The organism is Klebsiella sp. I138, assembly GCF_051131765.1.
In the GTDB taxonomy this organism is placed as follows: Bacteria; Pseudomonadota; Gammaproteobacteria; order Enterobacterales; family Enterobacteriaceae; genus Klebsiella.
The window spans coordinates 3,043,089-3,158,431 of the sequence record NZ_CP180447.1; the positions used below are offsets into that span (position 1 = coordinate 3,043,089).

The 115,343-nt window shown below is 53.9% G+C and carries 104 protein-coding genes, 4 tRNA genes and 3 rRNA genes (2 of these 111 cut by a window edge); 44 read left to right on the forward strand and 67 right to left on the reverse strand.

The features are described 5' to 3' along the window. The 5 genes from ACMYSK_RS14210 to ACMYSK_RS14230 form a co-directional block, all read right to left on the reverse strand. On the reverse strand, positions 1 to 545 hold the 5' portion of the coding sequence (locus ACMYSK_RS14210; protein WP_434636204.1) for an alpha/beta hydrolase. 544 nt of this gene lie to the left of the window's left edge; 545 of the gene's 1,089 nt are visible here — the first part of the coding sequence; the start codon lies at positions 543 to 545; its stop codon lies beyond the left edge, outside the window. 15 nt (positions 546 to 560) lie between these two features. After that, positions 561 to 1,322, reverse strand: coding sequence for a carboxymuconolactone decarboxylase family protein (locus tag ACMYSK_RS14215; RefSeq protein WP_434636206.1), 762 nt, complete (start codon positions 1,320 to 1,322; stop codon positions 561 to 563). Further along, on the reverse strand, positions 1,300 to 1,770 hold the full coding sequence (locus ACMYSK_RS14220) for a (R)-mandelonitrile lyase (protein WP_434636209.1): 471 nt from the start codon (positions 1,768 to 1,770) through the stop codon (positions 1,300 to 1,302). Before ACMYSK_RS14220 ends, ACMYSK_RS14215 begins: the two co-directional genes overlap by 23 nt. 68 nt (positions 1,771 to 1,838) lie before the next feature. Next, positions 1,839 to 3,290, reverse strand: a complete 1,452-nt coding sequence (locus tag ACMYSK_RS14225; RefSeq protein ID WP_434636212.1) for a heavy metal sensor histidine kinase — start codon at positions 3,288 to 3,290, stop codon at positions 1,839 to 1,841. 15 nt (positions 3,291 to 3,305) lie between these two features. Then, positions 3,306 to 3,995 (reverse strand): heavy metal response regulator transcription factor, encoded by a 690-nt coding sequence (locus ACMYSK_RS14230; protein ID WP_434636214.1) that lies wholly within the window; start codon positions 3,993 to 3,995, stop codon positions 3,306 to 3,308. A 225-nt stretch (positions 3,996 to 4,220) separates the two neighbouring features. Here ACMYSK_RS14230 and ACMYSK_RS14235 point away from each other — a divergent pair, with 225 nt between their 5' ends. Both ACMYSK_RS14235 and ACMYSK_RS14240 read left to right on the forward strand, forming a co-directional pair. After that, on the forward strand, positions 4,221 to 5,270 hold the full coding sequence (locus tag ACMYSK_RS14235) for an alpha/beta hydrolase (protein WP_434636215.1): 1,050 nt from the start codon (positions 4,221 to 4,223) through the stop codon (positions 5,268 to 5,270). A gap of 362 nt (positions 5,271 to 5,632) precedes the next feature. Further along, the gene (locus ACMYSK_RS14240; protein WP_434636218.1) at positions 5,633 to 6,682 is read left to right on the forward strand and encodes a LacI family DNA-binding transcriptional regulator; all 1,050 of its coding nucleotides are present in this window, start codon (positions 5,633 to 5,635) and stop codon (positions 6,680 to 6,682) included. Between the two features lie 58 nt (positions 6,683 to 6,740). Here ACMYSK_RS14240 and ACMYSK_RS14245 read toward each other — a convergent pair whose 3' ends face one another. The 4 genes from ACMYSK_RS14245 to ACMYSK_RS14260 all read right to left on the reverse strand — a co-directional run bounded on the left by ACMYSK_RS14245 (position 6,741) and on the right by ACMYSK_RS14260 (position 11,083). Continuing rightward, entirely contained in the window at positions 6,741 to 7,160 is a 420-nt protein-coding gene (locus ACMYSK_RS14245) for an RbsD/FucU family protein (protein ID WP_434636220.1), read from the reverse strand. Between the two features lie 44 nt (positions 7,161 to 7,204). Then, positions 7,205 to 7,969, reverse strand: a complete 765-nt coding sequence (locus ACMYSK_RS14250; RefSeq protein ID WP_434636223.1) for an SDR family NAD(P)-dependent oxidoreductase — start codon at positions 7,967 to 7,969, stop codon at positions 7,205 to 7,207. Between the two features lie 208 nt (positions 7,970 to 8,177). After that, on the reverse strand, positions 8,178 to 10,052 hold the full coding sequence (locus ACMYSK_RS14255; protein ID WP_434636225.1) for a TRAP transporter large permease: 1,875 nt from the start codon (positions 10,050 to 10,052) through the stop codon (positions 8,178 to 8,180). A gap of 74 nt (positions 10,053 to 10,126) precedes the next feature. Next, positions 10,127 to 11,083, reverse strand: coding sequence for a TRAP transporter substrate-binding protein (locus tag ACMYSK_RS14260; protein ID WP_434636227.1), 957 nt, complete (start codon positions 11,081 to 11,083; stop codon positions 10,127 to 10,129). Between the two features lie 557 nt (positions 11,084 to 11,640). Here ACMYSK_RS14260 and gabD point away from each other — a divergent pair. Continuing rightward, positions 11,641 to 13,089 (forward strand): NADP-dependent succinate-semialdehyde dehydrogenase, encoded by a 1,449-nt coding sequence (gene gabD / locus ACMYSK_RS14265; RefSeq protein WP_434636229.1) that lies wholly within the window; start codon positions 11,641 to 11,643, stop codon positions 13,087 to 13,089. Positions 13,090 to 13,159: 70 nt separating this feature from the next. Here gabD and ACMYSK_RS14270 read toward each other — a convergent pair whose 3' ends face one another. Further along, a complete protein-coding gene (locus ACMYSK_RS14270; RefSeq protein ID WP_434636231.1) occupies positions 13,160 to 13,507 on the reverse strand; it encodes a hypothetical protein in 348 nt (115 codons plus the stop codon). 511 nt (positions 13,508 to 14,018) lie between these two features. Here ACMYSK_RS14270 and ACMYSK_RS14275 point away from each other — a divergent pair. Genes ACMYSK_RS14275 through ACMYSK_RS14330 form a run of 12 tightly spaced genes read left to right on the forward strand, consistent with a single transcriptional unit; the run spans position 14,019 to position 27,593 of the window. Then, on the forward strand, positions 14,019 to 15,422 hold the full coding sequence (locus ACMYSK_RS14275; RefSeq protein WP_434636232.1) for an undecaprenyl-phosphate glucose phosphotransferase: 1,404 nt from the start codon (positions 14,019 to 14,021) through the stop codon (positions 15,420 to 15,422). Continuing rightward, positions 15,412 to 16,698 (forward strand): outer membrane beta-barrel protein, encoded by a 1,287-nt coding sequence (locus ACMYSK_RS14280; protein ID WP_434636234.1) that lies wholly within the window; start codon positions 15,412 to 15,414, stop codon positions 16,696 to 16,698. The genes ACMYSK_RS14275 and ACMYSK_RS14280 overlap by 11 nt, the downstream gene beginning before the upstream one ends. Next, on the forward strand, positions 16,695 to 17,249 hold the full coding sequence (locus ACMYSK_RS14285; protein ID WP_434636236.1) for a polysaccharide biosynthesis/export family protein: 555 nt from the start codon (positions 16,695 to 16,697) through the stop codon (positions 17,247 to 17,249). The genes ACMYSK_RS14280 and ACMYSK_RS14285 overlap by 4 nt, the downstream gene beginning before the upstream one ends. Before the next feature lies 1 nt (position 17,250). Then, the gene (locus ACMYSK_RS14290; RefSeq protein WP_434636238.1) at positions 17,251 to 19,347 is read left to right on the forward strand and encodes a GumC family protein; all 2,097 of its coding nucleotides are present in this window, start codon (positions 17,251 to 17,253) and stop codon (positions 19,345 to 19,347) included. Further along, positions 19,344 to 20,561, forward strand: a complete 1,218-nt coding sequence (locus ACMYSK_RS14295; protein WP_434636240.1) for a lipopolysaccharide biosynthesis protein — start codon at positions 19,344 to 19,346, stop codon at positions 20,559 to 20,561. The genes ACMYSK_RS14290 and ACMYSK_RS14295 overlap by 4 nt, the downstream gene beginning before the upstream one ends. After that, positions 20,552 to 21,925: a capsular biosynthesis protein gene (locus ACMYSK_RS14300; RefSeq protein WP_434636241.1), complete on the forward strand. Its 1,374-nt coding sequence runs from the start codon at positions 20,552 to 20,554 to the stop codon at positions 21,923 to 21,925. The genes ACMYSK_RS14295 and ACMYSK_RS14300 overlap by 10 nt, the downstream gene beginning before the upstream one ends. 1 nt (position 21,926) lies before the next feature. Beyond that, positions 21,927 to 22,952, forward strand: coding sequence for a glycosyltransferase (locus ACMYSK_RS14305; protein WP_434636243.1), 1,026 nt, complete (start codon positions 21,927 to 21,929; stop codon positions 22,950 to 22,952). Next, the gene (locus ACMYSK_RS14310; protein ID WP_434636244.1) at positions 22,933 to 24,147 is read left to right on the forward strand and encodes a glycosyltransferase family 4 protein; all 1,215 of its coding nucleotides are present in this window, start codon (positions 22,933 to 22,935) and stop codon (positions 24,145 to 24,147) included. The genes ACMYSK_RS14305 and ACMYSK_RS14310 overlap by 20 nt, the downstream gene beginning before the upstream one ends. Further along, the gene (locus ACMYSK_RS14315; RefSeq protein WP_434636246.1) at positions 24,144 to 25,253 is read left to right on the forward strand and encodes a glycosyltransferase family 4 protein; all 1,110 of its coding nucleotides are present in this window, start codon (positions 24,144 to 24,146) and stop codon (positions 25,251 to 25,253) included. The genes ACMYSK_RS14310 and ACMYSK_RS14315 overlap by 4 nt, the downstream gene beginning before the upstream one ends. 2 nt (positions 25,254 to 25,255) lie before the next feature. Further along, on the forward strand, positions 25,256 to 25,663 hold the full coding sequence (locus tag ACMYSK_RS14320) for a hypothetical protein (RefSeq protein WP_434636248.1): 408 nt from the start codon (positions 25,256 to 25,258) through the stop codon (positions 25,661 to 25,663). A 2-nt stretch (positions 25,664 to 25,665) separates the two neighbouring features. Next, positions 25,666 to 27,084, forward strand: a complete 1,419-nt coding sequence (locus ACMYSK_RS14325) for a DUF4832 domain-containing protein (RefSeq protein WP_434636250.1) — start codon at positions 25,666 to 25,668, stop codon at positions 27,082 to 27,084. A gap of 2 nt (positions 27,085 to 27,086) precedes the next feature. Next, positions 27,087 to 27,593 (forward strand): serine acetyltransferase, encoded by a 507-nt coding sequence (locus ACMYSK_RS14330; protein WP_434636252.1) that lies wholly within the window; start codon positions 27,087 to 27,089, stop codon positions 27,591 to 27,593. Between the two features lie 90 nt (positions 27,594 to 27,683). Here ACMYSK_RS14330 and crl read toward each other — a convergent pair whose 3' ends face one another. From crl to gpt, 3 genes are all read right to left on the reverse strand, one after another. Then, positions 27,684 to 28,082 (reverse strand): sigma factor-binding protein Crl, encoded by a 399-nt coding sequence (gene crl / locus ACMYSK_RS14335; protein WP_100684745.1) that lies wholly within the window; start codon positions 28,080 to 28,082, stop codon positions 27,684 to 27,686. A gap of 57 nt (positions 28,083 to 28,139) precedes the next feature. Continuing rightward, positions 28,140 to 29,384 (reverse strand): esterase FrsA, encoded by a 1,245-nt coding sequence (gene frsA / locus ACMYSK_RS14340; protein ID WP_434636254.1) that lies wholly within the window; start codon positions 29,382 to 29,384, stop codon positions 28,140 to 28,142. A 106-nt stretch (positions 29,385 to 29,490) separates the two neighbouring features. Beyond that, positions 29,491 to 29,949: a xanthine phosphoribosyltransferase gene (gpt, locus tag ACMYSK_RS14345; protein ID WP_004858267.1), complete on the reverse strand. Its 459-nt coding sequence runs from the start codon at positions 29,947 to 29,949 to the stop codon at positions 29,491 to 29,493. 256 nt (positions 29,950 to 30,205) lie between these two features. On the opposite strand from gpt, the gene pepD reads away from it, so the two are divergent. Continuing rightward, positions 30,206 to 31,663, forward strand: coding sequence for a cytosol nonspecific dipeptidase (pepD, locus tag ACMYSK_RS14350; RefSeq protein WP_434636256.1), 1,458 nt, complete (start codon positions 30,206 to 30,208; stop codon positions 31,661 to 31,663). 40 nt (positions 31,664 to 31,703) lie between these two features. Here the strand turns inward: pepD and ACMYSK_RS14355 are convergent, their stop codons facing one another. The 9 genes from ACMYSK_RS14355 to ACMYSK_RS14395 all read right to left on the reverse strand — a co-directional run bounded on the left by ACMYSK_RS14355 (position 31,704) and on the right by ACMYSK_RS14395 (position 39,404). Beyond that, positions 31,704 to 32,156: a GNAT family N-acetyltransferase gene (locus ACMYSK_RS14355; protein ID WP_434644118.1), complete on the reverse strand. Its 453-nt coding sequence runs from the start codon at positions 32,154 to 32,156 to the stop codon at positions 31,704 to 31,706. A 5-nt stretch (positions 32,157 to 32,161) separates the two neighbouring features. Beyond that, complete coding sequence (gene dinB / locus ACMYSK_RS14360) at positions 32,162 to 33,217, reverse strand: DNA polymerase IV (RefSeq protein WP_434636258.1); 1,056 nt, start codon at positions 33,215 to 33,217, stop codon at positions 32,162 to 32,164. A 127-nt stretch (positions 33,218 to 33,344) separates the two neighbouring features. Next, a complete protein-coding gene (nqrM, locus tag ACMYSK_RS14365) occupies positions 33,345 to 33,560 on the reverse strand; it encodes a (Na+)-NQR maturation NqrM (RefSeq protein WP_434644120.1) in 216 nt (71 codons plus the stop codon). 2 nt (positions 33,561 to 33,562) lie between these two features. Then, positions 33,563 to 34,786, reverse strand: coding sequence for an NADH:ubiquinone reductase (Na(+)-transporting) subunit F (gene nqrF, locus ACMYSK_RS14370; protein ID WP_434636259.1), 1,224 nt, complete (start codon positions 34,784 to 34,786; stop codon positions 33,563 to 33,565). An 11-nt stretch (positions 34,787 to 34,797) separates the two neighbouring features. After that, positions 34,798 to 35,394, reverse strand: a complete 597-nt coding sequence (gene nqrE / locus ACMYSK_RS14375; protein WP_110511594.1) for an NADH:ubiquinone reductase (Na(+)-transporting) subunit E — start codon at positions 35,392 to 35,394, stop codon at positions 34,798 to 34,800. 6 nt (positions 35,395 to 35,400) lie between these two features. Beyond that, the gene (locus ACMYSK_RS14380; protein ID WP_434636262.1) at positions 35,401 to 36,039 is read right to left on the reverse strand and encodes an NADH:ubiquinone reductase (Na(+)-transporting) subunit D; all 639 of its coding nucleotides are present in this window, start codon (positions 36,037 to 36,039) and stop codon (positions 35,401 to 35,403) included. Further along, complete coding sequence (locus ACMYSK_RS14385; protein WP_434636264.1) at positions 36,032 to 36,826, reverse strand: Na(+)-translocating NADH-quinone reductase subunit C; 795 nt, start codon at positions 36,824 to 36,826, stop codon at positions 36,032 to 36,034. The genes ACMYSK_RS14380 and ACMYSK_RS14385 overlap by 8 nt, the downstream gene beginning before the upstream one ends. Next, a complete protein-coding gene (locus ACMYSK_RS14390) occupies positions 36,819 to 38,057 on the reverse strand; it encodes an NADH:ubiquinone reductase (Na(+)-transporting) subunit B (RefSeq protein ID WP_434644123.1) in 1,239 nt (412 codons plus the stop codon). The genes ACMYSK_RS14385 and ACMYSK_RS14390 overlap by 8 nt, the downstream gene beginning before the upstream one ends. Positions 38,058 to 38,060: 3 nt before the next feature. Further along, the gene (locus tag ACMYSK_RS14395) at positions 38,061 to 39,404 is read right to left on the reverse strand and encodes a Na(+)-translocating NADH-quinone reductase subunit A (protein WP_434636265.1); all 1,344 of its coding nucleotides are present in this window, start codon (positions 39,402 to 39,404) and stop codon (positions 38,061 to 38,063) included. 410 nt (positions 39,405 to 39,814) lie between these two features. On the opposite strand from ACMYSK_RS14395, the gene dpaA reads away from it, so the two are divergent. After that, on the forward strand, positions 39,815 to 40,555 hold the full coding sequence (gene dpaA / locus ACMYSK_RS14400; RefSeq protein ID WP_434636267.1) for a peptidoglycan meso-diaminopimelic acid protein amidase: 741 nt from the start codon (positions 39,815 to 39,817) through the stop codon (positions 40,553 to 40,555). Here the strand turns inward: dpaA and ACMYSK_RS14405 are convergent. Together ACMYSK_RS14405 and lpcA are read right to left on the reverse strand one after the other, a co-directional pair. Continuing rightward, positions 40,526 to 41,293 (reverse strand): class II glutamine amidotransferase, encoded by a 768-nt coding sequence (locus ACMYSK_RS14405; RefSeq protein ID WP_434636269.1) that lies wholly within the window; start codon positions 41,291 to 41,293, stop codon positions 40,526 to 40,528. The genes dpaA and ACMYSK_RS14405 overlap by 30 nt on opposite strands. A 107-nt stretch (positions 41,294 to 41,400) precedes the next feature. After that, positions 41,401 to 41,982: a D-sedoheptulose 7-phosphate isomerase gene (gene lpcA, locus ACMYSK_RS14410; protein WP_112214005.1), complete on the reverse strand. Its 582-nt coding sequence runs from the start codon at positions 41,980 to 41,982 to the stop codon at positions 41,401 to 41,403. A 238-nt stretch (positions 41,983 to 42,220) separates the two neighbouring features. On the opposite strand from lpcA, the gene fadE reads away from it, so the two are divergent. The 7 genes from fadE (at position 42,221) to ACMYSK_RS14445 (ending at position 51,099) form a co-directional block, all read left to right on the forward strand. Further along, complete coding sequence (fadE, locus tag ACMYSK_RS14415) at positions 42,221 to 44,665, forward strand: acyl-CoA dehydrogenase FadE (RefSeq protein ID WP_434636271.1); 2,445 nt, start codon at positions 42,221 to 42,223, stop codon at positions 44,663 to 44,665. A gap of 183 nt (positions 44,666 to 44,848) precedes the next feature. Further along, positions 44,849 to 45,619, forward strand: a complete 771-nt coding sequence (locus tag ACMYSK_RS14420) for an amidohydrolase (protein ID WP_434636273.1) — start codon at positions 44,849 to 44,851, stop codon at positions 45,617 to 45,619. Positions 45,620 to 45,905: 286 nt separating this feature from the next. Beyond that, complete coding sequence (locus ACMYSK_RS14425) at positions 45,906 to 47,033, forward strand: AI-2E family transporter (protein ID WP_434636274.1); 1,128 nt, start codon at positions 45,906 to 45,908, stop codon at positions 47,031 to 47,033. Then, positions 47,023 to 48,546, forward strand: coding sequence for an efflux transporter outer membrane subunit (locus ACMYSK_RS14430; RefSeq protein ID WP_434636276.1), 1,524 nt, complete (start codon positions 47,023 to 47,025; stop codon positions 48,544 to 48,546). Before ACMYSK_RS14425 ends, ACMYSK_RS14430 begins: the two co-directional genes overlap by 11 nt. Then, a complete protein-coding gene (locus ACMYSK_RS14435; protein WP_434636278.1) occupies positions 48,543 to 49,637 on the forward strand; it encodes an HlyD family secretion protein in 1,095 nt (364 codons plus the stop codon). The genes ACMYSK_RS14430 and ACMYSK_RS14435 overlap by 4 nt, the downstream gene beginning before the upstream one ends. Before the next feature lie 12 nt (positions 49,638 to 49,649). Further along, complete coding sequence (locus ACMYSK_RS14440; RefSeq protein ID WP_434636280.1) at positions 49,650 to 50,672, forward strand: hypothetical protein; 1,023 nt, start codon at positions 49,650 to 49,652, stop codon at positions 50,670 to 50,672. Position 50,673: 1 nt separating this feature from the next. Next, positions 50,674 to 51,099, forward strand: coding sequence for an ion channel (locus ACMYSK_RS14445; RefSeq protein WP_434636281.1), 426 nt, complete (start codon positions 50,674 to 50,676; stop codon positions 51,097 to 51,099). A gap of 74 nt (positions 51,100 to 51,173) precedes the next feature. Here ACMYSK_RS14445 and ACMYSK_RS14450 read toward each other — a convergent pair. After that, a tRNA-Asp gene (locus tag ACMYSK_RS14450) sits at positions 51,174 to 51,250 on the reverse strand. 132 nt (positions 51,251 to 51,382) lie between these two features. Next, positions 51,383 to 52,114, reverse strand: a complete 732-nt coding sequence (gene dnaQ, locus ACMYSK_RS14455; protein WP_434636282.1) for a DNA polymerase III subunit epsilon — start codon at positions 52,112 to 52,114, stop codon at positions 51,383 to 51,385. Between the two features lie 64 nt (positions 52,115 to 52,178). Here dnaQ and rnhA point away from each other — a divergent pair, with 64 nt between their 5' ends. Next, on the forward strand, positions 52,179 to 52,646 hold the full coding sequence (rnhA, locus tag ACMYSK_RS14460; protein ID WP_004858198.1) for a ribonuclease HI: 468 nt from the start codon (positions 52,179 to 52,181) through the stop codon (positions 52,644 to 52,646). On the opposite strand, the gene ACMYSK_RS14465 is transcribed toward rnhA, so the two are convergent. After that, the gene (locus ACMYSK_RS14465) at positions 52,643 to 53,365 is read right to left on the reverse strand and encodes a class I SAM-dependent methyltransferase (protein WP_434636285.1); all 723 of its coding nucleotides are present in this window, start codon (positions 53,363 to 53,365) and stop codon (positions 52,643 to 52,645) included. The two genes, rnhA and ACMYSK_RS14465, sit on opposite strands and share 4 nt — an antisense overlap. A 33-nt stretch (positions 53,366 to 53,398) precedes the next feature. On the opposite strand from ACMYSK_RS14465, the gene gloB reads away from it, so the two are divergent. Both gloB and mltD read left to right on the forward strand, forming a co-directional pair. Then, the gene (gene gloB, locus ACMYSK_RS14470; RefSeq protein ID WP_434636286.1) at positions 53,399 to 54,154 is read left to right on the forward strand and encodes a hydroxyacylglutathione hydrolase; all 756 of its coding nucleotides are present in this window, start codon (positions 53,399 to 53,401) and stop codon (positions 54,152 to 54,154) included. Between the two features lie 71 nt (positions 54,155 to 54,225). Beyond that, the gene (gene mltD, locus ACMYSK_RS14475) at positions 54,226 to 55,593 is read left to right on the forward strand and encodes a murein transglycosylase D (RefSeq protein WP_434636288.1); all 1,368 of its coding nucleotides are present in this window, start codon (positions 54,226 to 54,228) and stop codon (positions 55,591 to 55,593) included. Between the two features lie 49 nt (positions 55,594 to 55,642). Here mltD and ACMYSK_RS14480 read toward each other — a convergent pair whose 3' ends face one another. The 3 genes from ACMYSK_RS14480 to ACMYSK_RS14490 all read right to left on the reverse strand — a co-directional run bounded on the left by ACMYSK_RS14480 (position 55,643) and on the right by ACMYSK_RS14490 (position 58,586). Further along, positions 55,643 to 56,413: a class I SAM-dependent methyltransferase gene (locus ACMYSK_RS14480; protein ID WP_434636290.1), complete on the reverse strand. Its 771-nt coding sequence runs from the start codon at positions 56,411 to 56,413 to the stop codon at positions 55,643 to 55,645. An 84-nt stretch (positions 56,414 to 56,497) separates the two neighbouring features. Next, positions 56,498 to 57,295 (reverse strand): endonuclease/exonuclease/phosphatase family protein, encoded by a 798-nt coding sequence (locus ACMYSK_RS14485; RefSeq protein WP_434644126.1) that lies wholly within the window; start codon positions 57,293 to 57,295, stop codon positions 56,498 to 56,500. A 103-nt stretch (positions 57,296 to 57,398) separates the two neighbouring features. Further along, positions 57,399 to 58,586 (reverse strand): MFS transporter, encoded by a 1,188-nt coding sequence (locus tag ACMYSK_RS14490; RefSeq protein WP_434636292.1) that lies wholly within the window; start codon positions 58,584 to 58,586, stop codon positions 57,399 to 57,401. Positions 58,587 to 58,690: 104 nt separating this feature from the next. Between ACMYSK_RS14490 and yafC the strand changes: the two genes are divergently transcribed. Beyond that, positions 58,691 to 59,593, forward strand: coding sequence for a DNA-binding transcriptional regulator YafC (gene yafC, locus ACMYSK_RS14495; protein ID WP_434636294.1), 903 nt, complete (start codon positions 58,691 to 58,693; stop codon positions 59,591 to 59,593). 33 nt (positions 59,594 to 59,626) lie between these two features. On the opposite strand, the gene dkgB is transcribed toward yafC, so the two are convergent. From dkgB to gmhB, 8 genes are all read right to left on the reverse strand, one after another. Beyond that, positions 59,627 to 60,448 (reverse strand): 2,5-didehydrogluconate reductase DkgB, encoded by an 822-nt coding sequence (gene dkgB, locus ACMYSK_RS14500; RefSeq protein WP_434636296.1) that lies wholly within the window; start codon positions 60,446 to 60,448, stop codon positions 59,627 to 59,629. A gap of 164 nt (positions 60,449 to 60,612) precedes the next feature. Next, positions 60,613 to 60,689: transfer RNA gene (locus ACMYSK_RS14505), tRNA-Asp, on the reverse strand. Between the two features lie 98 nt (positions 60,690 to 60,787). Beyond that, positions 60,788 to 60,903 (reverse strand): 5S ribosomal RNA (gene rrf / locus ACMYSK_RS14510). A gap of 97 nt (positions 60,904 to 61,000) precedes the next feature. After that, positions 61,001 to 63,908: ribosomal RNA gene (locus ACMYSK_RS14515) — 23S ribosomal RNA — on the reverse strand. 205 nt (positions 63,909 to 64,113) lie between these two features. Then, positions 64,114 to 64,189, reverse strand: a tRNA-Ala gene (locus ACMYSK_RS14520). 109 nt (positions 64,190 to 64,298) lie between these two features. Beyond that, positions 64,299 to 64,375, reverse strand: a tRNA-Ile gene (locus ACMYSK_RS14525). A 71-nt stretch (positions 64,376 to 64,446) separates the two neighbouring features. Continuing rightward, positions 64,447 to 65,988: ribosomal RNA gene (locus ACMYSK_RS14530) — 16S ribosomal RNA — on the reverse strand. Together the 16S, 23S and 5S rRNA genes with 3 tRNA genes alongside form the textbook arrangement of a ribosomal RNA operon. 355 nt (positions 65,989 to 66,343) lie before the next feature. Beyond that, a complete protein-coding gene (gene gmhB / locus ACMYSK_RS14535; RefSeq protein ID WP_434636297.1) occupies positions 66,344 to 66,910 on the reverse strand; it encodes a D-glycero-beta-D-manno-heptose 1,7-bisphosphate 7-phosphatase in 567 nt (188 codons plus the stop codon). 187 nt (positions 66,911 to 67,097) lie between these two features. Here gmhB and metN point away from each other — a divergent pair, with 187 nt between their 5' ends. The 6 genes from metN (at position 67,098) to proS (ending at position 72,726) form a co-directional block, all read left to right on the forward strand. Continuing rightward, entirely contained in the window at positions 67,098 to 68,129 is a 1,032-nt protein-coding gene (metN, locus tag ACMYSK_RS14540; RefSeq protein WP_434636299.1) for a methionine ABC transporter ATP-binding protein MetN, read from the forward strand. Continuing rightward, a complete protein-coding gene (locus ACMYSK_RS14545) occupies positions 68,122 to 68,775 on the forward strand; it encodes a methionine ABC transporter permease MetI (RefSeq protein ID WP_434636300.1) in 654 nt (217 codons plus the stop codon). The genes metN and ACMYSK_RS14545 overlap by 8 nt, the downstream gene beginning before the upstream one ends. A gap of 84 nt (positions 68,776 to 68,859) precedes the next feature. After that, positions 68,860 to 69,675, forward strand: a complete 816-nt coding sequence (locus tag ACMYSK_RS14550) for a MetQ/NlpA family lipoprotein (protein ID WP_434636302.1) — start codon at positions 68,860 to 68,862, stop codon at positions 69,673 to 69,675. Positions 69,676 to 69,783: 108 nt separating this feature from the next. Next, positions 69,784 to 70,191: an Rcs stress response system protein RcsF gene (gene rcsF, locus ACMYSK_RS14555; RefSeq protein WP_434636304.1), complete on the forward strand. Its 408-nt coding sequence runs from the start codon at positions 69,784 to 69,786 to the stop codon at positions 70,189 to 70,191. After that, positions 70,188 to 70,895, forward strand: coding sequence for a tRNA (N6-threonylcarbamoyladenosine(37)-N6)-methyltransferase TrmO (gene tsaA, locus ACMYSK_RS14560; RefSeq protein ID WP_434636307.1), 708 nt, complete (start codon positions 70,188 to 70,190; stop codon positions 70,893 to 70,895). The genes rcsF and tsaA overlap by 4 nt, the downstream gene beginning before the upstream one ends. 112 nt (positions 70,896 to 71,007) lie before the next feature. After that, positions 71,008 to 72,726, forward strand: coding sequence for a proline--tRNA ligase (gene proS, locus ACMYSK_RS14565; RefSeq protein ID WP_434636309.1), 1,719 nt, complete (start codon positions 71,008 to 71,010; stop codon positions 72,724 to 72,726). A gap of 138 nt (positions 72,727 to 72,864) precedes the next feature. Here the strand turns inward: proS and nlpE are convergent, their stop codons facing one another. From nlpE to ACMYSK_RS14580, 3 genes are read right to left on the reverse strand one after another with little or no spacing between them, the layout of a single operon-like run. After that, positions 72,865 to 73,563, reverse strand: a complete 699-nt coding sequence (gene nlpE, locus ACMYSK_RS14570) for an envelope stress response activation lipoprotein NlpE (RefSeq protein ID WP_434636310.1) — start codon at positions 73,561 to 73,563, stop codon at positions 72,865 to 72,867. A gap of 41 nt (positions 73,564 to 73,604) precedes the next feature. Beyond that, positions 73,605 to 74,018, reverse strand: a complete 414-nt coding sequence (arfB, locus tag ACMYSK_RS14575) for an alternative ribosome rescue aminoacyl-tRNA hydrolase ArfB (RefSeq protein WP_434636312.1) — start codon at positions 74,016 to 74,018, stop codon at positions 73,605 to 73,607. Next, positions 74,015 to 74,560 (reverse strand): YaeQ family protein, encoded by a 546-nt coding sequence (locus tag ACMYSK_RS14580; protein ID WP_434636314.1) that lies wholly within the window; start codon positions 74,558 to 74,560, stop codon positions 74,015 to 74,017. Before ACMYSK_RS14580 ends, arfB begins: the two co-directional genes overlap by 4 nt. A gap of 196 nt (positions 74,561 to 74,756) precedes the next feature. Here ACMYSK_RS14580 and ACMYSK_RS14585 point away from each other — a divergent pair, with 196 nt between their 5' ends. Together ACMYSK_RS14585 and rof are read left to right on the forward strand one after the other, a co-directional pair. After that, the gene (locus tag ACMYSK_RS14585; RefSeq protein WP_041144146.1) at positions 74,757 to 74,957 is read left to right on the forward strand and encodes a YaeP family protein; all 201 of its coding nucleotides are present in this window, start codon (positions 74,757 to 74,759) and stop codon (positions 74,955 to 74,957) included. Further along, entirely contained in the window at positions 74,944 to 75,204 is a 261-nt protein-coding gene (gene rof, locus ACMYSK_RS14590) for a Rho-binding antiterminator (protein WP_434636316.1), read from the forward strand. The genes ACMYSK_RS14585 and rof overlap by 14 nt, the downstream gene beginning before the upstream one ends. 15 nt (positions 75,205 to 75,219) lie before the next feature. Here the strand turns inward: rof and tilS are convergent, their stop codons facing one another. From tilS to rpsB, 20 genes are all read right to left on the reverse strand, one after another. After that, the gene (gene tilS, locus ACMYSK_RS14595) at positions 75,220 to 76,521 is read right to left on the reverse strand and encodes a tRNA lysidine(34) synthetase TilS (RefSeq protein ID WP_434644128.1); all 1,302 of its coding nucleotides are present in this window, start codon (positions 76,519 to 76,521) and stop codon (positions 75,220 to 75,222) included. A 67-nt stretch (positions 76,522 to 76,588) separates the two neighbouring features. Continuing rightward, the gene (locus tag ACMYSK_RS14600) at positions 76,589 to 76,978 is read right to left on the reverse strand and encodes a VOC family protein (RefSeq protein ID WP_434636318.1); all 390 of its coding nucleotides are present in this window, start codon (positions 76,976 to 76,978) and stop codon (positions 76,589 to 76,591) included. A 19-nt stretch (positions 76,979 to 76,997) separates the two neighbouring features. After that, a complete protein-coding gene (locus tag ACMYSK_RS14605; protein WP_434636320.1) occupies positions 76,998 to 79,154 on the reverse strand; it encodes a lysine decarboxylase LdcC in 2,157 nt (718 codons plus the stop codon). A 113-nt stretch (positions 79,155 to 79,267) separates the two neighbouring features. Then, on the reverse strand, positions 79,268 to 80,227 hold the full coding sequence (gene accA / locus ACMYSK_RS14610) for an acetyl-CoA carboxylase carboxyl transferase subunit alpha (protein ID WP_434636322.1): 960 nt from the start codon (positions 80,225 to 80,227) through the stop codon (positions 79,268 to 79,270). A 12-nt stretch (positions 80,228 to 80,239) separates the two neighbouring features. Continuing rightward, positions 80,240 to 83,722 carry a DNA polymerase III subunit alpha gene (gene dnaE, locus ACMYSK_RS14615; RefSeq protein WP_434636324.1) on the reverse strand — a complete coding sequence of 1,161 codons (3,483 nt, stop codon included), beginning with the start codon at positions 83,720 to 83,722 and terminating at the stop codon, positions 80,240 to 80,242. A gap of 37 nt (positions 83,723 to 83,759) precedes the next feature. Beyond that, positions 83,760 to 84,356, reverse strand: a complete 597-nt coding sequence (rnhB, locus tag ACMYSK_RS14620; protein ID WP_434636326.1) for a ribonuclease HII — start codon at positions 84,354 to 84,356, stop codon at positions 83,760 to 83,762. Then, entirely contained in the window at positions 84,353 to 85,501 is a 1,149-nt protein-coding gene (gene lpxB, locus ACMYSK_RS14625) for a lipid-A-disaccharide synthase (protein WP_434636327.1), read from the reverse strand. Before lpxB ends, rnhB begins: the two co-directional genes overlap by 4 nt. Next, positions 85,501 to 86,289: an acyl-ACP--UDP-N-acetylglucosamine O-acyltransferase gene (gene lpxA / locus ACMYSK_RS14630; protein WP_434636329.1), complete on the reverse strand. Its 789-nt coding sequence runs from the start codon at positions 86,287 to 86,289 to the stop codon at positions 85,501 to 85,503. Before lpxA ends, lpxB begins: the two co-directional genes overlap by 1 nt. A 3-nt stretch (positions 86,290 to 86,292) precedes the next feature. After that, a complete protein-coding gene (gene fabZ, locus ACMYSK_RS14635) occupies positions 86,293 to 86,748 on the reverse strand; it encodes a 3-hydroxyacyl-ACP dehydratase FabZ (protein ID WP_004858132.1) in 456 nt (151 codons plus the stop codon). A gap of 171 nt (positions 86,749 to 86,919) precedes the next feature. Next, positions 86,920 to 87,945 (reverse strand): UDP-3-O-(3-hydroxymyristoyl)glucosamine N-acyltransferase, encoded by a 1,026-nt coding sequence (gene lpxD, locus ACMYSK_RS14640; protein WP_434636331.1) that lies wholly within the window; start codon positions 87,943 to 87,945, stop codon positions 86,920 to 86,922. 3 nt (positions 87,946 to 87,948) lie between these two features. Continuing rightward, the gene (gene skp, locus ACMYSK_RS14645; protein ID WP_434636334.1) at positions 87,949 to 88,434 is read right to left on the reverse strand and encodes a molecular chaperone Skp; all 486 of its coding nucleotides are present in this window, start codon (positions 88,432 to 88,434) and stop codon (positions 87,949 to 87,951) included. Positions 88,435 to 88,556: 122 nt separating this feature from the next. After that, positions 88,557 to 90,986, reverse strand: coding sequence for an outer membrane protein assembly factor BamA (bamA, locus tag ACMYSK_RS14650; RefSeq protein WP_434636336.1), 2,430 nt, complete (start codon positions 90,984 to 90,986; stop codon positions 88,557 to 88,559). Positions 90,987 to 91,017: 31 nt separating this feature from the next. Beyond that, positions 91,018 to 92,370 carry a sigma E protease regulator RseP gene (gene rseP, locus ACMYSK_RS14655; RefSeq protein ID WP_434636338.1) on the reverse strand — a complete coding sequence of 451 codons (1,353 nt, stop codon included), beginning with the start codon at positions 92,368 to 92,370 and terminating at the stop codon, positions 91,018 to 91,020. A gap of 11 nt (positions 92,371 to 92,381) precedes the next feature. After that, positions 92,382 to 93,239, reverse strand: coding sequence for a phosphatidate cytidylyltransferase (gene cdsA, locus ACMYSK_RS14660; RefSeq protein ID WP_434636339.1), 858 nt, complete (start codon positions 93,237 to 93,239; stop codon positions 92,382 to 92,384). 12 nt (positions 93,240 to 93,251) lie between these two features. After that, positions 93,252 to 94,010: a (2E,6E)-farnesyl-diphosphate-specific ditrans,polycis-undecaprenyl-diphosphate synthase gene (gene ispU, locus ACMYSK_RS14665; RefSeq protein WP_434644131.1), complete on the reverse strand. Its 759-nt coding sequence runs from the start codon at positions 94,008 to 94,010 to the stop codon at positions 93,252 to 93,254. A 249-nt stretch (positions 94,011 to 94,259) separates the two neighbouring features. Further along, the gene (ispC, locus tag ACMYSK_RS14670; protein ID WP_434636341.1) at positions 94,260 to 95,462 is read right to left on the reverse strand and encodes a 1-deoxy-D-xylulose-5-phosphate reductoisomerase; all 1,203 of its coding nucleotides are present in this window, start codon (positions 95,460 to 95,462) and stop codon (positions 94,260 to 94,262) included. A 238-nt stretch (positions 95,463 to 95,700) separates the two neighbouring features. Then, the gene (gene frr / locus ACMYSK_RS14675; RefSeq protein WP_434636343.1) at positions 95,701 to 96,258 is read right to left on the reverse strand and encodes a ribosome recycling factor; all 558 of its coding nucleotides are present in this window, start codon (positions 96,256 to 96,258) and stop codon (positions 95,701 to 95,703) included. A 150-nt stretch (positions 96,259 to 96,408) separates the two neighbouring features. Next, on the reverse strand, positions 96,409 to 97,134 hold the full coding sequence (gene pyrH, locus ACMYSK_RS14680) for a UMP kinase (protein ID WP_110272468.1): 726 nt from the start codon (positions 97,132 to 97,134) through the stop codon (positions 96,409 to 96,411). A gap of 147 nt (positions 97,135 to 97,281) precedes the next feature. Beyond that, positions 97,282 to 98,133 carry a translation elongation factor Ts gene (gene tsf, locus ACMYSK_RS14685; protein WP_434636345.1) on the reverse strand — a complete coding sequence of 284 codons (852 nt, stop codon included), beginning with the start codon at positions 98,131 to 98,133 and terminating at the stop codon, positions 97,282 to 97,284. 122 nt (positions 98,134 to 98,255) lie between these two features. Continuing rightward, positions 98,256 to 98,981, reverse strand: coding sequence for a 30S ribosomal protein S2 (gene rpsB, locus ACMYSK_RS14690; protein ID WP_434636347.1), 726 nt, complete (start codon positions 98,979 to 98,981; stop codon positions 98,256 to 98,258). Positions 98,982 to 99,305: 324 nt separating this feature from the next. Between rpsB and map the strand changes: the two genes are divergently transcribed. The 4 genes from map (at position 99,306) to ACMYSK_RS14710 (ending at position 104,325) form a co-directional block, all read left to right on the forward strand. Further along, complete coding sequence (gene map, locus ACMYSK_RS14695; protein ID WP_434636350.1) at positions 99,306 to 100,100, forward strand: type I methionyl aminopeptidase; 795 nt, start codon at positions 99,306 to 99,308, stop codon at positions 100,098 to 100,100. 204 nt (positions 100,101 to 100,304) lie between these two features. Beyond that, a complete protein-coding gene (gene glnD / locus ACMYSK_RS14700) occupies positions 100,305 to 102,968 on the forward strand; it encodes a bifunctional uridylyltransferase/uridylyl-removing protein GlnD (RefSeq protein ID WP_434636352.1) in 2,664 nt (887 codons plus the stop codon). A gap of 35 nt (positions 102,969 to 103,003) precedes the next feature. Continuing rightward, the gene (gene dapD / locus ACMYSK_RS14705) at positions 103,004 to 103,828 is read left to right on the forward strand and encodes a 2,3,4,5-tetrahydropyridine-2,6-dicarboxylate N-succinyltransferase (RefSeq protein ID WP_004872026.1); all 825 of its coding nucleotides are present in this window, start codon (positions 103,004 to 103,006) and stop codon (positions 103,826 to 103,828) included. 107 nt (positions 103,829 to 103,935) lie between these two features. Next, positions 103,936 to 104,325 (forward strand): DUF3461 family protein, encoded by a 390-nt coding sequence (locus ACMYSK_RS14710; RefSeq protein WP_434636355.1) that lies wholly within the window; start codon positions 103,936 to 103,938, stop codon positions 104,323 to 104,325. Between the two features lie 93 nt (positions 104,326 to 104,418). On the opposite strand, the gene ACMYSK_RS14715 is transcribed toward ACMYSK_RS14710, so the two are convergent. From ACMYSK_RS14715 to dgt, 3 genes are all read right to left on the reverse strand, one after another. Continuing rightward, positions 104,419 to 105,576, reverse strand: a complete 1,158-nt coding sequence (locus ACMYSK_RS14715; protein ID WP_434636357.1) for a CdaR family transcriptional regulator — start codon at positions 105,574 to 105,576, stop codon at positions 104,419 to 104,421. Positions 105,577 to 105,765: 189 nt separating this feature from the next. Next, on the reverse strand, positions 105,766 to 107,205 hold the full coding sequence (gene degP, locus ACMYSK_RS14720) for a serine endoprotease DegP (RefSeq protein ID WP_434644133.1): 1,440 nt from the start codon (positions 107,203 to 107,205) through the stop codon (positions 105,766 to 105,768). A 135-nt stretch (positions 107,206 to 107,340) separates the two neighbouring features. Continuing rightward, positions 107,341 to 108,855, reverse strand: a complete 1,515-nt coding sequence (gene dgt / locus ACMYSK_RS14725; protein WP_434636359.1) for a dGTPase — start codon at positions 108,853 to 108,855, stop codon at positions 107,341 to 107,343. 84 nt (positions 108,856 to 108,939) lie between these two features. Between dgt and mtnN the strand changes: the two genes are divergently transcribed. The 3 genes from mtnN (at position 108,940) to ACMYSK_RS14740 (ending at position 111,185) form a co-directional block, all read left to right on the forward strand. After that, positions 108,940 to 109,638, forward strand: a complete 699-nt coding sequence (gene mtnN / locus ACMYSK_RS14730) for a 5'-methylthioadenosine/S-adenosylhomocysteine nucleosidase (protein ID WP_434636361.1) — start codon at positions 108,940 to 108,942, stop codon at positions 109,636 to 109,638. After that, the gene (gene btuF, locus ACMYSK_RS14735; RefSeq protein WP_434636363.1) at positions 109,631 to 110,431 is read left to right on the forward strand and encodes a vitamin B12 ABC transporter substrate-binding protein BtuF; all 801 of its coding nucleotides are present in this window, start codon (positions 109,631 to 109,633) and stop codon (positions 110,429 to 110,431) included. The genes mtnN and btuF overlap by 8 nt, the downstream gene beginning before the upstream one ends. 130 nt (positions 110,432 to 110,561) lie before the next feature. Beyond that, positions 110,562 to 111,185 carry a TRIC cation channel family protein gene (locus tag ACMYSK_RS14740; protein ID WP_434636365.1) on the forward strand — a complete coding sequence of 208 codons (624 nt, stop codon included), beginning with the start codon at positions 110,562 to 110,564 and terminating at the stop codon, positions 111,183 to 111,185. 59 nt (positions 111,186 to 111,244) lie between these two features. Here the strand turns inward: ACMYSK_RS14740 and erpA are convergent, their stop codons facing one another. Next, positions 111,245 to 111,589: an iron-sulfur cluster insertion protein ErpA gene (gene erpA / locus ACMYSK_RS14745; RefSeq protein WP_004858085.1), complete on the reverse strand. Its 345-nt coding sequence runs from the start codon at positions 111,587 to 111,589 to the stop codon at positions 111,245 to 111,247. Between the two features lie 81 nt (positions 111,590 to 111,670). Continuing rightward, entirely contained in the window at positions 111,671 to 113,089 is a 1,419-nt protein-coding gene (gene clcA, locus ACMYSK_RS14750) for a H(+)/Cl(-) exchange transporter ClcA (protein WP_434636367.1), read from the reverse strand. A gap of 179 nt (positions 113,090 to 113,268) precedes the next feature. Between clcA and hemL the strand changes: the two genes are divergently transcribed. After that, on the forward strand, positions 113,269 to 114,549 hold the full coding sequence (gene hemL / locus ACMYSK_RS14755) for a glutamate-1-semialdehyde 2,1-aminomutase (protein ID WP_434636369.1): 1,281 nt from the start codon (positions 113,269 to 113,271) through the stop codon (positions 114,547 to 114,549). 74 nt (positions 114,550 to 114,623) lie between these two features. On the opposite strand, the gene fhuB is transcribed toward hemL, so the two are convergent. Beyond that, on the reverse strand, positions 114,624 to 115,343 hold the 3' end of the coding sequence (fhuB, locus tag ACMYSK_RS14760) for a Fe(3+)-hydroxamate ABC transporter permease FhuB (protein WP_434636371.1). The gene runs 1,263 nt beyond the window's last position; 720 of the gene's 1,983 nt are visible here — the last part of the coding sequence; its start codon lies beyond the right edge, outside the window; the stop codon is at positions 114,624 to 114,626.

Here is a 115,343-nt window from a genome sequence, read left to right on the forward strand (position 1 = left end):
CGAAAATACTGATTTAGCGCTTCTTTGTCGTGAGAGAACTGCACGCCTTTAAAATAGTCCGGCCAGATGCCCACGCGGAACTGATTAAACCACAGCTGTTCATCCGCTTTTGGTACCACCGTGCCTTCCACCATGCTGCGCCCGGCAGCGCCCCGACGAGGCTGGTCGACAAGGTAAGTCGAGAACCCACGACGCAGGAAAATATTCTGAAAGCCTTCGCGACCGTCCGGCGTACTTTGCCAGGTACGCGAAGACTGCCCGGCACCATGCAGCATCACAATCGCGTAGCGATGTGGATGTTCCGGGATTTGGTAAAACACCGAGGCGTGGTCGCCGTGCCAGGTCTGGCCAGCGGCATCCAGCGGTTTTTTCGCGTCAAAGGTTCCGGGCGTGCGGTTCATCGTTCCACCGGCGGAAAAACTGCCTTGCGCCTGAATCACCAGCGGCTCGCCATACGCGGCGTTTATTGCCGGGCCGCTGGCCATCGAACACAGCGCCAGCGTGCTTATCAGCACACTACGGGTGAAGTTGTGTTTATCTGACATACTGCCCTCCTTGGGTTATTGGACATCAGCAAGCGCCTGCCGCAATGCCTGTTCCGCGCGTGCAGCGGCATCGTCTTCTCCCCTCTCACGCAGCCCCTGTGACAGCTGTCGTAGTTGCCCGGCAGTCAACCCAACCCGCAGGCTGGCCCGGGTATGCGACAGCAGCTGCGCTTCCACGCCAGGCGTCGCCGCTAACGCGCCGACCGTCGCCAGCTCACGGCTCTGCCAGTCGAGGTTATCGCGGGCAAAAATGTCGCCAAACAGGTGGGTTTGCAGGAACTGATTAATCACCGGGGCAAATTCAAACAGAGGGCCCTGGACAGGGGCGCCTGAGATTTTGGTCTGGTTTGCGGTACCGACGCGACGCAGCTCATCCCCGACAGGGATAGACGCGACCGGTTCTTTCCCCTCCACATCCTGGATGCCACGTTGTTGACGTGCTTCGACGACCTTCATCAGTTCATTAAGCGCATTCAGGCTACGAGGGAAGCCCGTATAGGCGTACAGCTGCACGAGAATTTCTTTGCTTTCATTGATCGTCAGTCCCGCATCCAGCCCCTGATTCAGCGCCGCGTTAAGCTTTGCCATCTGGCTGCTGGCCATATACGCGGCAATAAGTGGTATGGACTGCTGGCGAGCTGACAGCGTATCTGAAACGCTTTGTTCCTGGCTCATTTCTGCGGCTCCTTTGTTGGCTGGCGCAGCATGAGCGGTGAGATGCCCACCCAGCAGCATCAGCACCGCCGTCAGTGTCTTAATGCGCGTGGTATTGGTCATCGCTCACCTTCTCCATCCAGTTAACGCTTTTGCCATCAACGATACCGGTCAACGCCAGATGCGTCATGGCGCTGCCGGGGGCGGCACCATGCCAGTGCTTCACTCCGGGAGGGCATGACACCACATCGCCGGTGCGAATAACCTGTACCGGCTGGCCCTCCTGTTGAGTCAGACCGATGCCGGACGTCACAATCAGCCGTTGACCTGCGGGATGCGTATGCCAGGCTGAACGTGCACCCGGCTCAAAGGTGACGTAGGCGCCGGAAACAGGGATGTCTTTATCCGGCTGGAAGAGCGGATCGACCCGGACCCGCCCGGTAAAATATTCCGCCGCGCCGTACACCGCACTCTGGCTCCCGGCAGGCGCGATCTGCACAGGCTGCTGAGCGAAAGAACAAAAGGTAAGAAGAGGAAGTAACAGTCCGAGGTAACGTTTTTTTCCAGTCATGCAAGGCGTCCTTTTTATCGAAGAAATCAGGTCTGCGTTGCCATGATTCTAGCGAGGACGAGATGTCGTCAGGCTGACGAGCGCCTGACAATTCTGTCAGCGGGATCGCCCGGATGGGCCGCTTTGCTTCGCGCAGCGTCATAATGCGGCGACAGGGCGAAGGTGATGCCAAACGTATTGATTCCCCCCTCGCTTCGGGCAAAGACGTCTCCCCGGTGCATAATCGCCACGGCGCGCACGATAGACAGGCCCAGGCCGTGGTGGGTATCGCTTTTCGCGCGCGAAGAGTCAACCCGATAAAAACGTTCAAACAGGCGATGCAAATGCCCCGGCGCAATCGGCTCACCGGGATTAGAAACCGCAACGCAGGCCTGATTATCCCGTTCGCTTAAGGTGACGGTAATCGTACTGCGGGGCGGTGAATGCCGGGCGCTGTTTTCCAGCAGATTGGCCAGCGAGCGATGAAACAGACGCCGGTCTATATGGGCTGTCGCCTCACCGTCAACTTCCAGGGAGAGCTGTTTTTCGGCGAATGAGGGTTCGACATACTCGGCTGTTTTCAGCGTTTCCTCACGCAGGGAGACGCGCGTCAGCTGGGAGGCATGATCCCCCGCGTGAGCGTGCGACAGGAACAGCATATCGTTAACGATCGACGCCATCCGTTCGAGTTCTTCCAGGTTTGAACCCAGCAGCTCCTCCAGCTCTTCAGGTGAGCGGCGGCGTGCCAGCCCTAGCTGCGTCTGGCCAATGAGGTTGGTCAGCGGCGTACGCAGTTCATGCGCCACATCGGCGTTAAAGCTTTCAAGCTGCCGCCACGCGATTTCCTGACGCTCAAGTACGCCGTTAAATGATGATGCCAGCGGCTGGAGCTCTTCGGGCAATGCGCCGGTATCCAGGCGCTGACCGTGATCGCCGGGCTCCAGATGCCGTGCCTGGTAGCTTAACGCCCCGACCGGGCGCAGGCCGATTCTTGACACCGCATACCCCAGCACCGCGACAATCAGTACCCCCAACGCGGTGATAATCAGCAGCGTGTGGGTGAACGCATCCAGCGTCCCCATGTAAGGCGTTGAATCAATGGCCACCACATAGCGCAGTGCCGGCCTTTCGCCATTGGCCGGAATGGTTTTTACCAGCAGGAACAGCGAGCAGGCATGATCCGACGCGCCGGGGACCTGGTTGAAACCTTCCCGCAAGGCCTCCCACTGCACGCCAACCGGCGGCGTACCGCCCACGCTAAAGCGGGGATCGTCGCTGACTATCCAGTAGCGCACCCGCTCCCCTTCTGAGCTCGCCAGCACGGTGAATTTGTTGGCCAGCGTTGACCAGCCGTCGGCCGAGGTGCGCGCCGTTATCCAGGGGCTCATCAAGGATTCGCGAAAGTGCAGCTCGTTATGCATCTGCTTTTGCAGCGAGTCGTGCAGCGAACTTCTCAGCAGAATGCCAATCGTCGAAACAATCAATAAGGCAGAGAGCGCGAACATCAACGCCATATGGACCGAGATTGAGCGCCTGAACATACTTGACTCCTTCACTTAATTCTCGGCTTCAGGGCGGACTTCAAGGACATAGCCCATTCCGCGAACGGTATGCAGCAATTTGACGTCGAACGGCGCATCCACCTTGGCGCGCAGGCGCTTGATGGCCACCTCCACGACATTGGCATCGCTGTCGAAATTCATATCCCAGACCTGCTCGGCAATCATCATTTTCGACAAAATCTCCCCCTGGTGACGCGCCAGCAGGCTCAGTAAAGAGAACTCTTTCGCCGTCAGCTCCAGCCGGATCCCGGCGCGAAACACCCGGCGGGCCAGCAGGTCAAGGTGCAAATCGTGAATGTGCAACTGCGTGATATCGGCACCGTCCGTTGTCCGACGACGGACCAGCGCCTGGATACGGGCCACCAGCTCAATCAGTGAAAAAGGTTTCGGGAGGTAGTCATCGGCGCCGAGGCGAAGACCTTTCACGCGTTCGTCTACCGAGCCGCGCGCGGAAAGCATCAGTACCGGCGTTTGCTTGCTGGCCCGAATGCCTTCCAGCACCCGATAGCCGTCCATACCCGGCAGCATGACGTCGAGGATGATGGCGTCATAATCAAACTCGAGCGCATAGTGCAGGCCTTCGGCTCCGTTTGCGGAGACATCAACTGTAAATCCGGACTCACCCAGCGCACGGTTCAGGTAAGTCGATGTTTTTTCTTCATCTTCAACTAACAACAGGCGCATCTTCTTTCCTTTTCGTTGGCGGCAGCCTGAGTACAGTGGCGATGTTAACGTTTCCCGCCCGACATCTGGCTGACATTTTTCTGACATTCCTGTCAGCTATGGGAAGCTGACAGAATTGTTATGTCCCTGTCATGATGCTGACAGTCCCCTCTCCCTACTCTGACCCGGCATCGTTAATATCGCGAGCCTGGCAAATCAGGCCGCCCTCTGTTTTGGGAGAACACCATGAAATTCAATTTGTTAAATGCCATCTTGCTGACGGCCGTAGCCGGTATGGCTTCCGCCCATGCCGCCGATTACAGACAGAACCCTTTTACTCTGACTTATGACGGTGCCATAACCGAAAATGTCCAGGGGAAGGTCAATATCCATCCGGTTAAATATGACTTGCACGGCATTCAGATCGCCGCCAACGTCTACACCCCGGCAAACTACGATCCAGCCAAAAAGTATCCGGCGGTTGTCGTCGCCCACCCCAACGGCGGAGTGAAAGAACAGGTTGCCGGACTGTACGCCCAGCGCCTGGCCGAACATGGCTACATCACCATCACCGCAGATGCCGCTTATCAAGGCGCCAGCGGCGGTATGCCGCGCAGCGTGGATAAACCGGCAAACCGTATTGAAGATATTCACGGCATGGCGGATTACCTCAGTCAGTATCCGGGCGTGGATGCCGCGCGCATCGGCCTGCTGGGTATCTGCGGCGGCGGCGGCTATTCGTTAAAAGCGGCGCAGACCGACAAGCGCTTTAAGGCGCTGGCAACGTTGAGTATGTTCGACTCAGGCCTTGTGCGCCGCAACGGGTATCAGGACTCGCAGCTCGATACGATCCAGGCGCGCCTGAAGCAAGCCAGCGACGCCCGTGAAAAAGAGGTCACCACCGGCGAGGTGAGCTACTCCGGTGACGCGAAGCTGACGGCCGAGCAAATTGCCCGTCTCCCGTTCGACCTGTATCGCCAGGGTTACGAGTATTACGGCAAAACCCACGCCCACCCCAACTCAACGTTCCGCTATACCACCAGCAGCCTGCTGGATTTGATGAGCTTTGATGCGCAAAGCAATATGGATCTCATCAATCAGCCGCTTTTAATGATGGCCGGCTCAAAAGCAGACTCGCTCTATATGACCGAAAGCGCCTTCAAAAAAGCGACCGGAACAAACAATAAAGAGCTGTACCTTATTGATGGTGCCACCCATATCGAAACCTACTGGGTGCCCCGCTATGTCGACCGGGCAATGAGTAAGCTGGATACCTTCTTCGACAAAAACATTTAGGCCCTGCTTATCGTCAGGCATCCCGGCGCCAGAGGTGCGCCGGGCTTATATTACCGAGGATAATGCCTCAGATAATGGTCTGAACGAGGATAGGCATTATGAGCAAAATTCATCAATCGGGTCTGAGCCTGACTCAGACGAACATCGCGCAACGCCGACCTTCCCCGTATTCGCGCCGTACAGCATAAATCACCTGCCGCGCGCAATCGCATTGACAGCGCCAGCTGTAACGTTACACTAAACCGTTATTGTTGATGATCCCCCATAAAGAAAGCGATGCTGGAAGCGGCTTGCAGACTCCGCAAAAAGAGGCCTGGATAATGCCCTTAGCCCGCCACTCACCATTGCTGCAAAGGAGCTGTATGGCAAACATTCGCGATGTCGCAAAGCATGCTGGCGTCTCCGTCAGTACCGTATCCAACGTGCTCAACGGGCGTACCGATCAGATGCGTGAAGAGACGCTGGCACGCATTCAGCAAAGTATGCAAACGCTAAATTACTTCCCTAATCGCGTTGCCCAACAGCTTAAAACGGGCCAGGCCAGAATGATCGGGCTGCTGGTCCCGTCCATCGTTAACCCCAGCTTCGCCTCGCTGGCCCGTGAAGTGGATCTGGCGGCGAAAAAGCGACTGTATCGCGTGCTGATCGGTAACACCTACCGCCAGATTGAAGAAGAAGAAGCTTTTCTGGAAGATATGTTCGCCCACGGCGTGCGCGGCATCATTGTCGCCGCCGGCGATATTGAGAAACCGCATTTCGTACGCGCCGCCGATCAGGGCATGATCATGGTCAACTACGATGGTCGTATGCCGGCAAGCGCCGGTTCCGGCGGTCTGGCACTCGACAGCGTCTCCATGGATAACGTCGAAGCTGGCCGCCTGGCAGCAGAGCATCTAATTGACCGCGGGTGTCGGCATCTGACCTTCGCCACCGTCGCCGGTATGATTCCGAGCCGCGCCCATAAAATTGAAGGTTTTCTTAGCGCGGTGCAGCATCATGGGCTATTTCGTGAAGGTATGATTGTCGAAGAGCAGACCATGGCGGCCTACGGCGACGCGGAAATGACCGAACTCGGCCGCTCCCTGGCGCAAAAAATCTGCCGGCAGTCGCAACGCCCTGACGGCATTGTGGCGATAAATGACGCGCTCGGTATTGGACTGATGGCCGGCCTGCATGAAGCCGGGATTAGCGTGCCGGGAGAGATCTCCATTATCGGTATCGATAATATCCCGCTATCCGGGCTGGTTTACCCGAGACTGAGCTCCGTGATGCCGCCGCTGGCTGAGATGGCGGAGGTTATGGTGAAACGACTGATTGAGCGGACGGAAAATCCGGCGCTCCCGCCACAGGAGTTTTTATTTACCCCTTCTTTGGTATGCCGTCAGTCGGTACGCGATACCCCTGAGCGCTGAAGCATACGCTTGTATTTTCACTGTGGCGGGAGAAGAACAAGGGCTTCTTCTCCAGTGCTCACACCAGCGTCGGCCCGACGGTAAGCAGAATATTGGCAAAGCGTCGGGTTTCACCGGAGGCGATCACCAGCAGGGTATCCGGCGATTTTGCCAGCGCGTAAAATACATCGCGGGCAACATATTCCAGCCCGGTAGTATCAGGAAGCAGGCGGCGATATTCACGTGCAATCGTATTATCAAAATCATCCGGGCTGGACATCAGCACGGCATTTTCAACATTAATGTACCCGAGCATTTTTTGCAGGATCACCACGCTGCTAATTAAACCCACAGAGAAATTCAGATAAATAATCCTCGCCCGCGGCGAAGAGTTCGTTAAACATGAATAATTGGCGTCGGCAATAAGAATATTGGCCTTGTGACCACACTGGGCCAGCGCCTGGAGTAAATCCGGGTGAATGATATCTGTTTTTATCATCAATACGTTCTCTTCATTTGGGCGGGTTCAACCCGCCCACAGGTTTATGCCCGGTAAATACCGCCGTTAATATCCAGGGTCGCCCCGGAGATAAAGCCATCGTATTCAGAGGCCAGGAAACAGATTGCCCGAGAGACATCTTCAGGCGTACCGGCCCTGCCCAGCGGAATCTCTTCGATGGTCCGGTCGGCTGAGGCCTGTGTCGTATGCTGGTTATGAAAACGGGTCCCCAGAATCAACCCCGGAGCCACGGCATTCACCCGAATGCCATACTCGCCAAGCTCGGCGGCAAGCGAGCGCGTCCACGTCAGCACGGCACCTTTGGTCATCGAGTACACCAGCGAGCCGGAGTGCCCGCCGGATCGTCCGGCTAGCGAGGCAAGATTGACGATGCTCGCACCGTCAGCCGCCGCTTTTAACCACGGCAACGCCGACTGAGTAACATTGAGCATGGTGGTCATATTGACGTCAATCACGGTGTGCCAGAACTGCGAATCAATCTCACCGAGCCATTTTCTGGCAATGATCCCCCCGACGTTATTCACCAGAATATCGATCCCACCTAAAAACGCCGCCGCCTCGGCAACGCAGCGCGCGGCATCTGCTTCATTGGTCAAATCCGCATAGCCACAGGCCGCTTTACCTCCTCGCTGCTGTGCCAGGGTGATTAATTCTCTGGGGCCTTCTTCACCACTGAAATAGTGAATATAGATATCACATCCAGCCTCAATTAATTTTCTCGCGGTCTCCTTGCCAATACCTTGCTCGGCACCGGTAATAAAAACTTTCTTTCCCGTTAATGACCCCATTGCATACTCCTTTGTTCAGAATAAATCCGCTATCGGCATATGATATTTATCCGCAAGATATTCAGGACGTTATTATCCCCACCGGCTGGCGTGTTAAATATCAGAGCCTGAGCGATACGATGTTGCTCTTGCACCCTGCCGATACGGGCAGAACGCGTCTTTTAACCGTGCTTAAATAATGCGGCACCTTTAGCGACTGAGTTCACTATTAATACCCGGCGAGTCCCGGCAACCATGTAGTTAATGGCGGCACCATTGCCACGATAATAATACCGACGAATACAACGGCCAGATATTTCGCCATTGGCCGAATAACATGTTTCATCTCCACGCCACAAATGGCACAGGTGGTATAAAGGCCGAGCCCAATAGGGGGTGAAAAGAGGCCAAAGCCCATCGCCATAATCATAATGATGCCGAAATGCAGTGGGCTGAAACCCAGCTGAACGGCGATCGGCACCAGAATCGGCGCAAAGATAATCAGCGCTGGCGCCCCCTCCAGAACCGCACCAAAAATGACCAGAATAACGATGGTTAATAACAAGAACAGCCAGGCTCCCTGCTCAACCCCAATGCTGACCAGCAGTTGGGCAATTTGCTGCGGGATCATCTGGATCGTTAGCGCATAGGAAAGGCTGGTGGCACAGGCCACGATAAACAGCAGCACACCAGACATGGCGGCGATATCGATAAACATTTTCACCGTGGCTTTAAACGTCAGTTCCCTGAACGCAAGGCGGCCAACGACGATGGCGTAAATCACCGCAAAGGCCGAGATCTCAGTCGATGTAGCAATCCCCATCATCACGCCACGGCCAATCATAAAGATCATCACCAGACCCACCGCAGCGCCAAGATACAGCTGCATGCGCGGCCGTAATACCGGATACGCTTCGCTGACGTTGATTTTTCCGCCAAAACGGTTGGCGGCAATCAGCAGCAGTACCAGCAGGCAGACGGCGGGGACCAGACCCGCAATAAACAGTGCGCCAATAGAGATGTTCGCGACAAAACCCATAACGATCAGGTTCACGCAAGGTGGAATTGTTTCGGCCATCACCGCCGATGCGGCGAACACCCCTGCGGCCTCTTCGCCATCCTGCTTAGCCCGACGTACCGCAGGCATCAGTACCCCACCCACCGCCGCAACATCCGCCAGCTTAGAGCCGGAGATCCCGGAAAAAAAGGCCATCGACAGCACGGTGGTCATGTTCAGGCCGCCGCGAAAGCGCCCCATCCCACGCACGATAAGTTCAACAAGCCGCGTCGACATCCCGTTAATTTCCATCGCGGCACCGGCAAGCAAGAAGAACGGAATCGCCAGCAGAACAAAGTGGTCTACGCCTGCCGCTACCTGCTGGGAGAAAAAGACAAACGGTAATGACGGATCGCAGATAAAGAACACCATGGCAGACAAACCAAGGGTAAACGCAATCGGCACCCCGGCCAGAATACCGAGCACAAAACAGATGAGCATCAGCCCCGCCGCGGCGCTGGCAGGATCGGCCATCAGCGAGAGTTTCATATAGCCGATGGCGGCCAGTACCACGATGCCAAGGCCGCTGAGCAGTACAACCCGGATGTGCTCGCGCAGAGCAAGTTCCAGCGCCGCGACCATCATGACCAGCGAGCCGATCAGTACCGGAATAACATAGATCGTCTGCGGCAATCCGGTTTCGGTGGTTTGCAGCCGCGCGGCCTGCACCAGGTCATAGCTGGAAACAACGAGCCCAACCGAGACCAGAAACAAGACCCAGCGGCTGGCATGAACGACATATGGACGCACCCGTTCCGGCAGGAAACGCAGAAACAGATCGACGCCAATATGACCGCCTTTCGCCGTCGAGGTCGCCACGCCGAAAAACACCAGGGCAATCATCAACGCACGGGCCACTTCTTCAGCCCAGTGAATGGGGGAGTGCAGCGCATAGCGCCAGATAACGGATGCAAATACCACCAGCACATTAATAAACAGTGCCAGAGCCCCGGCCCAGGCCGTTAAGGTGGTTAAAAACCGGCTCAGCTTGCCCAATAGCGCAAGGGCCACGCACTCATCCTTTGCTTTAATAGAGATATCAGCCATGTTGAATCTTCTCCACAAGGTTGCCAATCTCACCGCTTACCGCCGCCGTATCACGACCGGGCAAGCGGTGCCGATCATGACGGGTCTTTTGCCGCCGCGGTAATCTCATCAACGATGGGCTTCATATCCGGGTACTGCTTGAGGAACGTCTGCCACACGGGCTGCACCTGCTGATAGAAGTACTGGCGGTCGGTCTCGCGGAACGTCACCCCTTTCGCTTCAAGGTTTTTTATCGCCTCCTGCTCTTTTTTACCTGCCTGCAGGCGCTCGTAGTCGGTTGCTTCTTTTGCCGCCGCCAGCACGTCCGCGCGCAGCTCCGGCGGGATTTGTGCGAAACTCTTTTTATTCATGGCAATCATCAGCGGGTTGTAGCTGTGGCGGGTCAGGGTGCCGTTTTTGACGATTTCATAATATTTACTCGCATAAATCGTCGGGGCATCGTGCTCAACGCCGTCAATAACGCCCATTTGCAGACTGGAGTACACTTCACCGCCCGGCATAGGGATGGCCACCGCGCCCATATGGTTCAGCGTGGCGATAAAATTAGGCACCGGCAAAACGCGAATTTTCAGGTTTTTTAAATCCTCGGGCTTTTCAATTACCTTTTTCGTATAAATATTGCGGGCGCCTAAGTTAAAGCCGTAACCAAGCACCATCACGTTGGCTTTATCCATCATTAGCCCGGAGAGTTTCTCTCCCGCTTTTCCGTCCAACGCCCTCCCGACCTGGTTGTAATCTTTAAATAAATAACCAAGATCCAGGACGCCCATTTCAGGTACCAACGTGGCCCAGATGGAAGTCCCGGAAATCATCATATTAATAGCGCCAATACGGACCTGCTGAGTCGCATCAGCCTCTTTTCCCAACATGCCGTTGGCAAAATAATTGAGCTTAATTTGCCCTTTCAATTTTGCGTTATTGTTAAGGTTTTCCTGAAAACGGCTGAACCAAATATAGTGCGCCGAGGATTCGTCCGCCGGCAAAGAAGAATACACGCGGAAGTTGAGCGCCGCATGGGCTACGGTGCTCACCGCACTCCCCGCAATCAGGGCCGAGCTCAAACAAGCAAAAGCTAAAAAACGTCTGGCCGAACAAAACTGTGTCATTTTCATCATCGTTATCCTTTCACGTACCGTTGAGGTGTCTGTAGCACCTTCGAGCCTCGCTAAATCGCCAGGGACTTCAGTCATAACCGGAGGGTAAATTTCTTCTGTAACGTTTTAGTGTAACGTTACAGACCGTATTCGTCTCACCAGATAAAAGCAAGTTGCTTACCCGCTTCATCGGGTATGAAGTGTGAATTTTGTGGCTGGTATCGCGAATTTAGCCGCTGGTTTTACATCATGAAAACGTCGTCTTTGCTGTTTAGTCACTGTTTAGTCGGTGCCACCGTCTGATTCTGGCGACTACACTCAACAGGGACCGACGCAGCAACAAAGAGGGGCTGAATAATGCGTAGCGGGCCATCAGCGGATTCGCGGCCATCGCCGCCCGTAAACGTGAAGGCTATCGCAAACGCCGCTTTTCATTCTCCGCTACGCTGGAGCATTCCGTTCACCCGTTAACCGTTCTGAGACAGGAAATAATCATGCAACTGAATGACCTGACCTTGTTCCGCCAGCAGGCTTTTATCAATGGCGAGTGGCGTGAAGCCATTACCGGCGACGTGATTCCGGTGACCAACCCGGCGAATGGCGAGGTGCTGGGATCAGTCCCTAAAATGGGCGCAGAAGAGACGCGTGACGCCATCCATGCCGCCCACCGAGCCCTCCCCGCCTGGCGCCAGCTCACGGCAAAAGAACGCGCCGCAATCCTGCGCCGCTGGTTCGATCTGATGATGGCAAACCAGGACGATCTGGCCCGCCTGATGACGCTGGAGCAGGGTAAACCGCTGGCGGAGGCTAAAGGCGAGATTGGCTACGCCGCTTCATTTATCGAATGGTTCGCCGAAGAGGGAAAACGTATCTATGGCGACACGATTCCCGGTCATCAGGCCGATAAGCGCCTGATCGTGATTAAACAGCCGATTGGCGTTACCGCCGCTATCACCCCGTGGAATTTCCCGGCGGCAATGATCACCCGCAAAGCCGGCCCGGCGCTCGCTGCGGGCTGTACGATGGTACTCAAACCGGCCAGCCAGACTCCGTTTTCCGCGCTGGCGCTGGCCGAGCTGGCCAGGCGTGCCGGGATCCCAGACGGGGTGTTTAACGTAGTGACGGGTTCCGCCAGCGCAGTAGGTAATGAACTGACCGGCAACCCGCTGGTGCGCAAGCTGTCATTTACCGGCTCCACGGAAATCGGCCGTCAGCTGATGGCGCAGTGTGCCCAGGACATCAAAAAAGTCTCGCTGGAGCTGGGGGGCAACGCGCCGTTTATCGTGTTTGATGATGCGGATCTGGATAAAGCGGTAGACGGCGCCATGGCCTCTAAGTTTCGCAACGCCGGGCAGACCTGCGTCTGCGCCAATCGTCTGTACGTGCAGGACAGTGTTTATGAGCGCTTTGCCGAAAAACTACAGCAGGCGGTGGACAAACTGCATCTCGGTGACGGCCTACAGGCGGGTGTGACAACCGGACCGTTGATTGATGAGAAAGCCATTGCCAAGGTGCAGGAACATATCGCCGATGCCGTCGGGAAAGGCGCCCGGGTCATCACCGGCGGGAAAGTGCATTCTCTGGGCGGCAACTTCTTCCAGCCGACGATTCTGGTCGATGTTCCCGTCGATGCAAAAGTGGCAAAAGAAGAGACGTTTGGCCCGCTGGCCCCTCTGTTCCGCTTCTCAGATGAAGCGGATGTGATTCATCAGGCCAATGATACCGAATTCGGCCTCGCCGCCTATTTCTATGCCCGAGATTTGAGCCGCGTTTTCCGCGTTGGGGAGGCGCTGGAGTACGGGATCGTCGGTATCAATACCGGCCTTATCTCTAACGAGGTCGCGCCTTTTGGTGGGGTAAAATCCTCCGGTCTGGGTCGCGAAGGTTCGAAGTATGGAATTGAAGACTACTTAGAAATCAAATATATGTGTATTGGACTTTAATTCACGACGGCCCAATGACGCATCAGAGCCCCGAAAGGGATCCTCTTCCGGGCTCTGTTTGCATGGCAGGCTACGCTGGCTTCTTGTAGCGCGGAAGCTCAACAACGGGATAGGAATACGTCTCCTGGACAATACAGTGGTCAGGCGTCGCCATTCCCGAATAGAAGAAAAAATAGGCCTGGCTGTCCGGGAAAAAGATCAGATCGTCACCATTTTGAAAACGGGTAATACGAAAAGGGACATTGCTTTTGGTTTGTGCCTGTCTTATGCCGGAGGCGACCTGGAAGTGATCCCCCCATTTCATGGTCGACAGCTTGTAATGGAATTTAGAGATAGTCACACTTTTGCGTAACGAGCAGGACAGCTTCACCGCGGTGCCCGCAAATGCAGGAGAAAGAAACAGGCTTATTAAACTCATTAGTAATATGATTTTCATAAAGATCTTAAAATTTACAGGACTATTTGCAGACGGTAACACGGATACACAGCCTACACATTCCCAGGAGGCATATTTTTCCCACACTGCCCCATTCTAAGAATAATCCGATCCCAGTTTTCCTTTTTTTCTTTCCTGCTTTGCTCTTTTCTCCCCGCACAATAAATCGTCCGGCATCTTTCCCCTCGTATTCAACAACGCATAAGGAAAACAATGCCGTTATTATTAGCATACGATTATTTCCGCCGCATAATAAAACCCAGACGGAATGTTTATAAATAGCAGTAATAGTAAAATATTTTCACATTAGATTCACAGTGTATTTTCAAAGCGAATTTCATTTTAAATACGCATCTATTCGACATGATATGAACTATAAGCTATAATGATGAGTGCTCACCAATTATTACAAATGTGAATAATTACCAGGCACCATACGCAGATTTAAAGCATGTATTATTTTGTTTAATTAACTCTATTAAACGAGAAGAAAATGGCAGATAGCAAAATTAAAATTTACAATGCCCGCTATAGCAAGTTGATGAAGCTTCTGGATTTTTTCACCGTCAACGCCCTGGTATTTATTTATCTAAAGTATTTTTTCATTGAACCATCAACTGCATCCGCCCTTCTCGGTGTTATCTACTCATTAGTATTCATTCGCAGTAATGAGCATTTGCATCTTTACTCAAGTCAGTTCAGAGAACATTTATTCACCAAATCAGCCAGCCTGTTTTTGAGCGTATGCATTAGTAGCATTCTCTCATTTGTATTTTTTGTCCTCGCCGAAATATTGTTGAATAAACACTCAACGGCCGATACTCTTCTTCTGGCAAAAACGCTGAGCCAATGTTCAATCATTATCTTTGCCAGCGTACTGATCATCCGATTAATTATCAGATGCTTTTTCAATCGAAAAAAACTCCACGTGGCAATACTGGGCATTACCCCCGCAGGACTGGCCATCGAACACGCGCTGTTAAATGAGTTTTCTAAAAAAGGGATTGAGATCAGTTACTTTGAGGACAGGAATAATCAACGCGATAGCCGCCTCATCAGCATTGAGCAGAAAGGCAATTCGCGCGATTTACTCGCGCTGGCAAAAGCAGATAAGGTTGATGAAATCTACATTGCCCTGCCAATGGTGGCTCAGCAGCGTATCCGCCAGTTTCTTAACGAGTTTTCCGATACCACCGTTGACGTGTTTCTGGTCCCGGATCTGTTTTCATACAGCTCACACATCTCGCAGCTTCGCATGTTTGGCAATATTCAGACGATCAGTATCTTTACCTCGCCTTTTGATGGCGAAGGCGCGCTGATAAAACGCATTGAAGATATCATTCTCGGGACATTTTTCACCCTGGTCAGCTTGCCTGCAATGCTGCTTATCGCCATCGGGATAAAATTAACATCCCCCGGGCCAGTCTTATTTAAGCAAAACCGTTATGGATTGAATGGTAAGCAAATTCCGGTCTGGAAATTCAGAACAATGCGGGTCATGGAAAACAACGCTGTGGTCAAGCAGGCCACCCGAGGCGATCCGCGTATTACCCGCTTTGGTGCATTTTTACGTAAAACCTCACTCGATGAACTGCCGCAATTTATCAATGTACTGCAAGGACGGATGTCGATTGTCGGTCCCCGCCCTCATGCGGTTGCCCATAATGAGGAATACCGTGTCCTGGTTGATAACTATATGATTCGCCACAAAGTGAAGCCGGGAATCACCGGACTGGCGCAAATCAGGGGCTTCCGGGGTGAGACAGACACGTTAGATAAAATGGAAAAACGCATTCGCTACGACCTGGAATATATCCAGTCATGGTCGTTATTCCTCGATCTTAAAATTATCTTCCTGACCTTCTTCCGTGGGTTTGTGGGGAAAAATGCGTTCTAGGCTCATCTTTCTGACCGGTCTGCTGTATCTCCCTCACGGGTATGCTGACCTACAGGCAAAACCGCATACGGGCGTCGCGGGCATCGACTTCGAGAGCCAGCTGGGCTATGACGTCGGTTACAATGATAACGTGACCTGGCAGCGGGCAGATGACAATAAAATCTCATCGGGTTATCAGACGATTAAACCTGTTTTGAAAGCCATTGGTCAGCGCTATGAAGATCGCTACCTGCTGATGTACTCAGGGGATTACCGCAACTACACCGGCGATAGCGCAGATAACCGCAGCAACCATTTTTTCATGTTCAATGGCAGCTGGCGCTACGGAAAAATGCACGGGCTGTCGTTGGATCTTGATGAGACGTTTGGCCACGAAGAACGCGGTCTGGATACCACGCTGGGCTTTTTGCCAGAGCAGTTTAAAGAGTTTGGCATCAACAAACCGCTCAGCACGCGCTTTTTCAATAGCGAATTACGCTACAGCTACGGTGCTCCGGAGGGGCGTGGTAAAGCCGAGCTGGCGCTGCTCCATAAACAGCTCCGCTTTCGCGATCTCTCTGACGTACAAGCCGCCGACGCTGACTTCTATTACTATATGCGCGATCAGGAATGGCATGAAAACAGCCTGGTTGCCGAGATTTTTGATCAGAAAGCCAAAACGCTGCGCTATCGCTACAGTTTTATTACTAACCAACGTCGCTATGAACTTAATCCTTTAAAAGATACCAATGAATACTATCTGCTGGTGGGGATGAAGAACCGCCTTTCAGGTAAAACAGAGATTAATGGCAACGTGGCATGGCTATACAAAGATTTTATCCATAACCCTGATTCACAGGGGTTTAATGGCCTGAACTGGGATATTAATGCGGACTGGAAGCCTCTTGAGCAGATAAAACTCAACCTGCACAGTTCACAGCGCATTAAGGACCCTTCTGACTCCGGCGGCTATATCCTGGTTTCTAATTTCGGCCTGGGCTATGAACATCACTGGCTGGTGGATCGTTTTTCAACCCTGGTCGATTATTCTTACATTACCGAAGACTACAAACATCAATCCAATGGGCGAAAAGACCAGTCGAATCTTTTATCGCTGACTTTTAACTACGATTATCGCCCATCCATCAATTTTAAGCTGAAGCTGCAATGGAACACGATGCATTCCAATAAAGATACGGATGTCTTTTATATTGGCCCAGACTACGACCATGCCGTCGAGCGCACACTGGGCTACAACGATTCGGCCATTATTTTTATGACGCAGGTACAGATATGATCCTAACTCGCAGGAAACTGGCAGTAATTCCTCTTCTGGCATGGTTGCTGACCGGCTGCTCGGCTCCGCCACAAACGGTCAAAAATCCGCCGGATGCCGTCTATCATTTGGATCAAGGTGATGAGGTCAACATTGCCGTATCTGGTGAACAGGATCTGACGATGCGCGTGAAAATTGATAACAGCGGCAATATTGAATACCCCTACATTGGCTCTCTGATGCTGAAAGGCAAAACGCCGGAACAGGTCAGTAAGGAAATAGCCGATAAGCTGCGCGGCAATTACCTGCAGGCGCCGATGGTGACCGTCAGCATTGCCGAATACCGTAAGATTTACCTGTTAGGAGAAGTAAAAAAACCTGACGGCTACGCCTGGGAGCCCGGTTTAACGGCTGAAAAAGCTATTGCGCTGGCCGGGGGCTTCACCGACCGTGCCGACCGCCATGACATCCGAATTCGCCAGGTACGCAGCGGTAAGCTGCTGGAGAATGTCGCCGCCGACTCCGCCATTCAGGCCGGGGATACCATTATTATTGGAATGAGCTTCTTCTGATATGGCAATTTCATTAGTAGAAAACGGGAAGAAGAAAGAAGGTGTTATCGACTTTACACCCTATTTCAACAAAATTAAGCACAAGCTTATCTGGTGCCTGCTGGTGGTCATTCTGGCGGGAGTGGCTGCGTTTATCCTGACACGATTTATGTCGTCCAGCTATACGGCGACAGCGACGGTGCTGTTTAAAGCTCAGGCTCAGGATGTCACGCCGCTGCCGCGACTAGAGAACTATGATTCCACCCGCAGCGACTACTACGAAACAAAATATGCATTAATGAAGTCACGAGTTGTCCTTGAATCCGCAATCAAAACCCTGAAGCTCGATCAGGATGAGGAATTCAACGGCGGTAACGGTCTGGACGACGCCACTAAACTCAACAATGCTATCCGGGCATTGCAAAGAAACATCACAATTTCTGGCGTCAGAACCACCCAGCTGGTATCGGTTTCCATGGAAGCCAAATCGGCTGAGAAAGCGGCTGTTATTGCCAACGGCGTTGCTCAGGCATTCATCGACTACAGTCTGCAACTGAAGCAAAAATCGTTGCTTCAGGCCCAGGGCTGGAACGAAAAAATGATGGATGACCTGAAAAACAAGATGGCGCAGCAAAAAGCTGACATCGATGATTTTCTGAAAAAGAACGGATTATTAACGTTCCGTAGTATGGATGGTTATGAAACCGAGCAGCTCGGGATCACCATCAATCAACTTGCTGACGCCACTCAGCGCCGTCTGAAGGCGCAAACTATCTGGGATAAAGTCCGCCGTCAGCAGGGGAAAACGCCGGAAGAAATCATTTCACTGCCGGATATTTCCGGTCACCCGCAGATACAGGATTTGCGGATTGCGTTAACCCAAACCCGTCGTAACTTATCGGAAGCGGCAAAACACTATGGTCCGAATCATCCCAAATATCGCCAGGCTCAGGCGCAGCTGCAGGTGGTCAACGGCCAGATCGGGCAAGTACTCGGCGAGTTGTTAAACGGTTTACGCCAGCAGTACCAGATTGCGCTGGATGATGAGCAACGATATCAGCAGATGCTCAACGCGCAAAAAGGTAACTTCCAGGAACTGGCGGCGAAACGTGATAAGTACAATGCCATGACCACGGATCTGAATAAAACCGAAGAGCTGTACAAATCGTTATATCAGCGCGCCAACGAGCAAAAATTATCCGAACAGTTTTCCGTCGCAGATGAGGTTATCTATGACGCAGCCGTTCCGCCAGATTTACCATCGAAGCCTAACCGCGGCTTATTAATCGTCATGGCGGCGATGATGGCGCTGGCCGTGTATGTCATGTACCTGATAGTCAGCACCGCGCTGGATAAAACGGTGAACAACATCAGCGAACTGAAAACCAAAGCCATGCTTGATGCCAGTGGCGAATTCCCGCAACTTCCGCATCTGGAAAATGCGAAAACAGCGTTTCGCGACGTGCTGTATGCCGACATGATCCACAGCCTGCGCCTGGCGCTGCTGAATAAAATCGCGCGTCCGGGCATCATTCTGGTCACGGCCGTCCGTTCATCCTCGGGCAATAGCCTCATTGCTGAACTGCTGGCCTGGTCTAACAGTAAAGCCCACAAAACCCTGCTGATTGACCTGGACTACCTCACCAGCACTGGATTATCAGCCAGATGGCCACAGCATAAAGACGGTTTTAGTCAGTATCTCAACGGGCGATGCCAGAGGGAACAGGCGGTGATTTCGTTGGGGGAAAACCTGGATGTTATGCCTCGCGGTGAGCTCAGCGATTCCTCGTTATTGTTGCTGACCTCGGAGAAGCTCCCTGCTCTCCTGAAATCATTACAGCAGACGTACCACACGGTGATCATCGATACCCCATCGCTAAGCCTGGCCCAGGATAGCCTGCTGCTGGCCCCGCATGTCGATATTGCTCTGTTGGTGGTGAAAGCCGCTGAGCAGGCGGGACGCATTCGTGATGCCGATAGTCGACTGCGTGCTGCCGGTAATCTTCACGTAGCCTGCATGCTCAACCAGGTGACAGAAGAAAATCTGCAAACCCAGGAAGGTCGACGCCTTCCTGAACGCGGTATGCGCGAACTTATCTCTCCGAAGCAGAGCTTATGAATTTAATTAAAAGCATTTCATCCATCGCGAGCTCTTCCGTCTTATCGCAGTTGATCGGCGCATTTTCTGTCTGGCTGATTTCCCATCGCTACGGCATGGCGGAAGTGGGACATTACGCGATGATTTACAGCAATGTGCTCATTGGCGCGCAGGTCTGTACTTTTGCTTCACAGTTACTGATTCCCCGCCAGGAAGATCATGAGCTGGGGCAAAACGTGGTGTTTTGCCTGCTACAAAGCCTTGTGATGGCCATTCCGTGGGCGGTCATCACCGGACTGATTTTTGATCTCAATATCGCCTTTCTCTATCTGATGACTTTAGGCTATGCGCTGGTATTGATTGCTGAAAACTTATCGCTGCGAGGCGGAAATTACCAGTTTCTGACCTTTCAGCGCATTGCTGTCTCGCTGGTTGTGGCGATCGCACTGCTGGTCATGCCCAACACAACCCTGTTTTATCTGGCGTGGATGATCGGAATTTTGCTGCTACTTGGCGCCTGCCTGCTACGTTTGTTCAACTTCAGAACGCTGACGCTGGCGCATTTTTCTCCCACAATGAATGGGCGCTTTCTCCGCGAACACTGGCAACATATCAGCCGGGTGGGCAGTGCAGAAGTGCTGGCCATGGCCAGCAACAACCTGCCAACTATGCTGATTAACGTTTGGTTTTCACCACTGGTTGCCGGCTATTTTTCGGTTGTCAGCCGCTTCTGCCTGTCGCCGGTTATGATCATTGGCAATGCGGTGCGTAACTCTATCTTCTCAAAATGGTCGATGGATTTTCGCCATAACACCTTTAATTATCATGAATATAAAAAGGTCCGCTTATTATTGATAGCTGCTGCATTGGTTTGCATCGTGGGGATCTGGATTTTCTATCCGCTGGTGATGCGCCTGGGCTTCAGCCAGGAATGGCTCAACTCCATCCCGACATCACGCTATATGCTCCCCTACCTGTTTGCCGCTCTGGCCGTCAGCCCATTGACCGTCATCGAGCTGATTTTTGGCTCAAAGCGTTACTTCTTGCGCATCCAGCTGGAGCAACTGCTGATAATCGGCGTGGCGTTTGTCGTGATGCCGAAAATGGGCATCGGGTATGAGATTTCGCTGCTGACCTTTTCGATACTCACCAGCGTACGCTACCTGTTCATCCTGCTGAAAATGAACGCCAGGGCGAAGAAACTCGCCTTGCAGGAGCAGAACGCATGCAGCTGAATACCGGTCGTTATCTGGAAGCGTTTGCCCTGATGACCATTGTCTTCTGCGGCACCGTTCAGTATTTCACCGGTATTGCGGCAGTCTTGTGGCTACCGTTTTTTATGGTGCTGATCATGGTGGTGCTGTTGATGATGCAAAGCCATCCGCAGCCGCTTACCCTCAGTACACGTGAAAAGCTGGTCCTCGCCCTCTATCTGACATTTATTATCCTGAGCCTCTCCTCAACGGTTTTGCAGTCCGGAATTGTGACGACTATCGTCGGCTTTAAGAACGAACTTGCGCTGTCGCTGGTGATGTTCTGTATGTTGCTCGGTATGTTCCGTGAGTCTCAGCTGCACCGGCTAACCCAGTTATTTTACTGGCTGTTTTACGTCCAGTTCCCAATTGCCATCTATCAGGTTCTGTTTGTGGTGCCAAAACGCGTCGCGATACGCGGTGAAGATGAAAAGTGGGATTCGGTTGTGGGCACGTTCGGCGGCGATCCGATGGGCGGGGGGAATACTGCCGCCATGGGGATGTTTTGCCTGCTGATCATGTTGTTAAAAGTGTCCGAATTTAAGCACGGCATTTGCACTTTCAAATCCATGGTGATTCATATCGTGCTGGCTTTTGTGCTCTGCATCATTGGTGAAGTTAAATTCGTCATTCTGCTCTCCCCTTTCCTGCTGGTCTTACTGTGGATCATGCCCGGTTACGTCAGCGGCGTCAGCAAAGTCAGCCTGCGTTCGCTGTTGATTATTGCCGCGGGAATGGTGGTATTGATTTTTTCCGCCATTACCATTCTTGCCGCCAACTATTCCGCCGCGTTTGGCGGCGATCCGACAAAAAGCGCGTTCTCTGTATTTGTCGACTCTCTCGGGTATATCTTTGATACTAACTACATCATGGATACCGGCGAGCTGGGACGCTTTACCACTATTTTCTTCTGGCTCCAGCACAATGAACTTTTCGGCCCTGGTGGAATGCTGTTCGGTTATGGCCTGAATGCCACCAATAGCGGGAGTACCGTATCACCAGGTTATATTGGCGCCTGGTTCCACCTGATTCTCGACTCTACATCGTTGAGCATGTTGCTTTGGGAAGTCGGTATTATTGGCGTTGCACTTTTTATTGCCATGATAGCCTCGATTCTTATCTCGATGCGGCCAAAAGAGACATTTTCACGCTATGACCTGAAACGTGAAGATTTACAGCTTCTCAGCTCAGCTCCGGCATTTTATGTCTTTGCAATCGGCTGCTTGCTTAGCCTTCCCTATAGTCAGATCCTGATGATCATTCCCATGCTACAGTTTTTATTATGGTTGGCCCTTGGGGCGCTGATTGTCATCCACCGCTCTGTCCGTTTGAATTCCGGTACCTAATATGAATAAAACTCCCTCCATTACCGTCAGCATTAAGACCCTGAATGAAGCTCAGGGGATTGAAAAAACGATCGACAGCGTGCGTAAGCAATTACAACCTTACCCCCATCAGATCATCGTGGCAGACAGCCTCTCCACGGATAACACCCGGGAACTGGCGGTGGCTAAAGATGCGATGGTCGTCTGCCTGGATAACGCCGGGGATCGCTGCTGCGGTATTGGCCACCAGCTGGGCTGGCTATACAGCGAGGGGGATTATCTGCTGCTACTGGACGGTGATATGGAACTGGAGCCTGGCTTCCTCGATACGGCGGTCGCTTTTCTTGAAGCCCATCCGGAATATGCGGGCGTGGCGGGGAGCGTAGAAATGGACGATGCCGCTAATTATGAATTCAAATCCCGCAAGCAGCGCCTGCATCTTATTTATCCGCAGGGAGATACCGACCATCTGGGCGGCGGCGGCCTCTATCGCCGCTCGGCCATTGAAAAGATTGGCTATCTGACCAACCTCAATCTGCACGGCTATGAAGAGGCAGAATTAGGTATTCGCCTGCAGGCTGCAGGGTATAAATTACACCGTCTTGCGGCGCCCTACTTCAGCCATGCCTCTTACACCATGCCAACATTTAAGATGCTGACCTATCGTTGGAAAAACGGTTTTTTATGGGCCCCGGGTGAATTATTACGTAATTGCTGGGGAAAACCTCATTTTCCGGCTGCATTTAAGATTGTACGCAATGAGCTGATATTTACCGTGTATCTGCTCTTTTTATTCATCTGCATTCTTTCATTGAACCTCAAACTGATCGCTATCGCGATCCTGCCCCTGCTGGCATTTATTGCCCTTAAGGCGATTAAGAATAAATCCCTGAGAGATGGCATACAAAGCGTCATCAACTTATCGCTCTTTTCCGCAGGCCTGCTGCGTGGCGTCATTAATTCGGTCAAAGATCCGATGAAACGACCGGCGGTGACCGTTACCAATCCAAAGCATATCAAGACAGAAAATGAAAATATTATTCGTTAATAAGTTCTTCTTTATTAAAGGAGGAGCGGAAACCGTATTCTTCCAGGAACGGGATGCCATGCTGCAATCTGGTTTTCAGATTGTTGATTTCAGCATGAAACATGCCGAGAACAAACCGTCACCCTGGGAACCGTTTTTCGTACATAACGTGGATTATCATGGCAGTCATGGTCTGCTGGGGAAGATAAAAGCCGGTATCGACTTTATTTATAATGCTGATGCATGCGAGAAGCTCAATACCTTGTTGCTACAGGAGCAGCCGGATATTGTTCACTTCCACAATATCTATCATCAGCTGACACCCGCGCTTATTGGCATCGCCAAACGCTTTGGCTGCAAAACCGTATTAACCGCGCACGATTATAAAATCGTCTGCCCGTCCTATACGATGCTGCGTGATGGCCACGTCTGCGATGACTGTATTACGGGCTCAGTCATGAATGCTTTCCGTCATCGTTGCCAGCAAGGTGACACCGGCAAAAGTTTGCTGCTCTCTCTGGAAGCCTACTGGCAGAAATTTGCCAAAAACTACGCCATGCTCGACTCCATCGTCGCGCCCAGTGAATTTATGCGCCAGACCCTGCTGCGAAAATTACCCCACGCGCGCATTGACGTGATCGTCAACGGAATTGATGCCAGTACCACCACTCCGGGCGATACCGCGGGAGATTATTTTCTCTACATTGGCCGCCTGAGTCGTGAAAAAGGCGTTGCTACCCTGGCGCAAGCACAGCAAAAAATGCAGCAAAAGATGCCGCTCAAAATTATCGGCGATGGCCCATTAAATGATGACCTGCGCGCGCGTTTCAGCGGCCCGGAGTTCCTCGGCTATATGCGCCATGGGGAGGCCCTCAATGATTTGATACGCGGCGCCCGGGCAGTGATCGTGCCTTCTGAATACTATGAAAACTGCTCGATGTCGGTACTGGAAGCCATGGCTTTCGGCCGACCGGTGGTGGGCGGCAACATTGGCGGGATCCCTGAGCAGATCCGCGATGGCATTGACGGCTATCTCTTTGAACCAGGCAATGCCGGTGCGCTGGCACAGATTATGGACGATCTGGCAGCTAACCCGCAGAAAGCCCGTGAAATGGGGAGCAACGCACGCCAAAGATTGCAGGATAAATACGATCTTGCCCACCACATGCAGGTGCTAAGAGAGCTCTACCAGCAGCTCGTGGGAGAACAAAAATGAAGATAAAAGTCACGGTTCTTGGAACACGCGGGATTCCTGACGCTCAGGGCGGCGTCGAAACGCATTGCCAGAATTTATACCCGGAAATTTATCAGCAGAGTCATGCGGATATCTGTGTTATCGCGCGTTCTCCCTACGTCAATTATCGCCACGGTGAATACAAAGGCGTCCGTCTGAAAAGCCTGTGGGCGCCAAAGAGCCGCAAGTTTGAAGCGATTATTCACTCGACGCTGGCGGCTTTCAGCACCCTGTTTGATGGCTCAAACGTGGTTCACGTTCACGCCGTTGGCCCAGGCTTAGTCGTTCCACTACTGCGTCTACTGGGTAAACGTGTCGTCTTTACCCATCATGGTCCGGATTACGATCGCCAGAAATGGGGAAAAATGGCCAAAGAGATGCTGCGTCTTGGTGAGAAGTGGGCCGTAAAATACGCCAATGAAGTTATTGTTATCTCTGAAGTGATTAACAATCTGATTAAGACCAAACATGGCCGAACCAACGCTAACGTCATTTACAATGGCGTACGCCAGCAGGCGGTCCCTCCTCAGGAAGCCGTGGACGCAACGCTGGATAAATACGCGTTAAAAGCCGGCCAGTATATTGTGGCGGTTGCCCGCTTTGTTGAGGAAAAAGGTCTTCATGACCTGATCGCGGCCTATGAAACTGCACGGTGTCAGGTCCCTCTGGTGCTGATTGGCGATGCTGACCATCCCGATGAATACAGCCAACGGCTAAAGAAACAGGCGGCGGCAAACCCGAATGTCATCACGACAGGGTTTATCAGCGGTGAGCCTCTGCATACGTTATTTTCGCAAGCCGGGCTGTTTGTCCTGCCTTCGTACCATGAAGGTCTGCCGATTGCGCTGCTGGAAGCTATGTCCTGGTCCTTACCGGTTGTGGTCAGCGACATTCCGGCTAACCTGGAAATAGGTCTGCCATCTGATGTCTATTTCCCGGTCGGCAACGTTGCAGCTCTTGCGCAAAAGTTACAGGCCTGGAGTGGCGCCGGTACCGCTGATTACAGCCAACTGATGCCAAAGTACCGTTGGCCCGAAATTGCTGCTGAAACCACACGCGTGTATCAGCGCCTGACTGACAGGAATTGATAGTGACGAAACCGACATCAGAACTGGTGGTTGATCGTTTCTATGCCTCACTCGATCCGGAGGTAGAAGCCTCGTTGACCCCGGAGCAAAAACACGGAATTGAACAGGCGCTGATGAGAGCGACGCTCTCTTCTCGCCATCGTATTGATTTCCGCCGTAGCTTTCCTTTTCTTCATCGACGTTACTTTGTGGTGTTTTTGTTTGGCCGGGATCTGCGTAGAGTGTCGAGAGACAGTACCCTCGGACGCATTTTTTCGACGCTGGCAATTTCTATCGCCCTGCTGCTCGGTATTTTGTCCGTGCTGCTGACGCTCTATATGCTCAAGTCTGCGTTAGGTATTGACGTCTTTAAGAACTTCCATGTCGGTATCTGGACATGGTTTGTCAACCTCCATGATAAAGTGAACTAACGATGGCCGTAGCTTATCCCCGCGCAATTCCTCTTCTGGCGGCGCTTCTGATCTCAGGTGGACTCACCTCTTTGCCCGCGTGGGCGGAACAGATCACGGTCTCTCCACCGGCCTTCAACGGCATATTAACCAACCCTGGCATGGGCGTAGCCAGCTTTCACGATGGCTACGGACAAAAACCAACGCCGAAGGAATACCCGCACACCGGGTTTGAATACGATCGCTTCTACTGGAACGAACTGGAACCCCAGGAAGGAGTCTACCGTTTTACGCCCATTGACCACGCTTTCTCCGTCGCAGCGCAGCATCAGCCAGCAATGAACGTCGGCCTGCGCGTTATGGTGCTGGATGAACCGCAGTCGGGTTCCAAAATACCTGACTGGCTGATTGCAAAAGGTATTAAAGGCCAGTGGGTCGCGGATGGAAAAACGTTTGTACCGGACCTGAGCGATCCTGTCTTTATCGCCTATGTCCAGAAGCTGCTGAACGCAATGGGGGCGCGCTATGATGGTAATCCTGAACTGGCGTTTGTCGACATTGGCATCGTTGGTTCCTGGGGTGAATGGCATAACTCCAATTTTGCCGACGTGCCGCCTTTAATGGAGAAATACACCCCGGATCAGCTCAACCGCTACGTTGATATGCACTTCACCAGCTTTCCCAAAACGCCAAAAATTATGCTCATCAGCGGCGGTAACTCCCTGGCCTATGCAAGCAAAAAAGGCGCAGGGTGGCGCGCGGACTGTTGGGGGGACTGGCACAACTTTACGCCAGAATGGAGCCATATGCGCGACGATTATCCTCAGCGTCTGGCGGCAGCCGAGGCTATATTCCCCGGAATAAGCACCCGCTGGCAACAGGCACCGGTCAGTCTTGAGATTTGCGGTTATATGAACGAATGGCAAAGCGTGCAGCACTACACCCGCGAAGAGGTTCAGGCAACCTTTGACTGGGCTTTACAGCAGCATGCCAGTACGTTGAATCTGAAATCCCGCCCGGTCCCGGCGGAATACCGCGATATCGTCGATCGGGCGCTGTTGCGCATCGGCTATCGTTTTCGCGTGGGCCAGCTTCAACTGGAAAGTTCCGTCCCGGCGGGCCAGCCTCTGACTGTTGATGCCACCTGGCACAACGACGGCGTAGCGCCTGTTTACCTGGCGTATCGGGTGCAATGGCGAATCGTGAATGCCCAGGGTGACGTCGTGGCCCAGAAAACCACGCGGGACGATATCCGCCAGTGGCTGCCAGGAAGCCATCAGAGCCAGTTAACCATTGCACTGCCTGCAACCCTGCCCGCCGGGAAATATCGGCTGGAGGTGGCCTTAACCAACGAGCAGGGCATACCGCGCATTCGTCTCGCCAACGAAGGCGGAAACGCAGAGGGGTGGTACCCGATGGCTTCATTTAACATTAAGGAATAACTATGTTGGAATCCATTCGCCATGTCTGTCTGGAAATAAAGCACTCAGGCGGTATGAAATCAAAAATCGCCATCCTGCTCTATCGTCTGGCGACGTTATTTCGCAGCCGCAATCCGCTGTACAAACTGTGCGCTATCCCGTTTGTGATCCTCAATAAAATCATTAACGAGTGTTTATTTTGCGTCGAGATTCCCTGGCAAACGCGTATTGGATATGGGCTCAAACTCTTTCATCCACACTGCATCGTGATTAACCGGGACACGGTCATTGGCAACCACTGTAGCTTACGTCAGGGCGTCACTATCGGTAGCGTCACGGATAGCAACGGGCAGGAAGGCGCCAGCCCGCTCATCGGCAACAATGTTGAGTTCGGTGCACATGCCGTTGTTATCGGGGCTGTCACGCTGGGGGATAATGTGAAAGTGGGAGCCGGAACCGTCGTGACCAAAGATCTGCCTGAGGGGACGATTGCCGTAGGCCAGCCGTTTCGTATTTTAAAAACGGGCTAAACTATCGGCTCTTCGCCCGATTCACAGATAAAAAAATCCACGCCCGAAGCGCGTGGATTTTTTAGATTGAACCAGACAACCCGGTAGACGTCAGGCTCGCAGCCTGAGCGGCTCGCTAAAGTCATCGGCGGGTTCCAGCTTCAGGCTGAATGTTGCCAGCAGCGCGTTAGCCCGGTCGTGGAAATCACGCAGCGTTTTCTCAAGTTTCTCGCTCACTTCCGGATCGTCAATAGCGACCGGACGCCAGACCCCTTCTTTATCAAACAAGCCAAACTGATAGCTGTAAGTGAAACGTGACGCCTGTGCTTCCATCTCCATCCACCATCCCCAAAACTCTCGTTTTTCGGGCGCTGGTTTTACATTGACGCAAACTGCCAGGCAATCGAAAAAGAAGCGATTGTCTTCACACTGCTCTTCGCGAATATAAGGGCCAAGAGCCGTGAATTTCTTAATCAGCTTACTCTTGAGGTGTCCACTCGGTAACGTCATTGCGATCTCCTTTAGTGATGCAACTGTTTTACCAAATCAATAAAATTTAGCAATATATTAACTAAATCTATGACTCATCCACCGGGCAATCTGTCGCAATGCGTGATCGAAATTGCGATAAACGGGCTTAAATGGAATCTCAAGCAGCTTGCCATCCGCAGAAGATGACGTAATTAAACGCGATTCTTCTTCCGGGCTGAACGGATCGTTTTTCCAGAAGCCGGACAGCATCGGCGTCGGACAGCGGCGTCCCAGAAGCCCCTGCGTTTTTAACGAATAGCGGTTCAGCTCTATACGCAGCGCCTCGTCAGAGGCATCGTGCATGCCCAGCCGCGATGCCAGAACGTCGAGATACATTTCAGGAACCCGACCTTGATGCAGCGGGTCCACCAGCAGGTTATGCACCACCGGGCCAAGGCAGGCCACCGCTTTTAAGCGCTGCGGTTCCAGATAGCCCAGACGGACGGCGATATTGGCACCAAAACGGAAACCGAACGCCGCAACCCGGGTATGATCAACCCACGGAACATTCGGCAGGTGCCGCAACGCATGCTGATGCAACAGGCTGGTATCCTGGGTTAGCTTCCATTTTGACGAGAAGCCTATCGAGGGCATATCCAGCGTCAACATAGCGATGCCCAGCGGCGCGAAGTAGTTCTCATACAGGCTGTAGTAGTCCGTCTGCAGCGAATCCAGACCACCGCACATCAGGACTACCGGGAACGGGCCTTCGCCTTTCGGCAAATGTAAAAAGCCAGTCACCGACGCACCGCCAGGAACAGGAAACTCCAGCTCTCGCAGCTCGCCAGGCAGGCGAAGTGCCGCCTCTTCATAGGCTCGATTAGCCAATACCTGCGCCTGCTCCGCCAGATCGTCACCCTTAATATGCGGATAGGCGGCAATGCTGTAGAGATTGGATGCATGCAGCCAGTGGCGCCCGCTGGTCAGGGGATCGGCTTCCTGCCCGGCCTTTTGCTGCCAGATCATCGCCTGTTTCGCCCATTCGAAGATCCAGTTGCCGCCGCGATAGCCCACTACGGTGTCATAAAGCTCCGGATCGGTGCGCTCAGCATCGCTCATGACAATGCGGGCCTGCACATCGAGGATCTCCTGCGGCGTCACACCGCGCCAGATCCACATCAGGCGGTTGATCAAACGGTACCAGTGTTCGACATTGCTACCATCGAGCGCAGAGTGGATCGGCTGTTGCGTACCAGAAGCAAACCGCCGCACCAGCGTAGAGGTTTCTGGATGTTTGAATCGAGGTTTAAACAGTGTTTCGCTAAGGTTAGCTTGTGACATGTGCAGCCTCCATCGTGTTGCCACTCCGGTTATTGTAACCTGCATACGGGCAAAAAAAACCACGCCCGGCATAACCGGGCGTGGTAAATAGCACTCACCTTATAAATTAACGACCTGAGATCGGCGGTACGAACACCACGCCCATGTCCCACGGTTGTTCAATCCAGGTATCCTGCGGAATATCAACGACATAATCGTCAACCAGCGGGCGACCTGCCGGTTTAGCGAAAATGGTAACGAAGTGGGCTTTTGGGTACATTTCGCGAATGGCCACGGCGGTACCGCCGGTATCGACCAGGTCGTCGATAACGATGAAGCCTTCACCATCACCTTCAGCGCGTTTCAGTACGGTCAGCTCGCGCTGGTTATCGTGGTCGTAGCTGGAAATGCAAACGGTATCAACATGACGAATACCCAGTTCACGCGCCAGTAATGCGCCCGGCACCAGACCGCCGCGGCTCACGGCAATAATGCCTTTCCATTGTTCAGATGGCATCAGACGATTGGCCAGTTTGCGGGCGTGAATCTGCAACATGTCCCAGGTGACGACGTATTTTTCGCTCATGTGAAGTGTCCCAGCCTGTGTTATACGGCTTAAATGATGTTCGAGGGGGAAAATGGTTGCGCGAGATTATAGAGATCTGACGCACTAAAAACCAGTGTTAAGCGGCTATCGCGGTGCTTTTTGCGTTGTTTACACTACCAGTCGGCGCGGAAAGTGGTATTCTCAACCCCACTGCGCAAGCCTGCGCCTGTTGTATTTTTATTGCTAACCCTCGACCTGTAAAAGACTTTTGCAGGCGATCGTAAGGAGACTCATCGTGTCTGAATTGTCTCAATTATCCCCGCAACCGCTGTGGGATATTTTTGCCAAAATCTGCTCCATTCCCCATCCGTCCTATCACGAAGAACAACTCGCTGAACACATCATGGGCTGGGCGAAAGAAAAAGGCTTACACGCAGAACGCGATCAGGTTGGCAACATTCTGATTCGTAAAGCCGCGACTGCCGGTATGGAAAACCGTAAACCGGTTGTTCTGCAGGCGCACCTTGATATGGTCCCGCAAAAAAACAACGATACCGTTCACGACTTCACCAAAGATCCTATTCAGCCGTACATCGATGGCGAGTGGGTCAAAGCCCGTGGCACCACGCTGGGCGCGGATAACGGCATCGGTATGGCGTCTGCGCTGGCGGTGCTGGCCGATGACAGCGTTGTACACGGTCCGCTGGAAGTGCTGCTGACCATGACTGAAGAAGCCGGCATGGACGGCGCCTTTGGTCTTCAGGCTAACTGGCTACAGGCCGATATCCTGATCAATACCGACTCTGAAGAAGAGGGCGAAATCTATATGGGTTGCGCCGGCGGTATCGACTTTACCTCCAACCTGGCCCTGACCCGTGAAGCCGTTCCGGCAGGTTTCCAGAGCTTTAAGCTGACCTTAAAAGGCCTGAAAGGCGGCCACTCCGGTGGCGAAATTCACGTCGGACTCGGCAATGCCAACAAACTGCTGGCCCGCTTCCTGGCAGGTCATGCGCAAGAACTTGACCTGCGTCTGGTGGATTTCAACGGTGGCACCCTGCGCAACGCTATTCCGCGTGAAGCCTTCGCAACCGTCGCCGTTGCGGCCGACAACGTTGAGGCTCTGAAAGCGCTGGTCAATACCTATCAGGACATCCTGAAAAACGAACTGGCGGCGAAAGAGAAAAATCTGGTGCTGGTGCTGGACGCCGTCGCCAACGACAAAGCGGCCCTGACGGCGCAATCCCGTGACGGTTTTGTCCGTCTGCTCAACGCCACGCCAAACGGCGTGATTCGTAATTCAGACGTGGCAAAAGGCGTCGTCGAGACATCCCTGAACGTCGGTGTCGTGACCATGACCGACAACAATGTTGAGATCCACTGCCTGATTCGCTCGCTGATCGACAGCGGTAAAGACTATGTGGTCAGCATGCTGGATTCTCTGGGCAAACTGGCGGGGGCGAAAACCCAGGCTAAGGGCGCCTACCCAGGCTGGCAGCCTGATGCCAACTCGCCGGTGATGCATCTGGTGCGTGAAACCTATCAGCGTCTGTTCAACAAGACGCCGAACATCCAGATTATTCACGCCGGTCTGGAATGCGGCCTGTTCAAGAAACCGTACCCGGAAATGGATATGGTCTCCATCGGGCCAACCATTACCGGCCCGCACTCCCCGGATGAGCAGGTTCATATCGAAAGCGTGGGCCAGTACTGGACGCTGCTGACTGAACTGCTGAAAGCGATTCCGGCTAAGTAAGCCACTGCGGTAAAAAGCAGTCCGGATAGCGGCGCAAGCCTTATCCGGGCTGCCTCACCTTCTCCAAACGATAATTAATAAACGTCTCTCCGCGCACCGCTACCCGCTGCTCCGCCACCACCCTGAAACCATGTCGTTCAAAACACGGTTTTGCCGTGATGCTCGCATCAACCGTCAGAGTACCGTGCGGTACCTGCACAAATAGCGTCTTGAGTAGCGCGGTGGCGATACCCCGGCGGCTATACTCCGGTGCGACAAACAGCAAGTCGATATAGCAGTCCACGACGGTAATAAACCCCGCAGGCCGCTGGTCAATGATGGCAACCCACACCTGGGAGTGGGCCATTTTGTGCCGCCAGCGAGCCTCATCCACCTGCGCCCACGCGGCTATCTGCCGGGGTGAATAATCGTGGCTGGCGGTCTCCTGCACCGCTCGCAGAAAGAGTGAGCACAGCGCAGAAAAGTCATCGTCCTGATAGCGTCTTATCTTCAGCATTGTTATAACCCCAGTACCAGCTGCCGTTCCAGTTGGGGATCGAGCAGCGTCACGTGCAACCCTACCAGCCGCACTCCACGGCCGCCTCGTCGCTCATGCCAGGCTTTGTAGGCGGTAGAGATCAAATCCTCTTTATTCAGGCGCGGCCAGACGTGCTCCTGAGTGGTCAGCTGAAAATCATTGAATTTCAACTTAACTCCCTGACGGGCAATCAGCAGATCCGGTTTGACCTTCACCAGCCGTCGCTCCAGCTCCTGATAGAGGTTTTCGATGATGGCCTCACAGTCGGGCCACTCATGAATATCCTCCACCAGCGTCCGTTCAACGCCAACTGATTTACGCTGTCGGGTGTTGTTGATCTCTCGCTCATCAATTCCCTGGCTACGTTCCCACAGGATACGCCCAAATTTGCCAAAGCGGCGAAGCAGCATTGCCAGGTCGCTTTTCTGGACATCTTCGCAGGTGCGCAGCCCCATGCCTTCCAGCTTTGCGGCTGAGACCTTCCCTACCCCGGGGATCTTCGCCAGCGGCAGCGTTTTAACAAACTCTGCGACCTGGTGCGGCGCAATCACAAACTGGCCGTTGGGTTTATTCATATCGGAGGCAATTTTCGCCAGAAATTTGACCGGTGCAATACCGGCGGAAGCGGTCAGCTGGAGTTCGTGATAAATAGTCTGGCGAATCTCTTCGGCCATTAGCGTGGCAGAGCCCTGACAGTGAACGCTATCGCTGACGTCCAGATACGCTTCATCCAAAGACAGCGGTTCAATCAGCGAGGTATAGCGAGAGAAGATTTCCCGGATGTGAGACGAGGCCTCCTTGTAGGCCTCAAAGCGGCCAGGCAACAGAGTCAGATGTGGGCAAAGTTTGAGGGCCATGGCAGTCGGCATTGCGCTCCGTACGCCAAATTTGCGCGCAGGATAGTTGGCCGTGCTGATTACCCCGCGCTGCACCCGGCTACCGCCAATGGCGATGGGGATATCACGCAGCGCCGGATTGTCACGCATCTCGACCGCCGCAAAGAAGCAGTCCATATCGACATGAATGATTTTGCGCATATTCAGCCCTCAATAATTACTGGTTAAGTATACAGTAAAATATCAAGCAATGAGAAGTGCGAGGATTTGGCGTCGAGGAATGTTGCCCGGCGGCGCTACGCTTGCCGGGCCTACAGAAATAACAAGTTCAGAGGATCCGATTTTGCTGGCGCTGCGCCTCGCGAGCCATGCGCTTTTTACGCGCATCGCACGGCTCAGGACAATCGCAAACCTTCTCCAGCCCTAGCGCAGCAATTCCGCCGCAGCTGCCCTGAATGCTTTTACGCTTTATCAGATATCCCAGAGACATTCCCAGAATAACCAGCGCGAAAATGACAAAGGTTGCTACAAACACCGTCAACATCATCACCCCCCAAAGTCATCCAGCATGATGTTGTCATCCTCGACCCCAAGATCTTTCAGCATCTTGATCACCGCCGCATTCATCACCGGCGGCCCGCACATATAGAACTCACAGTCCTCCGGCGCCGGGTGATCGCGCAGGTAGTTTTCATACAGCACGTTGTGAATAAAGCCGGTGTAACCGTTCCAGTTATCTTCCGGCAGCGGATCGGAAAGCGCCACGTGGAAGGTAAAGTTCGGATTTTCACGGGCCAGCAGCTCGAACTCGTCGTCATAGAACATTTCACGCAGCGAACGTGCGCCGTACCAGAAGCTGATTTTGCGCGTGCTGTGCAGGCGCTTAAGCTGATCGAAAATATGCGAACGCATAGGCGCCATACCGGCACCGCCGCCGATAAAGACCATCTCTGCATCGGTATCTTTAGCAAAGAACTCACCAAACGGCCCGGAAATGGTCACCTTATCCCCGGCTTTCAGCGACCAGATATAGGAAGACATGATCCCCGGCGGAGCGTCCGGCACTTTCGGCGGCGGCGTCGCGATGCGCACGTTGAGCATGATAATGCCCTTCTCATCCGGATAGTTAGCCATCGAATAGGCGCGCAGCGTCGGCTCTTTAACGTCGGAAACGTAGCGGAACAGGTTAAACTTATCCCAGTCAGCGCGGTATTCGTCCGGTACGTCGAAATCAGCATAGGCAACTTTGTGCGACGGGCACTCGATCTGAATATAGCCCCCCGCGCGGAACGGGACGGCTTCGCCATCCGGCACGCGGAGCTTTAGCTCTTTAATGAAGGTGGCTTTGTTATCGTTGGAGATAACTTCACACTCCCATTTTTTCACTCCGAAGATCTCTTCCGGCAGCGCGATCTTCATATTTTGTTTCACCGCAACCTGACAGGCCAGCCGGCAGCCCTCTTTCGCCTCACGTTTGGTGATATGGGAAAGTTCGGTCGGCAGAATATCTCCACCACCTTCTTTCACCGTCACCCGGCACTGGCCGCAGGAACCGCCGCCGCCACAGGCTGAGGAGATAAAGATCCCGTTGCTGGACAGTGTATTCAGCAGCTTGTCCCCCGCCGGCGTGCGGATCTGTTTATCCGCTTCATTATTGATTTCAATGATCACATCGCCGGCGTTGACCAGCTTTGAGCGCGCTGCCAGGATCAGGCCAGACAGCACCAGCACGATCAGCGTGAACATGACGACGCCAAGAATAATTTCCATACTTTCCGCCCTTATAGCTGCACACCGGAGAATGACATAAAGCCCAGCGCCATCAGACCCGTGGTAATAAAGGTGATCCCTAACCCGCGCAGACCCGCGGGCACATTTGCGTATTTCATTTTTTCGCGGATGCCCGCCATTGCCACAATCGCCAGCATCCAGCCGATGCCGGATCCGAAGCCATACACGATGGATTCAGGGAAGTTGTAGTCGCGCTGCACCATAAAGGAGACGCCGCCGAAAATCGCACAGTTCACAGCGATCAGCGGCAGGAAGATCCCTAGTGCGTTGTAGAGCGACGGAAAATATTTATCGAGGATCATCTCCAGAATCTGTACCAGCGCGGCAATCACCCCGATGAAGGTGATAAAGTTCAGGAAACTTAAATCGACGCCTTCCACCAGCGCCCCGTCACGCAGTACGAGGTTGTAAATCAGGTTGTTCACCGGCACGGAAATGCCGAGTACCACCGTCACCGCCACGCCAAGACCAAACGCCGTGGAAACTTTCTTCGACACCGCAAGGAAGGTACACATGCCGAGGAAGAAGGCCAGCGCCATGTTTTCAACAAACACCGCGCGGACAAAAAGACTGATGTAATGAGCCATAATCGGTTACTCCTTCTCCTGCTGTTCCGGCTTCCAGCTACGCAGCGCCCAGATCAGCAGACCGATAATGAAAAATGCGCTCGGCGCGAGCAGGAACAGGCCGTTTGGCTGATACCAGCCGCCGTTCTGTACGGTTTGCAGCACGGTGATGCCAAACAGTTTGCCACTGCCAATAAGCTCACGCAGGAAACCAACAATCATCAGGATCGCGCCATAGCCCAGCCCGTTGCCAATACCGTCCATAAAGCTGGCCATCGGCGGCGACTTCATGGCGTACGCTTCCGCGCGGCCCATCACGATACAGTTAGTGATGATAAGCCCGACGAATACCGACAGCTGTTTGGAAACTTCATAGGCATAGGCGCGCAGCAGCTGATCGACCACGATCACCAGTGAGGCGATAATCGCCATCTGCACGATAATGCGCACGCTGTTGGGGATATGGTGACGGATCATCGAGATAAACATGCTGGAAAACGCCGTCACCAGGGTGACGGCAATGGTCATCACGAATGCGGTTTCCAGTTTGGTGGTCACCGCCAGCGCCGAACAAACGCCCAGTACCTGCAAAGCAATAGGGTTGTTGCTGATCAACGGCCCGACCAGCACGCGTTTCACTTCTTTCATCTCATCGAGCTCAGCCATTGTTCAGACCTCCTTCACGAATTTGCTTGAGGAACGGACCAAAGCCCTGCTCCCCCATCCAGAAATCAAAACTGTGCTGTACGCCGTTGGATGTCAGCGTTGCGCCGGAAAGCCCGTCAACCGCGTATTCATCCCCCTGACGTGCGCCGCCCTTCACGACTTTCAACCCTGGCATGCCGTTATCATCGAGCACTTTTTTGCCAATGAACTGATTACGCCAGGCGGGGTTTTCCACTTCGCCCCCCAGGCCCGGCGTTTCGCCCTGATCGTAGTAAGTGATGCCCTTCACGGTGCGGCCATCGGTATCGAGCGCCACAAAGGCGTACATCATCGACCACAGACCGTTGCCGTAAATTGGCAGCACCACTTCCTGAACTTTTTTCTGCTCGTCTTTCACGAGGTAGATTTCCACCACCTTAGTGCGACGCTTGATGCCCGCGGGATCCTGACTGGCTTCCAGCACGACACTTTGCGCAGGATCTTTCAGCGCCAGCCCCTGATTGAAGGATGCCGGATCTTTTTCCAGCAGTTCGCCGCTTTGCAAATCCAGCAGACGTGGCGAGATGCGTTCGGCAAACACCGAGGCCACGTCTTCCTGCTTCATATCCGGCTGCATCAGCCCGGCGACGGAGAGAATGTTACGCTGTTTATCGAGCGCTTTTTGCTCCTGCTGGCGCGACTTCAGCCCAACGGCAGACCCGGCAACCACGATGGAGCAGACCAGGCAAAGCACCAGCACCACCAGCAACGTTTTGCCGATGCTATCGTTACTTTTTTTCTCAGCCACGTGACTTCCTCCGTTTGATATTGGCCTGCACCACCAGGTAATCAAACAGTGGCGCAAAGAGGTTGGCAAACAGAATGGCCAGCATCATCCCTTCCGGATAGGCCGGGTTCACCACGCGGATCAGCACACACATCGCACCAATCAGCACACCGTAGGCCCACTTTCCTTTATCAGTGAACGACGCCGATACCGGATCCGTCGCCATAAACATCATGCCGAAGGCGAAACCGCCAAGCACCAGGTGCCAGTACCACGGCATGGCAAACATCGGGTTAGTCGTCGAGCCGATAAAATTGAACAACGTCGCCGTCGCAATCATGCCAATCATCACCCCGGCGACAATGCGCCAGGAAGCAATTCGGCCAAAAAGAATAATCGCGCCGCCAATCAGGATCATCAGCGTCGAAACCTCGCCGATAGAACCCGGAATATTGCCCAGGAAGGCATCCATCCAGCTGACCGGCTGGCCGCTGGTGACATTCACCAACGCTTCACCGCCGCCGCTCGCCCATTGGGACAGCGGCGTCGCGCCGGAGAAACCATCCGCAGCGGTCCACACCAGATCGCCGGAAATTTGCGCCGGGTAGGCAAAGAACAGGAATGCGCGTCCGGCCAGCGCCGGGTTGAGGAAGTTACGCCCGGTACCACCAAAAATCTCTTTCGCGATAACCACACCAAAGCTGATCCCCAGCGCCGCCTGCCACAACGGCAGCGTAGGCGGAACAATCAGCGCGAACAGAATAGAGGTGACGAAGAAACCTTCGTTGATTTCGTGTTTGCGCACGATGGAAAACAACACTTCCCAGAAGCCGCCAACGATAAACACCGTCATGTATATCGGCAGAAAATAGACCGCCCCGAGCGTCATCATGCTGAGCCAGCCCGCATCGGCGCTGAAGCTCACCCCCAGCCACTGGGCGAGGCTGTAGTGCCAGTCCCCGGCGATAACCTGCTGCAGCTGTTCCGCACCGTAGAGCTTATGCAGCGCCGGTATGGTTTGCAGACCGACGTTATACATCCCCCAGAACATGGCCGGGAACACCGCCAGCCAGACCAGAATCATCATTCGCTTGAGGTCGATGGCGTCACGGACGTGAGCCGCCCCGCGCGTCACCATACCCGGCGTATAGAAAATGGTCGCCGCCGCCTCATACAAGGGGTAGTACTTTTCCAGCTTGCCGCCGTGGGTGAAATGCGGCTCGATTTTTTCCAGCAGATTTTTCAAACCCATCATTTATCCTTCCTGCTCAATGCGGGTTAAGACCTCACGCAGCACCGGGCCGTATTCATATTTTGCCGGGCAGACGTAGGTGCAGAGTGCTAAATCTTCTTCATCCAGCTCAAGGCAGCCCAGCGCCTGCGCGCTGTCGGTGTCCCCCGCCAGCAGATCCCGCAACAGGTGCGTCGGCAGAATATCCAGCGGCATCACGCGTTCGTAGTTACCAATTGGCACCATCGCACGCTCCCCGCCGTGGGTATCGGTTGAGAAGTTAAACAGCTTGTGCTTGAAGAAATGGCCTAACGTGGTGCGGGTAATCGAGTATTTGTCTTTTCCCGGCATCACCCAGCCGAACAGTTCTTTCTCACGCCCTTCTTTGACCACGCTGACCTGCAGATGGAACCGCCCCAGGAAGGCACGCGGCCCTTGCGCGTGGGTGCCGCTGAGAACCGAGCCGGAAATCACACGATTTTCACCGTCCTGCAGCTCACCGGCCAGCAGTTCATCAAGACTGGCGCCACAGCAGGTTTGGATCAGCCGCGGCTCTTTGACCTGCGGGCCACCGAGCGCAATCACGCGCTCACAGTAGAGTTCCCCGTCGAGGAACAGCCGACCAATGGCGATAACATCCTGGTAGTTAAGATGCCAGACCTGTTTCTTCAGGCTGACAGGCTCCAGGAAATGGATATGGGTACCCGCCAGCCCGGCCGGATGCGGCCCGGAGAACTGGTTAAACGTCACCTGCCCCGACGGGTGACCGCCAAGCTTGCCGCCGCTGGCCTGGCAAACGTGAACTTTGCCATCCGTCAGGCTCGTGAGCACGGTAAGCCCTGCGTCAAAGGCCTCGCGGCGGGCCAGGATGATCGGTTGAGGATCCGCAGCGAGGGGATTGGTATCGATAGCGGTCACAAAAATCGCCGCCGGTACGCTACCCGGAACCGGTGTTTTACTGAATGGACGAGTGCGAAACGCTGTCCACTGACCGGAAGCCAGCAGCTGCTGCTGGACGGTTTCTCGTGACAATCCAGCCAAATCACCTGGCGCATAGCAAGGGAATGAGACGGCCTCATCGCCGTCCACATTGATAACAACGGATTGCAGAACCCGACGTTCGCCGCGATGGATGGCGCCGATCACTCCGGCAGCAGGTGCAGTAAAGCAGACGCCGGGGTTCTTTTTGTCTTCAAAGAGGATCTGCCCTTTTTGTACCCGGTCGCCTTCACGGACCGCCATTGAGGGACGCATACCGACGTATTCTTCGCCCAACAGCGCGACGTGTTTGACTGCAACCTGAGAAGTGTTCTGCTGTGATGGCATGCCAGCTATGGGCAAATTCAGCCCTTTCGTGATTTTAATCATATCGTTAGCAGGTATCCGTAACCTAAACCTCGATATCAGACCGAGGCCAGCAACATTGATGGGAAATCAGAGAAAAGGAAAAGCGTAGTCCTGGCGATTCACAAGACGGGAGAGAAGCATCCTTTCTTACCCTGATCGTTAAGCGCCGCAAGTGTAACATTTCGTGAGCAGCGTCAGTAGATAAACCACGATTAACTACCTATAAAATGAGATCTATTGCGCAAAGTTCTGACTGCACTTTGACGCGGGATTCGCTATAAAGGACAACTAAATTGTAAACGCGGTAAGGCCGCGCTTGCGAAAAACTGCCGTGATGCTAATGTGAGCGCTCTAAATCCAGAAAAGTCTGATTTCGGGTATCTCTTGCCGTCCTGGCAATGTGGTTTTTGATTTATCAAGGAACAAGCAGTATGCGCAAAATCGCATTATTTATTGCGATGCTTCTGTTGCCGTGCGTTTCATTTGCTGGGTTACTCAGCAATAGCGGCTCGACGACGCCGGTTAGCAAAGAATATAAGCAACAATTAATGGGTTCTCCGGTTTACATTGAGATCTTCAAAGAAGAGCGCACGCTCGATCTCTACGTCAAAATGGGCGAAACCTATCAGCTTCTCGACAGCTACAAGATCTGTAACTATTCCGGCGGTCTTGGGCCGAAGCAGCGTCAGGGTGATTTCAAGAGTCCGGAAGGGTTTTATAATGTGACGCGCAATCAGCTCAAGCCTGATAGTCGTTTCTATAAAGCCATTAATATCGGCTTTCCGAATGCCTACGACCGCGCACATGGTTATGAAGGTAAATACCTGATGATTCACGGTGCCTGCGTCTCTATCGGCTGTTACGCGATGACCGATAACGGCATTGATGAGATTTTCCAGTTTGTGACCGGCGCGTTAGTGTTCGGTCAGTCCAGCGTGCAGGTCAGCATATATCCTTTCCGCATGACCAATGCCAACATGGAACGTCACAAATACTCGTACTACGCGGATTTCTGGAAACAGCTGAAGCCAGGCTACGACTATTTCCAACAAACCCACAAGCCACCGGTTATCTCAGTGGCCGATGGCCGATATATGGTCAGTAAGCCGCTTAGCCATGAAGTTCTCCAGCCGCAACTGGCATCAAACTACACGGTCCCCGAGGCAAAATAATGCCCACTCACCTGGCATGATTTTATGCCAGGTCTCATTGCCGGTCAGCGGCTGAGTGGCAATAACGGTGACCACATCATTTGGTGTGGTCTCCCGTTGAAAATCGATTTCTACATCCTGATCCAGTAACGTTGCCACGCCAAACGGCGCCCGCCGCGTTATCCAGTACAAATTTGTCGAGCAAAACGCCATCACGTAACGCCCATCCGACAACAGCATATTGAAAACGCCTTTTTCCCGCAGTGTCCCCGCCCGCTCAGCGATAAACCTGAAGACTTCGACCATGTCATCCGGCGTACCTGAATAGCGCTCGGTCAGGCAGTGCAGCAGCCAGCAAAAGGCCTTTTCGCTGTCGGTCTGGCCGACTGGCTGAAGATTTCCCGTTTCCAGAGATTCATAATTCTCTAGCTGGCCGTTATGCGCATAGGTCCAGTTACGTCCCCACAGTTCGCGGGTAAAGGGATGGGTGTTTTCCAGTGCCACAATACCGCGGTTAGCCTGGCGAATATGGGCGATGACCGAGCACGATTTGATGGGATAGTCCTGTACCAGTTTCGCGATGGGCGACTGGAAACTGGGCTGCGGATCTTTGAATGTGCGACAGCCTTTACCTTCGTAAAAGGTAATGCCCCAGCCATCTTTATGCGGGCCGGTTCCGCCACCGCGCTGCACCAGCCCGGTAAAGCTAAAGCAAATATCTGTTGGCACATTCGCGCTCATCCCGAGCAATTCGCACATACATCACCTCTTCGCACTTTCAGGCAGTGCCGGGTGGCGCGAAGCTTACCCGGCCTACAACTCAGCCCGCAGGTCGGGCAAACACCGTGCCGCCCGACACAATGTCATCAGGCCTTAACCATCTCTTTTTCGATCAGCATAATCAGAATATGAATCACTTTAATGTGAATTTCCTGAATACGATCGGCATAACCAAAATGCGGCACGCGAATTTCAACATCGGCGGAGCCGGCCATTTTGCCACCGTCTTTACCGGTCAGCGTAATCACCTTCATTCCCTGCGCGCGAGCCGCTTCAATCGCCTTGATGACGTTGCCGGAGTTACCGGAAGTGGAGATACCCAGTAACACATCGCCGGCACGACCCACGGACTCGACGTAGCGGGAAAAAACGTACTCATAGCCAAAATCGTTACTGACGCAGGACAGATGGCTGACGTCTGAAATCGCAATCGCCGGATAGCCAGGGCGATTCTCACGATAGCGCCCGGTCAGTTCTTCCGCAAAGTGCATCGCATCGCAGTGGGAACCGCCGTTACCGCAGGAAAGGACTTTACCGCCAGCCTTAAAGCTATCTGCCAGCAGCACCGCGGCACGCTGAATCGCGTGAATATTAGCGTCGTCCTGCAGAAAGTTAGCCAGCGTTTCCGCCGCTTCGTTCAGTTCGTTACGAATAAGATCCTGGTACATGAGGATAATCCTTCAGTATTGGTGGAATAACCCTGGCAGTGTACCGGATAGGTGCCGAAGCGAGAAGAAGCAGCCGACGTTATCCAGCGCGGTTTTGATTTTACGTGCCGCATTTACGAACAACAATGTGAGCAAGGTTGTAATTATTTTGTAAACACATTGCTAAAGCCGATAACATCCACTACAACCATATCATCACAAGTGGTCAGACCTCCTACAAGACAGGGAGCATTTCTCTATGATGATTTTGAGTATTGTTGCAACCGTTGTTCTACTCGGTGCGCTGTTCTATCACCGAATTAATCTCCTGCTAAGCAGTGCAATTTTGCTCGCCTGGACCGCAGCGCTTAGCGTTGCCGGGCTGTGGAATATCTGGCTGCTGGTGCCGCTGGCGATTATTCTGCTGCCGTTCAACTTCTCGCCGATGCGTAAGTCAATCTTCTCGGCACCGGCATTTCGCGCATTCCGTAAGGTGATGCCGCCGATGTCGCGTACCGAAAAAGAAGCCATCGACGCGGGCACCACCTGGTGGGAAGGCGACCTGTTTCGCGGGACGCCAGACTGGCAAAAGCTGCACAATTACCCGCAGCCACGCCTGACCGCCGAAGAACAAGCGTTCATCGATGGTCCGGTAGAAGAAGCCTGCCGTATGGCGAACGATTTTGAAATCACCCATGAAATGGCCGATCTGCCGCCGGCACTGTGGGCCTACCTGAAAGAGCATCGCTTCTTTGCGATGATCATTAAGAAAGAGTATGGCGGCCTGGAGTTCTCCGCTTACGCTCAGTCTCGCGTGCTGCAAAAATTGTCCGGCGTTTCCGGTATTCTGGCGATTACCGTCGGCGTGCCAAACTCCTTAGGCCCGGGCGAGCTGCTGCAACATTACGGCACTGAAGAGCAGAAAAACCACTACCTGCCGCGTCTGGCGCGTGGCCAGGAAATCCCGTGCTTTGCGCTGACCAGCCCGGAAGCAGGTTCTGATGCCGGGGCCATCCCGGACAGCGGCGTCGTCTGCATGGGTGAATGGCAAGGCGAACAGGTCCTGGGTATGCGCCTGACCTGGAACAAACGCTACATCACCCTCGCACCTATTGCCACCGTACTGGGGCTGGCGTTCAAACTCTCCGATCCTGACCGTCTGTTAGGCGGTGACGAAGAGCTGGGTATCACCTGTGCCCTGATCCCGACCAGCACCCCGGGCGTCGAAATTGGCCGTCGCCACTTCCCGCTGAACGTGCCGTTCCAGAATGGCCCGACCCAGGGTAAAGATATCTTCGTTCCGATCGATTACATCATCGGCGGCCCGAGTATGGCCGGACAAGGCTGGCGTATGCTGGTTGAATGTCTGTCCGTAGGACGCGGCATCACCCTGCCGTCTAACGCCACCGGCGGACTGAAATCCGTGGCGATGGCGACCGGCGCCTATGCCCATATTCGTCGTCAGTTCAAAATCTCCATCGGTAAAATGGAGGGTATCGAAGAGCCTCTGGCGCGTATTGCCGGTAACGCCTACGTGATGGACGCCGCCGCCTCACTGATTACCTACGGCATTATGCTGGGAGAGAAACCGGCGGTGCTGTCGGCAATCGTGAAGTACCACTGTACCCATCGCGGCCAGCGTTCAATTATTGACGCTATGGATATCACCGGTGGAAAAGGCATTATGCTGGGCGAAGGTAACTTCCTGGCCCGCGCCTATCAGGGGGCGCCCATCGCCATCACCGTGGAAGGGGCTAATATCCTGACCCGCAGTATGATGATCTTCGGTCAAGGGGCGATTCGTTGTCATCCGTACGTGCTCGATGAAATGGCCGCCGCGCAGAATAACGATGTTAACGCTTTCGACAAGCTGCTGTTTAAGCACATCGGCCACGTTGGCAGCAACAAAGTCCGCAGCTTCTGGCTGGGGCTGACCCGCGGGCTGACCAGCAGCACGCCGACCCGAGATGCCACTCGCCGCTATTACCAGCACATGAACCGTCTGAGCGCGAACCTGGCGCTGCTGTCTGATGTCTCCATGGCGGTGCTGGGCGGTAGCCTGAAACGGCGCGAGCGTATCTCCGCCCGTCTCGGCGATGTTCTGAGCCAGCTCTATCTCGCCTCTGCGGTGCTGAAGCGCTATGACGATGAAGGACGCAGTGAAGCTGACCTCCCGCTGGTTCACTGGGGCGTTCAGGATGCGCTGTATCAGGCGGAACAGGCCATTGACGACCTGCTGAAGAACTTCCCGAATCGTTTTGTTGCCGGCGTTATGCGTATCGCCATCTTCCCGACCGGCCGCCATTACAACGCACCGTCCGATAAGTTGGATCATAAAGTGGCGAAAATTCTGCAGGTACCGAGCGCGACGCGCTCCCGCATCGGCCGCGGGCAGTATCTGACCCCGAGTGAACATAACCCGGTTGGTCTGCTGGAAGAGGCCCTGCTCGACGTTATGGCCGCCGACCCGATTCATCAGCGTATTTGCAAAGAGCTGGGCAAAAACCTGCCGTTTACCCGTCTGGATGAGCTGGCCCGCAACGCGCTGGTGAAAGGTTTAATTAATCAGGATGAAGCCGATATTCTGATCCGTGCTGAAACCAGTCGCCTGCGCAGTATTAACGTTGACGATTTCGCCGCAGATGAGCTGGCGACCAAACCGGTAAAGTTACCGGAGAAAGTCCGCAAGGTTGAAGCCGCATAAAACAAAAAGAGTCACCACATCACGACCAGGGCGGGGATTTTCCCCGCCTTTCTTTTTCCCCTCTGGCCGACATTCTCCCTGCCTGCGTTATCATTTTTTTAACAACATATTCCGCTGGGCAGCAAGAGACTGATATGGTGTTAAAATTACCTTGATGCCCTCATGATGATGGAGTTCAACACTGTGCCTGGCTTGAAAATTACGTTGTTGCAACAACCGCTGGTCTGGATGGACGGTCCCGCCAACCTGCGTCATTTCGACCGTCAGCTGGAAGGCATTACCGGACGTGACGTGATTGTGTTACCGGAAATGTTCACAACCGGCTTCGCCATGGAAGCCGCAAAGCAGTCGATGTCCCAGAAAAACGTTGTTGACTGGATGCAGGCTAAAGCCGCGCAAACAAATGCCCTGATTGCCGGGAGCGCAGCCCTGCAAACCGAGCGCGGGCCGGTTAACCGTTTCTTGCTGGTAGAGCCCGGTGGTACAACGCACTTCTATGACAAACGACACCTGTTCCGCATGGCTGAAGAACATCACCATTATGAGGCGGGCAATAAACGGGTCGTTTTTGAGTGGCGCGGCTGGCGAATTCTGCCGCTGGTGTGCTACGACCTGCGCTTCCCGGTGTGGTCACGTAACCATAACGACTATGATTTAGCGCTCTACGTTGCCAACTGGCCCGCTCCGCGCTCACTGCACTGGCAGTCCCTGCTGGTAGCACGGGCAATCGAGAACCTGGCCTACGTTGCCGGTTGTAACCGCGTCGGCACCGATGGCAACGGCCATCACTACCGCGGCGATAGCCGTATTATCAGCCCGCAAGGTGAGATACTGGCAACGGCGGAACCTCATCAGGCTACGCGACTGGACGCAGAACTGTCGCTGACAGCGCTCAAAGAGTACCGGGAGAAGTTTCCGGCCTGGCAGGATGCGGATCCGTTCACGCTGAATTGATCGCCCTTTCTCCCCCTCGTTAACCGAGGGGAACTCGCTTTATAATTAGATACCCTTCCTCTCCTCTTTTTCGCCCACCAGCCGCCAGCGTAACCGGAATATATAATTTTTTTCCGGACAAATTACTTTCTGTTCTACACTAATTAAATGGATATAATTCAACAAGAACGAGATTCATTTTCAATTAAATTTCAGTAATTTTAAAACGATTCCATCTCTGTCCTGGTCCGGCTTTATTGCCCGGCCGGTACGGTTGTGCGCGCATTATCAGCGAGAACAAACCATCATGGAAAATAATAATCTACTTGTTGTTGAAAAAAGACTGGTTGCCCGTTTTCTGGATATGTTCATTCGTTTTGGACTTATCCTGGCATTAGCCTCCTTCTGCTATACCGTGTTTTCTCCGTTTATTAATATGATGCTATGGGCCGTTATCCTGGCGGTCACCCTCTATCCTCTCCACCAGTATTTTGCAGCGAAGCTAGGAGGAAAACAGGGCTGGGCTTCTACCCTGATAGTCCTGCTAGGCATTGTGTTAATCGTGGTCCCCACTGTGCTGATGATAAGCTCTCTCGGAGAAAGCGTCAGCGCGATGATTGATAAACTCAGCGGCCGAACTTTCGTCATTCCGCCCCCTTCGGCGCATATCGCCGCCATTCCCATCGTCGGAGATAAAATTAGCATCTTGTGGCTAAAAGCCTCCAACGATTTACCGGGGCTAATCAGCAATTATCGCACTCAGATAGGAGATATCGCGAAAACGACCCTCGGCATTCTTGCCAGCATGGGCGGAGGATTGCTTGGTTTTATCCTCTCCTTCATCGTGGCGGGCATTATCATGACCTGGGGAGCCGCCGGGTCGGACAGCGCCCGACGCATTGCCATCCGCCTGACGGATGAGAAAAAAGGGCAGTCTTTGGTGAAACTGTGCACCAGCACGATCCGTGCGGTGGCACAAGGCGTTATCGGCGTCGCGCTTATTCAGGCGCTGCTGGTGGGCGTCCTGATGATCGTGGCGGGTATTCCGGCTGTCGGGATCTTCTTTATTCTGGCGCTGATTCTCGGGATCGCTCAGATCCCCGTCATTCTGGTGACCGCACCGGCCATTGCTCTGATGTGGAGCCTCGGCGACCACGGAACCGCCATGAACATCGTCTACACGATTTTGCTGATAGTCGCCGGTATGGCTGACAACGTGCTTAAGCCACTGATGCTCGGTCGCGGCGTCGATGCGCCTATGCCGGTCGTACTGCTTGGCGCATTAGGCGGTATGGCGGCCAGCGGCATTCTCGGCATGTTTATCGGCGCGACTTTACTCTCTATCGGCTATCGCATCTTCATGTCCTGGGTCAACGATGGGCTGGCTGGCGAGAGCCTGACTGCCGTCGTTCCGGACGACAAAGATGTTCAATGACCGGCTTACCGGGCGCCTCCTGTTCACCGGCGGCGCCTGCCTTGTTCTCTGCGCATGCACGACGCTGGGGCCGGACTATCATCCGCCAAAAACGCCGGAGCTGACCCACTGGCAGCCGGCCACGCAGCGGATGGCTTCCCGGTCGACGCATGCCGGTTACGCCTTATGGTGGACGCAGCTCAACGACCCGACCTTAACGGCGTTGATTAATGAGGCTTTGCGCAAAAACCCGGATGTCAAAATCGCCGGTTTACGCCTGCTTGAATCCCGGGCGCAGCTGGGTATTGCCGAGAGTCTGCTGGGGCCGCAGGCGACAATCGGCAGCGGCGAGCTGATTCGCACCGGCCAGCAGCAATCGGGAAATTATCATTCGGGGACCCGCTACGGCGCCGGCGTGAATCTGGGATGGGAAATTGATTTCTGGGGCAAGTTTCAGCGCGGCGTGGAATCTGCTGATGCCAGCTATTTCGCCACGCTTGCGCAGTACGATGATATTCAGGTGCTGATGGCCGCCCAAGTGGCACAGTGGTACGTCAATATCCGTATGCTGGAAGCCCGGCTGCAAATTACCCGCAGCAACGCGAAGATCCAACAGCGTAGCCTGCAGATAACCGAGCGGCTATTCCTCAGCGGCAACAGCGCAGAGCTGGACGTTCAGCAAGCAAAAACCCAATACCTCTCCACGCTTTCTACGATTCCCCAGCTGGAAACCAGCCTGGCGCAAAGCCAGAATGCCCTGAGCGCACTGCTGGCGCGAAAACCCGGCCCGCTGCCGGAAATGGCGAGCCAGACGGGAGATATTCCGCTGGGGGAACTCTCTTTAGTCACCGAACTTCCTGCGGATCTCCTTCGTCGACGGCCCGATGTCAGAACCGCCGAACGACAGATGGCCGCGCAGTCGGCGCTTATCGGCGTTGCGGAAAGTGAACTCTATCCGTCCATTTCGCTGATCGGTAGCGTTGGAATAAGCGGTCGGACGGGGAGCAACGGGACGCTTAGCTGGGCGGCAGGCCCAACGTTCAGCTGGAATCTGCTGGATCAAGGAAGGTTGGGGAATCAGGTTCTGGTCCAGGATGCCCGCTTTCTCCAGCTTCACGAACGCTATCGCGATACCGTCTTTCAGGCGGCGCGTGAAGTCGACGATGCGGCCATCGCCTACGCAAATGATAAAGATGAAATTGTTTTGTTAACCCAAACGGGAAAAGCCGCCAGTCGCTCCCTCGAAATCGCCAACACGCAATACCGGGAAGGGATGGCCGATTTTCAGCGCGTCCTCGACTCCCAGCGTGCGCTGTTTAACCAACAGGAACGTCTGGTCAGCAGCCGGGGAGCGGCAATGCGCGACCTGATCGCACTTTATAAAGCGCTGGGGGGCGGTTGGGAAACCGGACGAACACGCCCGCTGGTCGATGCCGCTACGGAATCACACTTGCGCCAGCGTGACAACTGGCTGCCGCTGCTGAATACCCCGCTTCCACTTGCCCCTAACCCTTCAGAAGGACCTTCGCCATGAACGCCACTTCTTCTTCGGCGGGCCAGGCCAGCCGTCGTACGGCCATCGGTCTGGTGGTGCTGATCGTGCTGCTGCTCGGTTTTTATTTAGTCATGGACAGAGTGACGCCGTACACCTCTCAGGCCCGGGTACAGGCATTCGTCATTCCGGTCGCGGCAGAAGTGACCGGGCAAATTAAAAAGGTGTATGTGCGTGATAACCAGCGGGTTGCCGCAGGTGAACCGCTGTTTGAGCTAGACCCGGAGCCTTATGATATCGCCCTGGCGCGTGCTCGTTCGGACTATGCCACGGTTCTCAGCTCCGTGAAGGCCAACAGCGAAAGCGTTGTCGCGGCAAAGGCCGGCCTGGAGGCCGCCACCACGGCTTACCAGAATGCCGCAAAGGATGCCGAGCGCCAGGAGCGCCTCTATCGTGAAGATCCCGGTACGATTTCCGTCCGTCGTCTGGAGATTGCCCAGGCCACACGGGAGACCGCTCGTAGCCAGATGGCCGCTGCCGCTGCCGACGTGCGTCGGGCCATCGAAGCCGCTGGTGCGGCCGGTGACGATAACTCTCAGCTGTTAAGCGCCCGGGCGGCGGTTCATAAAGCCGAACTGGACCGCAGCAAAAGCACCGTGCTCGCCGGCAGCCGCGGGCTGATTACCGACTTACGCACCGAGGTCGGTCAGTTCGTTGGCGCGGGTGCCCCGGTGATGACGTTGATTGCCATCAACGATGTCTGGATCAACGCGGACATGACCGAAAACAACCTCGGTCGTATCAGGCCAGGTAATGAGGTGGCGATTCTTCTCGATAGCATGCCGGGGCACATTTTCACCGGCCGGGTACTCAGCATCGGCTATGGTATCAATGCGTCGCAAACACCCCCGGCAGGAGGGCTGCCCACGGTGGATAACAACCGCGACTGGCTTCGTCAGGCGCAGCGCTTCCCGGTGAAAATCGCCTTTGTAAAAGATGATGTTCCACCTCCCACCAGCCTTCGGGTCGGCGGCCAGGCGGATGTGCTGGTTTATACCAGCGGCGGTAGTCTGCTGAACCTTTTCGGCTACCTGTATATCCGCGTCATGAGTCTGTTCTCCTGGCTCTATTAGGGTACATGCACCATGCATAACGGGGATCGTGCCGTACTGAGAATAAGCTGTGGAACCGCGCTGGCTGCGTTGATCTGCTATGCCAGCGCACTGCCGATGCCGCATCTCGGATGCATCATGGCCTGGATAGTCCTGTGTCAGGGAAAGCCTCTGCCGTTGAAAAAGGGCATCGTCGTGGGCTTTCTCCTGATAGTAACGATGACCGGTGGCGTTCTGATGGTGCCATTACTGACCTACTACGCCTTGCCTGGCGTGCTGTTCACAGCGCTGCTGCTGTATCAACTGATGCTAATGGGCCTTCGGGGAAAGGCTACGCAGTCGATGCTACTGGTGGTGGCGATCGCCGTTATTCCCATCGCCGGGCTTATCGAGCAGGCGCTGGCGATCGGCCTGGCGCAAATGCTGGGGATCGGTTTTATCATTGGTACGCTGGTTAACGGGCTGACGGTGGCGTTATTCCCTCCTCAGCAAAGCCCGGGCCCGCCCGCTAAGAAATCACAGACCGTCAACTCGCCCCACGCCAGGGCGCTACGGGCGGTGATTATCGTGCTTCCCGTCTGGCTTCTGGCATTGAGTCACCCGACGTTCTACATCCCGGCAGTCATGAAAACCGTCGCACTGGCGCAGCAGGCAACAACGCTCACGACGAAATCCTCAGGGAAAGAACTGGTACTCTCGACGCTGATGGGTGCGCTGCTGGCGCTGGGGCTGTGGTTCGGGCTTAGCCTCTGGCCGTCGCTGTTGATGCTGGTCCTCTGGCTGAGCCTGGCCAGCCTGTGGGTTGCCCGGCGTCTGGTTCGCCTGGTGGTCGGTCGGTTTCCCCCCTCTTTCTGGAGCAATGTCTGGATAACCGCCCTGATTCTGTTCGGCCCGGCGATTCAGGACAGTGCTTCAGGCAAAGATGTCTGGACAGCTGCGGCAATGCGCTGCGCGTTATATCTCATCATCGCGTTCTATGGCTGGGCCTGCATCGCCATTCTTGAGCGCTGGCACGCCCTTGATTCATCCTCAACAGAACTTCATTCAGGAGATTAACATGTTGCTTCCGCTGATGACGGGCATGCCCGTCATCCTGTGTAATATGCTTCTGCAATCTCTGGTTTCCGTCTGGTGTATCCGCTTTTATCTTAAGCGTTTTCACAGTAAAGAGGGGCTGTTTGCCGGCGTGCTGGCGCTTTTCGGCACGATTATCATTATTTTGATGGGCAATCTGCTGCAAATTTTGCTGTGGGGAGTGCTGTTTGTCTGGCTGGGGGAGTTTCCGACGCTGCTGGATGCGGTGTATCACTCCGGCGTTAATTTCGCGACGCTGGGCTATGGCGATGTCGTCATGAGCGCGAAATGGAAGTTGCTCGGCCCACTGGAGGCGGTCAACGGGGCGCTGATGATCGGCCTGTCCGGAGCCTGCATGCTGGCTGTCATGCAGCATCACATCCGTAAGCAATTGAAATATATGAAATGAAATCAATAAATATATTTTGCTGATGCAGAAACGACGAAAGCCTGAATCATTGCTGATTCAGGCTTTCTGAATAGTGGCGGAACGGACGGGACTCGAACCCGCGACCCCCTGCGTGACAGGCAGGTATTCTAACCGACTGAACTACCGCTCCACTTACTGTTCCCTTGGGAACGAGGCGAATATTACGGATTCCCCGTAACGCCGTCAACGCTTTTTCTTCACTTTTGAATCGTTTGCTGTAAAAATCACCCGGCGGGTGATTTTTACAGCATAATTCAACGAATCAGGCGCGCCACAGGCAGCTCCCGCCTTTCTTTTGCACCAGATCGAGTCGGGATTCGTGGTTCGCAATCTCTTCATCAGTGGCGTAAACCACGCGCAATTTGCTGGCTGCGCGGACAACCCGCTGTATTCCCGCATCTCCGGCCTGCTGCTGCCCTTCGCCTTCCATTGAAAATGCCATCGTCGTCTGACCACCGGTCATCATCAGATACACATCGGCCAGAATCTGGGCATCGAGTAATGCCCCGTGCAGCGTTCGCTTGCTGTTATCTATTTCATAACGTGAGCACAGCGCGTCCAGGCTATTACGTTTGCCAGGAAACATTTTCCTCGCCAGTGCGAGGCTGTCGGTCACTTTGCAGAACGTATTGGTTTTCGGAATGCCGCGATTCAGCTTGCTGAATTCATAGTCCATAAAGCCGATATCAAACGAGGCATTATGGATGACCAGCTCGGCGCCGCGGATATAGTCCATAAACTCGTCGGCAACATCCGCAAACACCGGTTTATCCATCAGGAATTCATCGGCAATCCCGTGAACGCCGAATGCTTCCGGGTCCACCAGCCGGTCCGGTTTTAGATAAACATGGAAGTTGTTCCCGGTCAGGCGGCGGTTAATCACCTCCACCGCACCGATCTCGATGATCTTATGTCCTTCGTAATGCGCACCGATCTGGTTCATACCGGTGGTTTCAGTATCGAGGACAATCTGTCGCGTAATTGCAGTGCTCATATCGGTCATTTATGTCAGACTTGCCGTTTACCTATCGATTTCAATTACAGGAAGTCTACCAGAGATGCTTAAACAGGTAGAAATTTTCACCGATGGTTCATGCCTGGGAAATCCAGGGCCCGGTGGTTATGGGGCGATTTTACGCTATCGCGGGAAGGAAAAAATCTTTAGTCAGGGCTATCACCTCACAACCAATAACCGGATGGAGATGATGGCGGCAATTGTCGCCCTCGAAGCGCTGAAAGAACAGTGCGAAGTAATTCTCAGCACCGACAGCCAGTATGTACGCCAGGGGATTACCCAGTGGATTCATAACTGGAAAAAACGCGGCTGGAAAACTGCGGATAAGAAGCCGGTTAAAAATGTCGATCTCTGGCAACGCCTGGATGCCGCGCTCGGCCAACATCAAATCAAATGGGAATGGGTCAAGGGCCACGCCGGTCACCCGGAAAATGAACGCTGCGATGAGCTGGCGCGCGCCGCCGCCTCAAGCCCAACGCAGAGTGATACCGGGTACCAGCCGGAAAGCTAATTTCCCCCGTCGCGCCACTGCCGCGTGGCGCCAACCGTCTGGCGCAGCGGCGTTTTGGCTTTGCCTGATTTCATCGGATTTAACGTCAGCGGGATGGTCCGCTTTCGGGCAACAATCAGCTGCAAGCAGCCGAGCGCCGGCAGGTGATCGCTGAGTAACTTGCCACCGTGTCTGGACCAGGGCAGAACCTGATACCGGCCGTGATGGAGCACCTCAAAATTCAACAACGCCAGCCAGTCCAGCTGGCGCGTCAGCGTAAACATCCGGCTGTTATAGGGCGCAGTCTTACGCAATACCGGCACCAGCTTACGCAACCCCATCAGACTAACGGGATTAAACCCGGTCAAAATCATCCAGCCATCATCGATCAGTACCCGGTCGGCTTCGCGCAGCAAACGATGCGGATCGCTGCACCACGGTAAAGTGTGCGACAGCAGGCAGGCATCAACCGACTTTTCAGCAAAGGGAAGATGCAGCGGATCGGCTTTGACCTGAATCGGCGTTCCCTGTAGCGAAACGTTCACCTGATGAGAAATAGCACAAGCTTCGGTGTTGATTTCCGCGCTCAGATTGCCAATCTTAAGTAAATGAAAGCCATATAATTTAGCCAGCCACGGTTTCATCTGCCGTTCCAGCGATTCGCGATAGTATTCGCCCCAAGGCATACTGGACCAATGCTCGGGCGCTGTGACTGTCTGAGGTATCCTTGCCGGCTTCATCGCAACCTTCCGCTACGCTTTGAGAGGTAATTAATGAATCTTATCAGCATTCCTGCATTTCAGGACAACTACATCTGGGTTCTTAGTGAGGATAACGGGCGTTGTCTGATCGTCGATCCCGGCGAAGCGGCGCCGGTACTGGCCGCAATCGAAACCAACCGCTGGCAGCCTGAGGCCATTTTACTGACTCACCACCACCACGACCATGTTGGCGGCGTAAAGCAACTGCGGGATAAATTCCCCGGACTTGTCGTTTACGGACCGGCAGAAACCCAGGATAAAGGAACCACCCACCTCGTGGCCGATGGCGATCGGGTGACAATTTTGGGCCACGAATTTTCTATTTTTTCTACGCCCGGTCACACTTTAGGACACATCTGTTTCTACAGCGAACCTTATCTGTTTTGTGGCGACACCATGTTCTCCGGCGGCTGCGGCAGGCTTTTCGAAGGCACAGCAGAGCAGATGTATCAATCATTTAAAAAAATAAATGCACTTCCGGAGGATACTCTGATTTGTTGCGCACATGAGTATACTTTAGCAAATATGAAGTTTGCATTGAGTATCCTGCCACATGATGTGGACATAAACGATTACTATCATAAAGTGAATGAGTTACGCGTAAAAAAACAAAAAACACTCCCCGTAACTCTGAAAAATGAGCGGCGTATAAATATTTTTTTACGCACGGATGACAATGATTTAATTAAAGAAATATCCAAAGAAACAAATTTGCAACACTCTGTGCAGAGATTTGCCTGGTTAAGGTCAAAGAAAGACGACTTCTGACATTTAACTCTTGTCATTCGTAGCCTTCACCGTTATTCTTGCTCGTCTTTTAAGCAACTATTGACACACACATGAAGGCACGAGCGATTTTACTCGCCTCTGTCCTGCTGGTGGGGTGCCAGTCGTCTAAAAACGATGGTAACGTCCAACAGCACGCACAGAGCCTTTCTGCAGCTGGTCAAGGGGAAGCAGGTAAGTTCACAAGTCAAGCGCGCTGGTTAGATGATGGAACCTTCTACGCGCAAGACCAGGATCTGTGGACTTCCATAGGCGACGAGCTAAAGATGGGAATTCCGGAAAATCCCCGGATTCGCGAACAGAAACAGAAGTATTTAAGTAATAAGAGCTATCTCCACGATGTAACTTTACGGGCAGAGCCGTATATGTACTGGATAGCCGGGCAAGTTAAGAAACGTAACATGCCAATGGAACTGGTATTACTACCCATAGTGGAGAGCGCTTTTGACCCGCACGCAACGTCTGGCGCCAATGCCGCAGGCATCTGGCAGATCATTCCGAGCACCGGGCGCAATTATGGTTTGAAACAAACCCGCAGCTACGATGCGCGTCGTGATGTCGTCGCTTCTACAACGGCGGCACTGGACATGATGCAGCGTCTGAACAAGATGTTCGACGGCGACTGGTTGTTAACTGTCGCAGCGTACAACAGCGGCGAAGGTCGGGTACTGAAGGCAATGAAAGCCAACCGTTCGCGTGGTAAACCCACCGATTTCTGGTCGCTTCCATTACCGCGGGAAACCAAGGTGTACGTACCTAAAATGCTGGCATTGAGTGATATTCTCAAAAACAGCAAGCGTTATGGCGTGAAGCTGCCGACAGCAGACGAAAGCCGTGCGCTGGCGCGTGTTCGCCTCGATGCTCCGGTTGAGATTAGCCAGCTGGCAGATATGGCAGGTATGCCTGTCGGTAAGCTGAAAACGTTCAATGCCGGCGTCAAAGGGTCAACACTCGGTGCAAGCGGGCCAAAGTACGTGATGGTGCCACAGAAACACGCTGCTAAGCTGCGTGAATCCCTGGCCTCAGGTGATATTGCAGCCGTACAACCTACGCAGCTGGCGGACAACTCTCCGTTGACCAGCCGCAGCTATAAGGTCCGTTCAGGCGATACGGTTTCCGGGATTGCATCTCGTCTTGGTGTATCGACGAAAGATCTGCAGCAGTGGAATAATCTGCGTGGGTCGGGCCTGAAAGTTGGTCAGAACCTGGTGGTTGGCGCGGGTAACAGTGCACAGCGCCTTGCCAACAACAGCGATAGCATCACCTATCGCGTGCGGAAAGGCGATTCATTGTCGAGCATCGCGAAGCGTCATGGCGTGAATACGCGTGATGTGATGCGTTGGAACAACGGCACTGATGACCTGAAACCTGGCGATCAGCTGACGCTGTACGTGAAGAACAGTGACAGACCAGACTCCTGACAGAACGGCTTATTAGAAAAAGGCACCGGATTCCGGTGCCTTTTTTGTTTTAAACCGCTTTATGCGCTTCAAACATAATCGTATCGCTGGTAAATGAGCCGTCTTGCTGCAAGGAAAAATAGGCTTTTATCTCCGCGGAGGCACTCTCCTGATACAAACGGATCGCCTCCACCAGCGGCGCAGGCGTACGCATACGCGCCACCCACGAGGCAAACTCCAGCGGTAAGCGGTCGGTCAACAGATGATGGACAGCCAGCCCGGCCTCATTCGCTAACGCCAGCCATTCGCCGCTGGAGTAGTTACGAACGTGGGACGTATCGCGCAGTGCTTCAACGGTTTGCAGCCAGATATCGCGGACAGGGTGCCCGGGCGACATCACATCCATAATGATCATCACTCCGCCTGGCTTCAGAACGCGTTTGACTTCACGCAGCGCCTGACCAACATCATGCCAGTGGTGGGCAGAATAGCGGCTAATCACCACATCAAAGCTGGCATCCGTAAACGGCAGCGTTTCGGCATAACCTTGCTGAGTGGCAATGTTCGACAGCCCCTTATCCCGTGCGGCCTGTACAACAACCTCCAGCATCTGGCTGGATAAATCATACGCAGTGACCTTTGCCACCTGCCCCGCCGCCGTGAAGCTGGCATGCCCGGCGCCACATCCCATATCCAGAACGTGTGCATCGGGAAAATCGGCCAGTCGTGCGGCAAGCCGCTGCAGATCGCGCCCGGATGCGTGAACGGCACTGGTCAGGTAAGCGCTTGCCTGCGAGCCAAATTGCTTTTCGACGTTGTCATGATGAGAGCGTGTTGTCATTGTGTTGTCCTTGGGTTGTTTGAATAATAAAGGCGGCACCATATTTGCACAGGCCCGCCCGATGGCAGGCCTGACGTACCTTTATTAATCAGGCCTGCCGGGACTGAATTCGACTAGTAGCGGATTGTGGTCAGAGGCGCGCGTCACCAGCACGGAAGCATCGTGCACGCTTAATCCCCGATAGAACACGAAATCGAGCGGGCGACCGAACGCACGGCGGCGCTGGTCGTCAGGGAAACGGACTTCGCGCAGCGACATTTCGCGCGCAAAGTGATAGAGCGCATTCATTCGCGGGCGGCTCCAGGCATTGAAGTCACCGGCCATAATGACCGGCCCACTGTGGTGGGCAATCTGATCGCCAATTGGCAGCAGCTGCTTGCTATAGACATCAACGCCAAGGCTGAAATTAACCGCATGAATATTAACAACCATCAGCAGACGCGTATCTGGCAGTGGATAAACGGTCACTAACGCAGACTTTGCCAACCGCAGGATCGGCTCGCGTTCCCGCAGCGGGCAACAGTAAACCGGATGAGCTGAAGCCAGCGTCATCACGCCGGAGGGGTGCTGCGGTAAGACTAAAGCCGGGACCTGATCGGCCGCCAGATAGTTAGTTGTCGCAAATCGGACCATTTCAGGGGTGGTTTGTGCTTCCTGTAACAGCACCAGATGGGCATCTTTACCGAAGTTCTTGAGAACGGACTTCCACTCAGCGCGCTGCTGCTTAAAGATATTCCACACGAGGACGCGGATCTTTTCATCAGTGCTTAACGGTACACCGGCAGGAAATGCCTGGCTCACGCTTGCAAACGACCCCGGAGGCAAAATTCTCTCCGCGGGCTGTCCGGCGACATAGCGCATAGCATAAGTATTCTTTCGCAATTTGGGCATCAAACCTCGATAACAGGAAACCAGCCTGACTGCGGCTGGTTCTTCTGTTATAGGGACTTTCACAGGCACTTTCAATGCAATTCGCGAGAAACCTTTATCCTTCGACGATAGCCGCCTTTACGGGCCGATATTTATCCAGGCGGCCACTACGAACAACCAACAGCAGCGCGGCGAAGACAATGACGGCCCCTATCCACGGCGTCTCGGCCAACCCATAGCGTTCTACGGTTTGCCCACCAATCACCGAGCCTAACGCAATACCAATGTTAAACGCGGCAATATTGAGCCCGGAGGCAACGTCTACCGCGCCCGGCGTATACTGTTCAGCTTTTTGCACCACGTAGACCTGTAACCCAGGTACGTTGCCGAAAGCAAAAATGCCCATGACCAGCACCGTTGCCAGCGCCGCATACTGAATGCTGGCGGTAAACTGGAATACCAAAAGCAGTACAACCAGCGCAGCAAAGATAAACTTCAGTGCAGAGACGGCCCCATGCTTATCAGCCAGCTTACCGCCCCAGACGTTGCCGATGGCCACTGAGATACCATATCCCAGAAGAATCCAGCTCACCGTTGACGGGCTAAAACCAGCCAGGTCCTGCATCATGGGGGCGAGGAAAGTAAATGCGGTGAAAACGCCGCCATATCCCAATGCCGTAATAGCATAAATGATTAACAGACGCGGATGGGTCAGGACCTTGACCTGATCGCGCAGGCTTGCGCTGGCGCGGCCAGGTATATTATTCGGAACCAAAACCAGACTGCTCACCAGGGCAATAACGCCGAGAATCGAAACGGCGAGGAAGGTTTCGCGCCAGCCAAAATGTTGGCCAATAAAAGTCCCAATCGGCACGCCGGTCACCAGGGCAACGGTTAAGCCACCAAACATAATGGCGATAGCTGAAGCGGCTTTCTCTTTCGGTACCAGGCTCGTCGCGATGGTAGAGCCAATAGAAAAGAACACGCCGTGTGCCAGCCCGGTCAGCAGACGGGCAAAGATGAGCGTTTCATAACCGGGAGCCTGCCAGGCCAGCAGATTGCCGGCGGTAAAGAGCACCATCAGTGCCAGCAGCAGTTGTTTACGCGGCATACGCCCGGTCAACGCGGTCAGTACCGGCGCTCCAATGGCAACCCCTAGTGCATAGATAGAAACCAGCAGGCCGGCAGAAGGCAGTGAGATAGCCAGTTGTTCAGCAATCGTGGGAACCAGACCCACAATCACAAATTCCGTGGTGCCAATAGCAAAGGCACCGATTGTTAAGGCAAGTAGCGCCAGTGGCATAATTTACTCCGTGTCATCAGGATTAAGATGACACGTAGTATGAAGCGATGTTTAAATAACAAAAACTATCAAAGTCTCAATAGAATTTTGCTACAGGTGCAATAATGAGAGCCACTTCAGAAGAGATTGCCATCTTTATCGCCGTCGTTGAAAGCGGGAGCTTTAGCCGGGCCGCTGAACAGCTGGGACAGGCCAATTCCGCCGTTAGCCGGGCGGTAAAAAAGCTGGAATCTAAACTTGGCGTCAGCCTGTTGAACCGGACGACCCGTCAGCTCAGTCTGACCGAAGAGGGAGAGCGCTATTTTCGTCGTATGCAGGTCGTCCTGCAGGAAATGGCGGCGGCCGAGAACGAGCTTCTGGAGACAAGAACGACGCCACGGGGGTTGTTACGTGTTGATGCTGCCACGCCGGTAATGCTGCATTTCCTGATGCCGCTGGTGAAGCCTTTTCGTGAGCGTTATCCGGAAATGACTCTGGCCCTGGTGTCATCGGAAACTTTTATCAATCTGATTGAGCGTAAAGTTGACGTCGCGATCCGTGCTGGCACATTAACGGATTCCAGCCTTCGGGCACGGCCGCTTTTTAACAGCTACAGGAAAATTATCGCCTCTCCAGACTATCTGGCTCGTCGTGGTACGCCACAACATGTTGCTGACCTGAAAGACCATCTGTGTCTGGGCTTTACCGAACCTGTCTCCCTGAATACCTGGCCCGTTTCGTGCTGTGACGGGCAGCTGCTGGAAGTAAGCTGTGAGATTTCATCAAACAGCGGGGAAACCCTTAAGCAGCTCTGCCTGGCGGGGAATGGTATTGCCTGTCTGTCTGACTATATGGTCAACCAGGAGATTGCGCGCGGGGAGTTTGTTGAACTACTGGCCGAGAAGCGCCTGCCGGTTGAAATGCCGTTCAGTGCGGTTTATTACAGTGACAGAGCGGTGAGTACGCGAATCAGGGCATTTATCGACTTTCTTAGCGAACACGTAAAACAGCTCCCGAGGGAGCTGTGATAAAGAGACCTGTTCGCACAGCCAGCCTGAAAGTCACGCTAATTCAGACGAGCGGTCCCACTCAGGCGCCAGGCCTTCCGGGCTAACCAGACGATCGTTGCAATCCAGCGCGGCGATCGCCTGACGATCCTCTTCGTCGAGATGCAGATCCTGAGCTTTAAGATTACTTGCCAGATTTTCGCGCTTCGTGGAAGACGGAATCACGGCGTAGCCTTCACCTATCGCCCAGGCCAGAATAACCTGCGCAGGGGTCGCACCATGCTTCGCGGCAATACCCGCAATCACTTCATCTTTCAACGCCTTGCCATATGCTAATGTCATATATGATGTGATGTGGATACCGTGCGCTGTCGCCCAATCCACCGCAGTCCGGTTCTGCAAGTACGGGGATAGCTCGATCTGATTGGTCGCGATATTTTCAACACCAACGGCCGCAATTGCACGCTCCATTAGCGGAATCGTGAAGTTAGAGATGCCGATCTGGCGGGTCAGGCCCTGCTTTTTCGCTTCCAGTAGCGCAGGCATAAATACTTCAACTGCAACAGTATCGTTCGGCGACGGCCAGTGGATCAGCGTCAAATCGACATAATCCGTACGCAGCTTACGCAGGCTCTCTTTAAGACTGACGATAAGTTTGTCCGGGCTTAGATTTTCAATCCAGATTTTGGTGGTGATAAACAGTTCATCACGCGCCACACCGCTTTCTTCGATAGCCTGGCCAACCGCGGCTTCGTTATCATAAATCTGAGCGGTATCAATCGTACGATAACCCAGTTCCAGCGCCGTTTTCACTGATGCGATAACAACGTCATCTTTCAGGCGGAAGGTTCCAAGACCAAATGCAGGGATTGCCATAAAATTCCTCTTTTTTCTTAATGTTAGCGATCTGAGGTCATTATGGCTGGTGTAATTTGGCAGAAAAAGATCGATAAACGCAGAGGATATTTGCTCAATCAGCAAAAATAGACGTTCTGGAAAATAAAAAAAGCCCTGAGCAGGTGCTCAGGGCTTCTAATAAGTGGCGGAACGGACGGGACTCGAACCCGCGACCCCCTGCGTGACAGGCAGGTATTCTAACCGACTGAACTACCGCTCCACCGAATACTGTTTTACTGCTACCGGTTGTCACCCCGGTTTACTGCTTTAACCTTCGAACCAGTCACAACATCGCTGTGATTGCGTTCTTAATTTGATGCCTGGCAGTTCCCTACTCTCACATGGGGAGACCCCACACTACCATCGGCGCTACGGCGTTTCACTTCTGAGTTCGGCATGGGGTCAGGTGGGACCACCGCGCTATTGCCGCCAGGCAAATTCTGTTTCCACCCCGCATCTCTGCGCAGTGAATAATCTGTCATCAAGCTGAAAATCAGTCTCGTCTCTTCGCCAAAACAGCTTCGGCGTTGTAAGGTTAAGCCTCACGGTTCATTAGTATCGGTTAGCTCAACGTATCGCTACGCTTACACACCCGACCTATCAACGTCGTAGTCTTCAACGTTCCTTCAGGACTCTCAAGGAGTCAGGGAGAACTCATCTCGGGGCAAGTTTCGTGCTTAGATGCTTTCAGCACTTATCTTTTCCGCATTTAGCTACCGGGCAATGCCATTGGCATGACAACCCGAACACCAGTGATGCGTCCACTCCGGTCCTCTCGTACTAGGAGCAGCCCCCTCAATTCTCCAGCGCCCACGGCAGATAGGGACCGAACTGTCTCACGACGTTCTAAACCCAGCTCGCGTACCACTTTAAATGGCGAACAGCCATACCCTTGGGACCTACTTCAGCCCCAGGATGTGATGAGCCGACATCGAGGTGCCAAACACCGCCGTCGATATGAACTCTTGGGCGGTATCAGCCTGTTATCCCCGGAGTACCTTTTATCCGTTGAGCGATGGCCCTTCCATTCAGAACCACCGGATCACTATGACCTGCTTTCGCACCTGCTCGCGCCGTCACGCTCGCAGTCAAGCTAGCTTATGCCATTGCACTAACCTCCTGATGTCCGACCAGGATTAGCTAACCTTCGTGCTCCTCCGTTACTCTTTAGGAGGAGACCGCCCCAGTCAAACTACCCACCAGACACTGTCCGCAACCCGGATCACGGGTCTACGTTAGAACATCAAACATTAAAGGGTGGTATTTCAAGGTTGGCTCCATGCAGACTGGCGTCCACACTTCAAAGCCTCCCACCTATCCTACACATCAAGGCTCAATGTTCAGTGTCAAGCTATAGTAAAGGTTCACGGGGTCTTTCCGTCTTGCCGCGGGTACACTGCATCTTCACAGCGAGTTCAATTTCACTGAGTCTCGGGTGGAGACAGCCTGACCATCATTACGCCATTCGTGCAGGTCGGAACTTACCCGACAAGGAATTTCGCTACCTTAGGACCGTTATAGTTACGTACCGCCGTTTACCGGGGCTTCGATCAAGAGCTTCTCCTTACGGATAACCCCATCAATTAACCTTCCGGCACCGGGCAGGCGTCACACCGTATACGTCCACTTTCGTGTTTGCACAGTGCTGTGTTTTTAATAAACAGTTGCAGCCAGCTGGTATCTTCGACTGATTTCAGCTCCGTGAGCAAGTCACTTCACCTACCATCAGCGTGCCTTCTCCCGAAGTTACGGCACCATTTTGCCTAGTTCCTTCACCCGAGTTCTCTCAAGCGCCTTGGTATTCTCTACCTGACCACCTGTGTCGGTTTGGGGTACGATTTGATGTTACCTGATGCTTAGAGGCTTTTCCTGGAAGCAGGGCATTTGTTACTTCAGCACCGTAGTGCCTCGTCATCACACCTCAGCGTTTAATAAGCGTCCGGATTTACCTAAACGCTCCGCCTACATGCTTAAACCGGGACAACCGTCGCCCGGCTAACATAGCCTTCTCCGTCCCCCTTCGCAGTAACACCGAGTACAGGAATATTAACCTGTTTCCCATCGACTACGCCTTTCGGCCTCGCCTTAGGGGTCGACTCACCCTGCCCCGATTAACGTTGGACAGGAACCCTTGGTCTTCCGGCGAGCGGGCTTTTCACCCGCTTTATCGTTACTTATGTCAGCATTCGCACTTCTGATACCTCCAGCAACCCTCACAGGCCACCTTCAACGGCTTACAGAACGCTCCCCTACCCAACAACGCATAAGCGTCGCTGCCGCAGCTTCGGTGCATGGTTTAGCCCCGTTACATCTTCCGCGCAGGCCGACTCGACCAGTGAGCTATTACGCTTTCTTTAAATGATGGCTGCTTCTAAGCCAACATCCTGGCTGTCTGTGCCTTCCCACATCGTTTCCCACTTAACCATGACTTTGGGACCTTAGCTGGCGGTCTGGGTTGTTTCCCTCTTCACGACGGACGTTAGCACCCGCCGTGTGTCTCCCGTGATAACATTCTTCGGTATTCGTAGTTTGCATCGGGTTGGTAAGTCGGGATGACCCCCTAGCCGAAACAGTGCTCTACCCCCGAAGATGAGTTCACGAGGCGCTACCTAAATAGCTTTCGGGGAGAACCAGCTATCTCCCGGTTTGATTGGCCTTTCACCCCCAGCCACAAGTCATCCGCTAATTTTTCAACATTAGTCGGTTCGGTCCTCCAGTTAGTGTTACCCAACCTTCAACCTGCCCATGGCTAGATCACCGGGTTTCGGGTCTATACCCTGCAACTTAACGCCCAGTTAAGACTCGGTTTCCCTGCGGCTCCCCTATACGGTTAACCTTGCTACAGAATATAAGTCGCTGACCCATTATACAAAAGGTACGCAGTCACCCCATAAAAGAGGCTCCCACTGCTTGTACGTACACGGTTTCAGGTTCTTTTTCACTCCCCTCGCCGGGGTTCTTTTCGCCTTTCCCTCACGGTACTGGTTCACTATCGGTCAGTCAGGAGTATTTAGCCTTGGAGGATGGTCCCCCCATATTCAGACAGGATACCACGTGTCCCGCCCTACTCTTCGAACTCACAGAATATGCATTTTAGTGTACGGGAGTATCACCCTGTACCCTGCGACTTTCCAGACGCTTCCACTAACACACAAACTGATTCAGGTTCTGGGCTGCTCCCCGTTCGCTCGCCGCTACTGGGGGAATCTCGGTTGATTTCTTTTCCTCGGGGTACTTAGATGTTTCAGTTCCCCCGGTTCGCTTCGTTAAGCTATGTATTCACTTAACGATAGTGTGTCGAAACACACTGGGTTTCCCCATTCGGAAATCGCCGGTTATAACGGTTCATATCACCTTACCGACGCTTATCGCAGATTAGCACGTCCTTCATCGCCTCTGACTGCCAGGGCATCCACCGTGTACGCTTAGTCGCTTAACCTCACAACCCGAAACTGTTTCGTAAAACAGTTCGCATTGCGAAAATTTGAGAGACTCGAACACACCGCTTTTCCTTTCTTATTACGGAGAAAGGAAACAGTGTGTCGTTTCAATTTTCAGCTTGATCCAGATTTTTAAAGAGCAAAACTTCGCAGCATACCTTTTCAGGTACGCTCTGAAGTTTTTTATTGTGCAGCAGTAAAGGATGGTGGAGCTATGCGGGATCGAACCGCAGACCTCCTGCGTGCAAGGCAGGCGCTCTCCCAGCTGAGCTATAACCCCATCGTAATTGTCATCTCTGTTTACCGTTATTCGATATCGGGCAAGGCATGGTGACGCGAAGCATACTGAAGTATGTGAGAGTCGCCATAACGCAGCACGGTAGCGAATTTGGTAGGCCTGAGTGGACTTGAACCACCGACCTCACCCTTATCAGGGGTGCGCTCTAACCACCTGAGCTACAAGCCTGCAGAGATTTTTTACTGCTTATTTTTCATCAGACAATCTGTGTGGACACTACAAAGGCAGGTTCTTTCAGGTAAGGAGGTGATCCAACCGCAGGTTCCCCTACGGTTACCTTGTTACGACTTCACCCCAGTCATGAATCACAAAGTGGTAAGCGCCCTCCCGAAGGTTAAGCTACCTACTTCTTTTGCAACCCACTCCCATGGTGTGACGGGCGGTGTGTACAAGGCCCGGGAACGTATTCACCGTGGCATTCTGATCCACGATTACTAGCGATTCCGACTTCACGGAGTCGAGTTGCAGACTCCGATCCGGACTACGACATACTTTATGAGGTCCGCTTGCTCTCGCGAGGTCGCTTCTCTTTGTATATGCCATTGTAGCACGTGTGTAGCCCTACTCGTAAGGGCCATGATGACTTGACGTCATCCCCACCTTCCTCCAGTTTATCACTGGCAGTCTCCTTTGAGTTCCCGGCCGAACCGCTGGCAACAAAGGATAAGGGTTGCGCTCGTTGCGGGACTTAACCCAACATTTCACAACACGAGCTGACGACAGCCATGCAGCACCTGTCTCAGAGTTCCCGAAGGCACCAAAGCATCTCTGCTAAGTTCTCTGGATGTCAAGAGTAGGTAAGGTTCTTCGCGTTGCATCGAATTAAACCACATGCTCCACCGCTTGTGCGGGCCCCCGTCAATTCATTTGAGTTTTAACCTTGCGGTAGTACTCCCCAGGCGGTCGACTTAACGCGTTAGCTCCGGAAGCCACTCCTCAAGGGAACAACCTCCAAGTCGACATCGTTTACAGCGTGGACTACCAGGGTATCTAATCCTGTTTGCTCCCCACGCTTTCGCACCTGAGCGTCAGTCTTTGTCCAGGGGGCCGCCTTCGCCACCGGTATTCCTCCAGATCTCTACGCATTTCACCGCTACACCTGGAATTCTACCCCCCTCTACAAGACTCAAGCTTGCCAGTTTCAAATGCAGTTCCCAGGTTGAGCCCGGGGATTTCACATCTGACTTAACAAACCGCCTGCGTGCGCTTTACGCCCAGTAATTCCGATTAACGCTTGCACCCTCCGTATTACCGCGGCTGCTGGCACGGAGTTAGCCGGTGCTTCTTCTGCGAGTAACGTCAATCACCAAGGTTATTAACCTTAATGCCTTCCTCCTCGCTGAAAGTACTTTACAACCCGAAGGCCTTCTTCATACACGCGGCATGGCTGCATCAGGCTTGCGCCCATTGTGCAATATTCCCCACTGCTGCCTCCCGTAGGAGTCTGGACCGTGTCTCAGTTCCAGTGTGGCTGGTCATCCTCTCAGACCAGCTAGGGATCGTCGCCTAGGTGAGCCATTACCCCACCTACTAGCTAATCCCATCTGGGCACATCTGATGGCATGAGGCCCGAAGGTCCCCCACTTTGGTCTTTCGACGTTATGCGGTATTAGCTACCGTTTCCAGTAGTTATCCCCCTCCATCAGGCAGTTTCCCAGACATTACTCACCCGTCCGCCGCTCGTCACCCAAAGAGCAAGCTCTTCTGTGCTACCGCTCGACTTGCATGTGTTAGGCCTGCCGCCAGCGTTCAATCTGAGCCATGATCAAACTCTTCAATTTAAGTTTGATGCTCGTGAATTAAACTTCGTAATGAATTACGTGTTCACTCAGAGACTTGGTATTCATTTTTCGTCCGAGGACGTTAAGAATCCATGTCACTTTGAGTGCCCACACAGATTGTCTGATAAATTGTTAAAGAGCAGTGCGACGGCGCTGAGCGCTCTGTCGCGAGGTCCCGTATAATACGTTTTCCTCTTTCAGAGTCAACCTCATTTTTCAGAAGTTTTCTCTTTCAACCCGGCGGCTTGTTTGCCGTTGTTCCGTGTCGATGGAGGCGCATTATAGGGAGCCGGACGGGAATGACAAGCGGAAAAATGCATTTTTATTTCAACCGCTCATCTTTTGTACTTAACGTCTATTTTTGCTGCTTTTTGATGGCTTCAGGCAGGTCTGCCAGGCTATTCAGCACCCAGTCAGCGGCATTTTCCGCTTCTGCCGTGACCGGCTTACCAGTACGAACCAGCACTTTAGTCCCAATAGAAGCGGCGGCAGCGGCCTGCATATCTTCTACTTTATCGCCAACCATATAAGAAGCAGCCATATCTATATGAAGGTAGTCGCGCGCCGAGATCAGCATCCCAGGATGCGGTTTACGGCAATCACAGGTTTGACGATACTCTTCAACCGTTCCCTGAGGGTGGTGTGGACAGTAATAGATACCATCGAGGTCGATACCGCGATCGGCCAGAGACCAGTCCATCCATTCGGTCAGCGTTTCAAACTGCGCTTCAGTAAATTTACCGCGTGCAATACCGGACTGATTAGTCACCACCACCAGGGCGAATCCCATCTCCTTTAACTGACGCATAGCGTCAATGACGCCATCGATAAATTCAAAGTTGTCGATTTCGTGGACATAGCCATGATCGACATTAATCGTGCCGTCACGGTCGAGAAAAATTGCGGGTACTGACTTTGCCACCGGTTTGCTCCTGATAAAGGCTAGTCTGATTAGTATCGCATGTTTCTCTATGCAAGAAAGTGCTCATTATAAAGAGGCGATTGATTTAGACGTCTGGATGCCTTAACATCCATTTCATTGACAGGCATCGCCTGGACACGGCAGAAGAAAATGCCACGGCAAACGGCTAAACGATAATAAATAACTGATGATTAAACTTTCGAATATCACCAAAGTGTTCCAGCAGGGGAATCGCACCATACAGGCACTGAATAATGTCAGCCTGCATGTCCCTGCCGGGCAAATTTATGGCGTGATCGGCGCATCCGGCGCCGGTAAAAGTACGCTTATTCGCTGCGTTAACCTGCTGGAGCGCCCGACCGAAGGCAGTGTCCAGGTTGGCGGCCAGGAACTGACTGCGCTGTCTGAAAAAGAGCTGACCCGCGCACGCCGCCAGATTGGCATGATTTTCCAGCACTTTAACCTGCTGTCCTCGCGTACCGTCTTTGGCAACGTATCGCTTCCTCTGGAACTGGACAATACGCCGCAGGCGGAAATTAAACGCCGCGTGACCGAGCTGCTGGACCTGGTCGGCCTTGCCGATAAACACGACAGCTACCCGGCAAACCTCTCCGGCGGCCAGAAACAGCGTGTAGCTATTGCTCGCGCGCTGGCAAGCAACCCAAAAGTGCTGCTGTGTGACGAAGCTACCAGCGCCCTGGACCCGGCTACAACGCGCTCGATTCTGGAGTTGCTGAAGGATATCAACCGTCGTCTGGGTCTGACCATTCTGTTGATTACGCACGAGATGGACGTTGTTAAACGCATCTGCGATTGCGTCGCCGTTATCAGCAATGGTCAGCTGATCGAGCAGGATACGGTGAGTGAGGTCTTCTCTCATCCGAAAACCCCGCTGGCTCAACAGTTTATTCAATCAACGTTGCATCTGGATATTCCGGACGACTATCAGGCTCGCCTGAAGCCGACCGCGCTACCCAATAGCGTACCGATGCTACGCATGGAGTTTACCGGCCATTCCGTTGATGCCCCGCTGCTCTCTGAAACCGCCCGCCGCTTTAATGTGAACAACAACATTATCAGCGCGCAGATGGACTACGCCGGCGGCGTGAAATTCGGCATTATGCTGACCGAGATGCACGGCACGCAGGAAGATACCCAGGCAGCCATTGCCTGGTTGCAGGAACACCATGTAAAAGTAGAGGTACTGGGATATGTCTGAACCAATGATCTGGCTGCTGGTTCGCGGCGTATGGGAAACGCTGGCCATGACGTTTGTCTCCGGCTTCTTCGGTTTTGTCCTCGGCCTGCCGGTTGGCGTGCTCTTGTACGTAACCCGCCCGGGGCAAATTGTCGCCAACGCAAAACTGTACCGGACGCTGTCCGCGCTGGTTAATATCTTCCGTTCCATTCCTTTCATTATCCTGCTGGTGTGGATGATTCCGTTCACCCGCGTGGTTGTAGGAACCTCCATTGGTCTGCAGGCTGCTATTGTGCCGCTGACGGTTGGCGCTGCGCCGTTTATCGCCCGTATGGTGGAAAATGCGCTGCTGGAAATTCCGACCGGACTTATCGAGGCCTCCCGCGCAATGGGGGCAACACCGATGCAGATCGTGCGTAAGGTGCTGCTGCCCGAAGCGCTGCCGGGCCTGGTAAACGCCGCAACCATTACCTTGATTACGCTGGTCGGCTATTCCGCTATGGGCGGGGCAGTGGGCGCCGGCGGTCTGGGACAGATTGGTTATCAGTACGGCTATATCGGTTACAACGCAACGGTAATGAATACCGTACTGGTATTACTGGTTATTCTGGTTTATTTAATTCAATTCTCTGGCGATCGTATCGTCCGGGCTGTGACTCACAAATAACATTATCTGCACCCCCTCATTTGGGTCGTCTTCGCGCGACCCGGTGACTCGTGTACACACAGACTCTTAAAGAAAGGAAATAACATGGCCTTTAATTTCAAAACCTTTGCGGCAGTTGGCGCGTTAATCGGTTCTCTGGCTCTGGTGGGCTGTGGTCAGGATGAAAAAGATCCGAACCATATTAAAGTCGGCGTCATCGTAGGTGCAGAACAGCAGGTTGCTGAAGTGGCACAAAAAGTGGCCAAAGAGAAATACGGTCTCGACGTGGAGCTGGTGACCTTCAACGATTACGTTCTGCCGAACGAAGCGCTGAGCAAAGGCGACATCGACGTGAACGCCTTCCAGCACAAACCGTATCTCGATCAGCAAATTAAAGACCGTGGCTACAAACTGGTTGCCGTGGGTAACTCCTTTGTCTATCCGATTGCCGGTTACTCCAAGAAAATCAAATCACTGGATGAGTTACAGCCGGGCTCTCAGATTGCCATCCCGAACGATCCGACTAACCTCGGTCGCTCCCTGCTGCTGCTGCAGCAAGCGGGCCTGATCAAACTGAAAGAAGGCGTTGGTCTGTTGCCAACTTCCCTGGATATCATTGAAAACCCGAAAAACCTGAAGATTGTTGAGCTTGAAGCACCGCAGCTGCCGCGCTCCCTCGACGATGCGCAGATTGCGCTGGCCGTCATCAACACCACCTACGCCAGCCAGATCGGCCTGACACCGGCTAAAGATGGTATTTTCGTTGAAGGCAAAGACTCTCCGTACGTAAACCTGATTGTTGCTCGTGAAGACAACAAAGATGCGGAGAATGTTAAGAAATTTGTTCAGGCTTACCAGAGCGATGAAGTTTACGAAGCCGCGAATAAAATCTTTAACGGCGGTGCAGTGAAAGGTTGGTAATCTCTTTTCACCGCAATATCATTCAGGACGGGCTTTATGCCCGTCTTGTCATTTATGCAAGCACCTGATTCAATAGCGCCCTGTTTGATTATTTATTGAGGAAATACTATGCGTGCTTTACCGGTCTGTTTGTTAGCACTCATGTTAAGCGGCTGTTCCATGCTAAGCAGATCTCCCGTCGAACCTGTACAAAGCACCGCTACCGCGCCGGCCAAAACGGAACCCGCCAAACCGAAAGCAGCACGCCCGGCTCCGGTCAGGATTTATACCGACGCCTCCGAGCTGGTCGGGAAGCCTTTCCGCGATCTTGGTGAAGTGACCGGCGAATCATGCCAGGCCAGCAACCAGGACTCACCTCCTAATATCCCAACCGCTCGCAAGCGCCTGCAAATCAACGCAGCCAAAATGAAAGCCAACGCGGTCCTTCTGCACAGCTGTGAAGTCACCAGCGGCACACCAGGATGCTATCGCCAGGCCGTTTGCCTGGGTTCAGCGCTTAACGTCACGGCGCAATGAGTGCTTTTCAGTTTGCGCAGATAGGCGTTATCCACTCGCCGTATAAAGAAAAATTTGCCGTCCCGCGTCAGCCTGGTCTGGTCAAACATGGCGGCGGCGAATTGCATCTGCTGCCCCCCTATAACCAGGCTGATGCCGTACGCGGCCTGGAAGCATTCAGTCATCTGTGGGTGTTGTTTGTTTTCCATCAGACGATGGAAGGCGGCTGGCGCCCCACCGTGCGCCCTCCCCGCCTCGGCGGCAATGCGCGCATGGGCGTGTTTGCCACACGTTCAACATTTCGCCCGAATCCCATCGGAATGTCGCTGGTTGAGCTCAAAGGCATCCATTGCCATAAAGATCAGGTGATACTTCAGCTCGGCAGCCTGGATTTGGTCGACGGCACACCGGTCGTCGATATCAAACCCTATCTGCCGTTTGCCGAAGCGCTGCCGGACGCCAGTGCCAGCTACGCCCAGCAGGCACCGCAGGCTGAGATGGCGGTCAGCTTTACGCCTGAACTGGACACGCAGCTTTTCACCCTGGAAAAACGCTATCCGCACCTCAGAGCGTTTATCTGTGAGGTGCTGGCGCAAGATCCGCGACCGGCCTATCGTAAAGAGGAAGAGGCGGGGAAAACGTATGCCGTCTGGCTGCTCGATTTTAACGTGCGCTGGCGCGTTATTCCGTCCGGTTTTGAAGTCTTTTCCCTTGAACCGCGCTAATTTTATTTTCCTCTCTTTTGGCATCTTTGCCACACTGGTAAACTAAACCACTTTTTTTGTTTCAGGCTGGACCCCCAGCCTGTTCCGATCGTCCAAATGGAACCGTAACAACATGCGTACTAGCCAATACCTGCTCTCCACTCAAAAGGAGACACCTGCCGACGCCGAAGTCATCAGCCATCAGTTGATGCTGCGCGCCGGGATGATCCGTAAGCTGGCCTCTGGGTTGTACACCTGGCTGCCGACCGGCCTGCGCGTCCTGAAAAAAGTCGAAAACATCGTGCGTGAAGAGATGAACAACGCCGGTGCCATCGAGGTGTCCATGCCGGTAGTACAGCCAGCGGACCTGTGGCAGGAAAGCGGTCGCTGGGAGCAATATGGCCCGGAGCTGCTGCGTTTCGTTGACCGCGGCGATCGTCCGTTTGTTCTCGGCCCGACGCATGAAGAGGTCATCACCGACCTTATCCGCAACGAGCTGAACTCTTATAAGCAGCTGCCGCTGAACTTCTTCCAGATTCAGACTAAGTTCCGCGACGAAGTTCGCCCGCGCTTTGGCGTGATGCGCTCTCGTGAGTTCCTGATGAAAGATGCCTATTCTTTCCATACGTCTCAGGAATCGCTGCAACAGACTTACGATGCTATGTATGCCGCATACAGCAAAATCTTCACCCGCATGGGTCTTGATTTCCGCGCGGTACAGGCTGATACCGGTTCAATCGGCGGCAGCGCATCCCATGAATTCCAGGTTCTGGCCCAGAGCGGCGAAGATGACGTGATCTTCTCCGACAGCTCTGACTTCGCGGCCAACATCGAGTTCGCTGAAGCCGTGGCGCCGAAAGCACCGCGCGCGGCGGCAAGCCAGGAGATGACGCTGGTCGACACGCCGAATGCGAAAACCATCGCCGAGCTGGTTGAGCAGTTCAATCTGCCGGTTGAGAAGACCGTCAAAACGCTGCTGGTCAAAGCGGTTGAAGGCAGCAGCTACCCGCTGGTCGCTCTGCTGGTGCGCGGCGACCACGAGCTGAATGAAGTGAAAGCGGAAAAACTGGCGCAGGTTGCCAGCCCGCTGACCTTCGCGAGCGAAGAAGAGATTCGCGCTATTGTTAAAGCAGGCCCGGGTTCTTTGGGTCCGGTGAATATGCCGATTCCGGTGGTTATCGACCGTACCGTGGCGGCCATGAGCGATTTCGCTGCCGGCGCCAATATCGATGGTAAACACTACTTCGGTATTAACTGGGATCGCGATGTCGCCACCCCGGAAGTTGCCGATATCCGTAACGTTGTCGCCGGCGATCCGAGCCCGGATGGTCAGGGCACGCTGCTGATTAAGCGCGGTATCGAAGTGGGTCACATCTTCCAGCTGGGTACCAAGTACTCGCAGGCGATGAACGCATCGGTGCAGGGCGAAGACGGTCGTAACCAGGTACTGACTATGGGCTGCTACGGCATCGGGGTAACCCGCGTAGTGGCTGCCGCCATTGAGCAGAACCATGACGATCGCGGTATCATCTGGCCAGATGCGATTGCGCCTTTCCAGGTCGCTATCCTGCCGATGAACATGCACAAATCCTACCGCGTGCAGGAGCTGGCTGAGAAGCTGTATAGCGAGCTGCGCGCTCACGGCATCGAAGTGCTGATGGACGACCGAAAAGAGCGTCCGGGCGTGATGTTTGCCGATATGGAGCTGATTGGTATTCCGCATACTATCGTGCTGGGCGACCGCAACCTCGATAACGATGATATCGAATACAAATATCGTCGTAACGGCGAGAAACAGCTGATTAAAACTGGCGATATTGTGAATTACCTGGTTAACGCTATCAAAGGCTGAACCCGGCGATAAACGTAAAAAGGCCCCGCAGATGCGGGGCCTTTCTTTTATGACTGCGGCTATGTCCGAGGTATGTCCAGGCTATGTATGTCCAGTCTATGCCTGTAGCTGCGTTTACTACGCCCGCGACATGACGGGTTATTGGTTACAGTCTTTGCCCGGAACAAATTTAATATCTTTATCCGCCATCAGCGTTTTCACCATCTCCCCACTATCAGGATTGGCTTCCAACGTAAAGTGCCCTTCCACCACCAGCAGCACCGGGCGCGTTTGCGTTCCGCGAGCGGCAGCATAATCGCGTTCAAGCTGGGCATTATTCGCCACCGCAATCCGCTTACCGGTTGCGCAGTCGGTGAAGGTAGCCGCATCCGCCATATAGAAATACATTCCACGCATGGTCATCGGCGTGGTTGGCAGACTGGCTTTAACCGATTTCAGGGAATAGTTCAGCGTCGACTCAATCGGATTACCTTCACGATCGAGCATCTCCAGGGTATCCCCTTTCGCGCGATAGTAGGACTTCTCACCTTTGCTGTCGGTCAGAACCAGCTTATCCGCGGTACGTGCCCAGGTCCCGTATGAGGCGAACGATGACGGTTCACGGCTGACGCCCTGATAGCGCTCGTTCATTACCCAACTGCCATCTTTCTCGAGGAACAGCGAGGTTTCAATCCCTTCACAATCGGCGCAGGGCAAGATGCCACGCCAGCTTTGCTGCATCGGCTTCAGTTCTTCCATCGGTGCCGGCTGTAGCATCTCGACATCCGAACGATGATTACAGCCAAATAGTGCGAAGAGCGAACACGCTACCGCAACGGAGAGTACGATTTTCTTCACTGTTAATTCCTTATAATCCATTCCACCCGTTCGTCATGCCGCTACTGACGAACTTTCCCGCGCAGTGCTTTAACTGAGGACTTTTGCGACTTCGAGGCAAGACGGCGCTCTTTTGATGCCCGGGTCGGCCGGGTCTCACGGCGACTTTTTTGCACTGCGGTTAATTCTTTTATTAATGCCACCAGACGGGAAATGGCCGCTTCGCGATTCATTTCCTGGCTGCGATATTCCTGAGCCTTAATGATAACCACACCGTCGGCAGAAATTAAGTGGTGGCTGGCGGCAAGTAACCGTTCTTTATAATACTCAGGCAGGCTTGATGCTTTTATGTCAAAGCGCAGATGGATAGCGGTAGACGCTTTATTCACGTGCTGACCGCCCGCGCCCTGTGCGCGAATCCCGGCAAGAGTAATCTCTTCATCCGGAATCACAACGCTGCGGCTAATCGTAATCATGCCGATGGTTGCCACGCCGTAAAATGAATTTCCAGATTATTCTTAGCGTCAGAAAGCCAGATACTCCCGTCCTGCAACGTGGCCTGTAACACCATTGAACGATCGGCAAATGCGCTGAGCTGTGCAAGCTGTGTATCGTCCAGATACCAGACCGTCAGTTTGCTGAACTGCGCCATTTTGCTCTTATTCTGCTGCCACCAAATTTCCGCAGCCCGGCTATTGTAGGCAAACAACACCACTTCCTGCGCCCGTGAACACGCTTTTTTAATCCGCCGCTCGTCCGGCAAACCAAGCTCAATCCACAGGTCAATACCGAGATGATCGTTAAGCAGCCAGAGCTCTGCCTCATCATCTGACGACAGACCGCGGGTAAACTGCAGACGTTCGTCGGCGTATTTGATCCACGCCAGCAGGCGCAGCATCATGCGCTCCTGGGTTTCCGACGGATGCTGGGCCAGCGTCAGGCTGGCATCCAGAAACTGGTTGCGATCCAGATCGGCAACGTTCACCGTAGCCTTGTAAATTGTCGCTTTCAGCGCCATGAATACACTCCTGAAATAAATGGCGTACATTGTAACGAAACTGGCGACAAAAGGCTGCCGGCAATCGGCGGCTCTCTTTTCATCCTGCTGATATTGCTTAAATGACTATGGTATAGTCACCTTGCTAAACAGAGTGTATCTTCGTAGGCTTAAACTTGCATCCCACGGTTGAGTCAGAATACTGACAGGAGGGCATGTGGACCAATATTGTGAGTTAATACGCAAGCGGTATGCGGAAATAGCCAGCGGAGACCTAGGGTATATTCCAAATGCGCTGGGTTGCGTGTTGAAAGTATTGAATGAAATTGCGGCGGATGAGGCCCTTTCGGAGTCAGTCAGGGAAAAGGCCGCCTATGCGGCAGCAAACTTACTGGTGAGCGATTATGTCAATGAATGATACTTATCAACCCATCAACTGCGATGATTATGACAACCTCGAACTTGCCTGCCAGCATCATCTGGTGCTTGTCCTGACGCTCAAAGATGGTGAGCAGCTGCAAGCGAAGGCAAACGATCTTATCTCGCGTAAAAATATCGAGTATCTGGTAGTGGAACTGAGCGGAAACATTCGCGAGCTACGCCTGGATAAAATCGCCAGCTTCAGCCACCCGGAAATCGGTACCGTCGTGGTGAGTGAGTCTTGAATAAAAACGGGTGGCTCAGCCGCCCGTTTTCCTCCATACCATCTCTACCCCGTCACCTTCCCGCGCTTCCCCTTCACAGGTCACAAACAGCGAATCTGCCGCCGCAATCAGCGTCTCGCCGTAAAACAGCAACGGTGTCGTATCCCGGCGCCAGGGCGCGACGGCCAGCTCCTGCCAGATTTTCTTCAGCTTGCGCCCGCCGTGGCGTCCCACAATATGCAGATGGCCGCTGGCACGAAAGCGCACCGTCACCACCTCCTCTGCATGCGGTACCCGCAACGGCCCACCGGGCCGCAACGCCAGCTCGCCAAGCCCTTCCGGCAGCTTCAGCGGTTGGCCATAGTCGGGCCACGACACCACCGTATCCGTTTGACCGGGCTGAAATTTGACCCACCACAGTCTCTGCTGGTAGCGACGCACGGAAAATTCACCAAGACGCAGGCAGGGAAAGGCATCCTCCCGCGCCAGGGCGACTTCGCGCCAGATGCGTTCTGGCATTTCACGCGAAGGCATCGGCGCAGAATGTCCGGCCAGCCAGCGCCGCAGCAAAGCGGCGCGACGCGGCGCACTCATAAAGGTCAGCGGTTCGATAGCTAACGAGCCGTCATCCGCCACCAGTTTCGCCAGCTCATCCGCCAACAGTTCATCCAGCAGTTGCTCCTGCTCACCGCACAGGCTGGCGCTACGGGCTACCGCTTCGGTAAAGTGGGGCCAGCGTGCGATAAGCTGCGGAACGACGCGCAGGCGGAGGAAGTTACGATCGTAGGTATCATCCTGATTGCTCTCGTCCTCAATCCAGCTGAGCTGATGGGCAAGCGCCCACTGGTGCAGAGCCTCACGACGGGTCGTCAGCAAAGGACGCAGCAGCCGCGTGCCGGCAAATTCGGAAGATGCCGCCATCGCCGCCAGTCCGGTAGGACCGCTGCCGCGTTTGAGTGCCAGCAGGAAGGTTTCGCACTGATCGTCGAGGTGCTGAGCCGTCACCAAAACATCTCCCGGTTTTAGTGCCGCCCGGAAAGCCTGGTAACGCGCCTGGCGTGCATGCGCCTCCACGCCCAGCCCATCATCTGCCAGAGTGACGCGTTCGATGACCAACGGAACCTGCCATCGCTGACAAACCTGCTGACAGTGCGCAACCCAACTATCGGCGTTAGCACTCAGTCCATGGTGAATATGGATAGCCCGTAGTTGCAACGTCGGGTCCCGTTCACGCCAGCAGACCAGTTGATGTAAAAGTACCGTCGAATCCAGACCGCCGCTAAAGGCGACCAGAAACTGACGACAGGGATGTAGGGTTTGCGCAATATCTGGCGTCATCATCATGATAGTGTCGCTGGGGGAGATAGCCCGGCACGTTACCGGGCCGGCCCTTCTCTGGCAAGGATTACTGCTGATAAATCTCCAGCGGCAGGCCGTCGGGATCGTTAAAAAAGGTAAAGCGCTTGCCAGTAAAAGGATCGATACGGATCCCCTCACAGGCCACGCCATGCGCCTCCAGATGCGCAACCGCCGCATCGATATCATCCACGCTAAAGGCCAGATGGCGCAGTCCGCAGGCTTCCGGGCGGCTTGGACGAGCAGGAGGGGACGGGAAAGAGAACAGCTCAATGACATACTCGCCGTTCAACGCCAGATCGCCCTTCCAGGAGTCACGCGCTTCACGGTAAAACTCGCTCTGCAACGTAAAGCCCAGGATGTCGCAGTAGAAGGCTTTGCTCTGCACATAGTTGCTCGCAATGATGGCAATATGGTGAACCCGTTTTAAACCCAGCATGTTTACTCCTCAGTTAATATCAGCGCCGCGCAATCTGTGAGTCATTTTTTAAGACTCGTACCCGGTATACGCCATCCTCACCGCGCTTCGCCCCGTGGATATCCGTTTCGAAGCCCGGATAATGGCGGCCAATCGAGCAGAGCATCAGCAGGAAATCGAGCACTGCCCGGCTCTCTTCGGTAATCATCTCTCCGGGCATCAGCAGCGGTACACCCGGCGGATACGGCAGAATCATATTGGCCGAAATGCGCCCAACCAGATTTTCCAGCTCAATGGTTTCCACTTCACCCTTAATTTGCCGCTGCCAGGCTTGATTCGGCGTCATTTTCATTTCCGGCAACACGTCAAAGGCGCTTAACATCAGCTGCGACAGCTGATGCTGCCGGATCAGCCGATGGATCCCCTGCGCCAGATCCTGAATCCGCATGTTGCGGTAGAAATCAGGATCTTCTGCGTAGAGATCCGGCAGCATGTTCTTCACCCGCAGGTTAAGATCGTAGGCGCGCTTAAACTCGGTTAAGCCACGTAACAGCCCCATCGCCCGGGTTTTGTCGATGCCAATACTGAACAGAAACAACAGATTGTAAGGACCGGTTTTCTCTACGACTACGCCGCGCTCATCGAGAAATTTCGCCACCAGCGCAGCCGGGATCCCTTCATCATCCATATTACCCTGCTCGTCCATTCCCGGCGTCAGGATCGTGACCTTCACCGGGTCGAGGAACATATGGTCATCATCAGCGTCTTTAAAACCATGCCAGTTCTCACCGCTTGCGACCGGCCAGCACTGGGCCTGTTCAATATCTTCCGGCTGCCAGATATCAAAGAACCAGCCGTCAGACTCTTCACGCAGGCGCTGGACCTCTTTGCGGAAATCTAACGCCCGCTCGATGGAGCGCTGGATCAAACGCTTGCCCGAATTCCCGCGCAGCATTGCCGCCGCGGTTTCTATCGAGGCAACGATCGGGTAGCTCGGCGACGTTGAAGTGTGCATCATAAAGGCTTCATTAAAGGTGTCTTCGTCGTAGCTGCCCTTTATGTGGATAAGCGATGCCTGCGACAGCGCCGCCAGCATTTTGTGCGTGGACTGCGTTTCGAAGACAACCTTACCCGGAATGCGATCGCCGCTCATCCCGCTTTTCCCCTGATAGATCGGATGGAAATGGGTATAAGGCACCCAGGCTGAATCAAAATGGATCGATGGCACATCCAGCGTCTCTTTAATCCAGGTGGTGTTATAGAGCAGCCCGTCATAGGTGGAGTTGGTGATCACCGCATGTACCGGCCAGTTAGCGCCGGCCGTGGCATTAACCTTCTGCTGAATGCTGTCGCGGGTAAATTCGCGTTTCGGTATGCCGCCCAGAATACCCAGCGCATTACGCGTCGTTTTCAGCCACAGCGGAACGACATCGCTCATCATCAGCAGATGCGCCAGCGATTTATGGCAGTTACGGTCGATGAGCAGCGTGCTACCCGTCGGCGCCGAATACATGCCGACAATCTTGTTCGACGTCGATGTCCCGTTGGTCACCATGTAGCTCTGCTCGGCACCAAAGGCGCGGGCGATATACTCTTCAGCCTCCAGATGCGGGCCAGAGTGATCGAGGAGTGACCCAAGTTCGGTCACTGAAATCGACACATCGGCCTTCAGCGTATTACCGCCAAAGAAATCATAAAACAGGCAGCCTACCGGGCTTTTCTGATACGCGCTTCCCCCCATGTGTCCCGGCGTACAGAAGGTATATTTTCCCTCCTGCACATAGTTGAACAGGGCTTTGGTAAAGGGCGGCGTGATGTTGTCCAGGTATTCGCGCGTATACTGGCCGATTCGGGTGGCAATCTCTTCTGCAAGGCCAAGCGCGTATTCGAAGAACCACAGCGTCATACGCAGATCCTGGCTGCTGACGTCCATCGTCGAATGCGCGTTGATAAAGGCGTATAGCGGGAGATATTCGTTCAGCTGATTGATGTCGCTGCACAGCTCAACGTTGTACTCATCCCAGTCAAAGATAACCCCGCAGATCCGCGGATTATGGTCGATAAACTGCAGCAGGTCGGCGCTGTTTTGCGGCCAGATGGTCTGAAAGCCTTGCCGTTGCAGGGCGGCTTCCAGCTCTTTGATCGGTTCGTCTTTGTGATAGACGCCGTGGGGCCCCATGATGGCGATGATATTCACGCTTTCCTCCTGGAATTGACCTAAGTCAGGCATCATAGCAATCGCGCTGGCGTATCGCACATAAAAAAAGGGCCGGAAAATCCGGCCCCTGGCAACATTAACGCGAAAAATAATCAGGCGTAGCCGTAGCTCATCAGGCGCTGATAGCGACGGTTTAACAGCTCTTCTTCACTCAGGAGATCCAGATCCGCCAGGTCCGCCAGCAGCTGTGCCTTCAGGCTTGCCGCAATCGCTTCCGGGTTGCGGTGTGCGCCGCCCAGTGGCTCCGGGATAATCGAGTCAATCAGCTTGAGCTCTTTCAGACGCGTGGCAATGATGCCCATCGCTTCAGCAGCCAGCGGGGCTTTATCTGCACTTTTCCACAGAATGGAAGCGCAACCTTCCGGCGAAATCACCGAGTAGGTGCTGTACTGCAGCATGTTCACCTTGTCGCCGACGCCAATCGCCAGCGCGCCGCCGGAACCACCTTCACCGATAACGGTACAGATGACCGGAACGCTCAGACGTGACATTTCACGCAGGTTACGGGCAATCGCCTCAGACTGGCCGCGCTCTTCTGCACCCACGCCCGGGTATGCACCTGGGGTGTCGATGAAGGTGATGATCGGCATCTTGAAACGCTCAGCCATCTCCATCAGACGCAGCGCCTTACGGTAGCCTTCTGGTGCCGGCATGCCAAAGTTGCGACGAATCTTCTCTTTCGTTTCGCGCCCTTTTTGGTGGCCGATAATCATCACCGGACGCCCCTCCAGACGCGCAATACCACCGACAATCGCTTTATCATCGGCGTAAGCACGGTCGCCGGCCAGTTCGTCAAATTCGTCGAATGCCAGGCGAACATAATCCAGGGTGTACGGGCGACGTGGATGGCGTGCCAGTTGAGCAACCTGCCATGCACCCAGATCGGCGAAGATTTTGCGCGTCAGTTCTACGCTTTTTTCGCGCAGACGATGCACTTCTTCGTCGATGTTAATATCTAGTTTCTCATCCTGACGGCTTACCGCAGTCAGGGAATCGATTTTCGCTTCCAGCTCTGCAATCGGCTGTTCAAAATCAAGGAAATTCAGACTCATAGTATTCCTGTATTAGTCAAACTCCAGTTCCACCTGCTCCGAGCCGATAAGGCCACGCAGATCGTTGAGTAAACGATCGCTCGGAGAGACGCGCCATGTTGCGCCAAAACGCAGTCGCGCGCGCGCATCCGCCCTCTGATAATAGAGGTGTACTGGAATGGTTCCCGAACGGTGGGGTTCCAGAGACTGACGGAGTCGGTTTAAAAGCTGGTCATCAATTTGCCTGTCCGTCAGCGAGATAGCAAGCCCGCGAGCATATTTTTCCCGGGCTTCGTCAATGTCCATCACTTCACGCGCGGTCATTTTAAGCCCCCCGCTGAAGTCATCAAAGCTGACCTGTCCGCTGACGATAAGTATGCGGTCTTTTTCCAGCAATTGCTGATATTTATCCAGCGCGTCGGTAAATAACATCACCTCCAGACGCCCTGAACGGTCATCCAACGTACAGATGCCGATACGATTGCCGCGCTTGGTGACCATTACCCGCGCAGCAATAACGAGCCCCGCCGCCGTGGTCACTTTACCACGATCGGTCGGATGCATGTCTTTGAGTCTCACGCCGCCAACATAGCGCTCAATCTCTTTCAAATATTGGTTGATAGGGTGACCCGTCAGATACAGCCCCAGGGTCTCCCTTTCACCATCCAGCACCACCTGCTCCGGCCACGGCTGGCAGTTGGCATAGGATTGTTCGATTTGCTCCGGCTCTTCCGCCAGCACACCGAACATATCCGCCTGGCCAATCGCCTCGGCTTTCGCATGTTGATCGGCGGCCTTCAGGGCATCGCCCAGCGAATTCATCAATGCCGCACGGTGAGGTCCCAGGCGGTCAAAGGCCCCGGACATAATCAGCTTTTCCAGAACCCGACGGTTCAGCTTTTTGGTGTCGGTGCGGGCGCAAAGATCGAACAACTCGCGGAAATAGCCGCCGTTGTTACGCGCTTCAATAATGGCCTCGATCGGGCCTTCGCCGACGCCTTTAATGGCGCCAATACCGTAAACGATTTCACCGTCGTCATTCACGTGGAAATGGTACAGTCCGGAGTTAATATCCGGCGGCAGGATTTTCAGCCCCATTCGCCAGCACTCGTCCACCAGGCCGACCACTTTCTCGGTGTTATCCATATCGGCGGTCATTACCGCCGCCATAAACTCAGCGGGATAATGTGCTTTCAGCCACAGCGTCTGGTAAGAAACCAGCGCGTAAGCAGCGGAGTGCGATTTGTTAAATCCGTAACCGGCGAATTTCTCCACCAGGTCAAAGATTTTCATCGCCAGTTCGCCGTCCACGCCGCGCTTTTTCGCCCCTTCTTCGAAGGTGCCACGCTGCTTGGCCATCTCCTCCGGCTTTTTCTTACCCATCGCACGACGCAGCATATCCGCACCGCCGAGCGTATAGCCCGACAGCTCCTGCGCGATCTGCATGACCTGTTCCTGGTACAGGATAATACCGTAGGTCGGCTCAAGCACCGGCTTCAGACATTCGTGCTGCCACTGCACGTCAGGATAAGAAATCTCCTCACGGCCGTGTTTACGGTCGATAAAGTTATCAACCATCCCCGATTGCAATGGGCCTGGGCGGAACAGGGCCACCAGGGCGATCATGTCTTCGAAACAGTCGGGCTGAAGACGTTTGATGAGGTCCTTCATGCCGCGCGATTCAAGCTGGAAAACCGCAGTGGTTTCCGAACGTTGCAGCATATCGAAGCTTTTCTTATCTTCCAGCGGAATCGCGGCGATATCCAGCGGCTCTTCGCCGGTCTTCGCCCGCCGCTTGTTGATCATCTCCAGTGCCCAGTTGATGATGGTCAGCGTACGCAGGCCAAGGAAGTCGAACTTCACCAGCCCGGCGTATTCGACGTCGTTCTTATCAAACTGGGTAACCGGATGCAGACCCGCTTCATCGCAATATAACGGGGCGAAGTCGGTAATTTTGGTCGGCGCGATAACCACGCCTCCCGCATGCTTACCGGCGTTACGCGTGACGCCTTCCAGCTTACGCGCCATGTCAATGAGCGCTCTGACTTCTTCGTCAGCTTCATAGATTTCCGGCAGCTGCGGCTCGGCTTCAAACGCCTTCGCCAGCGTCATGCCCGGATCCGGGGGTACCAGTTTTGAGATCCGATCGACAAACCCGTAAGGATGGCCAAGCACGCGACCTACGTCACGAATAACCGCTTTTGCCGCCATCGTACCGAAGGTGATGATCTGCGATACCGCATCACGACCGTACATTTCCGCCACGTGTTCGATAACCTGGTCGCGTTTCTCCATACAGAAGTCGACGTCAAAGTCCGGCATCGAAACACGTTCCGGGTTAAGGAAACGTTCGAACAGCAGATCGAACTCCAGCGGATCCAGATCGGTGATTTTTAAGGCGTAGGCGACTAACGATCCAGCACCTGAACCACGGCCTGGCCCTACCGGCACGCCGTTATCCTTCGACCACTGGATAAATTCCATTACGATCAGGAAGTAGCCGGGGAAGCCCATCTGGTTAATCACCTGGAGTTCGATCTCCAGACGTTCATCGTATTCAGGCCGACGTTTGGCACGCTCTTCAGGGTCAGGGAACAGGAACTCCAGGCGTTCTTCCAGACCCTCTTTCGATTTCAGGACCAGATAATCTTCCGTCGTCATATCCCCGGTCGGGAACTGCGGCAGGAAGTATTCGCCTAAACGCACGGTCACGTTGCAGCGCTTGGCTATTTCGACGGTATTTTCCAGCGCCTCTGGAATATCGGAGAACAACTCACACATTTCGTCTTCGCTGCGCATATATTGCTGCGGCGAATAGTTACGCGGACGCTTCGGATCATCGAGTGTAAAACCGTCATGGATCGCAACGCGGATTTCATGGGCATCGAAGTCGCCGGTTTCGAGAAAGCGTACGTCATTGGTGGCCACTACCGGTAAACCGCGCTCTTCCGCCAGCCGCACGGCGGCATGTAAATACGCCTCTTCATCGGCGCGGCCAGTGCGAATCAGTTCAAGGTAATAGCGATCCGGGAAATGTTCTTCGTAGAAGGAGACGCATTGGTCGACCAGCGCCATATTGCCACGCGTCAGGCTAACGCCGACATCGCCTTTACGCGCGCCGGAGAGCAGAATCAACCCTTCCTGATGTTCGACCAGCCAGTCACGGTCGATCCACGGTCCCAACGCACCGTAGCCGCGTTGATAGGCACGTGAAATCAGCAGCGTCAGGTTTTGATAACCGGTATTGTTGGCCGCCAGCACCGTTAATTCGGTGAACTCATCACCCATCAGCTCGCTCTGGACGTGAAAATCTGCGCCAACGATCGGTTTCAAACCGGCGCCGTGTCCCGCTCCGTAGAACTTCACCAGCCCGCACAGGTTGGTAAAATCGGTGATCGCCAGAGCAGGCATGCCAAGCGCGGCCGCCTTTTTCACCAGCGGTCCGGTTTTCGCCAGCCCATCGATCATGGAATAGTCGCTATGCACCCGCAGGTGGACGAAACGTGGTTCAGACATCTTCAGATTCCGGTTTACTTATTTCTCGACACAAGAATCAGGACGCAAGGCCCAGCGCGCGTTTAACCGGGCCAAAACTACGCCGATGATGCTCGGTTGCGCCATGTTCGATCAGTTTTTCCAGATGGAAAGCGGTAGGATAGCCTTTATGCTGCGCAAAGCCGTATTGGGGAAACTCAAGATCCAGCGCAGCCATTTCCGCATCGCGCGAGACTTTAGCCAGAATAGACGCTGCGCTGATTTCTGCCACCCGGCTGTCGCCTTTGACTACCGCCAGCGAAGGCATCGGCAGGGACGGACAGCGGTTGCCATCAATCAGGACATACTCCGGCACAATCGCCAGGCCCGCAACGGCGCGCTGCATCGCCAGCATGGTCGCATGCAGAATATTCAGCTCGTCAATTTCATGCGGTTCCGCGCGGCCAAGGCTCCAGGCTAACGCCTTCTCTTTGATTTCATCGAACAGCGCCAGACGACGCTTTTCGCTTAATTTTTTGGAGTCATTCAGGCCAACGATTGGCCTTGTCGGATCGAGGATCACCGCAGCGGTCACCACCGCACCAACCAGAGGCCCTCGTCCGACTTCATCAACGCCGGCGACCAGGTGAGTATGCGGATACTCAAACTCAATCATTTTGCTAACTCCAGTACTGCGTCCGCCGCCTGTTCATCCGCATTGCAGCGAATTTGCTGATGCAGCGCGCGGAAGGTGTCGTGCATTTCATGGCTGGTTTTGCCGTCGGCCAGCAGCGGCCGCAGCGCATCAGCAAGCCGTTCAGGCTGACACTCATCCTGCAGCAGTTCTTTAACCAGTTCGCGCCCGGCCAGCAAGTTTGGTAGCGAAACGTAATCGGTCTTCACCAACCGTTTCGCCAGCCAGAAGGTAAACGGCTTCATACGATAGCCAACGACCATCGGACACTTGGCTAACATGCACTCCAGCGCCGCGGTTCCGGATGCCAGCAGGGCCGCATCGCTGGCGATCATCGCATCTCGCGCCTGGCCATCCAGCAGATGTACCGTGAGCTCCGGTGCCGTTTCCGCTTTGATTCGTTCGAACTGCTCCCGCCGTTTGGCATTCACCAGCGGTACCAGGACCTGCAGATCGGGATAATCCCCGCGCAGGATCTGCGCAGTTTTCAGAAAGTCTGCGCTGAGCATTTCCACTTCAGCACCGCGACTCCCCGGCAGTAGCGCCAGGCAGTGCACGTCATGGGGAATCCCCAGACGATCGCGCGCGGCACCTTTATCCGGATCCAGCGGCATCGCATCCGCCATGGTATGGCCGATAAAACGGCAGGGAACGTTAAATCTGTCGTAAAACGCTTTTTCGAAAGGCAGAAAAGCCAGCACCAGATCGGTCGATCTGCCAATTTTGAAAACGCGTTTTTGCCGCCATGCCCATACGGAGGGGCTGACGTAATGGATAGTTTTAATACCCTGCTTTTTCAGGTTGCCTTCAAGCGTAATATTGAAGTCTGGTGCATCAATGCCGACGAAAACGTCGGGACGCAGCTCGCTGAAACGGCGGGTAAGATCGGCACGAATATGCAGCAGACGACGCAAGCGGCCGAGCACTTCAACAATGCCCATCACCGCCAGCTCTTCCATCTCATACCAGGCTTCACAGCCTTCGGCCTGCATCAGTGGTCCCGCCACGCCAACAAAGCGAGCATTGGGAATGCGTGCTTTGAGGGCGCGAATCAGACCGGCACCAAGAATATCGCCGGAGGTTTCTCCGGCGACCAGGGCAATCGTCAGGGGACGCTGTTCAGACATTAACGAATCAGACCGCGCGTTGAACGGGCGAAGAAATCGATAAATGGCTGAACTTCAGGATGCTGAACCGCCAGTTCGGCGATTTCCGGTTTTGCTTCATCCAGCGTTTTGCCACTGCGGTACAGTAGTTTATACGCGTTACGAATCGCGGTAATCGCTTCACGGCTAAAGCCGCGGCGCTTCAAACCTTCAATATTAACGCCAAACGGCGTCGCGTGGTTGCCCTGGGCAATCACAAACGGCGGCACGTCCTGCGCGACGCCGGAGCAGCCGCCAACCATAACGTGTGCACCAATGATGCAGAACTGATGCACAGCGGTCATGCCGCCGATGATGACAAAATCATCCAGCGAGACATGCCCGGCAAGCGTTGCGTTATTGGCCAGAATACAGCGGTCACCGACCGTGCAATCGTGCGCAACGTGAGCATTGATCATCAGCAGGTTATCGCTGCCCACCTTCGTTAATCCACCGCCCTGTACTGTGCCACGATGAATGGTGACGCTTTCGCGAATGCGGTTGCGATCGCCAATTTCCACACGCGTCGGTTCACCAGCATATTTCAGATCCTGGTTAACCTCGCCGATGGAAGCGAACTGATAGATCTCATTATCGCGACCAATTTTGGTGTGGCCGTTAACAACAACATGAGACTTCAGTACGGTACCTTCGCCAATTTCGACGTTAGCACCAACAATACAAAACGGGCCAATGTGAGCGTTAGCACCGATAACGGCGCCCTCTTCCACAATGGCAGTTGGATGAATAAAGGCGGTTTTATCAATCACGTATCAGGCCTCCCGGCTACGCGCACACATCATCGTTGCTTCGCAAACCACTTTACCATCAACCAGCGCGACGCCTTTAAAACGCGTCAGGCCGCGGCGGGTTTTCTCGAAAGTGACTTCCATAATCATCTGATCGCCAGGCACTACCGGACGTTTGAAACGCGCTTCATCAATCCCGGCGAAGTAATACAGTTCGCCCGGCTCGAGCTTACCTACGCTTTTAAATGCCAGAATACCGGTGGCCTGCGCCATCGCTTCCAGAATCAGTACGCCCGGTAAAATCGGCTTACCAGGGAAGTGTCCCTGGAAAAACGGCTCGTTAACAGAAACATTTTTTACTGCGCGCAGAAAACGACCTTCTTCAAAATCCAGCACGCGATCTACCAGCAGGAACGGGTAGCGGTGAGGGAGAAGTTCCAGAATCTCTTCAATGTGCAGAGTATGAGTTTCAGTAGTCAAAATACTCTTCCTGTCTAAATATACTAAAAGGCAATAATAACACGGCCTGCGGCAATCTTATGAATGCAACAGGCCGAAAATTTTTACACTTCATCGCTCAAGCCGCGTCTTTATCAGCGAGGGTTGCCGCCTGAATGCCGCTTTGAATGATTTTGTGTGTCAACAGATGCGCTAATCTTGCTGATTAACCTTACGCTCAATTGATTTGAGGCGTTTGCTTATATCATCAATATTCATCACCAGCGCCGCGGTTTTACGCCAGACCTTATTCGGCTGCAGCGGAATACCGGAAGAATAGACGCCAGGCTCGGTGATAGGACGCATGACCATCCCCATACCGGTGACGGTGACTTTGTCGCAGATTTCCATATGCCCGTTAATCACGCTGGCACCGCCAATCATGCAGTAACGGCCAATTTTCAGGCTGCCTGCCATGATAACGCCACCCGCAACGGCAGTATTGTCACCAATCACGACGTTATGCGCAATCTGACACTGGTTATCAATGATAACACCATTGCCGATCACGGTATCATCCAGCGCGCCACGGTCAATGGTAGTACAGGCACCGATCTCAACGCGATCGCCGATAATCACGCGACCCAGTTGCGGGATCTTCACCCAGTTACCGCGATCGTTGGCATAACCGAAACCATCGGCACCAATTACGGTGCTGGACTGAATCAGGCAATTCTCACCGATCTCAATCTCATGGTAAACGCTCACGTTGGCCCACAAACGAGTGCCGGCACCAATTTTCGTCTTTTTCCCAACGAAGCACCCGGCGCCGATGACTACATTGTCGCCAAGTTCAACATCAGATTCGATCACCGCATTAGGGCCAATCGAGACGTTTTTACCCAGCTTCGCCGTTGCATCGATCGTCGCACTCGGTGCGATATCCTGCGCCGGCTGCGGCGTGGTATCCAGAATTTGAGCCATTCGCGCATAGGTCAGGTAGGGATTACGCACGACCAGTGCGGCGCTTTGGGCAAAAGGTAAATCATCCTGCGTCATGACAACGGCAGAAGCCTGGCAAGCGGCCAGGTGCTCACGGTACTTAGGATTAACCATGAACGTAATTTGACCTGCTTTTGCAGTCTGCATGGACGCAACGCCGGTGATGACGAGATCGCCATCACCGTGTAATTCTGCATCCAACTGCTGCGCAAGATCAGCCAGTCGAATAGAAGGCATTACTTATTTAACCTGTTTCAGCACATCAGCGGTGATGTCTTTTACATCATTGCTGTTGTATGCAACGGCATTAGAATCAACAACCAGGTCGATGCTCTGGCTGCTCGCTACGCTTTTCACAGCAGTCTGGATACGGTTAACCAGTTTGCCACGTTCTTCGTTAGAGCGACGTGAACGATCCTGCTCAAAAGACTGTGCCTTCTGAGAGAAGGTCTGGCGCTGAGCCATAACGTCTTTTTCCAGCTTGGTACGGTCGGCACCCGGTTTCATGGACTGCAGACGCTGCATTTTTGACTGCAGGTCGCCTTCCATACGCTGCAGCTCGCTCGCGCGGCCTTTGAACTCGTTTTCCAGCGTACTAGAAACGCCCGTTTTCTGGGCTACCTGTTGGAACAGGCTGTTCATGTTAACCATTGCAATTTTATCTGCCGCCTGAGCGGAAGTAACCATTGCTAAACCCAGACCTGCAGCTAATAACCACTTTTTCACAATTAACTCCTTACCATCCCATGAGTACCCAGGGGTACCGTTATTTGCGTGGCCAGGCGATAACCGCGGTTATCGCCTAAAGTCAGCGCTATACTGCACTTACATTCCATTGCTGCCCGCAGTTACCAGGTTTTACCAATGTTAAACTGGAACTGCTCGGCTTTGTCTCCCTCGTACTTTTTAAACGGTTGGGCGTAGGAGAAGACCAACGGCCCCAACGGCGACATCCACTGTACCGCGATACCGGCGGACATACGGATGTTGCTCGGATCACCATAATCCGGATAACCCGCGTAAGCGCTCGAATCCCAGTGAGTATCCCACACGGTACCCATATCCCAGAAGAAGGAGGTACGGACCGAGTTAGCATACTTATCGCTGATAAACGGCGTCGGCGTAATCAGCTCCAGGCTGGCAACGGCCATGGCGTTACCGCCCACTGCATCATCCGATTTACACGGAGCAGATTCGGTGCTCTTACAGTTACTGTCATAGTTATCATCGCCATCGTGGCGATTGCTGGCCGGGAAATAAACCGCTTTCGGACCAATGGTGTTCGACTGGAACCCGCGCACGGTGCTTGAACCACCGGCATAGAAGTTCTCGTAGAATGGCATCTCTTTGCCACCAATGCCGTCGCCATAACCGAAGCGAGTACGTCCCAGAACGACCCACTTGTGATCGTTATCGATCGGTACGTAGGTCGCCGTATCCAGCGTGGCTTTGTAGTATTCGTTATCTGAACCTGGAATAGTCACTTTACCATTCAGGTTGACACGCGAACCTTCCGTCGGGAAGAAGCCACGGTCGAGCTTGTTATAAGTCCAACCATAGTTGAAGGTGAAGTCGTTGGCACTGAATGAGTTTTTATCATCGGTATTTTCCGGATATTGACCCATTGAGTTCAGATAACGCCACATCGACACCTGCGGCTGCATGTTGGACAGGGAGTTATGTACATAACCTAAGCCCGCACGCAGCGTGTTGTATTCGTTGATCGGGAAGCCCAGCGTAACGTCCGTACCATAGCTTTTGTTGGTATAGTCAGACAGATCCGCGTCGTTCGCATCGAAGTCGTTATAGAAAATACGACCACCGAGGCTCACGCCATCCACGGTGAAATACGGGTTGGTGACCGACAGTTCAGTATAGGTCTGGTAGTCGTTTTTGGTGCCGTTAATTCCAACGGAATAGCCGGTACCCAACCAGTTGTCCTGCTGAACGCCAGCCTGGAAGCTTACGCCACTTTCCGTACCGTAACCGATACCAAAGTTGAAGCTACCGGTGTTACGTTCTTTGACTTTATAGACAACGTCGACCTGATCCGGGCTGCCCGGTATGCGCTGCGTATCGGTATCAACCGTTTCGAAATAGCCTAAACGGTTCAGACGATCTTTACCCTGGTCAACCAGGTCGCTGCCCAACCATGCCCCTTCCATCTGACGCATTTCACGGCGCAGGACGGAGTCTTTTGAGGTGTCGTTGCCTTCGAAGCGAATTTTACGCACGTAGTAACGGTTGCCCGCATCGACGTTGACGTGCAGCTTCACGGTCTTATCGGTATCGTTAATTTCCGGCTGGGACTGAACGCGCGGATAGGCGTAGCCGTAGCGACCGAGGAGTTTCTTAATATCATTCTCCATTTTGGTCACTTTGGCGCCGTTATACAGCTCGCCCGGTTCCACTTTGGTCAACGCTTCGATTTCTGCCGAATGCCCTGCCAGGTCGCCCGTCACCTGAACACCGGAAAGCTTGTACTGCTCGCCTTCAGTAATGTTCACGGTGATGTAGATGCCTTTTTTATCTGGCGTCAGGCTCACCTGGGTGGAGTCGATGTTGAAACGTGCGTAGCCGCGATCCAGATAGTAGCTACGCAGGGTTTCGAGATCCCCGGCCAGCTTCTGCTTCTGGTATTTGCGATCGCCGACAACGTTCCACCACGGCACTTCATCGCGCAGCTGGAATGTTGAGATGAGTTCATCGGTGCTGAACGCATGGTTACCGACAATGTTAATCTGCTGGATTTTCGCCGAGACGCCTTCCTGGAATACCAGTTTCAGGTCAACACGGTTACGCGGCAGCGGTGTCACGACAGCTTTTACACTGGCGCTGTACTTACCGACGCTGTAATAGAAATCTTCCAGCCCTTTCTCGATATCAGCGAGGGTCGTGCGGTCAAGGGACTCCCCAACGCGAACGCCGGATGCCTCAAGGTTTTGCTTGAGCATGTCATCCTTCACCGACTTGTTACCGGAGAAAGTGATGCTGGCAATCGTTGGGCGCTCTTTCACCTGCACCAACAGGGTATCACCATCGCGCAGGACGCGGACGTCCTCAAAGTTGCCAGTGGCAAACAGTGCACGAATGGTGTTACTGATATCATCATCGGTTACCGTATCGCCAGGACGCACTGGCATACTGAGGAGGGCCGCACCAACAGCGACACGCTGCAAGCCTTCGAAATGAATATCCTTCACTACGAACCCGTCAGCACCGTATACGGTTGCGCTGCTAAACAGCAGCGACGCTATGAGCAACTTTTTCATCGCCATCGTTATTATGCGTTCTTCCTAACAAACTCTCTTACAACCGAGAGAAATCATTGAAAAGTGCAAGCCCCATTAACAACACCAGCAGTATTGAGCCAATGCGATAACTAAAGTCTTGAACTCGCTCGGATACCGGCCCGCCCTTCAGCTTTTCAATCGCCAAAAACAGCAGGTGCCCCCCGTCCAGGACGGGAAGCGGGAACAGATTGATTATTCCGAGGTTCACGCTAATCAGCGCAAGGAACATCAGATAATAAATCAATCCAAACTCCGCTGACATTCCAGCCCCCTGGGCGATAGAAATCGGCCCGCTGAGGTTGTTCAGTTTGACATCACCGGTTATCAATTTTCCCAGCATCCTGACGGTTAATGACATCAGTTGCCAGGTTTTATCCGTGGCTTCAGCAATGGCGGCAAACGGCCCATACTGACGCACTGTCTTATATTCATCAGGCAGCGGGATGACCTTTGGTACAACCCCTGCAAACCCTTCAGCTTTACCTTTACTGGACTTCGTATCTGGGGTCAGCGTAACAGACAAGGGGCTACCCTGTCGCTCGATGTCCAGAACCAGCGCTTTACCCGGATTATCACGCACCAGATTCACAAACGTCATCCACTGCGTTAGCGGTTGACCATCGACTTTAACGATCCTGTCGCCCGCTTGCAAACCGGCCTTCTGTGCCGCCGAATTCGATTGTACCTCAGCCAGCACGGTGTCAATCTGCGCGCTGCGGGGCTGAATACCCAGCGATGTCACCGGATCTTGTTTATCCGGCTCGAACGCCCAGTGCCGCAGATCGAGGATTTTATCCTGGCGCTGACTTGTCCCGAAAGGGGCGACCGTAACTATTGTTTGCTCGTCGCCAATCTTCGTGACCAGCGCCATTCGCACTGCATCCCAATCAGGCGTTTCGATGCCATCTATCGCTTTAAGTTCCGTTCCTTTTGCAATTTGTGCGTGTGCGGCAATCGAGTCGGGCACTATTTCGCCAACAACCGGACGCACGCCAGGGACACCGATAATAAAGACCAGCCAGTAGGCAAAGATGGCAAAAATGAAGTTCGCGATCGGGCCCGCGGCAATCACAGCCGCGCGCTGACCAACGGTTTTATTATTGAAAGCGTAGTGGCGCATCTCCGGTGCTACCGGTTCGACGCGCTCATCAAGCATTTTGACATAGCCGCCGAGAGGAATAAGCGCGATGACGAATTCCGTGCCCTGCTTGTCAAAACGTCGCCATAGTGCTTTCCCAAAGCCGATAGAAAAGCGTTCAACGCGAACACCGCAGCGACGAGCCACCCAGAAATGACCAAACTCATGCACGGTGATCAATACGCCCAGCGCAATGATAAAGGCAGCCAAATTCCAGAGTACGCTTAGCATAAAACCTTCCGTCAAATCGTCCTGAAGACCAACAATAGCAGACAGGCGAACACCGGTACCGCCGCCGTCAGGCTATCGATACGATCCAGTATTCCACCGTGCCCGGGAATCAGATGACCGCTATCCTTAATGCCGGCCTCTCGCTTAAACATACTCTCAGTTAGATCGCCAAGCACCGATGCCAGCGCCGCAACGACGGAACACACCAACAATACTGTCGGGGTAACATTCAGATTCGCCCACAGGCCGTAGGCCCAGGAGATGACCGCCGCCGTCACCAGACCACCAAAGAATCCTTGCCAGGTTTTACCCGGTGAAACTTTCGGTGCCAGCTTATGCTTGCCGAACATCTTACCAAACATATAGGCGCCGGAATCCGCACCCCAGACCAGAATCATCACGTACAGCAGCCACAGCGCGCCGCTGTAATGGTTATCCGCATAATGCCAGGCGCGAAGCGCCAGCATGCCCCAAAAGAACGGGACGATTGTCAGAACGCCAAAAATCAGGCGCAATGCTTTAGAGTTGCGCCAGAAAGCGGCAGACGCCGGGTAAGAAAGCACCAGCAGCAGCGCCACAATCCACCAGCCAAACGACGCCCACAGCGAACCCTCAACCAGCGGTTGATGAACGTCATAGTGGTATTCAGGCATCAGGAAAAGCATCAATGCCAGCAGCAGGCCGCAGAGCAGTGCCAGCCAGATGCGTTGTGAAGTTGAAGTGAAACCGCTAAATTGCCCCCACTCCCACGCAGCGAGCATACAAACAACCAGCGTGACGATGGCAAAACCCGCAGGCGGCAACAGAAAAAGCGCCGCAATGACTACGGGAATTAAAACGAAAGCCGATATCAGGCGATACTTCAGCAAAAGTGACCCCCATCAGGCATGATTGCCACCCGGCTCAGTGCCGCCGAAACGACGCTCTCGATTAACAAAGGCATGGAGTGCACCTTCAAAGTCCTGTTCAGCAAAATCGGGCCAAAGAACATCGGTAAAGTAAAGTTCGGCATAAGCAATTTGCCAAATCAAAAAATTACTAATGCGATGCTCTCCCCCGGTCCTAATAACTAAATCTACAGGTGCCAGTTCATGCATACAGACCTGCTGACTCAGCATGTCTTCCGTGATCTGTTCGGGCTGAAGTAACCCGTTCTTAACCTGTTCGGCCAGATTGCGGACACCCTGAATAATATCCCAGCGTCCACCATAGTTCGCCGCAATATTCAGCGTTAAGCCTGTGTTGTTCTCCGTCAGCGCTTCCGCTTTGCGTATACGCTCCTGCAGACGGGCATTAAAACGCGTCGTCTCACCGATAATCCGCAGGCGAACGTTATGCCGATGCAGGCTTTTCACTTCGCTATCCAGCGCCCAAACGAACAGCTCCATCAAGGCGCTGACTTCCTGCGCAGGACGGTTCCAGTTTTCGCTGCTGAATGCGTATAGCGTCAACGCTTCAATACCATTGTTCGCCGCGAAGGAAACTGCGCGACGAACCGATTTCGCCCCGGCTTTATGGCCGAATGCGCGAATTTTTCCTTGCTGTTTCGCCCAACGACCGTTGCCGTCCATAATAATGGCGACATGGCGGCAGCCATGCGCAGGCGACATTTCGCTGACAGTGTGATTAGCAGACAACATAACGCGTTTTAAGTCCATAATAAGGATTAGCCAAGCCACTAAACGCGAGCAACCGGTCAGCGCTGTATACGCATTTTTATCCAGTGCCGAAGCTACAGCTAATCGCAGAGAACAACCAAAAGCTTTACGCAAAAAAGCCGTGTTTTTCCACGGCCACCACAATCTTTTACAACAAAATTCAACGATTGGGTGGCGCAGACTATATCACTGAAGCCCAGCGCCCACAAATATCACAACGTGTCGCGGGGTTCAGCCCCGCGTTGCCAGATGTTTTATCTGCTTGTGCGCAACATCCCTGGCCTGAGCGTCAATAACCAGCACTTCATCAATGCTTTGCGGTTCATCGAGCGCCAGCTGATCCAGTACCGCCAGGTTGACTGCCGCAATGTCGGTAAAACGAATTTCCTCCGCCAGGAAGGCCGCCACTGAAATTTCGTTTGCCGCATTCAGCGCCGTTGTCGCCGCCTGACCGTGATCAGATGCGTCCATTGCCAGCTTCAGGCACGGATAGCGCCCGTAGTCCGGCGCGGAAAAGCTCAGGTGGCTCAACTGACAGAAGTCTAACGCCTCAACGCCGGATTTCAGGCGGTCTGGCCAGCCCATCGTGTGGGCGATAGGCGTGCGCATGTCCGGTTCACCAAGCTGCGCAATGACGCTGCCGTCAAGGTAGCGCACCATAGAGTGGATGACGGACTGCGGATGGATCAGCACTTCCATCTGCCGGGCTGAAGCATTGAACAGCCAGCGGGCTTCGATATATTCCAGCCCCTTATTCATCATCGTGGCGGAATCAACAGAGATTTTGCGTCCCATTGACCAGTTCGGATGACGACAGGCCTGATCCGGCGTCATCGCCGCCAGCTCCGCAATCGCCGTTTCCCGGAAAGGACCACCGGAACCGGTCAGCAGAATCGACGAAACGCCATTCTGCGTTAAGTCAGCGTATCCAAGATTATGCTGCACCGTTACAGGCATACTCTGAAAAATCGCGTTATGTTCGCTGTCCACGGGCAGCAGGTGCGCGCCATGCTGCTGTACAGCATCCATAAACAGGCGCCCGCAGGTGACCAGTGACTCTTTGTTCGCCAGCAGCACCGTTTTACCGGCGCGAATTGCCGCCAGCGTCGGCACCAGCCCCGCAGCGCCGACGATCGCCGCCATCACCTGGTCAACGTCATCCAGCGCGGCTACGTCAGCAGCGGCCTGTTGGCCACTCAATACCTCGGTACGGCTTGCGTGTTCACGCAGCCTGATGCGCAACGCTTCGGCGCTTTTCACATCGTCCATAACCGCATAGCGGGGGGAGAATTCCAGACATTGTTCAACCATGCGGTCGACATTTTTCCCCGCAACCAGCGCGGCGATGGAAAAGCGATCAGGGTTATGGCGCACCACATCCAGCGTGCTGCAGCCAATTGAACCGGTCGAACCGAGAACGGTTAATTGCTTCATGAGATGTCCAGAAGAATGAAGACAGGATAAAAAGAAAAACGCCGTCAGCAAGCCCTTGCGCTTCAATGGCCAGGGAGCGGTTCGGCGACATATCGCCTTCGGCAAACATGCCAAAGGCCACGAGGCCGACCGTTTAACACAGTCCCGGAAATTGAGCGTTCGGTCTTCTGTACGGCGTTTCAGACTTTACGCCAGCAGCCCATCAATATTAGTGGGCTGCGGACGTATCGGCAGTGAATCAGAACTGCATCAGTTCCGCTTCTTTATCTGCCAGCGCCGCATCCACTTTCTTAATGGCGGCGTCAGTCATTTTCTGCACGTCGTCCTGAGAACGGCGATCGTCATCTTCGCTGATCTCTTTGTCTTTCAGCAGCGCTTTTACTTTGTCGTTAGCATCGCGACGCACGTTACGTACTGATACACGAGCCTGTTCGGCTTCAGCACGCACGATCTTGGTCAGATCTTTACGACGTTCTTCGGTCAGCGGCGGCAGCGGAACGCGGATATCGGTACCCGCAGAGCTCGGGTTCAGACCGAGATCGGAGGCCATAATCGCTTTCTCAACGGCCGGGCTCAATGAACGATCGAACACGTTGATTTTCAGAGTACGGGAGTCTTCTACCGTTACGCTTGCCAGCTGACGCAGAGGCGTCGGCGTGCCGTAATATTCCACGACAATGCCATCCAGCAGGCTGGGAGAAGCACGACCCGTGCGTATTTTGCTGATTTGGGTTTTGAACGCTTCGACGCATTTTTCCATGCGTACTTCAGCATCTTTTCTGATATCGCTAATCACGTTACGAATCCTTGAAAACTTGTCTCAGACAGACCAGACGGTCGCTCACCGCAAAAGTGAGCTAAGTATAGTCAGGTTTAATGCAAATCACCGGGCAACAAGCCCGCGAAAGTAAGGCGGAATATTACCCGGATTTGGCGCTGACGGGAATTATTCCGTAATCAATGTGCCTTCTTTTTCGCCCATCACGACGCGACGCAGTGCGCCGGGTTTGTTCATGTTGAATACGCGAATCGGCAATTTATGGTCACGCGCCAGGGTAAAGGCGGCCAGATCCATGACTTTCAGTTCTTTATCGAGTACTTCGCTGTAGGTCAGCTGATCGTACATGGTGGCAGACGGATCTTTAGCCGGGTCAGCGGTAAACACGCCGTCGACTTTGGTGGCTTTCAGCACCACATCGGCTTCAATTTCAATACCGCGCAGGCAGGCTGCGGAGTCGGTCGTAAAGAACGGGTTACCGGTACCTGCGGCAAGAATCACGACGCGATTGTTACGCAGCAGGCTGATCGCTTCCGCCCAGCTGTAGTTATCACACACGCCATTCAGCGGAATCGCTGACATCAGGCGAGCGTTCACATAGGCGCGATGCAGAGAGTCACGCATTGCAAGGCCGTTCATCACCGTTGCCAGCATGCCCATGTGGTCGCCCACAACGCGGTTCATACCCGCTTTCGCCAGCCCAGCACCACGGAACAGGTTACCGCCACCAATCACTACGCCAACCTGAATACCCAGTTCAACCAGTTCTTTGATTTCCTGAGCCATACGGTCAAGTATGCTTGCATCAATACCGAAGCCTTCTGAACCCTGCAGAGCTTCGCCACTTAACTTAAGCAGAATACGTTTGTAGACGGGTTTTGCATTGGTAGCCATGTTTCTTTCCTGAGACTGTCAACGAGTGAAATGAAGTAATTCTGGCGACATTGTATGTCGCTTTTCAGCGCAGCCACTATAAGCAGCGAGCTGAATTTACAAAATGGGCACAAAAAGAAGCCGCCCTAAGGCGGCTCCTTTTGAAAATTAAGACTGCTTGGACATCGCAGCAACTTCTGCTGCAAAGTCAGTCTCAACTTTCTCAATGCCTTCACCCACTTCAAAGCGGATGAAGCCAGTAACGTCGGCGTTGTGCTCTTTCAGCAGCTGAGCAACAGATTTGCTCGGGTCCATCACGAAAGGCTGGCCAGTCAGAGAAACTTCGCCGGTGAATTTCTTCATGCGGCCTTCAACCATTTTCTCTGCGATTTCTTTCGGCTTACCAGACTGCATCGCGATGTCCAGCTGAACCTGGTACTCTTTCTCAACAACTTCAGCAGAAACATCTTCCGGCTTAACAAATTCCGGCTTGCTTGCAGCGATGTGCATGGCCAGCTGTTTAACCAGTTCCTGATCAGCGCCTTTAGCCGCAACCAGAACACCGATACGTGCGCCGTGCTGGTATGAACCCAGAACATCACCTTCCAGAGCAGCAACACGACGGATGTTGATGTTCTCACCGATTTTAGCAACCAGCGCAACACGTTCTTCTTCGAACTGTGCTTTCAGAACTTCAACGTCAGTGATTTTGCCAGCCACTGCAGCGTCCAGTACTTTATTAGCAAATGCCTGGAAACCACCATCTTTAGCAACGAAGTCAGTCTGGCAGTTAACTTCCAGAATGATGCCGTAGTTGCCGTCGATCTTCGTGATGATTACGCCGTCAGCAGCAACGTTACCTGCTTTTTTCGCCGCTTTGATCGCGCCGGATTTACGCATGTTTTCGATTGCCAGCTCGATGTCGCCGTTCGCTTCGGTCAGCGCTTTTTTGCAATCCATCATGCCTGCGCCAGTACGTTCGCGCAGCTCTTTTACCAGGGATGCGGTAATTTCAGCCATTCTTTAATCCTCGGGGAGAGATGACCTGCCTGGTTCCAGGAACCAAACAGGTTTAAAAGTGAAAAAGGGGCCAAATATAGGCCCCTATTTATACACGGTACTAAATAAGGGCCAGGACCTTATTATTCAGCTTCTACGAAGCTTTCTTCCGCCTGAGAAGCCAGATCCTGAGAACGACCTTCACGCACGGTTGCAGCTACAGCGCCCAGGTACAGGCTAACAGCGCGGATTGCGTCGTCGTTACCCGGGATAACGAAGTCTACGCCGTCCGGATCGGAGTTAGTATCAACGATAGCAAATACCGGGATACCCAGGTTGTTTGCTTCTTTGATAGCGATGTGCTCGTGGTCAGCGTCGATAACAAACAGTGCGTCCGGCAGGCCGCCCATGTCTTTGATACCGCCCAGGCTGTTTTCCAGCTTGGCCAGCTCACGAGTGCGCATCAGCGCTTCTTTCTTGGTCAGCTTCTCGAAAGTACCGTCCTGGGACTGAGTTTCCAGGTCTTTCAGACGTTTGATGGACTGACGAACGGTTTTCCAGTTAGTCAGCATGCCGCCCAACCAGCGATGGTTCACGAAGAACTGGTCGCAGCTGTTAGCAGCTTCTTTTACCGCTTCGCTTGCAGCGCGTTTAGTACCAACGATCAGGATCTTGCCTTTACGAGCAGAGATCTTGTTCAGTTCAGCCAGAGCTTCATTGAACATCGGTACAGTTTTCTCAAGGTTGATGATGTGAACTTTGTTACGCGCGCCGAAGATGAAAGGCTTCATTTTCGGGTTCCAGTAACGGGTCTGGTGACCAAAGTGAACACCAGCCTTGAGCATGTCGCGCATGGAAACAGTTGCCATGTTTAAAACCTCTATAGATAAAAGTTGGGGTTATGCCTCCACGTATCCCATATTACCGACCCCAAAGGGCACCCCGGAATATGTGTCGATACGTGTGTGTTATTTACACAAAGTGAGATTTGTCGCTTCAGTCCATCCTGTGTAGTACGAAATGGAACGGAAGTCCGGCGCGCTTTATACCACAAAATCCGATCGGAAACCAACTCTTGTTGACGCAGAGTGCTGTTAATGATTCTCAATTTGGCACCAGGACACCCGGACTGTTAACATTGACAGGACTTACTCTATTATTGTCGAAAAAATCGACACAGCTGGACACAATCCATGGCTATATCTATTAAAACACCTGAAGACATCGAAAAAATGCGCGTAGCCGGCCGCCTGGCCGCTGAAGTGCTGGAAATGATCGAACCCTACGTTAAACCGGGCGTCAGCACCGGCGAACTGGACCGCATCTGCAACGATTATATCGTTAACGAACAGAAAGCGATCTCCGCCTGCCTCGGCTATCACGGCTACCCAAAATCCGTGTGCATCTCGATTAACGAAGTCGTCTGTCACGGTATTCCTGACGACGAAAAACTGCTGAAAGACGGCGATATCGTCAACATTGATGTGACGGTTATTAAGGATGATTTCCACGGCGATACCTCGAAGATGTTTATTGTCGGTAAGCCGACGATCCTCGGCGAGCGCCTGTGCCGCATCACGCAGGAAAGCCTGTATCTGGCTCTGAAAATGGTTAAACCAGGGATCAACCTGCGTGCTATCGGCGCGGCAATCCAGAAATTTGTTGAAGCAGAAGGTTTCTCGGTCGTGCGCGAATACTGCGGTCACGGGATTGGCCGTGGCTTCCATGAAGAGCCACAGGTGCTGCACTACGACTCACCTGAAACCAACGTGGTGCTCAAGCCGGGGATGACCTTTACCATCGAGCCGATGGTCAATGCCGGTAAGAAAGAGATCCGCAGCATGAAAGACGGCTGGACGGTGAAAACCAAAGACCGGAGCTTGTCTGCACAGTATGAGCATACTATTGTGGTGACAGAGAACGGCTGTGAGATTCTGACGTTACGCAAGGATGACACCATCCCGGCGATAATCTCGCACGACGCATAACGAAAAGCCGGCGCCCGCCGGCTTTTTTTATGACGGGCGTCCTGCCCGTCACCCTACGGGCCGCCGCAAGCGACGTTAAAAATCGTTCCCGGTGATTTTTTATGACGGGCGTCCTGCCCGTCACCCTATGGGCCGCCGCAAGCGACGTTAAAAATCGCTCCCGGCGATTTTTTATGGGCGATAGTTTTTTCATATGGTGACGCGATGAGCAACTCTTTACCTGATACTGTCTCCCCTGCCCTCTCCGGCCAGCCTGAGAATCCAGGTAGCTGGCCGCAGGGTGATCTGAACTGCGCCGCTATAAAGGCGCATCTGGATATTTTCCAGCGTTGGCTCGGAGAAGCCTTTGATAGCGGCATTTCCGCCGAACTGCTGATTGAAGCCCGCACCGAGTTTATTGATCAGCTGCTTCAGCGCCTGTGGATTGATTACGGCTTTGGTTCGGTCGGCGACCTGGCGCTGGTCGCGGTTGGCGGATACGGTCGCGGCGAGCTCCATCCGCTCTCCGACGTCGACCTGTTGATTCTCAGCCGCAAAAAACTCTCCGATGAGCAGGCGCAGAAGGTTGGTGAACTGCTGACGCTCCTGTGGGATATCAAGCTTGAGGTCGGCCACAGCGTACGCACCCTCGAAGAGTGCCTGCTGGAAGGATTATCCGACCTCAGCGTCGCGACCAACCTGATTGAATCTCGCCTGCTGATTGGCGACGTTGCGCTGTTTCTTGAACTGCAAAAACATATCTTCAGCGATGGATTCTGGCCTTCCGAGAAGTTCTTTGCCGCCAAGGTAGAAGAGCAGCATATTCGCCATCAGCGCTACCACGGCACCAGCTATAACCTCGAACCGGACGTGAAAAGCAGCCCCGGCGGCCTGCGCGATATCCACACTTTGCAGTGGGTCGCTCGCCGCCACTTTGGCGCCACCTCACTGGATGAAATGGTTGGCTTTGGCTTCCTCACCGAGGCTGAACGTAACGAACTCAACGAATGCCTCCACCAGCTGTGGCGAATTCGCTTTGCGCTGCATCTGGAGTTGAACCGCTACGACAACCGACTGCTGTTCGACCGCCAGTTCAGCGTCGCTCGCCGTCTGCGCTACGAAGGCGAAGGAAATCAGCCTATCGAGTACATGATGAAGGATTTCTTCCGCGTCACCCGGCGGGTCAGCGAGCTAAACCATATGCTGCTCCAGCTGTTTGATGAAGCGATCCTCGCCCTTACGGAAGATGAAAAGCCACGGCCCATCGACGATGATTTTCAGCTGCGCGGCACGCTGATTGACCTGCGCGACGACACGCTGTTTATCCGCGAGCCGCAGGCAATTCTACGCATGTTCTATATTATGGTGCGTAACAGCAATATCACCGGCATCTACTCCACAACGCTGCGCCATCTGCGCCACGCGCGCCGCCATCTGACGCAACCGTTGTGCTATATCCCGGAAGCAAGGACGATTTTCCTCAGCATGTTGCGCCACCAGGGCGCGGTCAGCCGCGGACTGCTGCCGATGCACCGCCATAGCGTACTGTGGGCCTATATGCCGCAGTGGTCACATATCGTGGGTCAGATGCAGTTCGACCTGTTTCATGCCTATACGGTCGATGAACATACGATCCGTGTGTTGCTGAAGCTGGAAAGTTTTGCCAAAGAAGAGACCCGCGCCCGTCACCCGCTGTGCGTAGAGCTGTGGCCCCGTCTGACTCACCCGGAGCTGATTCTGATTGCCGCCCTGTTCCATGACATTGCCAAAGGCCGCGGCGGCGATCATTCGGTTCTGGGTGCCCAGGACGTATTGAAATTCGCTGAGCTGCACGGACTGAATTCACGGGAAACTCAGCTTGTGGCCTGGCTGGTACGCCATCATCTGCTGATGTCAGTCACCGCCCAGCGTCGTGATATTCAGGATCCGGAAGTTATCAAGCAGTTCGCAGAAGAAGTTCAAACTGAAAACCGCCTGCGTTACCTGGTCTGTCTGACCGTCGCCGATATCTGCGCGACCAACGAAACCTTATGGAACAGCTGGAAGCAGAGCCTGCTGCGCGAGCTCTATTTCGCCACCGAAAAACAGCTGCGCCGCGGTATGCAAAGCACGCCGGATATGCGCGAGCGGGTGCGCCATCATCAGCTGCAGGCGCTGGCGCTCCTGCGGATGGAAAACATTAATGAAGAGGCGCTGCATCAAATCTGGAATCGCTGTCGCGCTAACTACTTTGTGCGCCATACGCCAAACCAGCTCGCCTGGCATGCCAGTAATTTACTCAAGCACGATCTCAGCAAGCCGATGATCCTCCTCAGCTCCCAGGCCACGCGTGGCGGAACGGAAATTTTTATCTGGAGCCCGGACCGTCCTTATTTGTTTGCTGCCGTCTGCGGAGAACTCGATCGTCGCAACCTTAGCGTTCACGATGCTCAGGTCTTCACCACTCGCGACGGAATGGCGATGGATACCTTTATTGTTCTGGAGCCGGACGGCAGCCCGCTTTCTGCCGATCGCCATGAGATGATCCGTCTCGGCCTGGAGCAGACCATCACTCAGCGCAGCTGGCAGCCACCGGCACCGCGCCGTCAGGCGGCGAAGCTTCGCCATTTCTCCGTCGCCACCGAGGTTAATTTCCTGCCGACGCACACCGACAGAAAATCGTTTCTCGAACTGATTGCGCTCGATCAGCCAGGCCTGCTGGCTCGCGTTGGCCAGGTGTTCGCCGACCTCAATATTTCGCTCCACGGAGCGAGAATTACGACAATTGGTGAGCGAGTAGAAGATTTATTTATAATCGCGACGGCGGACCGGCGTGGGCTTAATAATGCGCTACAACAAGAAGTACAACAACGGTTGACAGAGGCCCTCAATCCAAACGATAAAGGGTGACGAACTTTTAATGTGTAAAGAGAAAGAGTAAAACAATGCAGCAATTACAGAATGTTATTGAGTCCGCTTTTGAGCGTCGCGCCGACATCACGCCGGCAAATGTGGATACCGTAACCCGCGAAGCGGTTAACCAGGTGATTTCTCTACTTGATTCCGGCGCGCTGCGTGTCGCTGAAAAGATCGATGGCCAGTGGGTCACCCATCAATGGCTGAAGAAAGCGGTACTGCTCTCTTTCCGTATTAACGATAACCAGGTTATCGACGGTGCGGAAAGCCGCTACTTCGATAAAGTCCCGATGAAATTCGCTGACTATGATGAAGCGCGTTTCCAGAAAGAAGGCTTCCGCGTGGTTCCGCCAGCGGCGGTTCGCCAGGGCGCATTTATTGCCCGCAACACCGTGCTGATGCCGTCCTACGTCAACATCGGCGCCTACGTTGATGAAGGTTCCATGGTTGATACCTGGGCCACCGTCGGTTCCTGCGCGCAGATTGGTAAAAACGTGCACCTGTCCGGCGGCGTCGGCATCGGTGGCGTACTGGAGCCGCTGCAGGCCAACCCAACTATCATTGAAGACAACTGCTTCATCGGCGCACGTTCTGAAGTGGTTGAAGGCGTGATCGTTGAAGAAGGTTCCGTGATCTCCATGGGCGTGTACCTGGGCCAGAGCACCAAAATTTACGACCGCGAAACCGGCGAAGTATTCTACGGTCGCGTTCCGGCGGGCTCGGTAGTGGTTTCCGGAAACCTGCCGTCGAAAGATGGCAAGTACAGCCTGTACTGCGCCGTTATCGTGAAGAAAGTGGATGCGAAAACGCGCGGCAAGGTCGGCATTAACGAACTGCTGCGTACCATCGACTAAGCAGAATAAAAAGCGGGAGATATCCCGCTTTTTTTATATTTGAAGCTGGCGAAGATGGATCTTTTCGTTAATTATTCAAAGGTTATGATGATATCAAAGGTACCGTTATGTACGATAATCTGAAAAGTCTTGGCATTACCAATCCTGATGAAATCGATCGCTATAGCCTGCGGCAGGAAGCCAACAACGACATTCTGAAAATCTATTTTCAGAAAGACAAAGGCGAGTTCTTCGCTAAAAGCGTCAAGTTTAAATACCCGCGTCAGCGTAAGACCGTTGTCGCCGATGGCGTTGGCCAGGGGTATAAAGAAGTTCAGGAAATTAGCCCGAATCTGCGCTACGTTATCGATGAGCTGGACCAGATCTGCCAGCGCGATCGCACTGAAATCGACCTCAAACGTAAGATCCTCGACGATCTGCGTCATCTGGAAAGCGTCGTCACCCATAAGATCAGCGAAATTGAAGCCGATCTGGAAAAACTGACGCGCAATAAATAAGCTGGTTTTCGCTTCCCGGCTGGCAATGCTTTCCGGGGAGACAGCAACGACAGCCCGGATAGGGCTATATCATGCCACTATCCGGGCTATCTCCTACCTCTGCTCATCCAGCTGTAGTGAAATATAAAGCAGCAGACGATCGTCAAAATTCCCCAGGTCCAGCCCCGTCAGCTCAGCAATACGATTCAGGCGATACTCCAGCGTATTACGGTGAATAAAGAGTGCCTTTGACGTCGCCAGCGGCTGCACATTATGGCGAAACCAGGCCTGCAACGTCCGTCGCAGCAGACCATTGTTATCCATTGCCTTCAGCCGAACCAGCGGGCGGGCGAGCTCATTCGCCTGCCAGCCGCCGCGCAGGCTATCGAGCAGCACCGGTAACATTAAATCCTGATAAAAATAGCTGCGGCTCTCGGGCATACGCTGTTTGCCGACCATCATCGTGGTGCGAGCGGTACGGTAGGAACGGGCAATGCTTCCGGGGCCCGTAAAGAAGTTACCCAGCGCCACGCGAAACCGCAGTTGCCCATTTTCTTTCATCCTGGCAATGAGCTGATCGACCCTTTTACAATGGTCTTCTGCGTCCCAGCGACCAAAAGCGTTCAATGCCGGTTTGAGTACGACCATTTCAGTCAATGACACAATCGCCACCAGATTATTGCGATCGGGCGTGGTCAGGGCGGTTTGCAGCTGCTGCAGTTCAGCCATAGCGCTGTCTACCCCGAGCTGACCGCTGTCCACTTCAATCATGGCAACTACGCGAGGCTGATTCAGGTCGATACCCAACCTCTGCGCCCACTCGGTCAACGCGGGCGTATTCTCCTCAGCCTGAATCAGGTTCATGACCAGCTCTTCGCGCAGACGGCTGTCCTGAGCCAGAAGATGCATCAGCCGGGACTGCTCAAGCATCATCTCGGCGGTCATACACACCAGTTCGCCGTATTTGCGCAGCGTTTCAGGTTCGCCGGTCAGGCCGATCACCCCGACGATCTCTCCTTCCAGACGCAAAGGCAGGTTAATCCCCTGGCGCACGCCATGAAGATGACGGGCAACCGCATCGTCAATATCCACGACCCGGCCCTGCGAGAGAACCAGCAGCGCGCCTTCGTGCAATTCACCAATTCGCTCGCGATCTCCGCTGCCAATAATGCGCCCACGGGCATCCATTACGTTGATATTGGTATCGATGATGCGCATCGTGCGCGCAACGATATCCTGCGCCATGTTGGTATCAAGATGCCAGCCAGCCATGTAACCCTCCCGTAAACAGGGTTCCAGCATAGAAGAGTTGGGTAAGCGTCGCATTGTGCATATGCATAAAGCAGGGCAAAGAAGTATGGAGTTGCGGGTGGAGTCACAGAACGGTAAACACAATAAATGCAGGGGCAAAAAAAGCCCCTTCCCTCAGCGAGGAGAAGGGGCCGGTTTAGCGGTTAATGATTACTGCATCAGCAGATAGATAGTGGAATCACCACGCTGGATGTTCAGCGCCAGCACCGAAGGTTTAGCATCAAAGATTTTGCGCAGATCGGCGATATTCTTCACCGGCTGCTGGTTAGCACCTACGATGACATCACCTTTTTTGAGGCCAATTTGGGCCGCCGGGGTACCCGCCTTCACGTTATTGACCACCACGCCTTTGTCCTGACCTTTGTTGCTCATCTCCGCGCCATCAATACCGTTGAAGATGGTGCTGGAGTCAACCTGAGTCTGGTTACTCTGCTGCAGTTCGACGGTGGCATTCACCGGTTTGCCATCACGTACCAGGCCCAGCTGGACTTTGCTACCGATAGGCATTGTACCGACCTGCGCACGCAGTGCGGCGAAGCTGCTAATCGGTTTACCGTTCAGCGAGGTAATCACGTCACCGGCTTTGATACCCGCCTTCGCGGCCGCGGAGCCCGGCATAACCTGGCTGACAAAGGCGCCACGCTGCGCGTCGACCTTCATCGCTTTCGCCAGTTCCGAGTTCAGTTCCGTACCCAGAATCCCCAGCTCGCCGCGTTTCACCTGACCATACTTGACCATCTGTTCGGTCAGGTTTTTCACCATGTTACTCGGGATGGCAAAACCGATACCGATGTTGCCGCCGTCCGGTGCCAGGATCGCGGTATTAATCCCGATCAGCTCGCCGTTCAGGTTGACCAGCGCACCACCAGAGTTACCGCGGTTGATCGCCGCATCGGTCTGGATAAAGTTTTCGTAGTTTTCGACGTTCAGTCCGCTACGGCCAAGTGCAGAGACAATACCCGAGGTGACCGTTTCACCCAGGCCGAACGGGTTACCGATCGCCACGGTATAATCACCGACGCGCAGCGCATCGGAATCCGCCAGTTTAATCGCCGTCAGATCTTTCGGGTCCTGAATCTGGATCAGCGCAATATCGGAACGCGGATCTTTACCGACCACTTTCGCGTCAAACTTACGCCCGTCGCTCAGCTGTACTTTAATCGTGGTCGCATTGTCCACGACGTGGTTGTTGGTCACGACATAACCTTTAGCCGCATCGATAATGACCCCGGAACCCAGCGCCATAAATTTCTGCTGCTGGCCGCTGTCACCCGGCGCACCGCCACCCTGGCCACCGCCCTGGCAGAACGGAGAACTCTGGAACGGGGAACCATCCTGGCAGAACGGCGAGTTATCACCGAAGAACTGCTGGAAGTTACGCGGCATCCGCGGAGTGTTAACGGTCGTGCTGCCTTCAACGTTAATGCTGACAACCGACGGCATGACTTTTTCCAGCATCGGAGCCAGGCTTGGCATTTGCTGCGTACCAGAGGCCGAAGAGGACGTTTCTGCCGCGCTCGCAGAGAGCGGGGATAACGCCAGACCTAAACTCAGAGCCAGTGCACTCATTGCTAACGTGGTTTTTTTCATCATTTCTCAATCTCGATTTTAGATAACGCAAATTGCTATGTATGTGACTATCAGAGTCATTTTATCGCGCTAAGTTCCGGAATTAAGTAGCCGGGAAAAGTAAAAATTTATTGTCCGTCTTTACAAAACCTGTACTTATTCCACCGCCATCAAGCGTCGATATTCATCCCATGCATACAAATCCGTCATCCCACTGATATAGTCCTGTATCAGACGGCAGCGATAATAATATTCCATCACCGGAAATTCTTCAGCATCCCGGGAAATCTTATTAACCGCTTCAACATAGGCCAGCCTATGACGCGTAGAGAGTTTCTGGAACAAGCGCGAGGCGATGGGCAAACTTCTTACCCGGTCTTTCTCAACTAATAAGCTGAACTCGTCCAGCGATAATTTTAACAGCGGCTCATAGATATCCAGAAGACCGCTAATTACGCGATAACCTTGTAATTCCAGCTGCTCAACGTCAGGGTGACTAAACACATGTTTTATCGCGACGTTTTTATATAGCTCCAGCAACTGACTGCAATCGCTATCGTCCTCAAGCAGCGCGTGATTAAAATCACCGTCAAAGATCTTCGGTAAATTATCGATAAACCGGCGTGCCGCGTACGGCACCAGCTTATTCAGCGTGTTGACCCGCAAATACATAAAGAACTGATCTTCAGTACTCCGGCTCAGAGAATTGGCGAGTGATTTCTCCCACGCGTTTTCTACCACCTGCGAGAATAAAGATCCTTTTTCATGCTGCCCCCACGCCTCATGAAGAAGCTGATAAAGCTGCTCGACGCTGAAAATACGTTTTTCTACCGCATCTTCAAGATCGGCTACGCAATATGAGATATCGTCCGCCGCTTCCATAATCCAGGTCAGCGGAAAGCGATTGTAAGGAGCCAGCTCAAGTTCTTTACGCAACCTCGCAATATAACCTTCTTCGGCTAAATAATAACCAGGCTTCTTCATTAAATAGCTGTGGCTGACGGGGAGTTCTCCTCGCCACCAGGCCGGACGCGTATATTTCAGAATGCAGCCAACCTGTGACCAGGTCAGGTTCATGCGCATGAGCGTATGCACTAAACGAATACCCTGCGCGTTCCCCTCAAACCAGCACAGATCCTGACGAACTTTGCTCCGCAGCACGTTTAATTCAGCAGAGCCTTCCCGCAAACGGAGCGCCTCAACCGTACAGCGGTCCAGCGCCAGAGGCTCGCCGGCGGCATCGTCAGGCACGAGCCGCTGACGAAACCAGTCATTAATCGCCGCCTCACCAAAATGACCGAACGGCGGATTGCCAATGTCATGCATCAGGCAGGCCATTTCAACTACGCTCTCAAACGGCCCGGTAAGCTCGTCCAGCCCGTAGGCGTCCAGCAGACGCTGCTCCTTCAGACGACTGAGGATCTCTTTGGCTATATAGCGTCCAACCTGCTGAACTTCAAGGGAGTGGGTTAAACGGGTTCGCACCGCAGCATTACGCTCCAGCGGAAAAACCTGCGTTTTTTGCTGTAAGCGGCGTATCGCCGGCGAGTTGATAATCCGTCCGCGGTCGCTTTCAAAAATACGCAGGATCTCACGTTCCGTTTCGACCCCTTGCGGCGAGCGGTAGCGTCGACGCCAGTTAATCTTATTGCGAAAGTCAATTTTTGCCATGGCCTCTCCCGCGCGAGCAATAACGTTTCCCTTTGAGTGCATGATAGACTATGCAACTAAACCTGACACATCGCGAGTAAATCTATGAAAATCGGCATTATTGGCGCTATGGAAGAAGAAGTAACCCTTCTGCGCGACAAAATCGAAAACCGTCAGACGCTGACTCTCGGCGGGAGCGAAATTTACACCGGCCAGCTGAACGGCACCGATGTTGCCCTGTTAAAATCGGGCATTGGCAAAGTCGCGGCGGCCATGGGTGCAGCCCTGCTGCTGGAGATTTGCAAGCCGGACGTGATTATTAACACCGGCTCAGCTGGCGGCCTCGCATCGACGCTAAAAGTCGGTGATATCGTCATCTCCGACGAGACGCGCTACCACGATGCCGACGTCACCGCCTTTGGCTATGAGTATGGCCAGCTGCCGGGCTGCCCGGCAGGCTTCAAAGCCGACGATAAGCTGATTGCCGCGGCGCAAAGCTGCATCGAAGCGCTGAATTTGAACGCGGTACGCGGCCTTATCGTCAGCGGTGATGCCTTCATCAATGGCTCCGTCGGGCTGGCGAAGATCCGCCATAACTTCCCGCAGGCCGTAGCGGTCGAAATGGAAGCGACGGCGATTGCGCACGTTTGCCACAGCTTCGGCGTGCCGTTTGTGGTTGTACGCGCGATTTCCGACGTTGCGGATCAGCAGTCCCATCTGAGCTTTGATGAGTTCCTCGCTGTCGCCGCCAAACAGTCCACGCTGATGGTGGAAAACCTGGTGCAGACACTGGCACGTGGCTAAGTCGCTAAAACGGGCGCTTGGCGCCCTGCTGCTGCTTGCCCCGGCGTGGCTTTTCGCCGCGCCGCGGGTTATCACGCTCTCGCCGTCAAATACCGAACTGGCCTTTGCCGCCGGCATTACGCCGATTGGCGTCAGCAGCTATTCCGATTACCCACCGCAGGCCGCCGGCATCGAACAGGTTGCCAGCTGGCAAGGGATGAATCTGGAACGTATCGTCGCGCTGAAACCGGATCTGATTCTGGCATGGCGCGGCGGTAACGCCGAAAGGCAGGTTAACCAGCTGAGCGCGTTGGGGATCAAGGTACTGTGGGTCGATACCGCGACGATTGAAGACATTATTGCAACGCTACGCCAGCTTGCGCAGTGGAGCCCGCAGCCGGAAAAGGCCCGCGCGTCCGCGCAGCAGATGCAGGACGACTATGATGCCCTCAAAGCCCGCTACGCCCATACGCCAAAAAAACGCGTCTTTATGCAGTTTGGCGCCAACCCTCTGTTTACCAGCAGCCGTGGGTCGATTCAGGATCAGGTTCTGACGCTGTGCGGCGGTGAAAACATTTTTGCCTCCAGTCCGGTTCCCTGGCCCCAGGTGAGCCGTGAACAGGTGCTGGCGAGGCAGCCCCAGGCGATTGTTATCGCTGGCGATGACAGCAGACTCCCCGAAGTTGAACGTTACTGGCATAATCAGTTAAAAATATCCCTGATTGCAGTGCATGGCGACTGGTTTGAACGCGCAAGCCCGCGTATTATCCTTGCCGCAAAACAGCTCTGCACGGCGCTCGAACAGGTCAAATAAGCGCCGTCCTCGCAGGGTAATCATGTCATCCGGCACGAAAAACCAGCGCGTACGCCTGGCGGACGCTGAGCGGATTCAATTTGGTGAATGAAAATAGCCTAAGGAACCGGGCGCTAAACGAGAACTGACGATGCTTGTCTATTGGCTGGATATTATTGGCACCGCCGTATTTGCTATCTCGGGCGTATTGCTGGCCGGTAAACTCCGAATGGACCCTTTTGGCGTACTGGTGCTCGGTGTTGTCACCGCCGTCGGCGGTGGGACCATTCGTGATATGGCGCTCGCCAACGGCCCGGTATTTTGGGTAAAAGACCCGACCGACCTGGTCGTCGCGATGGTCACCAGCATGCTGACGATTCTGCTGGTACGCCAGCCGCGTCGGCTGCCGAAATGGATATTGCCGGTGCTTGATGCCGTTGGCCTGGCGGTATTTGTCGGCATCGGAGTGAATAAAGCGTTTCTGGCCCACAGCGGTCCACTGGTTGCTATCTGCATGGGTGTCGTCACCGGCGTCGGTGGCGGGATCATTCGCGACGTGCTGGCCCGCGAAATACCGATGATTTTACGTACGGAAATCTATGCCACGGCCTGCATTGCTGGCGGTATCGTACATGCTACGGCCTATGACACGTTTCATGTTTCGCTGCAGAATTCGGCAATGCTGGGAATGGTCGTCACGCTGATGATTCGCCTTGCGGCAATCCGTTGGCACCTGAAGCTGCCGACGTTTGCTCTCGATGAGAGCGGACGGTAAAAAGAGAGGAATCGACCCCGACAGAGAACGTCTGCCGGGGCGAGAATCAGGCGCGGGAATCAGACGCTGAATGAAGACCCGCAGCCGCAGGTGCTTTTCGCATTCGGGTTGGTCACGATAAAACGCGAACCTTCCAGACCTTCAGTGTAATCGACGGCACCGCCGACCAGATACTGCAGGCTCATCGGATCGACCACCAGGCCTACGCCCTGTTTTTCGATGGTCATATCGCCTTCGTTAACCTGATCGTCAAAGGTGAAGCCGTACTGGAAACCACTGCAACCACCACCGGTGATATACACACGCAGCTTCAGATTTGGATTATCTTCATCTGCAATCAGGAATTTTACTTTTTTGGCTGCAGCTTCAGTAAACTCCAGCGGCAACGCTACGTCATCACTCATTTTATGCTCCCGTTGATACTTCTGGCCGGTTAAAGAATAACCCGACCTTTTGAGCCATTATCTAATACCCTGGTAAATCGTTCAAGTATTCTCCCCCGCAACCTGCTGCGCTTTTGCCGCCTGTTCTGCGGCCTGTTTCGCCAGCGTGCGCTCAAGAATAGTTGAATACAAAGGCTTACCACCAAGGAATTGCGCCAGTAGTGTTGCGCCAAGGCAGGTAATAATCATTGGCAAAATGAGCTGATAGTTATCGGTCATCTCCAGCACCAGCACAATTCCGGTCAGCGGTGCACGAATTGACGCCGCCAGCAGCGCCCCCATTCCGGCAATCGCAAAGGTCCCGGCATCCAGATGATAGGCGGGCAGCATCGGCGTTACTGCCATCCCAAAAGCGGTTCCCAGCAGGGTACCCAGGGCCAGCATCGGTGCAAAAATACCGCCAGGTGCCCCGGAGGAGAAGCAGAGTAAGGTGGTAATTACACGCGTAATAAAGATAAACAACAGCAGGCCAACGGAAAAGTTACCCGCAGCGGCAATCGGAATCAGGTTAAAGCCGCCGCCCGCTGCGGCCGGTTGAATCAGCCCAAGAACGCCGCAAAGCCCGCCGATTAACCCGCCAATCAGCACCCATTTCTTCGTATTGCCGCCATGAATACGCTGGAACATATCCTGGGTACGCAGCACCAGGCTATTAAACAACGGGCCAACGCAGCCAAAAATCATCCCCAGAATCAAATACAGCCACAGCGTATTTACCGGCGCATTGCTTAATTTTCCGACTTCAATAATGGCCGATTCACCATTAAAGATACGAAACACGATGCTCGACATAATCACGCCGGTAAAGACGGCCTTAATCGAAATCAGGTTATAGCGAAACTGCGGGCGCATCTCTTCGATAATGAACAAGATCCCTGCCAGCGGTGCGTTAAATGCCGCAGAGAGGCCCGCCGCCGCACCGGTGGCCAGCAGCGTATGGCGCGCTTCAGGGCTGCGCATGCGGAAGATATCCAGCACCATGCGCCCGACGTTGCCACCGAGCTGCACCGTCGGCCCTTCACGGCCCAGCACCATACCGGCGCCCAGCGTTCCCATCCCGCCGATAAATTTTACCGGCAGCACTCGCCACCAGCGGACCGGGCGCAGCTCTTCCAGCGCCCCTTCGATCTCCGGAATGCCAGACCCCCCTGCCTCCGGCGCGAATCGCCGCACCAAAAAATAGCCCACCATCGCCAGCAGAGCGGAAAAAATAAAGGCCAGCGGCCAAATCAGGAACCAGTGATCCGCCACCTGCACCAGCGTACCGATGCGCATGTTCTGCACCCAGTTAACGCTCTTTTCAAAGGCGACCCCCACCAGCCCAGCCAGCGTGCCAACAACGGCGGCCATCAGCAGAACCGCCAGCGGTGTTTTGTCACGCTGAACTAATCGACGTACCACATCGCCACGACGCAAGCGCACGATTTGTTTTGCTTCAAAAGTAGAGGCTTCTGTTTTCATACTCTTTTCGTCAATAGTCATACAAATACGAGGGGGGACATTTTAGCTGTCTGAACGTCCTACGTCGCGGGAAAAATACACCTACCGCGCTTTGTTTCAATTGGGCAAAACTTTCATAACTATCCTGGAATAACTTAGAATAACCAGCAAAACATTTATCACGAACCAGGATCATGGCAATGAGCAAATCTGAAACACTCTACAGCGCCGCACGTGAACTTATCCCCGGCGGCGTGAACTCGCCGGTACGCGCCTTTAGCGGCGTGGGCGGTACGCCGCTGTTTATCGAACGCGCCGATGGCGCCAGACTGTACGATGTCGACGGTAAAGCGTATATCGATTATGTCGGCTCCTGGGGGCCAATGGTACTGGGTCATAACCACCCGGCCATTCGTAACGCGGTAATTGAAGCCGCAGAACGCGGCCTGAGTTTTGGCGCGCCGACGGAAATGGAAGTCAAAATGGCGGCGCTGGTGACTGAACTGGTCCCGACCATGGATATGGTGCGGATGGTGAACTCCGGCACCGAAGCAACGATGAGCGCGATTCGTCTGGCTCGTGGCTTTACCGGCCGCGATAAAATCATCAAGTTTGAGGGCTGCTATCACGGCCATGCCGACTGTCTGCTGGTGAAAGCAGGCTCCGGCGCGCTGACCCTGGGCCAGCCGAACTCACCGGGCGTACCGGCCGATTTCGCCAAACATACCCTGACCTGCACCTACAACGATCTGGATTCCGTTCGCGCCGCGTTCGAACAGTATCCGCAAGAGATTGCCTGCATTATCGTGGAGCCGGTCGCCGGCAATATGAACTGCATTCCACCTCTGCCAGCATTCCTGCCGGGCCTGCGCGCGCTGTGCGACGAGTTTGGCGCATTGCTGATTATCGATGAGGTAATGACTGGCTTCCGCGTGGCGCTGGCCGGCGCGCAGTCATACTACGACGTGGTGCCGGACCTGACCTGTCTGGGCAAAATCATCGGGGGCGGCATGCCGGTAGGCGCGTTTGGTGGTCGTCGTGATGTGATGGATGCCCTGGCGCCAACCGGCCCGGTATATCAGGCAGGGACGCTGTCCGGGAACCCGATTGCGATGGCGGCCGGTTTTGCCTGCCTGAGTGAAGTCGCGCAGCCGGGCGTCCACGAAACGCTCACGGATTTAACCAATCAGCTCTCTCAGGGGCTGCTGGATGCCGCACGCGAAGCGGGCATTCCGCTGGTGGTCAATAATGTGGGCGGTATGTTCGGCCTCTTCTTTACCGATGCCGAAACGGTGACCTGCTATCAGGATGTGTTGAAGTGTGATGTTGAACGCTTTAAACGTTTCTTCCACCTGATGCTGGACGAAGGTGTCTATCTGGCGCCATCGGCGTTTGAAGCCGGCTTTATGTCGATTGCCCACAGCCCTGATGATATCAACGATACCATCGCCGCCGCCCGCAACGCGTTCGCGAAGCTGTAATTCAATGCCGGGCAGCGCTTCGCTTGCCCGGCCTGTGTTTTTGTCGCCGGTAAGCGACGCGCCACCGCGGAGAATTACCGGCTCTGTTTTCTCAGTAGATAGATAAAGTACGGTGCGCCGATAAAGGTCGACAGCAGACCTGCCGGGATCTGATACGGGAACATCATCATCCGCCCGCACCAGTCGGCAAAGACCAGCAGCAGTCCACCGATCAGCCCGGCCATCACCATCTGCGGCATCGTGCGGCGAAATCCCATCATTCGCGCGATATGCGGTGCCATCAACCCGACAAAACTTAACGGACCGATAGTCAACGTGGCGGTCGCCGTCAGGCAAGCAGCCAGCAGCAGCAAACCGATCCGCGACGGCGTTAGCGCCATACCTACAGCCCGTGCGGCCTCGCCGCCCAGCGGCAGAATCGTCAACCAGCGTCGGCACAGCGGAGCCAGAGCCAGCAGCAGCACCATCGCGATCCCGCTGCGCACCACCATCTCCGGTGTGGCGCTGTAAGTCGACCCGGAAATCCACGTCAGAATCTGCGCCATCCGCGGATCGCCGCTGGCCTGCAACATCATCAGCAGCATGGTGAAGGCGGTGCTGAGCGCCATCCCCGCCAGCAGCATCCGGTGCGGCGAGAAGCCTCCGCGCCCGGCAGCAATCAGGATAACCAGCAGCGTCGCCGCCGCGCCCAGGCTACCGGCGGGCAGCAGCCAGCCAAAAGCGTTGCCGGGAACGAAAAACAGCATCATGACAATACCAAAGGCTGCGCCGGAGCTGATGCCCAGGACTTCCGG

Excerpts from the sequence above, each read along its gene's own strand:
- crl (WP_100684745.1), bottom strand. The coding sequence starts at position 28,082 with ATGACGTTACCGAGTGGACACCTCAAGAGTAAGCTGATTAAGAAATTC.
- ACMYSK_RS14285 (WP_434636236.1), top strand. The coding sequence starts at position 16,695 with ATGATCCTAACTCGCAGGAAACTGGCAGTAATTCCTCTTCTGGCATGG.
- tilS (WP_434644128.1), bottom strand. The coding sequence starts at position 76,521 with ATGACGCCAGATATTGCGCAAACCCTACATCCCTGTCGTCAGTTTCTG.
- rnhA (WP_004858198.1), top strand. The coding sequence starts at position 52,179 with ATGCTTAAACAGGTAGAAATTTTCACCGATGGTTCATGCCTGGGAAAT.
- rnhB (WP_434636326.1), bottom strand. The coding sequence starts at position 84,356 with ATGATTGAGTTTGAGTATCCGCATACTCACCTGGTCGCCGGCGTTGAT.
- clcA (WP_434636367.1), bottom strand. The coding sequence starts at position 113,089 with ATGAAAACAGAAGCCTCTACTTTTGAAGCAAAACAAATCGTGCGCTTG.
- proS (WP_434636309.1), top strand. The coding sequence starts at position 71,008 with ATGCGTACTAGCCAATACCTGCTCTCCACTCAAAAGGAGACACCTGCC.
- rpsB (WP_434636347.1), bottom strand. The coding sequence starts at position 98,981 with ATGGCAACTGTTTCCATGCGCGACATGCTCAAGGCTGGTGTTCACTTT.
- ACMYSK_RS14310 (WP_434636244.1), top strand. The coding sequence starts at position 22,933 with ATGAAAATATTATTCGTTAATAAGTTCTTCTTTATTAAAGGAGGAGCG.
- ACMYSK_RS14440 (WP_434636280.1), top strand. The coding sequence starts at position 49,650 with ATGCATAACGGGGATCGTGCCGTACTGAGAATAAGCTGTGGAACCGCG.
- rcsF (WP_434636304.1), top strand. The coding sequence starts at position 69,784 with ATGCGTGCTTTACCGGTCTGTTTGTTAGCACTCATGTTAAGCGGCTGT.
- map (WP_434636350.1), top strand. The coding sequence starts at position 99,306 with ATGGCTATATCTATTAAAACACCTGAAGACATCGAAAAAATGCGCGTA.
- nqrM (WP_434644120.1), bottom strand. The coding sequence starts at position 33,560 with ATGTTGACGGTGTTTGTAGCAACCTTTGTCATTTTCGCGCTGGTTATT.
- ACMYSK_RS14390 (WP_434644123.1), bottom strand. The coding sequence starts at position 38,057 with ATGGGTTTGAAAAATCTGCTGGAAAAAATCGAGCCGCATTTCACCCAC.
- tsaA (WP_434636307.1), top strand. The coding sequence starts at position 70,188 with ATGAGTGCTTTTCAGTTTGCGCAGATAGGCGTTATCCACTCGCCGTAT.
- dpaA (WP_434636267.1), top strand. The coding sequence starts at position 39,815 with ATGCGCAAAATCGCATTATTTATTGCGATGCTTCTGTTGCCGTGCGTT.
- pyrH (WP_110272468.1), bottom strand. The coding sequence starts at position 97,134 with ATGGCTACCAATGCAAAACCCGTCTACAAACGTATTCTGCTTAAGTTA.
- lpxD (WP_434636331.1), bottom strand. The coding sequence starts at position 87,945 with ATGCCTTCTATTCGACTGGCTGATCTTGCGCAGCAGTTGGATGCAGAA.
- ACMYSK_RS14315 (WP_434636246.1), top strand. The coding sequence starts at position 24,144 with ATGAAGATAAAAGTCACGGTTCTTGGAACACGCGGGATTCCTGACGCT.
- ACMYSK_RS14325 (WP_434636250.1), top strand. The coding sequence starts at position 25,666 with ATGGCCGTAGCTTATCCCCGCGCAATTCCTCTTCTGGCGGCGCTTCTG.
- ACMYSK_RS14395 (WP_434636265.1), bottom strand. The coding sequence starts at position 39,404 with ATGATTAAAATCACGAAAGGGCTGAATTTGCCCATAGCTGGCATGCCA.
- ACMYSK_RS14430 (WP_434636276.1), top strand. The coding sequence starts at position 47,023 with ATGTTCAATGACCGGCTTACCGGGCGCCTCCTGTTCACCGGCGGCGCC.
- ACMYSK_RS14550 (WP_434636302.1), top strand. The coding sequence starts at position 68,860 with ATGGCCTTTAATTTCAAAACCTTTGCGGCAGTTGGCGCGTTAATCGGT.
- ACMYSK_RS14710 (WP_434636355.1), top strand. The coding sequence starts at position 103,936 with ATGTACGATAATCTGAAAAGTCTTGGCATTACCAATCCTGATGAAATC.
- glnD (WP_434636352.1), top strand. The coding sequence starts at position 100,305 with ATGAGCAACTCTTTACCTGATACTGTCTCCCCTGCCCTCTCCGGCCAG.
- ACMYSK_RS14405 (WP_434636269.1), bottom strand. The coding sequence starts at position 41,293 with ATGTGCGAATTGCTCGGGATGAGCGCGAATGTGCCAACAGATATTTGC.
- dnaE (WP_434636324.1), bottom strand. The coding sequence starts at position 83,722 with ATGTCTGAACCACGTTTCGTCCACCTGCGGGTGCATAGCGACTATTCC.
- ACMYSK_RS14240 (WP_434636218.1), top strand. The coding sequence starts at position 5,633 with ATGGCAAACATTCGCGATGTCGCAAAGCATGCTGGCGTCTCCGTCAGT.
- accA (WP_434636322.1), bottom strand. The coding sequence starts at position 80,227 with ATGAGTCTGAATTTCCTTGATTTTGAACAGCCGATTGCAGAGCTGGAA.
- rof (WP_434636316.1), top strand. The coding sequence starts at position 74,944 with ATGTCAATGAATGATACTTATCAACCCATCAACTGCGATGATTATGAC.
- ACMYSK_RS14290 (WP_434636238.1), top strand. The coding sequence starts at position 17,251 with ATGGCAATTTCATTAGTAGAAAACGGGAAGAAGAAAGAAGGTGTTATC.
- dinB (WP_434636258.1), bottom strand. The coding sequence starts at position 33,217 with ATGCGCAAAATCATTCATGTCGATATGGACTGCTTCTTTGCGGCGGTC.
- ACMYSK_RS14480 (WP_434636290.1), bottom strand. The coding sequence starts at position 56,413 with ATGACAACACGCTCTCATCATGACAACGTCGAAAAGCAATTTGGCTCG.
- ACMYSK_RS14330 (WP_434636252.1), top strand. The coding sequence starts at position 27,087 with ATGTTGGAATCCATTCGCCATGTCTGTCTGGAAATAAAGCACTCAGGC.
- frsA (WP_434636254.1), bottom strand. The coding sequence starts at position 29,384 with ATGTCACAAGCTAACCTTAGCGAAACACTGTTTAAACCTCGATTCAAA.
- ACMYSK_RS14715 (WP_434636357.1), bottom strand. The coding sequence starts at position 105,576 with ATGGCTGGCTGGCATCTTGATACCAACATGGCGCAGGATATCGTTGCG.
- dgt (WP_434636359.1), bottom strand. The coding sequence starts at position 108,855 with ATGGCAAAAATTGACTTTCGCAATAAGATTAACTGGCGTCGACGCTAC.
- bamA (WP_434636336.1), bottom strand. The coding sequence starts at position 90,986 with ATGGCGATGAAAAAGTTGCTCATAGCGTCGCTGCTGTTTAGCAGCGCA.
- lpxB (WP_434636327.1), bottom strand. The coding sequence starts at position 85,501 with ATGTCTGAACAGCGTCCCCTGACGATTGCCCTGGTCGCCGGAGAAACC.
- ACMYSK_RS14545 (WP_434636300.1), top strand. The coding sequence starts at position 68,122 with ATGTCTGAACCAATGATCTGGCTGCTGGTTCGCGGCGTATGGGAAACG.
- ACMYSK_RS14490 (WP_434636292.1), bottom strand. The coding sequence starts at position 58,586 with ATGCCACTGGCGCTACTTGCCTTAACAATCGGTGCCTTTGCTATTGGC.
- lpcA (WP_112214005.1), bottom strand. The coding sequence starts at position 41,982 with ATGTACCAGGATCTTATTCGTAACGAACTGAACGAAGCGGCGGAAACG.
- ACMYSK_RS14380 (WP_434636262.1), bottom strand. The coding sequence starts at position 36,039 with ATGGCTGAGCTCGATGAGATGAAAGAAGTGAAACGCGTGCTGGTCGGG.
- gloB (WP_434636286.1), top strand. The coding sequence starts at position 53,399 with ATGAATCTTATCAGCATTCCTGCATTTCAGGACAACTACATCTGGGTT.
- tsf (WP_434636345.1), bottom strand. The coding sequence starts at position 98,133 with ATGGCTGAAATTACCGCATCCCTGGTAAAAGAGCTGCGCGAACGTACT.
- ACMYSK_RS14580 (WP_434636314.1), bottom strand. The coding sequence starts at position 74,560 with ATGGCGCTGAAAGCGACAATTTACAAGGCTACGGTGAACGTTGCCGAT.
- ACMYSK_RS14305 (WP_434636243.1), top strand. The coding sequence starts at position 21,927 with ATGAATAAAACTCCCTCCATTACCGTCAGCATTAAGACCCTGAATGAA.
- ACMYSK_RS14255 (WP_434636225.1), bottom strand. The coding sequence starts at position 10,052 with ATGGCTGATATCTCTATTAAAGCAAAGGATGAGTGCGTGGCCCTTGCG.
- dapD (WP_004872026.1), top strand. The coding sequence starts at position 103,004 with ATGCAGCAATTACAGAATGTTATTGAGTCCGCTTTTGAGCGTCGCGCC.
- ACMYSK_RS14230 (WP_434636214.1), bottom strand. The coding sequence starts at position 3,995 with ATGCGCCTGTTGTTAGTTGAAGATGAAGAAAAAACATCGACTTACCTG.
- ACMYSK_RS14215 (WP_434636206.1), bottom strand. The coding sequence starts at position 1,322 with ATGACCAATACCACGCGCATTAAGACACTGACGGCGGTGCTGATGCTG.
- ispU (WP_434644131.1), bottom strand. The coding sequence starts at position 94,010 with ATGTTGTCTGCTAATCACACTGTCAGCGAAATGTCGCCTGCGCATGGC.
- erpA (WP_004858085.1), bottom strand. The coding sequence starts at position 111,589 with ATGAGTGATGACGTAGCGTTGCCGCTGGAGTTTACTGAAGCTGCAGCC.
- ACMYSK_RS14225 (WP_434636212.1), bottom strand. The coding sequence starts at position 3,290 with ATGTTCAGGCGCTCAATCTCGGTCCATATGGCGTTGATGTTCGCGCTC.
- dnaQ (WP_434636282.1), bottom strand. The coding sequence starts at position 52,114 with ATGAGCACTGCAATTACGCGACAGATTGTCCTCGATACTGAAACCACC.
- nqrE (WP_110511594.1), bottom strand. The coding sequence starts at position 35,394 with ATGGCTCATTACATCAGTCTTTTTGTCCGCGCGGTGTTTGTTGAAAAC.
- ACMYSK_RS14280 (WP_434636234.1), top strand. The coding sequence starts at position 15,412 with ATGCGTTCTAGGCTCATCTTTCTGACCGGTCTGCTGTATCTCCCTCAC.
- ACMYSK_RS14425 (WP_434636274.1), top strand. The coding sequence starts at position 45,906 with ATGGAAAATAATAATCTACTTGTTGTTGAAAAAAGACTGGTTGCCCGT.
- ACMYSK_RS14220 (WP_434636209.1), bottom strand. The coding sequence starts at position 1,770 with ATGACTGGAAAAAAACGTTACCTCGGACTGTTACTTCCTCTTCTTACC.
- nqrF (WP_434636259.1), bottom strand. The coding sequence starts at position 34,786 with ATGGAAATTATTCTTGGCGTCGTCATGTTCACGCTGATCGTGCTGGTG.
- dkgB (WP_434636296.1), bottom strand. The coding sequence starts at position 60,448 with ATGGCAATCCCTGCATTTGGTCTTGGAACCTTCCGCCTGAAAGATGAC.
- gabD (WP_434636229.1), top strand. The coding sequence starts at position 11,641 with ATGCAACTGAATGACCTGACCTTGTTCCGCCAGCAGGCTTTTATCAAT.
- ACMYSK_RS14465 (WP_434636285.1), bottom strand. The coding sequence starts at position 53,365 with ATGAAGCCGGCAAGGATACCTCAGACAGTCACAGCGCCCGAGCATTGG.
- ACMYSK_RS14235 (WP_434636215.1), top strand. The coding sequence starts at position 4,221 with ATGAAATTCAATTTGTTAAATGCCATCTTGCTGACGGCCGTAGCCGGT.
- hemL (WP_434636369.1), top strand. The coding sequence starts at position 113,269 with ATGAGCAAATCTGAAACACTCTACAGCGCCGCACGTGAACTTATCCCC.
- degP (WP_434644133.1), bottom strand. The coding sequence starts at position 107,205 with ATGAAAAAAACCACGTTAGCAATGAGTGCACTGGCTCTGAGTTTAGGT.
- ACMYSK_RS14295 (WP_434636240.1), top strand. The coding sequence starts at position 19,344 with ATGAATTTAATTAAAAGCATTTCATCCATCGCGAGCTCTTCCGTCTTA.
- ACMYSK_RS14600 (WP_434636318.1), bottom strand. The coding sequence starts at position 76,978 with ATGCTGGGTTTAAAACGGGTTCACCATATTGCCATCATTGCGAGCAAC.
- metN (WP_434636299.1), top strand. The coding sequence starts at position 67,098 with ATGATTAAACTTTCGAATATCACCAAAGTGTTCCAGCAGGGGAATCGC.
- ACMYSK_RS14300 (WP_434636241.1), top strand. The coding sequence starts at position 20,552 with ATGCAGCTGAATACCGGTCGTTATCTGGAAGCGTTTGCCCTGATGACC.
- rseP (WP_434636338.1), bottom strand. The coding sequence starts at position 92,370 with ATGCTAAGCGTACTCTGGAATTTGGCTGCCTTTATCATTGCGCTGGGC.
- mltD (WP_434636288.1), top strand. The coding sequence starts at position 54,226 with ATGAAGGCACGAGCGATTTTACTCGCCTCTGTCCTGCTGGTGGGGTGC.
- yafC (WP_434636294.1), top strand. The coding sequence starts at position 58,691 with ATGAGAGCCACTTCAGAAGAGATTGCCATCTTTATCGCCGTCGTTGAA.
- fadE (WP_434636271.1), top strand. The coding sequence starts at position 42,221 with ATGATGATTTTGAGTATTGTTGCAACCGTTGTTCTACTCGGTGCGCTG.
- ACMYSK_RS14245 (WP_434636220.1), bottom strand. The coding sequence starts at position 7,160 with ATGATAAAAACAGATATCATTCACCCGGATTTACTCCAGGCGCTGGCC.
- ACMYSK_RS14275 (WP_434636232.1), top strand. The coding sequence starts at position 14,019 with ATGGCAGATAGCAAAATTAAAATTTACAATGCCCGCTATAGCAAGTTG.
- ACMYSK_RS14270 (WP_434636231.1), bottom strand. The coding sequence starts at position 13,507 with ATGAGTTTAATAAGCCTGTTTCTTTCTCCTGCATTTGCGGGCACCGCG.
- ACMYSK_RS14250 (WP_434636223.1), bottom strand. The coding sequence starts at position 7,969 with ATGGGGTCATTAACGGGAAAGAAAGTTTTTATTACCGGTGCCGAGCAA.
- ACMYSK_RS14445 (WP_434636281.1), top strand. The coding sequence starts at position 50,674 with ATGTTGCTTCCGCTGATGACGGGCATGCCCGTCATCCTGTGTAATATG.
- ACMYSK_RS14740 (WP_434636365.1), top strand. The coding sequence starts at position 110,562 with ATGCTTGTCTATTGGCTGGATATTATTGGCACCGCCGTATTTGCTATC.
- ispC (WP_434636341.1), bottom strand. The coding sequence starts at position 95,462 with ATGAAGCAATTAACCGTTCTCGGTTCGACCGGTTCAATTGGCTGCAGC.
- ACMYSK_RS14435 (WP_434636278.1), top strand. The coding sequence starts at position 48,543 with ATGAACGCCACTTCTTCTTCGGCGGGCCAGGCCAGCCGTCGTACGGCC.
- arfB (WP_434636312.1), bottom strand. The coding sequence starts at position 74,018 with ATGATTACGATTAGCCGCAGCGTTGTGATTCCGGATGAAGAGATTACT.
- mtnN (WP_434636361.1), top strand. The coding sequence starts at position 108,940 with ATGAAAATCGGCATTATTGGCGCTATGGAAGAAGAAGTAACCCTTCTG.
- gpt (WP_004858267.1), bottom strand. The coding sequence starts at position 29,949 with ATGAGCGAAAAATACGTCGTCACCTGGGACATGTTGCAGATTCACGCC.